This is a genomic window from Streptomyces sp. NPDC002018 (genome assembly GCF_042890865.1).
In the GTDB taxonomy this organism is placed as follows: domain Bacteria; phylum Actinomycetota; class Actinomycetes; order Streptomycetales; family Streptomycetaceae; genus Streptomyces.
The window spans coordinates 48,253-163,595 of the sequence record NZ_JBIASO010000017.1 but is presented as its reverse complement, the minus strand read 5'-3'; the positions used below and the strand labels follow the sequence as shown (position 1 = coordinate 163,595).

The 115,343-nt window shown below is 71.7% G+C and carries 88 protein-coding genes, 4 tRNA genes and 1 pseudogene (1 of these 93 running past the window's edge); 43 read left to right on the top strand and 50 right to left on the bottom strand.

The features are described from left to right. The 3 genes in view from ACFYYH_RS25760 to ACFYYH_RS25750 are tightly spaced (at most 32 nt apart) and all read right to left on the bottom strand, a layout consistent with a single transcriptional unit that may run on beyond the window. A protein-coding gene (locus tag ACFYYH_RS25760) for an AAA family ATPase (protein WP_388555412.1) crosses the window boundary here: on the bottom strand, nucleotides 1-248 show its 5' portion. It extends 889 nt beyond the left edge of the window; the window shows 248 of its 1,137 coding nt (coding positions 1-248); it begins with the start codon at nucleotides 246-248; the stop codon falls past the left edge of the window. Nucleotides 249-280: 32 nt separating this feature from the next. Further along, nucleotides 281-5,401: a hypothetical protein gene (locus ACFYYH_RS25755; protein ID WP_388555409.1), complete on the bottom strand. Its 5,121-nt coding sequence runs from the start codon at nucleotides 5,399-5,401 to the stop codon at nucleotides 281-283. Continuing rightward, entirely contained in the window at nucleotides 5,398-6,345 is a 948-nt protein-coding gene (locus ACFYYH_RS25750) for a DUF4132 domain-containing protein (protein WP_388555407.1), read from the bottom strand. Before ACFYYH_RS25750 ends, ACFYYH_RS25755 begins: the two co-directional genes overlap by 4 nt. 152 nt (nucleotides 6,346-6,497) lie before the next feature. Here ACFYYH_RS25750 and ACFYYH_RS25745 point away from each other — a divergent pair, with 152 nt between their 5' ends. The 5 genes from ACFYYH_RS25745 to ACFYYH_RS25725 all read left to right on the top strand — a co-directional run bounded on the left by ACFYYH_RS25745 (nucleotide 6,498) and on the right by ACFYYH_RS25725 (nucleotide 13,872). Then, nucleotides 6,498-7,490: a sirohydrochlorin chelatase gene (locus ACFYYH_RS25745; RefSeq protein ID WP_388555404.1), complete on the top strand. Its 993-nt coding sequence runs from the start codon at nucleotides 6,498-6,500 to the stop codon at nucleotides 7,488-7,490. Nucleotides 7,491-7,659: 169 nt separating this feature from the next. After that, on the top strand, nucleotides 7,660-8,979 hold the full coding sequence (locus tag ACFYYH_RS25740; RefSeq protein WP_388555402.1) for a deoxyguanosinetriphosphate triphosphohydrolase: 1,320 nt from the start codon (nucleotides 7,660-7,662) through the stop codon (nucleotides 8,977-8,979). A 197-nt stretch (nucleotides 8,980-9,176) separates the two neighbouring features. Further along, nucleotides 9,177-10,463, top strand: a complete 1,287-nt coding sequence (locus ACFYYH_RS25735) for an NAD(P)/FAD-dependent oxidoreductase (RefSeq protein WP_388555400.1) — start codon at nucleotides 9,177-9,179, stop codon at nucleotides 10,461-10,463. 60 nt (nucleotides 10,464-10,523) lie between these two features. Further along, nucleotides 10,524-12,476, top strand: a complete 1,953-nt coding sequence (dnaG, locus tag ACFYYH_RS25730; RefSeq protein ID WP_388555398.1) for a DNA primase — start codon at nucleotides 10,524-10,526, stop codon at nucleotides 12,474-12,476. A 283-nt stretch (nucleotides 12,477-12,759) separates the two neighbouring features. Continuing rightward, complete coding sequence (locus tag ACFYYH_RS25725; RefSeq protein WP_388555470.1) at nucleotides 12,760-13,872, top strand: RNA polymerase sigma factor; 1,113 nt, start codon at nucleotides 12,760-12,762, stop codon at nucleotides 13,870-13,872. A gap of 164 nt (nucleotides 13,873-14,036) precedes the next feature. Here the strand turns inward: ACFYYH_RS25725 and ACFYYH_RS25720 are convergent, their stop codons facing one another. From ACFYYH_RS25720 to ACFYYH_RS25705, 4 genes are all read right to left on the bottom strand, one after another. Beyond that, nucleotides 14,037-15,965, bottom strand: coding sequence for an ABC transporter ATP-binding protein (locus ACFYYH_RS25720; RefSeq protein ID WP_388555396.1), 1,929 nt, complete (start codon nucleotides 15,963-15,965; stop codon nucleotides 14,037-14,039). Beyond that, nucleotides 15,965-17,698 (bottom strand): ABC transporter ATP-binding protein, encoded by a 1,734-nt coding sequence (locus ACFYYH_RS25715; RefSeq protein ID WP_388555394.1) that lies wholly within the window; start codon nucleotides 17,696-17,698, stop codon nucleotides 15,965-15,967. Before ACFYYH_RS25715 ends, ACFYYH_RS25720 begins: the two co-directional genes overlap by 1 nt. A 407-nt stretch (nucleotides 17,699-18,105) precedes the next feature. Then, nucleotides 18,106-19,551, bottom strand: a complete 1,446-nt coding sequence (locus ACFYYH_RS25710; RefSeq protein WP_388555392.1) for an FGGY family carbohydrate kinase — start codon at nucleotides 19,549-19,551, stop codon at nucleotides 18,106-18,108. A gap of 79 nt (nucleotides 19,552-19,630) precedes the next feature. Next, complete coding sequence (locus ACFYYH_RS25705) at nucleotides 19,631-19,930, bottom strand: YtxH domain-containing protein (protein WP_388555390.1); 300 nt, start codon at nucleotides 19,928-19,930, stop codon at nucleotides 19,631-19,633. 217 nt (nucleotides 19,931-20,147) lie between these two features. Between ACFYYH_RS25705 and ACFYYH_RS25700 the strand changes: the two genes are divergently transcribed. The 6 genes from ACFYYH_RS25700 (at nucleotide 20,148) to ACFYYH_RS25675 (ending at nucleotide 26,587) form a co-directional block, all read left to right on the top strand. Continuing rightward, nucleotides 20,148-20,220 (top strand) — tRNA-Asn (locus ACFYYH_RS25700). 5 nt (nucleotides 20,221-20,225) lie between these two features. Further along, nucleotides 20,226-20,298: transfer RNA gene (locus tag ACFYYH_RS25695), tRNA-Asn, on the top strand. Nucleotides 20,299-20,478: 180 nt separating this feature from the next. Next, a tRNA-Ile gene (locus ACFYYH_RS25690) sits at nucleotides 20,479-20,552 on the top strand. Nucleotides 20,553-21,317: 765 nt separating this feature from the next. Continuing rightward, the gene (locus ACFYYH_RS25685; RefSeq protein ID WP_388555388.1) at nucleotides 21,318-24,008 is read left to right on the top strand and encodes an NACHT domain-containing protein; all 2,691 of its coding nucleotides are present in this window, start codon (nucleotides 21,318-21,320) and stop codon (nucleotides 24,006-24,008) included. 260 nt (nucleotides 24,009-24,268) lie between these two features. Next, on the top strand, nucleotides 24,269-25,666 hold the full coding sequence (locus ACFYYH_RS25680) for a tannase/feruloyl esterase family alpha/beta hydrolase (protein ID WP_388555385.1): 1,398 nt from the start codon (nucleotides 24,269-24,271) through the stop codon (nucleotides 25,664-25,666). 108 nt (nucleotides 25,667-25,774) lie between these two features. Next, complete coding sequence (locus ACFYYH_RS25675) at nucleotides 25,775-26,587, top strand: hypothetical protein (protein WP_388555382.1); 813 nt, start codon at nucleotides 25,775-25,777, stop codon at nucleotides 26,585-26,587. A gap of 101 nt (nucleotides 26,588-26,688) precedes the next feature. Here ACFYYH_RS25675 and ACFYYH_RS25670 read toward each other — a convergent pair whose 3' ends face one another. From ACFYYH_RS25670 to ACFYYH_RS25660, 3 genes are all read right to left on the bottom strand, one after another. Then, entirely contained in the window at nucleotides 26,689-28,242 is a 1,554-nt protein-coding gene (locus tag ACFYYH_RS25670) for a GAF domain-containing protein (RefSeq protein WP_388555379.1), read from the bottom strand. Between the two features lie 234 nt (nucleotides 28,243-28,476). Next, nucleotides 28,477-29,520 carry a rod shape-determining protein gene (locus tag ACFYYH_RS25665; protein ID WP_388555376.1) on the bottom strand — a complete coding sequence of 348 codons (1,044 nt, stop codon included), beginning with the start codon at nucleotides 29,518-29,520 and terminating at the stop codon, nucleotides 28,477-28,479. A gap of 238 nt (nucleotides 29,521-29,758) precedes the next feature. Then, nucleotides 29,759-30,334 (bottom strand): hypothetical protein, encoded by a 576-nt coding sequence (locus ACFYYH_RS25660; RefSeq protein WP_388555374.1) that lies wholly within the window; start codon nucleotides 30,332-30,334, stop codon nucleotides 29,759-29,761. An 80-nt stretch (nucleotides 30,335-30,414) separates the two neighbouring features. Here ACFYYH_RS25660 and ACFYYH_RS25655 point away from each other — a divergent pair, with 80 nt between their 5' ends. Beyond that, a complete protein-coding gene (locus ACFYYH_RS25655) occupies nucleotides 30,415-31,251 on the top strand; it encodes a hypothetical protein (RefSeq protein ID WP_388555372.1) in 837 nt (278 codons plus the stop codon). A gap of 243 nt (nucleotides 31,252-31,494) precedes the next feature. On the opposite strand, the gene ACFYYH_RS25650 is transcribed toward ACFYYH_RS25655, so the two are convergent. Next, nucleotides 31,495-31,929: a MarR family winged helix-turn-helix transcriptional regulator gene (locus tag ACFYYH_RS25650; protein WP_388555370.1), complete on the bottom strand. Its 435-nt coding sequence runs from the start codon at nucleotides 31,927-31,929 to the stop codon at nucleotides 31,495-31,497. Nucleotides 31,930-32,057: 128 nt separating this feature from the next. Here ACFYYH_RS25650 and ACFYYH_RS25645 point away from each other — a divergent pair, with 128 nt between their 5' ends. Together ACFYYH_RS25645 and ACFYYH_RS25640 are read left to right on the top strand one after the other, a co-directional pair. After that, nucleotides 32,058-33,077 (top strand): NADP-dependent oxidoreductase, encoded by a 1,020-nt coding sequence (locus tag ACFYYH_RS25645; protein ID WP_388555367.1) that lies wholly within the window; start codon nucleotides 32,058-32,060, stop codon nucleotides 33,075-33,077. 65 nt (nucleotides 33,078-33,142) lie between these two features. Then, a complete protein-coding gene (locus ACFYYH_RS25640; protein ID WP_388555364.1) occupies nucleotides 33,143-33,571 on the top strand; it encodes an organic hydroperoxide resistance protein in 429 nt (142 codons plus the stop codon). 225 nt (nucleotides 33,572-33,796) lie between these two features. Here the strand turns inward: ACFYYH_RS25640 and ACFYYH_RS25635 are convergent, their stop codons facing one another. Next, complete coding sequence (locus ACFYYH_RS25635; protein ID WP_388555361.1) at nucleotides 33,797-36,406, bottom strand: M14 family zinc carboxypeptidase; 2,610 nt, start codon at nucleotides 36,404-36,406, stop codon at nucleotides 33,797-33,799. A gap of 144 nt (nucleotides 36,407-36,550) precedes the next feature. Between ACFYYH_RS25635 and ACFYYH_RS25630 the strand changes: the two genes are divergently transcribed. Continuing rightward, nucleotides 36,551-37,393 (top strand): EI24 domain-containing protein, encoded by an 843-nt coding sequence (locus ACFYYH_RS25630; protein ID WP_388555359.1) that lies wholly within the window; start codon nucleotides 36,551-36,553, stop codon nucleotides 37,391-37,393. Between the two features lie 61 nt (nucleotides 37,394-37,454). Here ACFYYH_RS25630 and ACFYYH_RS25625 read toward each other — a convergent pair whose 3' ends face one another. Together ACFYYH_RS25625 and ACFYYH_RS25620 are read right to left on the bottom strand one after the other, a co-directional pair. Beyond that, nucleotides 37,455-38,813 carry a pyroglutamyl peptidase gene (locus tag ACFYYH_RS25625; RefSeq protein WP_388555356.1) on the bottom strand — a complete coding sequence of 453 codons (1,359 nt, stop codon included), beginning with the start codon at nucleotides 38,811-38,813 and terminating at the stop codon, nucleotides 37,455-37,457. 120 nt (nucleotides 38,814-38,933) lie between these two features. Further along, entirely contained in the window at nucleotides 38,934-39,584 is a 651-nt protein-coding gene (locus ACFYYH_RS25620; RefSeq protein ID WP_388555353.1) for a TetR/AcrR family transcriptional regulator, read from the bottom strand. A gap of 88 nt (nucleotides 39,585-39,672) precedes the next feature. Here ACFYYH_RS25620 and ACFYYH_RS25615 point away from each other — a divergent pair, with 88 nt between their 5' ends. Beyond that, the gene (locus ACFYYH_RS25615) at nucleotides 39,673-42,189 is read left to right on the top strand and encodes a beta-glucosidase (protein WP_388555350.1); all 2,517 of its coding nucleotides are present in this window, start codon (nucleotides 39,673-39,675) and stop codon (nucleotides 42,187-42,189) included. A gap of 183 nt (nucleotides 42,190-42,372) precedes the next feature. Here the strand turns inward: ACFYYH_RS25615 and ACFYYH_RS25610 are convergent, their stop codons facing one another. Together ACFYYH_RS25610 and ACFYYH_RS25605 are read right to left on the bottom strand one after the other, a co-directional pair. After that, nucleotides 42,373-43,344 (bottom strand): aldose epimerase family protein, encoded by a 972-nt coding sequence (locus ACFYYH_RS25610; protein ID WP_388555347.1) that lies wholly within the window; start codon nucleotides 43,342-43,344, stop codon nucleotides 42,373-42,375. A 154-nt stretch (nucleotides 43,345-43,498) separates the two neighbouring features. Continuing rightward, a complete protein-coding gene (locus tag ACFYYH_RS25605; protein WP_388555345.1) occupies nucleotides 43,499-44,437 on the bottom strand; it encodes an SGNH/GDSL hydrolase family protein in 939 nt (312 codons plus the stop codon). Between the two features lie 271 nt (nucleotides 44,438-44,708). Here ACFYYH_RS25605 and ACFYYH_RS25600 point away from each other — a divergent pair, with 271 nt between their 5' ends. Next, nucleotides 44,709-45,203 (top strand): DUF3145 domain-containing protein, encoded by a 495-nt coding sequence (locus ACFYYH_RS25600; protein ID WP_388555342.1) that lies wholly within the window; start codon nucleotides 44,709-44,711, stop codon nucleotides 45,201-45,203. 33 nt (nucleotides 45,204-45,236) lie between these two features. Further along, the gene (locus ACFYYH_RS25595; RefSeq protein ID WP_388555339.1) at nucleotides 45,237-46,112 is read left to right on the top strand and encodes an NAD(P)-dependent oxidoreductase; all 876 of its coding nucleotides are present in this window, start codon (nucleotides 45,237-45,239) and stop codon (nucleotides 46,110-46,112) included. Nucleotides 46,113-46,270: 158 nt separating this feature from the next. On the opposite strand, the gene fabF is transcribed toward ACFYYH_RS25595, so the two are convergent. The 5 genes from fabF to ACFYYH_RS25570 all read right to left on the bottom strand — a co-directional run bounded on the left by fabF (nucleotide 46,271) and on the right by ACFYYH_RS25570 (nucleotide 51,184). After that, nucleotides 46,271-47,533, bottom strand: coding sequence for a beta-ketoacyl-ACP synthase II (gene fabF, locus ACFYYH_RS25590; RefSeq protein WP_388555336.1), 1,263 nt, complete (start codon nucleotides 47,531-47,533; stop codon nucleotides 46,271-46,273). Between the two features lie 88 nt (nucleotides 47,534-47,621). Next, complete coding sequence (locus tag ACFYYH_RS25585; protein ID WP_388555333.1) at nucleotides 47,622-47,873, bottom strand: acyl carrier protein; 252 nt, start codon at nucleotides 47,871-47,873, stop codon at nucleotides 47,622-47,624. Between the two features lie 66 nt (nucleotides 47,874-47,939). Then, nucleotides 47,940-48,941: a ketoacyl-ACP synthase III gene (locus ACFYYH_RS25580; RefSeq protein WP_388555331.1), complete on the bottom strand. Its 1,002-nt coding sequence runs from the start codon at nucleotides 48,939-48,941 to the stop codon at nucleotides 47,940-47,942. A 12-nt stretch (nucleotides 48,942-48,953) separates the two neighbouring features. Next, nucleotides 48,954-49,895 carry an ACP S-malonyltransferase gene (locus ACFYYH_RS25575; protein WP_388555467.1) on the bottom strand — a complete coding sequence of 314 codons (942 nt, stop codon included), beginning with the start codon at nucleotides 49,893-49,895 and terminating at the stop codon, nucleotides 48,954-48,956. A gap of 89 nt (nucleotides 49,896-49,984) precedes the next feature. Next, entirely contained in the window at nucleotides 49,985-51,184 is a 1,200-nt protein-coding gene (locus tag ACFYYH_RS25570) for a PucR family transcriptional regulator (protein WP_388555328.1), read from the bottom strand. Nucleotides 51,185-51,303: 119 nt separating this feature from the next. Here ACFYYH_RS25570 and ACFYYH_RS25565 point away from each other — a divergent pair, with 119 nt between their 5' ends. After that, nucleotides 51,304-51,975, top strand: coding sequence for a pirin family protein (locus tag ACFYYH_RS25565; protein WP_388555326.1), 672 nt, complete (start codon nucleotides 51,304-51,306; stop codon nucleotides 51,973-51,975). A gap of 72 nt (nucleotides 51,976-52,047) precedes the next feature. Here ACFYYH_RS25565 and ACFYYH_RS25560 read toward each other — a convergent pair whose 3' ends face one another. Continuing rightward, nucleotides 52,048-52,866 carry a serine hydrolase domain-containing protein gene (locus ACFYYH_RS25560; RefSeq protein ID WP_388555324.1) on the bottom strand — a complete coding sequence of 273 codons (819 nt, stop codon included), beginning with the start codon at nucleotides 52,864-52,866 and terminating at the stop codon, nucleotides 52,048-52,050. A gap of 18 nt (nucleotides 52,867-52,884) precedes the next feature. Next, nucleotides 52,885-53,355 (bottom strand): GNAT family N-acetyltransferase, encoded by a 471-nt coding sequence (locus tag ACFYYH_RS25555; RefSeq protein ID WP_388555322.1) that lies wholly within the window; start codon nucleotides 53,353-53,355, stop codon nucleotides 52,885-52,887. An 86-nt stretch (nucleotides 53,356-53,441) separates the two neighbouring features. On the opposite strand from ACFYYH_RS25555, the gene ACFYYH_RS25550 reads away from it, so the two are divergent. Next, entirely contained in the window at nucleotides 53,442-53,906 is a 465-nt protein-coding gene (locus tag ACFYYH_RS25550) for a MerR family transcriptional regulator (RefSeq protein WP_388555320.1), read from the top strand. 6 nt (nucleotides 53,907-53,912) lie between these two features. Then, a complete protein-coding gene (locus ACFYYH_RS25545) occupies nucleotides 53,913-54,929 on the top strand; it encodes an aldo/keto reductase (RefSeq protein WP_388555318.1) in 1,017 nt (338 codons plus the stop codon). A 421-nt stretch (nucleotides 54,930-55,350) separates the two neighbouring features. On the opposite strand, the gene ACFYYH_RS25540 is transcribed toward ACFYYH_RS25545, so the two are convergent. The 3 genes from ACFYYH_RS25540 to ACFYYH_RS25530 form a co-directional block, all read right to left on the bottom strand. Beyond that, nucleotides 55,351-56,244, bottom strand: coding sequence for a DUF4429 domain-containing protein (locus tag ACFYYH_RS25540; protein ID WP_388555316.1), 894 nt, complete (start codon nucleotides 56,242-56,244; stop codon nucleotides 55,351-55,353). Between the two features lie 122 nt (nucleotides 56,245-56,366). Next, complete coding sequence (locus ACFYYH_RS25535) at nucleotides 56,367-57,593, bottom strand: alpha/beta hydrolase (protein WP_388555314.1); 1,227 nt, start codon at nucleotides 57,591-57,593, stop codon at nucleotides 56,367-56,369. 380 nt (nucleotides 57,594-57,973) lie between these two features. Further along, nucleotides 57,974-58,705: a TetR/AcrR family transcriptional regulator gene (locus ACFYYH_RS25530; protein WP_388555311.1), complete on the bottom strand. Its 732-nt coding sequence runs from the start codon at nucleotides 58,703-58,705 to the stop codon at nucleotides 57,974-57,976. A gap of 128 nt (nucleotides 58,706-58,833) precedes the next feature. On the opposite strand from ACFYYH_RS25530, the gene ACFYYH_RS25525 reads away from it, so the two are divergent. Together ACFYYH_RS25525 and ACFYYH_RS25520 are read left to right on the top strand one after the other, a co-directional pair. Further along, complete coding sequence (locus ACFYYH_RS25525; protein ID WP_388555308.1) at nucleotides 58,834-60,441, top strand: MFS transporter; 1,608 nt, start codon at nucleotides 58,834-58,836, stop codon at nucleotides 60,439-60,441. Nucleotides 60,442-60,656: 215 nt separating this feature from the next. After that, nucleotides 60,657-60,995: a peptidase inhibitor family I36 protein gene (locus tag ACFYYH_RS25520; protein WP_388555464.1), complete on the top strand. Its 339-nt coding sequence runs from the start codon at nucleotides 60,657-60,659 to the stop codon at nucleotides 60,993-60,995. Between the two features lie 180 nt (nucleotides 60,996-61,175). Here the strand turns inward: ACFYYH_RS25520 and aceE are convergent, their stop codons facing one another. Next, the gene (aceE, locus tag ACFYYH_RS25515) at nucleotides 61,176-63,908 is read right to left on the bottom strand and encodes a pyruvate dehydrogenase (acetyl-transferring), homodimeric type (RefSeq protein ID WP_388555305.1); all 2,733 of its coding nucleotides are present in this window, start codon (nucleotides 63,906-63,908) and stop codon (nucleotides 61,176-61,178) included. 526 nt (nucleotides 63,909-64,434) lie between these two features. Here aceE and ACFYYH_RS25510 point away from each other — a divergent pair. The 6 genes from ACFYYH_RS25510 to ACFYYH_RS25485 all read left to right on the top strand — a co-directional run bounded on the left by ACFYYH_RS25510 (nucleotide 64,435) and on the right by ACFYYH_RS25485 (nucleotide 69,323). Beyond that, nucleotides 64,435-64,872: a DUF3052 domain-containing protein gene (locus ACFYYH_RS25510; RefSeq protein WP_388555302.1), complete on the top strand. Its 438-nt coding sequence runs from the start codon at nucleotides 64,435-64,437 to the stop codon at nucleotides 64,870-64,872. Between the two features lie 261 nt (nucleotides 64,873-65,133). Beyond that, complete coding sequence (locus ACFYYH_RS25505) at nucleotides 65,134-65,634, top strand: peroxiredoxin (protein ID WP_388555299.1); 501 nt, start codon at nucleotides 65,134-65,136, stop codon at nucleotides 65,632-65,634. 248 nt (nucleotides 65,635-65,882) lie between these two features. Beyond that, entirely contained in the window at nucleotides 65,883-66,458 is a 576-nt protein-coding gene (locus tag ACFYYH_RS25500) for a TerD family protein (RefSeq protein WP_066944470.1), read from the top strand. 183 nt (nucleotides 66,459-66,641) lie between these two features. Beyond that, nucleotides 66,642-67,217, top strand: a complete 576-nt coding sequence (locus ACFYYH_RS25495; protein ID WP_388555296.1) for a TerD family protein — start codon at nucleotides 66,642-66,644, stop codon at nucleotides 67,215-67,217. Between the two features lie 50 nt (nucleotides 67,218-67,267). Next, nucleotides 67,268-68,407 carry a DUF475 domain-containing protein gene (locus ACFYYH_RS25490; RefSeq protein WP_388555293.1) on the top strand — a complete coding sequence of 380 codons (1,140 nt, stop codon included), beginning with the start codon at nucleotides 67,268-67,270 and terminating at the stop codon, nucleotides 68,405-68,407. A 178-nt stretch (nucleotides 68,408-68,585) separates the two neighbouring features. Beyond that, the gene (locus tag ACFYYH_RS25485) at nucleotides 68,586-69,323 is read left to right on the top strand and encodes a Tellurium resistance (protein WP_388555290.1); all 738 of its coding nucleotides are present in this window, start codon (nucleotides 68,586-68,588) and stop codon (nucleotides 69,321-69,323) included. A 16-nt stretch (nucleotides 69,324-69,339) separates the two neighbouring features. Here ACFYYH_RS25485 and ACFYYH_RS25480 read toward each other — a convergent pair whose 3' ends face one another. Beyond that, the gene (locus ACFYYH_RS25480; protein ID WP_388555461.1) at nucleotides 69,340-70,200 is read right to left on the bottom strand and encodes a TerD family protein; all 861 of its coding nucleotides are present in this window, start codon (nucleotides 70,198-70,200) and stop codon (nucleotides 69,340-69,342) included. A gap of 196 nt (nucleotides 70,201-70,396) precedes the next feature. Between ACFYYH_RS25480 and ACFYYH_RS25475 the strand changes: the two genes are divergently transcribed. From ACFYYH_RS25475 to ACFYYH_RS25465, 3 genes are read left to right on the top strand one after another with little or no spacing between them, the layout of a single operon-like run. Beyond that, nucleotides 70,397-71,560, top strand: coding sequence for an HpcH/HpaI aldolase/citrate lyase family protein (locus tag ACFYYH_RS25475; RefSeq protein ID WP_388555287.1), 1,164 nt, complete (start codon nucleotides 70,397-70,399; stop codon nucleotides 71,558-71,560). A gap of 41 nt (nucleotides 71,561-71,601) precedes the next feature. Beyond that, entirely contained in the window at nucleotides 71,602-74,400 is a 2,799-nt protein-coding gene (locus ACFYYH_RS25470) for a phosphoribosyltransferase (RefSeq protein ID WP_388555459.1), read from the top strand. After that, the gene (locus tag ACFYYH_RS25465; protein WP_388555284.1) at nucleotides 74,397-75,395 is read left to right on the top strand and encodes an HAD family hydrolase; all 999 of its coding nucleotides are present in this window, start codon (nucleotides 74,397-74,399) and stop codon (nucleotides 75,393-75,395) included. The genes ACFYYH_RS25470 and ACFYYH_RS25465 overlap by 4 nt, the downstream gene beginning before the upstream one ends. Nucleotides 75,396-75,504: 109 nt before the next feature. Here ACFYYH_RS25465 and ACFYYH_RS25460 read toward each other — a convergent pair whose 3' ends face one another. The 4 genes from ACFYYH_RS25460 to ACFYYH_RS25445 all read right to left on the bottom strand — a co-directional run bounded on the left by ACFYYH_RS25460 (nucleotide 75,505) and on the right by ACFYYH_RS25445 (nucleotide 78,974). Then, the gene (locus tag ACFYYH_RS25460; RefSeq protein WP_388555281.1) at nucleotides 75,505-75,732 is read right to left on the bottom strand and encodes a zinc ribbon domain-containing protein; all 228 of its coding nucleotides are present in this window, start codon (nucleotides 75,730-75,732) and stop codon (nucleotides 75,505-75,507) included. Between the two features lie 80 nt (nucleotides 75,733-75,812). Next, a complete protein-coding gene (locus ACFYYH_RS25455) occupies nucleotides 75,813-76,511 on the bottom strand; it encodes a DUF4383 domain-containing protein (protein WP_388555278.1) in 699 nt (232 codons plus the stop codon). Nucleotides 76,512-76,571: 60 nt separating this feature from the next. Beyond that, a complete protein-coding gene (locus tag ACFYYH_RS25450; protein ID WP_388555276.1) occupies nucleotides 76,572-77,957 on the bottom strand; it encodes a hypothetical protein in 1,386 nt (461 codons plus the stop codon). Between the two features lie 237 nt (nucleotides 77,958-78,194). Then, a complete protein-coding gene (locus ACFYYH_RS25445) occupies nucleotides 78,195-78,974 on the bottom strand; it encodes a DUF4097 family beta strand repeat-containing protein (RefSeq protein ID WP_388555456.1) in 780 nt (259 codons plus the stop codon). Nucleotides 78,975-79,213: 239 nt separating this feature from the next. Between ACFYYH_RS25445 and ACFYYH_RS25440 the strand changes: the two genes are divergently transcribed. The 5 genes from ACFYYH_RS25440 to ACFYYH_RS25420 all read left to right on the top strand — a co-directional run bounded on the left by ACFYYH_RS25440 (nucleotide 79,214) and on the right by ACFYYH_RS25420 (nucleotide 82,016). Continuing rightward, a tRNA-Val gene (locus ACFYYH_RS25440) sits at nucleotides 79,214-79,285 on the top strand. Nucleotides 79,286-79,385: 100 nt separating this feature from the next. Beyond that, complete coding sequence (locus ACFYYH_RS25435; protein ID WP_388555273.1) at nucleotides 79,386-79,766, top strand: TraR/DksA family transcriptional regulator; 381 nt, start codon at nucleotides 79,386-79,388, stop codon at nucleotides 79,764-79,766. A 64-nt stretch (nucleotides 79,767-79,830) separates the two neighbouring features. Continuing rightward, nucleotides 79,831-80,814, top strand: a complete 984-nt coding sequence (locus tag ACFYYH_RS25430; RefSeq protein ID WP_388555270.1) for an aminoglycoside phosphotransferase family protein — start codon at nucleotides 79,831-79,833, stop codon at nucleotides 80,812-80,814. Between the two features lie 315 nt (nucleotides 80,815-81,129). Next, complete coding sequence (locus tag ACFYYH_RS25425; RefSeq protein WP_388555268.1) at nucleotides 81,130-81,672, top strand: flavoprotein; 543 nt, start codon at nucleotides 81,130-81,132, stop codon at nucleotides 81,670-81,672. Between the two features lie 122 nt (nucleotides 81,673-81,794). Further along, nucleotides 81,795-82,016, top strand: a complete 222-nt coding sequence (locus tag ACFYYH_RS25420) for a hypothetical protein (RefSeq protein ID WP_388555265.1) — start codon at nucleotides 81,795-81,797, stop codon at nucleotides 82,014-82,016. 157 nt (nucleotides 82,017-82,173) lie between these two features. Here ACFYYH_RS25420 and ACFYYH_RS25415 read toward each other — a convergent pair whose 3' ends face one another. The 6 genes from ACFYYH_RS25415 to ACFYYH_RS25390 form a co-directional block, all read right to left on the bottom strand. Beyond that, a complete protein-coding gene (locus ACFYYH_RS25415) occupies nucleotides 82,174-84,957 on the bottom strand; it encodes a SpoIIE family protein phosphatase (RefSeq protein ID WP_388555263.1) in 2,784 nt (927 codons plus the stop codon). A gap of 155 nt (nucleotides 84,958-85,112) precedes the next feature. Next, the gene (locus ACFYYH_RS25410) at nucleotides 85,113-86,354 is read right to left on the bottom strand and encodes an XdhC family protein (protein WP_388555260.1); all 1,242 of its coding nucleotides are present in this window, start codon (nucleotides 86,352-86,354) and stop codon (nucleotides 85,113-85,115) included. A 151-nt stretch (nucleotides 86,355-86,505) separates the two neighbouring features. Beyond that, nucleotides 86,506-88,962: a beta-glucosidase gene (locus ACFYYH_RS25405; protein WP_388555454.1), complete on the bottom strand. Its 2,457-nt coding sequence runs from the start codon at nucleotides 88,960-88,962 to the stop codon at nucleotides 86,506-86,508. A gap of 242 nt (nucleotides 88,963-89,204) precedes the next feature. Next, complete coding sequence (locus tag ACFYYH_RS25400) at nucleotides 89,205-90,098, bottom strand: carbohydrate ABC transporter permease (protein ID WP_388555257.1); 894 nt, start codon at nucleotides 90,096-90,098, stop codon at nucleotides 89,205-89,207. Then, nucleotides 90,098-91,162: a carbohydrate ABC transporter permease gene (locus tag ACFYYH_RS25395; RefSeq protein WP_388555254.1), complete on the bottom strand. Its 1,065-nt coding sequence runs from the start codon at nucleotides 91,160-91,162 to the stop codon at nucleotides 90,098-90,100. Before ACFYYH_RS25395 ends, ACFYYH_RS25400 begins: the two co-directional genes overlap by 1 nt. Before the next feature lie 14 nt (nucleotides 91,163-91,176). Beyond that, the gene (locus tag ACFYYH_RS25390; protein ID WP_388555252.1) at nucleotides 91,177-92,523 is read right to left on the bottom strand and encodes an ABC transporter substrate-binding protein; all 1,347 of its coding nucleotides are present in this window, start codon (nucleotides 92,521-92,523) and stop codon (nucleotides 91,177-91,179) included. 159 nt (nucleotides 92,524-92,682) lie between these two features. Here ACFYYH_RS25390 and ACFYYH_RS25385 point away from each other — a divergent pair, with 159 nt between their 5' ends. Beyond that, complete coding sequence (locus tag ACFYYH_RS25385) at nucleotides 92,683-93,699, top strand: LacI family DNA-binding transcriptional regulator (RefSeq protein ID WP_388555250.1); 1,017 nt, start codon at nucleotides 92,683-92,685, stop codon at nucleotides 93,697-93,699. A gap of 97 nt (nucleotides 93,700-93,796) precedes the next feature. Continuing rightward, nucleotides 93,797-94,015 (top strand): annotated as a pseudogene (locus ACFYYH_RS25380) (DUF2277 domain-containing protein); the annotation flags it as partial. 274 nt (nucleotides 94,016-94,289) lie between these two features. Here the strand turns inward: ACFYYH_RS25380 and ACFYYH_RS25375 are convergent. The 6 genes from ACFYYH_RS25375 to ACFYYH_RS25350 form a co-directional block, all read right to left on the bottom strand. Next, nucleotides 94,290-94,946 carry a DedA family protein gene (locus ACFYYH_RS25375; RefSeq protein WP_388555248.1) on the bottom strand — a complete coding sequence of 219 codons (657 nt, stop codon included), beginning with the start codon at nucleotides 94,944-94,946 and terminating at the stop codon, nucleotides 94,290-94,292. A gap of 281 nt (nucleotides 94,947-95,227) precedes the next feature. Next, nucleotides 95,228-95,683 (bottom strand): DoxX family protein, encoded by a 456-nt coding sequence (locus ACFYYH_RS25370; RefSeq protein ID WP_388555246.1) that lies wholly within the window; start codon nucleotides 95,681-95,683, stop codon nucleotides 95,228-95,230. Nucleotides 95,684-95,749: 66 nt separating this feature from the next. After that, nucleotides 95,750-98,026 carry an FAD/NAD(P)-binding protein gene (locus ACFYYH_RS25365; RefSeq protein WP_388555244.1) on the bottom strand — a complete coding sequence of 759 codons (2,277 nt, stop codon included), beginning with the start codon at nucleotides 98,024-98,026 and terminating at the stop codon, nucleotides 95,750-95,752. A 320-nt stretch (nucleotides 98,027-98,346) separates the two neighbouring features. Then, nucleotides 98,347-99,684: a tetratricopeptide repeat protein gene (locus ACFYYH_RS25360; RefSeq protein ID WP_388555242.1), complete on the bottom strand. Its 1,338-nt coding sequence runs from the start codon at nucleotides 99,682-99,684 to the stop codon at nucleotides 98,347-98,349. A 608-nt stretch (nucleotides 99,685-100,292) separates the two neighbouring features. Continuing rightward, on the bottom strand, nucleotides 100,293-102,053 hold the full coding sequence (locus ACFYYH_RS25355) for an alkaline phosphatase D family protein (RefSeq protein WP_388555240.1): 1,761 nt from the start codon (nucleotides 102,051-102,053) through the stop codon (nucleotides 100,293-100,295). 146 nt (nucleotides 102,054-102,199) lie between these two features. Then, nucleotides 102,200-102,853, bottom strand: coding sequence for an HNH endonuclease family protein (locus tag ACFYYH_RS25350; protein WP_388555238.1), 654 nt, complete (start codon nucleotides 102,851-102,853; stop codon nucleotides 102,200-102,202). Between the two features lie 565 nt (nucleotides 102,854-103,418). On the opposite strand from ACFYYH_RS25350, the gene ACFYYH_RS25345 reads away from it, so the two are divergent. Further along, on the top strand, nucleotides 103,419-104,135 hold the full coding sequence (locus ACFYYH_RS25345; RefSeq protein WP_388555451.1) for an ABC transporter permease: 717 nt from the start codon (nucleotides 103,419-103,421) through the stop codon (nucleotides 104,133-104,135). Nucleotides 104,136-104,305: 170 nt separating this feature from the next. Here the strand turns inward: ACFYYH_RS25345 and ACFYYH_RS25340 are convergent, their stop codons facing one another. Both ACFYYH_RS25340 and ACFYYH_RS25335 read right to left on the bottom strand, forming a co-directional pair. Then, the gene (locus tag ACFYYH_RS25340) at nucleotides 104,306-104,989 is read right to left on the bottom strand and encodes an HAD-IA family hydrolase (RefSeq protein ID WP_388555236.1); all 684 of its coding nucleotides are present in this window, start codon (nucleotides 104,987-104,989) and stop codon (nucleotides 104,306-104,308) included. 111 nt (nucleotides 104,990-105,100) lie between these two features. Continuing rightward, nucleotides 105,101-106,399 carry a peptidoglycan-binding protein gene (locus ACFYYH_RS25335; RefSeq protein WP_388555233.1) on the bottom strand — a complete coding sequence of 433 codons (1,299 nt, stop codon included), beginning with the start codon at nucleotides 106,397-106,399 and terminating at the stop codon, nucleotides 105,101-105,103. 287 nt (nucleotides 106,400-106,686) lie between these two features. Here ACFYYH_RS25335 and ACFYYH_RS25330 point away from each other — a divergent pair, with 287 nt between their 5' ends. Next, a complete protein-coding gene (locus ACFYYH_RS25330; RefSeq protein ID WP_388555230.1) occupies nucleotides 106,687-108,735 on the top strand; it encodes a DHA2 family efflux MFS transporter permease subunit in 2,049 nt (682 codons plus the stop codon). Between the two features lie 285 nt (nucleotides 108,736-109,020). On the opposite strand, the gene ACFYYH_RS25325 is transcribed toward ACFYYH_RS25330, so the two are convergent. Then, nucleotides 109,021-109,527, bottom strand: a complete 507-nt coding sequence (locus tag ACFYYH_RS25325; protein WP_388555227.1) for a GNAT family N-acetyltransferase — start codon at nucleotides 109,525-109,527, stop codon at nucleotides 109,021-109,023. A gap of 160 nt (nucleotides 109,528-109,687) precedes the next feature. Here ACFYYH_RS25325 and ACFYYH_RS25320 point away from each other — a divergent pair, with 160 nt between their 5' ends. Continuing rightward, a complete protein-coding gene (locus ACFYYH_RS25320) occupies nucleotides 109,688-110,326 on the top strand; it encodes a hypothetical protein (protein WP_388555224.1) in 639 nt (212 codons plus the stop codon). Next, nucleotides 110,326-111,177, top strand: a complete 852-nt coding sequence (locus ACFYYH_RS25315; protein ID WP_388555222.1) for a hypothetical protein — start codon at nucleotides 110,326-110,328, stop codon at nucleotides 111,175-111,177. The genes ACFYYH_RS25320 and ACFYYH_RS25315 overlap by 1 nt, the downstream gene beginning before the upstream one ends. A gap of 214 nt (nucleotides 111,178-111,391) precedes the next feature. Here ACFYYH_RS25315 and ACFYYH_RS25310 read toward each other — a convergent pair whose 3' ends face one another. The 3 genes from ACFYYH_RS25310 to ACFYYH_RS25300 all read right to left on the bottom strand — a co-directional run bounded on the left by ACFYYH_RS25310 (nucleotide 111,392) and on the right by ACFYYH_RS25300 (nucleotide 115,075). Further along, a complete protein-coding gene (locus ACFYYH_RS25310) occupies nucleotides 111,392-112,060 on the bottom strand; it encodes an O-methyltransferase (protein ID WP_388555219.1) in 669 nt (222 codons plus the stop codon). Between the two features lie 163 nt (nucleotides 112,061-112,223). Then, nucleotides 112,224-113,036, bottom strand: coding sequence for an alpha/beta fold hydrolase (locus ACFYYH_RS25305; RefSeq protein WP_388555216.1), 813 nt, complete (start codon nucleotides 113,034-113,036; stop codon nucleotides 112,224-112,226). A 104-nt stretch (nucleotides 113,037-113,140) separates the two neighbouring features. Further along, nucleotides 113,141-115,075 carry a hypothetical protein gene (locus ACFYYH_RS25300; RefSeq protein WP_388555213.1) on the bottom strand — a complete coding sequence of 645 codons (1,935 nt, stop codon included), beginning with the start codon at nucleotides 115,073-115,075 and terminating at the stop codon, nucleotides 113,141-113,143. Between the last annotated feature and the right edge of the window lie 268 nt (nucleotides 115,076-115,343).

Sequence of the window (115,343 nt, the reverse complement as noted above, 5' to 3'; positions counted from 1 at the left end):
GCCAGCGTCACCACGCACCGCTCCACCAGAGAGCGGTCCCCCACGAACTTCCGTGAGATCACGAGCTGTCCGCCGTCCGGAGCCCGCAGCGGCTCACCGTCCGTGCCGCACACGAACAGCACCACCGCACGGGGAGTCAGCCGCCAGCGCGGCGGCCTGGGCCCGCTGTCGTACGACTCCAGGAACGCCAGCTCCGCGGCGTAACGGTCCTCGGGCAGTTCGAGCTGCCGCCCCGGCGGTGTTTCCATGTTCGCCGCCCCTGTGCCTGTCGTCCCCGGTGTCATCGCCTGCCTCCTCGGCCGCTCCGGCCCTGGAACTCCTCGAAGCCCGGTGCGTCACCCTCGACGACCCGTCGCCACGCCGCTTCGAAGAGCGCGGGCACCGGCCGGTCCGGCACCACGAAACACGGCCGGTGCCAGGGCACCAGGGCCGTCTTCCAGCTCTCCGTGGGCAGGCGCGGTGTCTGCTGCTCCAGCCAGCCGCCGGGCAGGAAGAGCGTCCGTCCCGCCCGCGCCCGTTTGGCCTCCACCACCAGTTCGGTGGCGGCCAGTTCGGCGCGGGCCTTCTTCAGCCGGGCCGGCTTCCACCCCGTCCAGGCGGCCTGGTGACGGTCGGTCGGGTCGGGCAGGGCGAGCAGCATCAGATACAGCGCCGCCGCGTCCTCCGAGAGCCCGCACCGCTCCACCACCTCGCCCACCAGCTTCGGCACGCTGTGCAGCGGGTCCTGCTGGGCGCCGGGAGGGCCGTCCGCCGTGACCAGCTCCATGAACTCCTCGCCGAGCAGCGTCCGCAGGGCCTCCAGCGACGGCACCGCCCCCGCCGTCGCCGCCAGCAGTCTCAGATCCGGATGGTCGGGACCACCCCCGTCCACCCCGCCCTCGTCCGTGCCACTCCCACCCGTGCCACCGGCACCGGCACCGGCACCGGCACCGGCGGCCGGCAGCAGGGCCGAGGGCCGCACCCAGACGTCGTCCCAGTCCCGTCCGTACCGCGTCGGTGTCAGCACCAGCGCCGACGACAGCTCGATGATCTCCTTCTCGCCGGTGTCCCGCTTGGGCCCCAGACCGAAGGCCTCACGCAGCCGGGGTGACACCGGGTCGTAGGCGGAGTCCCGGCTGACCCCCAGATCGAGCAGCAGCCCCGGGTCGGCCAGCCGCTCCCGCAGCATCCGCACCGTCACGGGCAGGACCGCCCGCAGCGGGTCGCCGTACGGCAGCCGGTACGCGAGCCAGCGCACCACGTCGACCATGGAGTTGAGCGAGGACCCCGTCAGCACCAGCCGCGGATCCACCGGCTCCAGCGCACCGTCGACCATGCGCTGCTCGGTACGGCTCGTGAGCTGCGGCTGCCACTCCGGATTGAGCACATCGTTCACGACGGTGCCGCCGCCGATCTCGGCCACCATCGGACGGATGAGCGAGGCCGGGGTGGGCCGTCGCCTGCCACGCGCCGCCGTCCAGGCGCTCACCAGCGGCTCCATCGCGAAGCCCGTGGTCCACAGATCCGCGACCCGCTCCGGCTCACCGGGCAGCAGCAGGGCGGTGAACGCTTTCCGCTCCCCGATGCTCAGCGTGGTCAGGGTGGAGACCGCCACCTGCGCCTCGGCCTTCTTCGCGCCCAGCGGCTCCAGATACTCCGGCGACACCGTCTCCTGGCTCCCGTAACCGCTCGGCCCCAGGGAGCCGAGATGGAACAGGGCGGCCGCCGCGGGGATGATCCCGACCCGGTCCGCGAAGTCCGCCGCCCGCTCCGGGCGGTACGGCAGCGGCCCGCGCTCCCGCACCAGCTCCACCAGCCGCCGTACCGCCGGCGCCCTGACCGGGTCGTCCGCCGCGCCCAGCACCTCGGACTCGACGACCGTGCAGCCGTCCCAGCCGCCGAAGGCCCCGGCCGGGTCGTACTCGACGCAGTGCCAGTACGCCTCCTTCTCCTCCTCCCGCAACTGGCCGAGGACCAGCAACCGCCGCTCCCCGGCGTGCCGCACCTCTCCGGTGCGCTTGGTCTCGGAGCCCCCGGGGATCCGCAGCTCCACCGTCCGCAGCCGCCCGCGCGGGTCGATCAGGAGCGCGTCACCGCCGGCCTCCACGGTCAGTGCCGCGTCGAGGAACTCCAGGAGCGCGGACCGGTGTTCGCCGGAGGTGGCGGGGGAAGCGGCACGCAGCGCGAGGGCCGCCATCCCGGTGCCGCACAGGTTCACCCATCCCTTGCCGGCGTTCCTGACGGCCAGGCGCTCCGGGACCGCGTCCCGCGCCAGCAGCCGGGGGAGCAGCCGGACCTGTTCCAGGATCGTGGCGCTGCCCTTCGGCACCCGCTGGTAGTAGTACCGGTAGGTCGGACGTGCGAAGCCGTGGTAGGCGTGTCCCAGGATCTCGTCGTGGGCGTGGGTGACCTCGGTCCCCCGAGGGGTGTCGTCCCGCCGTCCCGGTGCGGCCCGCTCGGCGAGCGTGCCGATCCGCCTGCTGTGGCCGGCCGCCTCGGACACCAGTCCGGCCACGCCTGCCACCAGGGCGGGGTGGGTGATCTCCGGCAGGATCCGGCGCACGGCCGCGGCCGCCTTCGTCCCCCCGGCGACGGCCGCCAGCAGCTCCCGCGCGTGCGTCTCGGTCACCGCGCGCAGCGCGTCGGAGCCCCGCTCGTCCCGTGGCCGCAGCGCGTGCCAGTGGCCCAGCGGTGCCACGAGCGGGGTGCCCGCCGCGTACACGCCTCCGCGAGCGCCTTCCTCCACCTGGGCGAGAAGGACGCCCTCGGTGTCGTACAGCGAGACCGAGGCCGAGAAGCCGGAGGTCTCCCGGGGATGCAGCACGGCCCCGCCCGGCAGCCGCATCGGCGGTACGGGAATGCCGTGGCTGACGTGCTCGACGCGCGCGCCCGGCGGCATCGGCACGGCGGGGCTGCGGCTGCCGTCCACCGAACACGCCGTGAGCGTCCGCCTCTCGGGGTCGTACGTCACCCACCAGCCGAGCAGACCGTCCTTCGTGCCGAACGGCGAGGACTCCAGTCCGGGCCGTACGGGAAGGAGCCGGCAGGCCCGCTCCAGCAGCCGTACGCCGCCCTCCGCCAGCGCCGAGTCGAAGAAGGCGGGCACCGACACCCGGCCCCTGCGGGCCGAGCCCGGGTCGTACTCCCACCACCGGCTCTCGTGCAGCACCCAGACGGAGATACCGTCGGAGGCGACCTTGCGGCGCTCCTCGGCGAACGAGGTGTCCCCCGCGTACACGGGCCGGCCGCCGTAGCAGCGCCCGCCGTCGGGGAGTTCGAGCGAGGGGATCTGGGAGTCGGTCCAGTGGTCGTGCAGCGCGCCCGTGGGGGTGAACACCTCGGAGGGACGGCCCGACCACAGGGCCCGCCGGTCGTCCCCCTGCCCGTTGGCGATCAGCCACTGGCCGCCGGCATAGCGGACCGTGGTCGTGTCCCAGGTCTGGACCGACTTCGTGGGCAGGGGCAGGACGCGCCGGTCCAGCACGGCCGTCGGCCCGACCGCCGCGACCTGGGTGCCGACCCGGACCAGCAGGGCCGGCCAGGCGTCCCTGACCCGGTACCACCTGTCGCTCCGGTAGCCGTAACGCTGACCCGACGCCTTCGGGTCGACCTTTCCGAGCCCCGGCAGCGCCTCCTCCAGGGCGGGCCAGCCCAGCTCGTCGAGGATGCCCGCCCGCAGCGTCCGCGCCAGGGCGGGAGCGGGGGAGAACGCCGTGATACGGCCCACCGCCTCGGGCGCGGTGGCCAGCACGGACGGCGAGGAGAAGCGGGCCAGCCGGGTCAGCAGGCCGTCCAGTTCGGGCAGTCCGAGGGGCCGCGCCAGATCGTCGGCCCGGTCGCCCAGCCAGTCCACCAGCGCGGTGCGCAGCGCCGGATGACCGGTGATCCGGCCGAGCCGCTCCGCGCCGTCGCTCTGCTCGGCCAGCCGCTCCACGCCTTTGCGGACCAGCGGGCCGAACCGTGGGTCGGAGGTCAGCGCCTCAAGATCCCTGCGCCCCTCCCGCCCGTCGCCGAGCCAGTCGTCCAGATTCAGCCCTCCGGCGTTCTCCGGAGGACCGGTGACCGGCACGCCCCACGCCAGACAGGCGTCGAGCAGATCCAGGTCGGCCTCGACGCGCCGGCCGTGGGCGCTGAGCAGCCTCACCGGTGTGCCGTCCGCCACCAGCCGCTCCACCAGCCGTTCCACCAGGGACACTTCGGCGGAGAGCCGCTTGGAGGTGCGCCAGCCGCGTTGGCGGTGCCTGGCCCACGCGGACAGCCACTCGGCGGCCGGGACCGTGCCGTCCACCAGCAGTTCGACGGCCCCGCACTGCTCCAGCAGGGCCAGCCAGGAGGCGTCGAACTCCTCATGGCTGTCACCACCCGTGGCCGGAAGCAGCGCCAGCAGCCGCTCCCGCACCGCGCGGTCCTGCGCCGCGACCGCCCGCAGGGCGGGCAGCGCCGACTTCCAGAAGCTCGCCGCCGCGCGGTTCATCGGGCCGGTGTGGATGATCTCCGCGAGCAGCGCCCGCTCCTCGGCCGCCGCGTCCAGCCCCGCGCCCTTCGCGAGGCGCCGCAGATCCTCCAGCATGCCCGCGTACGGGGGGAGTCCGGCCGCGCACCGCTCCAGCGAGACCGCCTTGAACTGTCCGTACGCCTCGGCGGACGACAGCCGGTCCGTCAGCCCCTTGGCGTGCTCGCGCAGGGCCTTGCCGGTGAGCGCGCCGGCCCCGGCGAACTCCAGGAAGACCTCCCGCAGCCGCTCCTCGTCCACCGCCAGCGCGTGCCGCTGCTCGGCCGCCCGCGCCTTGCCGAAGAACACGGACGCGTGCTGACGGGACTCGACCGCCAGGAAGAGCCGTGCCACCTGTTCGTAGTAGGTGGGCAGGAAGTGCGGTACGGAACGGTCCAGCCGCTCGCCGATCTCGTCGAACCCCTCTTTCGCCAGCCCCGGTTTGGTGGCGACGAGCCGGGTGAGCCGCTCCATCTCCTTGACCACGGCGAGCGCGTGATGGCCGTTGGCCGGGTCGTGCACGAGCGCCCAGGCGGGGAAGCCGAGCGACTGCCCCTTGACCCGGCCGACCTCGACGGCCTCGGCCGCGCCGAACCCCAGATACTCCAGGGCGAGATCCTCCGCCGCGCCGATCGCCCCGGGCACCAGCCGGACCACCGCGCGATCGTCCAGCGCGGGATGTCCGTACGCGCGTGCCGTCAGCGTGTCGCCCTCGGCGCCACCGAGCGGCAGCACCGCCCCGGCCTCCAGCAGCTCCTTCTCCCGCGCCCGGCCGTCCTGTGTCTGTCCGTCCCGCGTCTTCCGGTCCTGTGCCAGACCGTCATGCGCCTGGCCGTCACGTTTCTGACCGTCACGTGCCAGACCGTCATGCGCCTGGCCGTCATGTGCCTTTGTGTCCGGCAGCGTTCCGCCCGCCAGTCGCCCGTTCACAGCGCCCCCTCCTCGTCGTTCTCGACCACGCGGCCCGCGTACACCAGCGCGGCCATCCGCTCACCCTCCGACCAGGCGACCGGTCCCACCTCGGCGGTCGGCAGCCGCCGCCCGGCCGGGTCACGCCACTCCAGCGAACCGGTCAGCGTCTCCCCGTCCGGATAGTCGTCCCCCACCCAGTACGCCGCTTCCAGCTGCCGGCCGTTCTCCACCAGCGGGCACACGGCATAGCCGCCGCGCACCCGGTAACCGAGCGAGACCGCGCGGGTCGTGGCGTGCCGGAGCTGGGCGAACTTCCCATGGGCGTACGCACGCCACTCCTGCGCGGTCGCGCTCCCCCCGGCCTTCCCGGCCTCGCCGCCCTTCCCGGCTTCCCCGGCCTTTCCGGCCTCCCCGACCGGGTCCGGCCGCCGCCAGACCTCACGGAAGAGCTGCTCGGCCCCCTGCTCCACCCCCAGCTCGGCGGCGAACTCCCGCAGCTCCGCCAGATCTTCGAGCAGCACCGGGTGCGGAATCAGCACCGTGCCCACCTCGGCCGGATCCAGCCGCACCGAGTCGCCGTCCAGATCCACGATCCCCAGCCCCCGCACTGGATCCGCGTCCCGCAGGAACCCGGCGCGTGCGCTGTCGGCCGAACCGTCGGCGGCCACCGGCGCCACCACCAGATCCCGCAGCACCGACTGCCAGGCGGGATCCGGCCACACCCGCGCCAGCAGCGCCACCGGAACCGGCAGCGAACGCACCAGCCAGGTGTCCACCTGCTCCCGGCACTCCCGCGCGTGCCGTTCGAGCCACTCCGCCAACTGCCGCAGCCGGACCACCTCGGCGTCGTCCCTGAGCTTCGACGGCACCTGTTTCAGCGTGCGGCCCGCGGCGTTGCGGCACAGCACCCGTGTGCCGTCCAGCGCGACGGCATACCCGCCCGACGTTTCGATCCAGCCCATGGCAGGACCCCTCCCCGACCTTCCGGTTCCGAACGGGCCTCACAGTAGGAGAAGGGTCTGACAACGCCCCCGCGCCGCCTGTGAGGTGGTGGAAAACCCGTGTCACCCCCGGTGCAACGGCCCGGCAACCGGACCCCGGCAGGATCGGGCGCATGACGGACTCGCCCTACCCGGACCCTGAACACCGGGAGTACCGGGAATACCGGGAGTACCGGGAGTACCGGGAGGACCGGGAGGACCGGGAATACCGGAAGTACGACGACGGGCCACCGCCCGCCGGTCCCAGCCTCGTCGTCGTCGCCCACGGCAGCCGTGATCCGCGTAGCCTGGCCACGATCAGGACGCTCCTCGACCGGGTCCGCGAGCTGCGCCCCGGCGTGGACGTACGGCTCGGCCACATCGAGATCGACGAGCCCCTCCTCTCCGACACCCTCGCCGGCCTCGGCACCGGCCGTGCCGTCCTGGTGCCGCTGCTGCTGAGCCGAGGTGTCCACATCAAACGGGACCTCCCGGCCGCCGCCGCGTCCGCGCCCCGGCTCGACGTCCGGATCGCCGCCCCGCTCGGTCCGCATCCGCTGCTGGTCGAGACGTTGTACGCGCGTCTCGTCGAGGCGGGCTGGCGTATGGACGACAGCGAACACGCCAACGAGCCCGACGGCGAACACGCCAATGAGCGCGACCGCGCCCCCTCCGCCACCGGCACGCGCGCCGCCACCGGCCACGGGACCCGCACGAGGCGAGGCGCCGCCGGCGTCGTCCTGGCCGCCGCCGGATCGCGCGACCCGCAGTCCGCCGCCGACACCCGGCGCACCGCGGACCTGCTCAGCGAGCGCCTCGGGGGTGTGCCGGTCGTCCCGGCCTACGCGTCCGCCGCGTCGCCCACCGTCCCCGAGGCCCTCCGCGCCCTCGCCGCCCGGGGCCACCACCGGACCGCGGTCGCCTCGTACTTCACCGCGCCCGGACACTTCGCGGCCCGCAGCGCCGCCGCCGCGCCCTGGATCGCCGCGGAGCCGCTCGGCGCGCACCCGGCGATGGCCCGGCTGCTGCTCCACCGCTACGACCAGGCGCTCACCGCCCCGCACGGGACCACCCACCGCCGGCTCACCCTTCTCCAGGCCTCGTGTCTCCAGGCCTCGTGTCTCTAGGCCTCGTGGCGCTTCCGGGCCTCCCGCGCGCCTGTGCGTAACGGGCCCCGGGACATCGCCCGGCTGTCCGCTGTCCGCTGAGGCTTACCTCCGCTGTCCGCTGTCCGCTGTCTGCTGTCCGCCATCCCCAGACCCCCGTACGCCCCCCGCTTCCGGTTACCTTCGGTGCATGGCAGGCACCACTGGCACCACCCCTCCGCACATCGCCACACCCACGGGCGGCTACGACCACAGGTCCACCGAGCGCTGGGCCCCCGAGCCCGACAAACGTCCCGGCCGCACCGCGTTCCAGCGCGACCGCGCGCGCGTGCTGCACTCCGCCGCGCTGCGCCGGCTGGCGGGCAAGACCCAGGTGGTGACCCCCGGATCACAGGGCCGGGAGTGGGACGCCAGTCCCCGTACCCGGCTGACCCACTCCCTGGAGTGCGCCCAGGTGGGCCGGGAACTGGGCGCCGCGCTCGGCTGCGACCCCGACCTCGTCGAGGCGGCCTGTCTCGCCCATGACATGGGCCATCCGCCCTTCGGCCACAACGGCGAGCAGGCGCTCAACGACTTCGCCGCGGACTGCGGCGGCTTCGAGGGCAACGCGCAGTCGCTCCGGCTGCTCACCCGTATCGAGCCCAAGCGATTCGTCCGGTTCGAGGAGACGGGCGATCCGGTCAGCGTCGGGCTCAATCTCACCCGTGCCACCCTGGACGCCGCCACCAAATACCCCTGGCCGCGCGGCGCCCATCCCACCCGGCCCGACTCGGTGAAGTTCGGGGTGTACGAGGACGACCTGCCCGTCTTCCGCTGGGCCCGCGAGGGCGCGCCCAAGGACCGTGTCTCCTTCGAGGCGCAGGTCATGGACTGGTCCGACGACGTGGCGTACTCGGTCCACGATGTCGAGGACGGTCTGCACGCCGGCCATGTCGACCCCGCCGCGCTCACCTCCCCGACCGAACGGCGCGAGATCTGGACGGTGGCGATCGGCCGCTATGTGCCGTGGGACACCGATCCGGGGGAGCTGTCCGCCGCGCTCGACCGGCTCATGGCGCAGGAGTGGTGGCCGCGCGGCTACGACGGTTCCGCCGTCGCGCAGTCCCGCCTCAAGGACGCCACCAGCCAGCTCATCGGCCGGTTCTGTCTGGCCGCCGAGACCGCGACCCGCCAGGCGTACGGTACGGGCCCGCTCACCCGGTACGCCGCCGAGCTGGTCGTCCCGCGCGCCGCCCGGCTGGAGTGCGCGGTCCTCAAGGCCGTCGCCGACCGCTATGTCATGCAGCGGACCGAACAGGAGATGCTCCGCGCCGACCAGCGGATCGTGCTGGCCGAGCTGGCCGAGGCGCTCACGGCCCGCGCGCCGGAGGGGCTGGACCCGCAGTTCCGCGCGCTGTTCGACTCGGCCGCCGACGACCGGGCGCGCAAGCGCGTCCTGGTCGACCAGATCGCGTCCCTCACCGACGCGGCGGCCCGCTCCCTGCACACGGGGCTGACCGCCCGTTCCTGAGCGCCGCCCGCCCGGCCCGGGTGACGCTCGCGGATCAGCGACATGCGCCTCCTCATGCCTCACCGCTCCCGGCCCGCGCCTGTACGAAAGTAGCCAGATCACATCAGTGATACACACCCGTGGAGCGCTCCCTCTTTCGCCATCACGCTCCGTGCGGGACGCTCGCAGATGGCGGCAGCGCGAAGAGGAGGCATCAAGTGGTCGACGCACATCAGACTTTTGTCATCGTCGGCGGTGGGCTGGCCGGGGCGAAAGCCGCGGAAACCCTTCGTTCGGAGGGTTTCACCGGCCGGGTGATCCTCATCGGTGACGAGCGCGACCACCCGTATGAACGTCCGCCCCTCTCCAAGGGCTATCTGACCGGCAAGGACCAGCGGAACAGCGTCTTCGTGCACGAGCCCGCCTGGTACGCCCAGGCCGAGGTCGAACTGCATCTCGGCCAGACCGTCACCTCCGTCGACCGGGAACTGCGCTCCGTGCATCTCGGCGACGGCACCTCCGTCCGGTACGACAAGCTGCTGCTGGCCACCGGTGCCGAACCGCGCCGCCTCGACATCCCCGGCACCGGGCTGGCCGGGGTCCACCATCTGCGCCGGCTCGCCCACGCCGACCGGCTGCGCCAGACGCTGGCCGCCCTCGGCCGTGACAACGGTCATCTCGTGATCGCGGGCGCGGGCTGGATCGGTCTGGAGGTCGCCTCCGCCGCCCGTGGCTACGGCGCCGAGGTCACCGTCGTCGAGTCCGCGCCGACCCCGCTCCACCATGTCATCGGCCCCGAGCTGGGCCAGCTCTTCACCGAACTGCACCAGGAGCACGGCGTACGGTTCCACTTCGGCGTCCGGCTGACCGAGATCACCGGCCAGGACGGGATGGTCCTGTCGGCCCTTACGGACGACGGCGAGGAGCATCCGGCCCACGATGTGCTCGCCGCGATCGGCGCCGCCCCGCGCACCGCGCTCGCCGAGGCCGCGGGCCTCGCTCTCGCCGACCGGGCCCAGGGCGGCGGCATCGTCGTGGACGCCGCGCTGCGCACCTCCGACCCGGACATCTACGCGGCCGGCGATGTGGCGGCCTTCCCGCTCACGGGCCTGGGCGCGGGGCTGTCCGGCGCCCGGGTACGGGTGGAGCACTGGGCCAACGCCCTCAACGGAGGCCCGGCCGCCGCCCGCGCCATGCTCGGCCAGGACGTCACGTACGACCGCGTTCCCTACTTCTTCTCCGACCAGTACGACCTGGGCCTGGAGTACTCGGGATGGGCACCGCCGGGCTCCTACGACCAGGTGGTCGTACGCGGCGACGCCGGAAAGAGGGAGTTCGTCGCCTTCTGGCTGAAGGACCGCACGGTGCTCGCCGGGATGAACGTCAACGTGTGGGACGTCACCGAGGACATCCAGCGGCTGATCCGCTCCGGTGCGCCGCAGGACCCCGAGGCGCTCGCCGACCCGAGCGTCCCGCTCGCCTCCCTCGGCGGCCACCCCGCCTGACGACCGGACCGGGCCCAGGTGTGTCCCTGCCGTGTCCCCGCGCCCCCGTAGTATTCACGCGTGGCAGGCAGGATCAACGATGACGACGTGAAGGCGGTGCGGGACGCCGTCCCGATCGACGCCGTCGTGTCCGAGTACCTCCAGCTGCGCAGCGCGGGCGGCGGCAATCTGAAGGGGCTCTGCCCCTTCCACGACGAGAAGTCCCCCTCCTTCCAGGTCAGTCCGAGCAAGGGTCTCTTCCACTGCTTCGGCTGCCAGGAGGGCGGGGACACCATCGCCTTCGTGATGAAGATCGACCATCTCTCCTTCTCCGAGACGGTCGAGCGGCTCGCCGCCCAGGCGGGCATCACCCTCCGGTACGAGGAGGGCGGCTACAACCCGGCGAGCCAGCGCGGCGAGCGTACGCGGCTGGTCGAGGCGCACCGGATCGCCGCCCGGTTCTACGCCGAGCAGCTCGGGAGCGCCGAGGCCGAGACCGGCCGCGCGTTCCTCGCGGAGCGCGGTTTCGACCAGGCGGCCGCCGAGCACTTCGGTGTCGGCTACAGCCCGGTCGGCTGGGACCATCTCACCCGCTATCTGCGCGGCCAGGGCTTCACCGACAAGGAACTGCTGCTCTCCGGGCTCTCCCAGGACGGCCGCCGCGGCCCGATCGACCGGTTCCGCGGCCGGCTGATGTGGCCCATCCGTGACATCTCGGGCGAAGTGGTCGGTTTCGGCGCGCGCAAGCTGCGCGAGGACGACAACGGTCCGAAGTATCTGAACACCCCCGAGACCGCGATCTACAAGAAGTCCCAGGTCCTCTACGGCGTCGACCTGGCCAAGAAGGACATCGCCAAGTCCAGCAGGGCCGTGGTGGTCGAGGGCTACACCGATGTGATGGCCTGCCATCTCGCCGGGGTGACCACCGCCATCGCCACCTGCGGCACGGCCTTCGGCGGCGACCACATCAAGATCCTCCGGCGGCTGCTGATGGACAACGGCAGCGCCCGGGTGATCTTCACCTTCGACGGGGACGCGGCCGGCCAGAAGGCCGCGCTGCGCGCCTTCGAGGACGACCAGAAGTTCGCCGCGGAGACCTATATCGCCATCGCCCCGGACAATATGGACCCGTGCGAACTGCGGCTGGCCAAGGGGGACGAGGCCGTACAGGACCTGGTCGAACCGCGCACACCGCTCTTCGAGTTCGCGATCCGCCAGATCGTCTCGCGCTACGACCTGGAGACCCCGGCGGGCCGCGCGGCGGCGCTCGACGAGGCCGCGCCGATCGTGGCCCGGATCAAGAACGGCGCCTCGCAGCACGAGGTCGCGGTCCAGCTCGCGGGCATCCTCGGCATCCTCGACACCCAGTTCGTGGTCAAGCGCGTCGCGCAGGTGGCGCGCTGGGCGCGCGACCGCGGCGGCCGGGGTCCGGCGCCGGCGCCCGGCTCCCGCGCGGGCGGCCGCCCGTACGAGAACCAGGAGTACGAGGGCGGGGAGCGCGAGGGAAGACCACGTCAGGGCGCGGGCGGCGGCGGCCCCTCGGGCCCCGCGCTCCATCTCCGCAGTCCCGCCCACCGCACCGAGCGCGAGCTGCTGAAGCTCGCCCTCCAGCGCCCCGAACTGGTCTCCCCGGCCTTCGACGCCTACGGGGAGGACGAGTTCACCGCGCCTCCCTACGCCGCCGTACGCCGTGCCATAGCGGAGGCGGGCGGCGCCGAGCAGGGACTGCGCTCCGCCCCGGAGTATCTGGCCCGGGTCCGTGAGGCCGCGCCGAACGACTCGGTGCGCGCCATGGTCACCGAGCTGGCGGTCGAGGTGTTCCACGGCAAGACGATCGACGAGACCTACGCGGGGGAGCAGCTCGTCCAGGTCCGGCTGCGCGCCGTGGACCGCCGCGTCCGGGATGTCACCGGCACCCTGACCCGGCTCGGCACCCACGCCGAGCCCGACCATCTCGCCGCCGTGCAGAACGAGCTGTGGGTGCTCCAGCAGTACGGCCAGTCCCTGCGCAACCGCGGCGCCGACGCGCTGTAGGACCCCGGCCGCCCCCCTGGGTAACGGCACGGTTACGTACGGGCCGCAGAAAGTCGCCGCACGCCCCTCGTGACAGTCATGTGTCGTACCCCACACTGGGTTGTGGTGCCTGAGTTCTACCGGAGCGCGGCCGCCTGCCGACGGTGGGCGCCCCACCCCCCGCGGATCCGCTCATCGTGTACGGGACGGAGCACGGCCCGGCCGCCTCCGTCCCGCTGCCGTACGCCCCCCGAACCGGCAGCGATCACCCTGGAGGTCGCCCCCCGTGCAGACCCGGACCCCGATGCCGACCCTGACCGCGCCCCCGAACCTGCCGCCCGGCGAGTTCGCGGCGGCGATCCCGTCCCAGAGCCGTGCCGCCCACCACCCGGAGACGGCGGCAGCCGCGCCCGACCTGGCTCTTGAGCCCCTGATCGAGTACCCCGTGGAGGTGCCCTCCGTGCCCGAGCCCCCGGCACGGCGGGGCAGCCGTGCCGACGCGGGCGGGCCCTCCTCCGATCTCTTCCGCCAGTATCTGCGGGAGATCGGCCGTGTCCCGCTGCTCACCGCCGTCGAGGAGGTGGATCTCGCCCGCCGGGTCGAGGCCGGTCTCTTCGCGGAGGAGAAGCTGAGCGGCGCGTCCGATCTGGACTCCCGGCTCGCGCTGGACCTCGACCGGCTGGTCGTGCTCGGCAGAATGGCCAAACGGCGGCTGATCGAGGCGAATCTGCGGCTCGTCGTCTCGGTGGCCAAGCGCTATGTCGGCCGCGGCCTGACCATGCTCGATCTCGTCCAGGAGGGAAACCTGGGCCTGATCAGGGCGGTCGAGAAGTTCGACTACGCCCGCGGCTACAAGTTCTCCACCTACGCGACCTGGTGGATCCGGCAGGCGATGTCCCGGGCGCTGGCCGACCAGGCCCGGACGATCCGGGTCCCGGTCCATGTGGTCGAGCTGATCAACCGGGTCGTACGGGTGCAGCGCAGAATGCTCCAGGAGCGCGGCTACGAGCCGACGCACGAAGAGGTGGCGCGGCAGCTCGATCTGACCGCCGAGCGGGTCGGTGAAGTGCTGCGGCTCGCCCAGGAACCGGTCTCCCTGCACGCCCCGGTGGGCGAGGAGGACGATGTCGCGCTCGGTGATCTGATAGAGGACGGCGACGCCGCGTCACCGGTCGAGTCCGCGGCCTTCCTGCTGCTGCGTGAGCATCTGGAGGCCGTGCTCTCCACCCTCGGTGAACGCGAACGCAAGGTGGTCCAACTGCGGTACGGACTGGTCGACGGCCGGCCCCGCACCCTGGAGGAGATCGGCAGGATCTTCGGGGTGACGCGTGAGCGCATACGCCAGATCGAGTCCAAGACGCTCGGCAAACTCCGCGACCACGCCTTCGCCGACCAGCTCAGGGGCTATCTCGACTGAGACAGGGCCGTGTCCGACCGCCCGAAGGCGGTACCGCTTCCCCGCGGTACCGCCCCAGGACGATACGGACACGGCCCCGAGCACCAGGACGGCCCCGAGCACCCGCGGTCCGGACGCCGCCGGGCGCCCGGACGGTCCCGAACGCCCCGGCCGCACCTGCCGGTTCAGTCGACCTCGACGACCGCCTGCGCGAACTGGGCCGCGTACAGCCGCGCGTACGCGCCCTCCGCCGCCAGCAGCTCGTCGTGCGTGCCCTGTTCGACGATCGCGCCGTTCTCCATCACCAGGATCACGTCGGCGTCCCGGATCGTGGAGAGCCGGTGCGCGATCACAAAGCTCGTACGGCCGTGGGCCAGCCGCGCCATCGCCTTCTGGATCAGCACCTCGGTACGGGTGTCGACCGAACTGGTCGCCTCGTCGAGCACCAGGATCACCGGGTCGGACAGGAACGCCCGCGCGATGGTGATCAGTTGCTTCTCCCCGGCGCTGACCCCCGAGCCCTCGTCGTCGATCACGGTGTCGTAGCCGTCGGGAAGCGTCCGGACGAAACGGTCGGCGTGGGCCGCCCGCGCCGCCTCCTCGATCTCCTCCCGGGTGACCTCGCGCGAGGCGCCGTACGCGATGTTCTCCGCGATCGTGCCGCCGAAGAGCCAGGTGTCCTGGAGGACCATGCCTATCCCGGAGCGCAGTTCCGCACGGGAGATCCGGGAGATGTCCATGCCGTCCAGGGTGATCCGGCCGCCGGTCACCTCGTAGAACCGCATCAGCAGATTGACCAGCGTGGTCTTGCCCGCGCCGGTCGGACCGACGATCGCGACCGTCTGTCCCGGCTCCACCGAGAGCGACAGATCGTCGATCAGCGGCTTCTCCGGCTCGTAGCGGAACGAGAGACGCTCGATCTCCACCCGTCCCCGGGGCTGACGCAGCCGCTCCACGGCCGGGGCGTCGGCCTCCTGCTCCACCGCGTCCAGCAGCTCGAAGATCCGCTCGGCCGACGCGACGCCCGACTGGAGCAGATTGGCCATCGACGCGACCTGCGTCAACGGCATCGAGAACTGCCGCGAGTACTGGATGAACGCCTGCACATCGCCGATCGACAGCGTGCCCGTGGCCACCCGCAGCCCGCCGACGACCGCGATCAGCACATAGTTGATGTTGGAAACGAAGAGCATCAGCGGCTGCATGATGCCGCTGTTGAACTGCGCCTTGAAGCCCGCCTCGTAGAGCTGGTCGTTCTGCTCGCGGAACAGCTCGGCCGACTCGTTGTGCCGCCCGAAGACCTTCACCAGCGAGTGCCCGGTGTACATCTCCTCTATATGGGCGTTCAGCGTGCCGGTGACCTTCCACTGCTGGACGAACTGCGGCTGCGACCTCTTGCCGACCTTCGCCGCCACGAACACCGACAGCGGTACGGTCACCAGCGCGACCAGCGCCAGCAGGGGCGAGATCCAGAACATCATCCCCAGCACGCCGACGATCGTCAGCAGCGAGTTGATGAGCTGTCCCATCGACTGCTGCAAGGTCTGCGAGATGTTGTCGACGTCGTTCGTGGCCCGGCTGAGCACCTCGCCGCGCGGCTGCTGGTCGAAGTACGACAGCGGCAGCCGCGACAGCTTCGCCTGCACCTCCTCGCGCATCCGGTACACCGTGTTGTTGATGACCCGGATGGAGAGCCGGGTGGAGACCAGCATCAGCAGCCCGGCGGCCACATAGATCACCAGCACCACCAGCAGCACTTCACCGACCGCGCCGAAGTCGATGCCGTGGCCCGGGGTGAAGTCCACCCCGGAGAGCAGATCGGCGAGCCCGTCGTCCCCCTTGGCCCGCAGCCCCTCGACGGTCTGCGCCTTGGAGGCACCCTCCGGGGTCTGCCGGCCGATGACCCCGGCGAAGATCAGGTCCGTGGCCTGTCCGAGGATCTTCGGCCCCACCACCGACAGCGCCACGCTCAGCACCCCGGCCGCGAGCATCCACCCCAGGGTGATCCGCTCCACGGCGAGCAGCCGCAGCAGCCGCTTGCCCGACTCCTTGAAGTCCGTGGACCGCTGGGCCGGTCCCGCCGCCATCATCATGCGTCCGCCAGGACCGCTCATCAGGCAGCCTCCGCCTCGGTAAGCTGGGAGAGAACGATCTCCCGGTATGTCTCGTTCTCCGCCATCAGCTCGTGGTGGCGGCCCTCCCCGACGATCCGGCCCTCGTCCAGGACCACGATCCGGTCGGCGTCACGGATCGTGGAGACCCGCTGGGCGACGATCACGACGGTCGCCTCCGCGGTCTCGCGCGCCAGCGCCGCGCGCAGCGCCGCGTCCGTGGCGTAGTCCAGCGCCGAGAACGAGTCGTCGAAGAGATAGATCTCCGGCCGCTGCACCAGGGTGCGCGCGATCGCGAGCCGCTGCCGCTGCCCGCCGGAGACATTCGTACCGCCCTGGGCGACGGCCGCGTTCAGCCCGCCCTCCAGACCGGCGACGAACTGCCTGGCCTGGGCGACCTCCAGCGCGTGCCACAACTCCTCGTCGGTCGCGTCGGGATTGCCGTAGCGCAGATTCGTCGCGACCGTCCCGGAGAAGAGATACGGCTTCTGCGGGACGAGGCTCACCGCCTTCGCCAGCAGCTCCGGTTCGAGCCGCCGTACGTCCTCACCGTCGACGAGCACCTCCCCGCCCGTCGCGTCGAACAGCCGGGGTACGAGCCCGAGCAGCGTCGACTTGCCGCTGCCCGTGGAGCCGATGACCGCGGTGGTCTCGCCGGGCCTGGCGACCAGGGACACATCCCGCAGTACGGGCTCCTCGGCCCCGGGGAAGCGGAACTCGGCGCCCCGGATCTCCAGATGCCCGTGCCGGCGCAGCTCCGTCACGGGGTTCTGCGGCGGTACGACACTCGACCTGGTGTCCAGCACCTCTTCGATGCGCTCGGCGCACACCTCGGCGCGCGGGACCATCATGAACATGAAGGTGGCCATCATCACGGCCATCACGATCTGCATCAGATACGCGAGGAACGCGGTCAGCGCGCCGATCTCCATCCCGCCGCTGTCGATGCGGTGCGCGCCGAACCAGACGACGGCGATCGACGACAGGTTCACGACCGTCATCACGGTCGGGAACATCAGCGCCATCAGCCGGCCGGTGGACAGCGCGACATCGGTCAGCTCGGTGTTGGCCTCCCGGAAGCGGCCCTTCTCGTACTCGTCGCGGACGAAGGCCCTGATGACACGGTTGCCGGTGATCTGCTCGCGCAGCACCCGGTTCACGGTGTCGAGGCGGGTCTGCATGGTGCGGAAGAGCGGCCGCATCTTCTTGACGATGAGACTGACGGAGATTCCGAGCAGCGGCACGACCGCGAGGAGCACGCCGGAGAGCGGGATGTCCTGGCCGAGCGCCATGATGATGCCGCCGACGCACATGATGGGCGCGGACACCATCAGCGTGAACGACATCAGGACCAGCATCTGCACCTGCTGGACGTCATTGGTGGTGCGGGTGATCAGCGAGGGGGCTCCGAAGTGACCCACCTCACGCGCGGAGAAACTCTGCACCCGCTCGAAGATGGCGGCCCGCACGTCCCGGCCGAGGGCCGAGGCGGTCCGCGCGCCGTAGTAGACGGCGCCCATGTTGCAGATCACCTGGATCACACTGACGGCGATCATGATGCCGCCGAACTCCAGGATGTAGCCCGAATCCCCCTTCACCACACCGTTGTCGATGATGTCGGCGTTGAGGGTGGGCAGATAGAGGGAGGCGCAGGTCTGGAGGAGCTGGAGCGCCACCAGCAGGGCTATTGGTCTCTTGTACGGGGCGAGATGGGCTCGCAGAAGTCGTAGCAGCACGCGGGGTCTCTCGGGCTCGGCGGCGGGACGGGGTCCGCAAGAAGATCGGGGGGTCAGACCCCATCTTGGGGCACGCCCCCCACGGATCCCCACGGGTTTATGTCCAAGGACCGGTCAAGAACGGCCCCTCGCCGAGACCCCCGCCGAGGCCGCACAGGGTCCGTCCCGGGCCGTCGCGGAAGGCCCGGTCCCGGGGGCGACGGGCGGGGGCCGGAGCGATCCCTGAGCGGGCGTACGGGCCCGTGAAGGACCCCCGCGGGGAAGCCCCCAGGGCCCGCCCGCGCGACCGGGTCGCACACACGCCGCCGCACCCCGTACCCCGGCGCTCACACGTCGGCACACACGCGGGCGCTCACACGTGAGCGCTGGCACGCGGGCGCTCGGACGCGGGCACTCGGCCCCCGCGCTCAGGCTCCGTGGCCGAACGCTCCCGGGTGGATCTGCTCACGCGTCGCCCGGTACTGCTGGCGGACCGCCGTGCCGACGGCCGCGTCCTCACCCGGCTCGAAGACCTGCGCCGCCGCGCCCTGCCAGGCCGGCGGATCGTGCGGGCCGAGCGACCCGCGCGAGACCCCGAGCGCCCACGCCGCCTGCCGCGCCGCGCCCAGCGCCGCGTAGTCCGCGGGCTGCGGTACGACCACCTGCGCCCCGAAGACCGCCGGGGCGAGGGCCTGTACGGCGGGCAGCTCGGCGGCGGCCCCCAGCAGGAACACCCGGCGCACCTCCACCCCGCGCCCGCGCAGCACGTCCATCGCGTCCGCGAGGGAGCAGAGCATCCCCTCGAACGCGGCCCGCGCGAGATGCTCCGGCTTCATCGACTCGCGCCGCAGCCCGGTCAGCGTGCCCGCCGTGTGCGGGAGCTGCGGGGTCCGCTCGCCCTCCAGATACGGCAGGAACACCAGGCCCGACGAGCCCGGTGTGGACTTGAGCGCCAGCGCGGACAGCTCGGCCAGATCCTCGCTCCCCAGCAGCTCCGCCGTGCCGCGCAGGGCTCTGACGGCGTTCAGTGTGTGGACCACGGGCAGATGCATCCCGGTCGCGTCCGCGAAGGAGGTGATCATGCCGGCCGGATCGGCGAGCGCCTCGTGGTGGACGGCCATCACCGAGCCCGACGCCCCCAGCGACACCACGGCGTCACCGACGGCCACCCCCAGTCCGAAGGCGGCGGCCATGGTCTCGCCGGTCCCCGCGGAGATCAGCAGCCCCTCGGGTGTGGTGCCCGCGGCGTCGGCGGGACCGAGCACCTCGGGCAGCGCGGCCTGGTGCCCGAGCGCCAGCTCCACGAGATCGGGGCGGTACGAGCCCGTACGCGCCGACCAGTAGCCGGTCGCCGACGCGGCCCCCCGGTCGGTCGTCCTGCGTGCCGGACGGCCCAGGAGCTGCCAGACCAGCCAGTCGTGCGGCTGGAGCACCAGCGCGGTGCGCTGCGCCGCCTCCGGCTCGGTCCGCGCCATCCAGCGCAGCTTCGCCACGAGCTGACCCGACTGCGGTACGGAGCCGACCGCCTCGGCCCAGGCCTGCCGCCCGCCCAGCGCGTCGACCAGGTCGGCGGCGGCGACCTGCGCGCGCTTGTCGTTGCCGAGCAGGGCGGGCCGTACGAGATTGCCCTGCTGGTCCAGCGCCACCATGCCGTGCTGCTGCGCCGAGACGCCGATGGCCTGCACCCCCTCCAGCAGACCGCCGGACGCGGCCTCGCCGAGGGAGAGAAGCCAGGCCTGAGGGTCGACCTCGGTGGCCTTCGGGTCGACCGGATGCGGCGCGTACCCCTGCCGCAGCACGGCACCCGTGTCGGCGTCACAGACGAGGACGCGTGTGAATCCGGACGAACTGTCCAACCCGGCGACTATTCCCATGACACCCGATTCTGCCGCACGCGCGGCGCGGCGGAAGCGGCCGGGACGGCGCGGGGTGTATAGGGCCGGTCAGGGCCGGTCAGGTGTTGCTGGTTCCCCAGTCGTCCTGGCCGTTCTGGCTGCGTTCGCGCAGGGAGCGCACCCGGTGCGCCACGGAGTCCGGGACCCGGTCCCCCACGACACCGCTCACCGAGTGGTACGCCTTGCCCGCGACCTCGCGCCCGGTCTGGGCGGCGGACTCGGCGGCGTTGCGCACGGCCGGGTTCTGGGACACCTCGCGCACCGACTTCTTGAGCTGCTCGTACCGCTCGCGTCCGGCGCGCGCGCCCAGGACATATCCGCAAGCCAGTCCCGCCATGAACGTGAGCCGGTACCGCATGGCTGCCACCCTTCCCTGGTGTCCCGGCCGCCGGTGTCGGCGGCGGACCGTCGGTCTCTGCCCTCCGCCTACCCCGTGGGGGGCCGGGATCACCCGGCGTGACCCGGGTCGATAGCGATTGGCGGAACACCCCCCTGCTTGCGCTAATGTATGTGTCGCAGCGAGCGCGCGCCGCCCGGGAGGACCCGGGGAGGTACGTTCGGTGCACACGCAGCAATCCCCTGTAGCTCAATTGGCAGAGCAGCCGGCTGTTAACCGGCAGGTTACTGGTTCGAGTCCAGTCGGGGGAGCGCGGTCCCCTGTAGCTCAATTGGCAGAGCATTCGGCTGTTAACCGGAGGGTTGCTGGTTCGAGTCCAGCCGGGGGAGCAGAAGAGCGAGAAGGGCCCCTCCGGGGTCCTTTTTCGTCTGTTCTACGCCATTCCTGGAACCGGGCAGCGCACGGCGAAGTCCTCAAGGTCGGAGGATGCCGACCATCCGAGGCAGGAGATCGTATGAGCGGCTATGCTGCGGCAGACGGCGCGCACAAATGTGCGCGACGCGCCGTTAGGGGCGGTAGCTCAGCCGGTTAGAGCAGCGGACTCATAATCCGTCGGCCGTGGGTTCGAGTCCCACCCGCCCCACGCGGACGGACGTTCGAGGAAACGATCCGACCTGTATGCGAGCGCCCCACTGGTTCAGACCAGGGTGGGGCGCTCCGTCGTTTGCCGGGTCCTGCGTGAGCGAGGGGTGAGCGGGCGGTTCTGACTGACGCTCACAGCGGGCGCGGGGAACGGGAGCTGAGGCATTCCTCGCGACCTCCTTGTCGACTCAGGGGCGGACCGACGTACGTGTCGGACGATAGCTGAATCGTTCCGTGCGGTGGCCTTTCCTTGATCGTGTCGGCTGCCACCTCCACCCGCATGGATCAACCTCGCCGCCACCTGGCGCAGCCCCCGGGCCCGGCCGGCGGGGGCCCGAAACGCGTCCGTGTCCCGGTACCACGGGCGGGGAGGCGTCCGGCGGCTCCCTCCGGCGCCTTCCCGGAGGGCACGGGCCGGGCCTCGTCCACATGGACCAATGCCCCCGGATCCCGGCCCGCGGGCCGTCGGCCGCCCGCACACGATGTCGAACGGTGCCCCGCCGCACGCGCCGGGCCGCGGGTGCCACGCCGTACGGCACACCCCGGGCCCCCGGCTCCGGAGGCCGGCCGGTCTTCGCGCCGCCCGGCGGGGCTGCCCGTACGGCGTGGCACACCGGGCCCGTACGGAGCACCTTTTCGCCCCGCCGGGACCAACTACGCGCGGAAATCACGGCATTGAGTGAACTCCTCGAAATGTTTCGCGGCCATGTCCTACGCTGGCGCGAAGTCAGCCGAACCTGCCGTGCGCACACACCTCGGGGAGCAGATGGAACCCGCCGTCATCGGGGCGCGTCTCGCGTCGAGCGTGGTGAGTCCGCTGATCAGAAAACTCTTTCTGCCGGACGGCCCCGGCGCCGGACTGGTCGACAAGCCGGTGCGTCTCTCCCGGCTCATCTCCTTCCGGGGCGAGAAACGCACGCTCTCGGACAAGGATCTGCACAAGATCGCGGAGGAACTGGTCCGGCGGGCCGCGCAGTCGACCGGTGTGGAAGAGCTGTTGCCCAATTTCGAGAAGCGGGCCGTCGCCAATGCCGTGGCCGATTCCCTACGGGTCATGGGAACGCTCGACATGGACGACGTACAGGCGGTGAGGCTCGGCCATCTCGGTCTGTCGCGGCATCTCAGGTCTCAGAGCAACACGGCCACACTCGGACTGTCGGCCGACGCGGTCACGCTCCACGCGAGCGTGATGAACACCGCCTGTCTGCACATCCTGAATTTCTTCACCCAGCGGTCGACCTTCGTGCCCCGCACACTGCTGGAGCAGAGCCGCAGTATCGAGGAACTGACCCTGAAGATCGACGCCTTGATCGCACGGGCGCCGTCCCCGGCGGACGGCCCCTTCGAGGACCGCTATGCCCGGTACATCGCGGCCAAGCACGGCAAGCTGAGCATCTTCGGCCTGGATCTGTCCGGTTCGCCGGAGACCTGGCGCCTCGACACCGCGTATCTGAGTCTGGACGCGGCGGGTGACGCCCCGAACGCCGTCCCCGCGCTGCTCCCGGCCGACCATGTGCTGGCGGGCCGCAACCGTGTGCTGCTGCGCGGAGTGGCGGGTTCCGGAAAGACCACCCTCGTGCAGTGGCTGGCGGTCTCCACCGCGCGGAAGTCGCTCGACGAGCATCTGCTCTACCTCTACGGACTCGTTCCGTTCGTCCTTCCGCTGCGCACCCTGACCAGGGGCGGCGCCACCCTCCCCGCGCCCGACGAGTTCCTCGCCGCGGTGGACTGCCCCATCGCCGGCCTCCAGCCCTCGGGGTGGTTCGACCGGGTGCTGAGGTCCGGGCGCGGGCTCATCCTGATCGACGGGATCGACGAGATACCCGAGGACGACCGCAGCGACGCCCGCCGCTGGCTCCAGGAACTCATCGGCACCTACCCCGGCAACCGGTGGCTCGTGACCTCCAGGCCGTCGGCCGTACGCGAACACTGGCTGCTGAGCGACGACTTCGCCGAAATGGACCTCGCGCCGATGAGCCGGGACAATGTCGCCGAGTTCATCAAGCGATGGCACAAGGCGGCCGGTATCAGTGACCAGTACGCCAATGAACTGCTGCGGGCCGTACGCGCCAAACAGGACCTGGGCAGGCTCGCCACCAATCCGCTGATGTGCGGGCTGATCTGCGCGCTCCACCAGGACCGCCGCGGCTATCTGCCGGAAGGCCGCAAGGAGATCTATGACGCGGCCCTTTCCATGCTGCTCTTCCGGCGCGACCGTGAACGCGGGGTCTACAAGTCCGGGTCGATCCATATCAGCGAGGCGCACCATATCCAGTTGATCCAGAAACTGGCGTACTGGATGATCCGCAACGGCCGTTCCGAGATGGACCGTACCGACGCGATCGAACTCCTGAGCCAGGCCCTGCCGACCATGCCGAAGGTCGCGGAACAGGGGACGGCGGAGGAAATCTACCGGCATCTGCTCATCCGCAGCGGTCTGCTGCGTGAACCGAGCGCGGATTCCATGGATTTCATCCACCGGACCTTCCAGGACTATCTCGGGGCCAAAGCCGCCGTGGAGGGCCTCGATTTCGACTTCCTCATCGCCAACGCCCATCTCGACCAGTGGGAGGACGTCATCAGAATGGCCGTCGCCCACGCGCGGCCCACGGAGCGCACCCGGCTGCTCACCGGGCTCATCCGACGGGACGACGCCTCGCCCCACGGGATGAACCGGCTCCATCTGCTGGCCGCCGCCTGCCTTGAACACGCGACCGAACTGGACCCCGCCGTACGCGCGGAGGTGCAGCAGCGGGCCGCGGAGCTGATCCCCCCGCGCTCGGCCGATCAGGCCCGTGCGCTGACCGAGGTCGGCCCGGTCGTCCTCGATCTGCTGCCGGGACCCCGGGAGCCGGCGCACGGCGAGGGCACACCGGGCGGCGAACGGACGGCGGCCGAGGAGGCGTCGCACGCGGACGAGGCGTACTTCACCGTGCTCACCGCCACCCGTATCGCGACGGACGCCGCGATCACGGTCCTGGCCCAGTACCGGGGCCACCAGGATCTGCGGGTCCGTTCCGAACTGGTGCGGGCCTGGAGCCGGTTCGACACCGACACCTACGGTCAGGAGGTCGTCGCGCACCTCACCGAGGACAACCTCTACTTCCCGGTCTCCAACCTCCGTGAACTGCGCGCGCTGCACAGCTTCGGCGGTCGCTCCCGCATCAAGATCTCCGGGGAGTTCACGACCCCCGACTTCGTCAACTCGTGCCGCGGCGACCGGCTCACCCATCTGTGGGTGGAGGCGGACATGGGGCGGACCTGGGGGTGGCTGCACAGCTTTCCCCAGCTGCGCTCGCTCACGATCGAGACCCTGCATCCCCGTATCGATGTCAGCACCCTGGCGCAGGTGCTCTCCCTGCGCACCGTGCGGCTGCCGGAGGACGTCGTCACCACCGGCGCGGACCTGCTGCCTCCGTCCATGGAGGTCGTGCACGAACGTCTCAGCGCGGTCTGACCGTACGGCCCCGCCCGGGGCGGCCAGGAGAGCGCTGCGACCGCACCACAGACATCGCCGCCTTGTGTGGGCCGTGCCCATCCGTTCCGGTCCTCGCACGGCCGGGGTGGGTGCCCGCGCTACTTTCCGCGGCTGGGAACTATGGGCCGTCCACATGGTCCGGCTCACCGGGGGCGCTGACGATGTGCGCCATGGCAACGGCGGGCCGACCGGGCCGAGGTCCGGGCCGTCCGTACGCGGACATCAACCGGAGGACATCCATGCGCGTGAGAACAGGCGTCACCGTGCTGGCGGCCATGCTGCTGGCGGTCACGGCGACCGGCGCCGCCGCCCCCGTTTCCGCCCCGGACGCGGCCCGCTCGGGGAAGGCCGGTACGGCGCCACCGCACTGTGCCGACCGCGAGCGTGTCTCCGTGCCCGGCGCGCAGTTCCAGACCGCGGCCTGTCTGCCCGATCTGACCAGCACCGCCCTGGCGGGCACGGAGTACACCGACTCCACCGACTGGTCCCCGCTCTTCGCCAAGGGCACCAAGAACCCCACGGGCGTGCCCGGTGTCCAGATCGACGGCTACTTCCCCGACTCCTCGCGGCTGAACGCCACCCACGGCTGGAAGCACGACGCCCAGTTCGTGATCCGGCTGCCCGACCGCTGGAACGGCGGGCTCGTGGTGACCGGCGCGCCCGGCACCCGCAAGCAGTACTCGCTGGACCCGCTGATCTCCGACTGGGTGCTGGCCCAGGGCTATGCCTTCGCCTCCACCGACAAGGGGAACAGCGGGCCCGACTTCTACACCGACGGCACCGGGCCCGGGGACGCGGTCGTCGAATGGAACCGGCGCACCACCGAACTGACCCGGGCCGCCAGGAAGGCGGTCCAGCGCGCGTACGGACACGCCCCCCGCCGTACGTATATGACCGGCACCTCCAACGGCGGCTATCTGACCCGCTGGCAGCTGGAGAACCACCCCGAGCTGTACGACGGCGGCGTGGACTGGGAAGGCGTGCTCTGGACGGCCGGCGGCCCCAATCTGCTCACCTATCTGCCCACCACCGTCGCGTACGGCGCGGGCGGCGCGGGAGCCGACGACATGTACGCGGCCGGATTCGCGCCGGGCAGTGAGTTCCTCTGGCCCTATCACCAGAGCGCCTACTGGGGCCTGACCCAGAAGGTGTACCGGGCCGAGTTCGACCCCACGTACGACACCCACTGCCCCGGAGCGTCGGCCGGTTCCACCACGGCGGAGATCCTGGCGCCCTGTGCCTCGGACGCCTCGTACGACTACGCCTCTCGGCCGCGCTCCGTGCACCGGGCCGTCGAGCGCGTCGCGCTGACCGGCAGGATCGGCAAGCCCATGATCACGCTCCAGGGCTCGCTGGACACCCTGCTGCCGATCGCCACCGACTCGGACGTGTACACGCGCATGATCGACGACCAGCACCGGACCCGGCTGCACCGCTACTACACGATCGAGGGCGGTACGCATGTCGACGGTCTGTACGACACCCATCCGGACCGGCTGCGCCCGATCCTGCCCTGCTACCGGAGCGCGTTCGAGGCACTGACCCAGTGGGTGGAGCGCGGCGCGGCCCCGCCGGCGAGCCGTACCGTGGCCAAGCCCGCCACCGGCGACGTGGTGAACACCTGCGCGCTGCGCTGAGCCCACGCGGCCCGGGTGACGGGGCGGCGAGGGGCCTGGTCACGGCGGTCGGCGGGTGCTCCCGTACCGTCGTGGCCGTCCCCTTCCCCGATCCGCGCCGGGAGCACCGTGTCCGCCCTGCTGTACGTCACCGACCTCACCTACGAGGCCAAGGGACGCAGATACCACGACGAGGACATCCGGCTCTCCGCGCGGCTGCGGCGGGACTTCGCCGTGGCGCTGTGCCACCCTCTCGACGCCGCACGGCTGATGGGCTCCTTCGACGCGGTCGTGGTGCGCAACAGCGGGCCGGTGCTCCACTACCAGGCGGAGTACGACGCCTTCCGCGAGCGCGCCCGCGCGGCCGGGATCCGGGTCTACAACCCCCTGACCGGCCGGGCCGACATGAGCGGCAAGGGGTATCTGGCGGAGCTGAGCGCCGCGGGGCACCCGGTCATCCCGACCGTCGACCGCGCCGAGGACCTCGGCCGGCTGCCGGCGGCGGGCACGTATGTCGTCAAGCCGCGGCTGGGCGCGGACTCGATCGGGATGGAGTTCGTCCCGGCGGAGCGGCTGGCGGACCTCACCTTCGGCGATGTCCTGGTGCAGCCACGGATCGCGTTCCGCTACGAGGTCTCGTTCTACTTCGTCGACCAGGACTTCCAGTACGCCCTGTACGCGCCCGACCCCGGGCGGCGCTGGGAGCTGGAGCCGTACGCGGCCGACGCGGCGGATCTGGAGTTCGCGCGCCGGTTCATCGACTGGAACGCGCTGGAGCACGGGATACAGCGGGTGGACGCGTGCCGGGCCCCGGACGGGGAGCTGCTGCTCGTGGAACTGGAGGATCTCAATCCGTATCTCTCCCTGGAGCTGGTGGACCCCGGCACCCGGGAGGCCTTCGCGGTGCGGCTGACCACCTCGCTCCACGATCTCCTGAGCTGACGGCCTTCCGGGGGGTTTCGGGGCCGGGGGCTCGGGTCCCGGGGTTTCGGGGTCCCGGGGGCCGGGGTCCCGGGGGCCGGGGTCCCGGGGTCCGCGGGCCTCTACGGGCCCTGGCGCGGGGCCTCCCAGGTCGTCGTCGTACCGCGTGCGCCGTCCTCGCCCACGCCGTCGTCCGTGACGACCAGCCGTACGCCCGCCCTCCCGTCCGGCAGCTCCGCCGTCGCGTCGATCTCCACCTCGATCGCCGTCACCCCCTCCCGCCGGTGCGCGGCGGCGAGCGCGCCGCGCACCTCGGCCAGCAGCCGCCGGCCCACGGGTTCGCCGACGAGGGTGTCCACCGGCCCGGTGAACCGCACCGAGGGCCGGAAGCCCAGCAGCACCGCGGCGCCGTCCGCCTCCCGCAGCACCTTCCCGCGCACGCTCGTCGGGGCGTCGGCCGGGGGCTGCTGGAGCGCGAAGATCGTGGTGCGCACCTCCTGGATGGTGGAGTCCAGCTCGTCCACGGCCCGGCCCAGCAGCTCGTCCAGCTCCGGGGCGCCCACCCGCCTTCTGGTCGACTCCAGCATCATCTCGGTCGCGAAGAGCCGCTGGACGACAAGATCGTGCAGATCGCGGGCGATCCGGTCGCGGTCCTCGTACACCGCGAGCTGCTCCCTGTTGTGCCGGGAGTCCGCCAGCACCAGCGCGAGCGCGGCCTGGGAGGCGAACTGGGTGGCCAGCAGCCGGTCCACCGCGCTGTACGGACGGCCGCCGCGCCGGCGCGGCAGGGCGAGCGTGCCGATCAGCCTGCCGCCGCTCTGGAGCGGCAGCATCATGCTCGGCCCGAAGCGGGAGCGCACCCGGGTGGTCATCCGGGGGTCGGTCGAGGAGTCCTCGATGAACACCGGCTCCCCGCCGAGCAGTTGGACCAGGACGGGCGAGCCGGGCTCGATGACGGTGCCGACCATGCCGTCCGGGTTTCCGGTCGTGGACGCCGCGACGATCTCCATCCCGCCCTCCGGGGTGGGCTTGAGCACCACCCCCGCGTAGGCGTCGGCGAGCAGCCTGGCCGACTCGGCGACGGTCATCAGGGAATCGGCCGCGTTCTCGCCGCGCAGCAGGGCCGTGGTGACCGCGGCGGCCCCCTTGATCCAGCGCTCGCGCCGCCGGGCCGCCCGGTACAGCCGGGCGTTGCCGATCGCGATGCCCGCCTGCGAGGCCAGCACCCGCAGCAGCTCCTGGTCCTGCTCGGTGAAGGGGCCGGTCCGTTTCTCCGCGAGATAGACGCTGCCCAGCACCATGGTGTCCACCTGGACCGGCATTCCCAGGAAGGAGCGCATCCGGGGGTGGCCGGGCACCATGCCGGAGAACCGGGGGTCGGCCGTCAGATCGTCCAGCCGCAGCGGGCGCGCGTCCTGGACGAGGGTGCCCAGCAGACCGGTGTGCCCGTCGGGGAGCTGTCCGATCCGCTCCTGCTCGCTGTCGCCGACACCGGCCGTGAACAGCTCGGTGAGCCGGCCGCGCTCGGGGTCGATCACACCGAGGGCGCCGTACCGCGCGCCGATCAGCTCGGTCGCGGTGTCGACGATGTGCTGGAGCGCGGGCCGCAGTTCGAGTTCGGTACCGATACCGAGCACGGCCTCCAGCAGGGCGGGCAGCAGGGGCTCGGGAGCCATGCCGTCGGCCTCGGGACCCGGGCCCTGTTCCGGTCCTGGACCCTGGCCCCGGCCCGGATCCCGGCCCCGTTCCGGATCCTGGCGTCCTGGCCCCGGGCCTTCCCCGCCGTCGCTCCCGTTGTTCTCTCCGCCTTCTCCGGCTTCTCTGCCTTCTCCGCTCATCGCACCGCTCGCCTCACCCGCCCCGCACACCTCCGGCCGTCCGCGCCGCCGGCCGGTCGAGCGGCTCCGGCGTCAGCGGACCACGGCCAGCGGGTTCAGGACCATCGGCTGGATCTTCCCCTCCAGCATCGCACCGAGGCCGAGTACGGTGCAGATGTCGGGGCGCTCCGCGATCGCCACCGGCATGCCCGTCGCATCGCGCAGCATCTGGTCGAGACCGGGCAGCAGCGCGCTGCCCCCGACCATCGTGATCCCGCCGTCCGCGAGATCGGCCACCAGATCGGGCGGGCAGTCCCTGAGCACCTTGCCGATGCCGTCGAGGACGGCCGTCAGCGGTGAGTAGATCGCGTCCCGTACGGCGGCGGTGTCCACGAGCACGGAACGGGCGACACCGGTGGCCACGTCCCGGCCGTGGATCTCGGTGGTGCTGGGGCCGTGCGCGGTGAGGCCGTTGTTGCTGAGCGCCAGTTGCAGCGGGCGTACGGACTGGCTGGGCAGCAGCAGCTCGTGCTGGTGACGCAGATGCTGGATCACCGCGTGGTCGATGGCGTTGCCGCCGACCGGAATCCGCTGGGCGGTGACGATCGCCCCGAGGGAGAGCACCGCGACCTGGGTGGTCGCCGCGCCGCAGACCATGATCATGTTGGCGGTGGGCTGCTCCACGGGCAGTCCGCAGCCGACGGCCGCGGCGATCAGCGTGTCCACGAGTTCGACCCGGCGCGCACCGAGACCGATCAGGGTCTCCACGGCCGCGCGCTGGGCGAGCGGGTCGCTGTCGTGCGGGGTGGAGGCGGCGGCGCGCAGCCGCGGCTTGCGGCGGAGCTGGCGGCGGAGCTTGTCACCGAGGAGATGACGGAGCATGCGCTGGGCCATCTCGATGTCGACGACCGACCCGCCGGAGACCGGCCGGACGACCCGGATGTAGTCGGGGGTACGGCCCGTCATCTGCTCGGCGAGCGCGCCGACGGCGATGAGCGCGCCCGTACGGGTGTTCATGGCGGCGACGCTCGGTTCGTCGACGACGAGCCCGGCCCCCTTGACAAAGACCCGGGTCCTGGCGGCCCCCAGGTCGACGGCGATATGGCAACGTCGCAACTGCTCAAGACTGACGGTCACGGCAGGGTCTCCCGAGAGCGCTGATGGGTTCACCGGCGGCGGCCGGCCCTGTTCGCATCGTGCTGCGACGGCCCGCGTGGCGCGCGCTGGGTTGCGCCGGCCGGGCGTACGGAGTTGACGGCGCGGCACAGGGCGTCGGCGGTCGCGTCCCCGGCCCGTACGGCCCGGTCGTACGACGGGCCGGGCCGCCCCGCCGGCCCGTGTCCGGTGCGTCCGCCGGGCCCGCGCCCGTCCGCTCCTATCCGGTACCGCCGGTCCCGGACCAGTCCTGCAACAGCCCCCAGGTGAAGTCCGCGACGCCGGAACCGCCGCCCGGGAGAGTGAACGCCAGCCGCATCCTGGTCGGGGCGCCGCCGGGCAGCGGCCGGGCGGGCGCAAACGCCCGCGCGACCTCGTCCACGGTGCAGGACCAGGGGCGCAGATCCGCGGCCGCGCGCAGTTCGGGGCCGGTCGTCCCCGGTGCGCGTACCAGCCATTCGTTCCACACGGCGCCGCCCGGCGCCGCCATCACCTCGAACCGCAGATCCGGCCAGAGCGGTACGGGCCAGAGCAGCGCCTCGCACTCCAGATCGCCGACGGTCCTGCGGAAGGTCAGCTCCGGCGTGCCGAGCACGGAGCGGTAGCGGGACAGCGCGCCGCGGGCGCGGGGCGCGCGCACCATCGCCTGCCAGCGGCGGTTGGCCTCGCGCATCGTGGCCAGGGACACCCCCAGTTCACGGCGCGCGTCGTCGACCAGCTCCGGCCGGTGGTCGGCCATCCGCCGCAGCAGGACGAGCTGGAACTCAAGCGGACCGAACGGTCCATTGGACGTCATACCGCCATCCTGCACATGCGCGCGGGCGCCCGACACGCCCGGGACGCGGCAGTCCACACAAGACCCTCACAGCCTCGTCTATGCGCGTTGCCCCGCCGACGCATAATCTGCGGGGCGCCATGGACTACTGCCATCAGTGCCGACGGCACCTCAACGGGGCACTGACGTGCGCCGGATGCGGCACCCCCGCCGAGGAGCTGCGGCAGCAAGCCCCACCGTCCCCCGGGTCGCACCACAGCCGCCACCCGGGTGAGGACGACCAGGGCGAGGAAGATCACGGAGAGTACGCGGACGCGTCGGACGGTGAGATCGTCCTGACCGGCCGCCACCCCGAACCCGAGCCGGAGGGGCGTCGCGGGTCGCGCCGCCGCAAGGCTCCGGCCAGGCCGCGCACCAAACCGCGCCGGGCGCGCAGCACACGCCGGCGCAAGGTGCTGATCGCGACCTTCGGCGTTCTGCTCTCGCTCGCCACGCTGGGCCTGGCCGAGCTGGCCATGGAGTCCACGGGCAAGGACCACGCCACCACCGTGAAGGAGGAGACGTCGGTCGACTTCGACGGCGGACCGCGGGACACGGAGCGGCCGGCGGTCCCCGACGATCCGGGACCCGCGCCGTCCGCGGACCCCGGTGCGACCGGTTCGGCGCGTCCCGGCGGCAGCGGTGAGCCCGGTGCGACGGGGTCGGCCGAGGCGTCCGCGTCCCCTTCCGCCTCGGAGGGGGAGGGCAGCCCGGACCCGTCCGTGTCCGGATCGCCCGGCCCCGACGGCTCCACGCCGGGGACGACCGGCCCTTCCGGGCCCACCGGGGGACCCACCTCGGACGGCCCCACGACCCAGGCGCCTCCGCCGCCGCCCGAGCCGGAGCCCGAGCCCGAGCCGACCGAGACCTGCACCTGGTGGCTCTTCTTCTGCACCTGACCCGCGACCGGTGTGCCTGACCTTGTGCACCTGACCCGCGACCCCTGCCTGACCCGCGACCCGCGCCTGACCCGCGACCCGCGCCTGACCCGCGACCCGCGCCTGACCCGCGACCCGCGCCTGACCCGCGACCCGCGCCTGACCCGCGACCCGCGCCCGCCCCGCGACCCCGCCCGGCCGCTCGACCGCCCCGCGACCGGTGCGCCCGCCCCGCGACCGGTGCGCCCGCCCCGCGCGCCTGGTCTACTCCGCGTCCTCGCCCAGCATCCGCCTGAGCAGATCGCGCAGCACCCCGCGCTCCTCGTCGGACAGTTCGGCGAGCGGCTCCCGCGCGAAGTCCAGTGAGTCCCGCAGCAGCGCCGCGGTCGCCCGGCCCTTCTCGGTCGGGGCGGCGAGCTTCACCCGGCGGTCCGCCGGGTCCGGACGGCGCTCCACCAGGTCACGCGCCTCGAGCCGGTCCACGATGCCGGTGACGTTCGACGGCTCGCACTTCAGCTTCTGGGCGATCCGGCGCATGGGTATGGGCTCCAGGGAAAGGAGCCGCAGGACGCGCGCCTGCGCGCCGGTGAGGGCGTGCCGGGCCGCGGCCTGGTCGTACTCGTCGTAGTAGCGGGCCACGACGGAGCCGATCAGCTCGACGACCTCCAGGGTGAGCGGGTCTGTGCGTGAAGTGGCCATGGATACGAGCATAACCAGTTACTTGACAACATGAAATATTCAGGAGCATGGTTCTTTCAGGTGGTGAAGCTTTTCCGCGGCACCGGCCGCGGCTCACCGTCGACCGTCGTCCGAGGAGGCCCCGCCCCATGCCCGCACTTCCCGAGTCCGGCCGCGCCTGGTACCTCGCCGCCCGCCCCCACGGCTGGCCGGAGCCGACCGATGTCGCGCTGCGCGAGGTCCCGGTGACCGAGCCCGGCGAGGGCCGGATCCTGGTCCGCAATCTGCACTTCTCGGTCGACCCGTACATGCGCGGCCGGATGAACGACGCGAAGTCGTACATGCCGCCGTACCAGTTCGACCGGCCGATGGACGGCGCCGCGGTGGGCGAGGTCATCGCCTCCCGCGCCGAGGGCCTCGCCGTCGGCGACCATGTCGTCCACGGCCTCGGCTGGCGTGAGTACGCGGAGTTCCCGGCCGAGCGCGCGGTCAAGGTCGATGCCTCCCTCGCCCCGCTCTCCGCCTATCTCGGGGTGCTGGGCAGCACCGGGCTGACCGCCTACGCGGGCCTCTTCGAGGTCGGGTCCTTCCAGCCGGGCGACGCCGTCTTCGTCTCCGGCGCGGCCGGCGCCGTCGGCAGCCAGGCCGGCCAGCTCGCCAGGATCAAGGGCGCCTCCCGGGTGATCGGTTCCGCGGGCTCCGACGAGAAGGTCGCGCTCCTGATCGAGGAGTACGGCTTCGACGCGGCCTTCAACTACAGGAACGGCCCGGTCAGGGAGCAGCTCAAGAAGGCCGCGCCCGACGGTGTCGATCTCTACTTCGACAATGTCGGCGGGGACCATCTCGAAGCCGCGATCTCCTCGTTCAACCGCTTCGGCCGGGCCGTCCTGTGCGGAGCGATCGCGCAGTACAACAACACGGAGCCGACCCCGGGCCCGCGCAATCTCGCCCTCGCGACGGGCAAGCGGCTCCGCCTCCAGGGCATGCTCGTCACCGATCACCAGGGACTGCGGCCCTCGTTCGTCGAGGAGGTCTCGGGCTGGCTGGCCTCCGGCGAGCTGAAGTACCACGAGACCGTGGCCGAGGGAATCGAGAACGGCTTCGACGCCTTCCTCGGAGTACTGCGCGGTAGGAACACCGGAAAGATGATCGTTACTCTCAACAGCTAGGCTCGACACAGGCCGCCGTGGTCCGTGGGCGCGAGCCGCGGCGTACAACAGGAGGAACGCACCGCATGAGCATCCAGAACATCGATGTCCTCTACACCGCCGTCGCCACCGCGGAGAACGGCCGTGACGGCCGCGTCTCCAGCGACGACGGCAAGCTCGACGTAGTCGTCAACCCGCCCAAGGAGATGGGTGGCAGCGGCGCCGGGACCAACCCGGAGCAGCTCTTCGCCGCCGGTTACAGCGCCTGCTTCCAGGGCGCGCTCGGTGTGGTCGCCCGCCGGGAGAAGGCCGACATCTCCGGTTCGACGGTGACCGCCAAGGTCAGCATCGGCAAGACCGAGGCCGGAGGCTTCGGTCTGGAGGTCGAGCTGACGGCGTCCATCCCGAACGTCGACGCGGCCACCGCCAAGGACCTGCTGGAGAAGGCGCACCAGGTGTGCCCGTACTCCAACGCGACCCGCGGCAACATCAAGGTCGAGCTGTCGGTCGCCTGACCGCTCGCCCGTCACAACCAGTACGGCAACACGGCAACACGGCAACACGGCAACACGGCAACGCAGCGAACACAGCAACACGGCGAACACAGCGACGCCGCGAACACCGCGACACCGCACAGCGTGATCTGAACGACCGAGGGCCGGATCCTCCGCAGGATCCGGCCCTCGGGCCCTCGCTCACCTCGTTCCGCCTTCTCCCGTCTCCGTTCCGCCGTCTCCCGTCTACCGCTTCGCGGAGGCGAGCAGCGCGCGGCCGAGCTGGGCGAACACCCCCTTGGGGTGGTCACGGAACAGCGGCTCGGTGCCGAACAGCACCACCGGCGTGCCCTGCGCGGACGTGCCGCTCACGATCGAGGCCTTGCCCGCCGCGTCGGCCGGTCCGCCCGTACCGCTCCCGTTCGCGCGCCAGTGGCCCGAGACCAGCGGATCGCCGGTGCCGTACGACTGCTCGGTCCGCACCCCGGACCCGAGGCCGGTGAACCACCGCGGCGAGTAGACGAAGGAGTACGCGGGGGCGCCGCCCGTGATCGGACCACCGGCGTTGACCACCCGCACCACACCGTTGGCGTCACCGTTGCCCGCCACCGGGGTGGCGGCCAGCAGGCCCGCCGCCGTGTTGAAGGACGCTCCCGTGGAGCCGAGTCCGACCACTCCCGCGCCCCCGGCGAGGAAGCCGTCGAGGGACTCGCGCGCGGCCGGGGTGAGACTGCCGTACTGGAGGCCCGAGGACACGTACAGCACATCGGCCGCCGACCAGTCGAAGCCCGCGTTCAGCACCGCGGTCGACACCGGCACCACCTCGAAGCCCATCTCGCGCAGACCGGCCAGCTCGCCGGCCGTGACCGCGGCGGCGACCCGCGTACGGTGCAGCGAGCCGGTCCCCTTCTCCTTCGTCGCGGCGAAGACGACGCCGTACCGGTCGGCCAGCTCGACGGCCTGACGGCGGGCCGAGGACGGCACGATCGCGGAACCGTCGGCCGCCCGCCGCACCTTCACCCCCCGCGCCAGCAGCGAGTTGAGCGCGGTCAGTTCCCTGGGGTCGTCGAGGCGCAGCCGCAGATCGCCGTGGCCCCGGGCGCCGCCCGCGACCGATCCGGTCGGCGCGGCGGCGTGGACCGTACGGCTGTGCAGCCGCAGCCCGCCACCGGTGTCCCGCACCTTGTCGACGCTCGCGCCCCACAGCAGCCCGAGGCTCCACCCCGAGATGTCGTACATCGTGGAGACGTCCGCGCTGATGTCACGGCCCTCGGAGAGGATCACATTGGCGATCCCGCGCTTGGCCTGGTGCATGTCGACCACGTACGAGCCCGCCGGATACGAACGTCCCGCGAGCCGGAAGCCGGCCGACGCCCGCTCCACCCGTACGTCATTGGCGATGAGATGGTCCACCAGCCGGGCCGCCGCGGTGGCGGAGCGCTGGCCCTCGCCCGCCGGGATCACATACGCCCGGGGGAAGGTGGTCGTGTAGACGTCCTCCGGACCGATGCCCGGCACACCCGGCACGGTGTCCTCGGAGACCGGCCGCTGGGCCTCGCCCGCCACACCCCGCCGGAAGGTCTCGATCTGGTCGGCGATCAGCGACGCGCGGTGCCGGTACGTGTAGTCGAGGGTCGCGCGCATCGCCGCGCCCGCGATGTCCGTGTTGATCGCGGACCGCCGGCGCAGCTCCTCGACGGGCAGGGAGTCGTACGAGGCGTTGTTGACGCGCATCGGGATCTCGACGGTGTGCGAGGCCACGGCCCCCTGGAACGCCATGTACTGGGGGGTGAAGATGGGCGGCCAGTCGTCCCAGCCCTCCTGCTGGTCACGGAAGGGGATGACGGGCGGCTCGACCCCGTCCTTCGCGGAGGTGTAGCCGAGGTCGTTCACCGCCTTCTCCATGCCGAGGGCGTTGGCGTACGTGTTCTTCAGGAACAGGTCGTACTCGTAGTTCTCGCCGTGCGGCGGGGTGGTCGGTTCGATCAGGGTGCCGTTGACATAGCCGTGCAGATCGAGCATCACGGCCGGCTGCTTGTCGATCGCGATCTGCCGGACGGCGCGGGTCTCTGGCTGCGAGCCGGTGATGAAGTCCCGGTTCAGGTCGAAGCCGGCGCCATTGGCGCGGGTTCCGGCGATCCGGCCGTCCGGGTTGGCGGTCACATTGAGATAGATCCGGTTCCTGGCGAGCAGATCGCCGGTCCTGCCGTCCTTCGCCTTCGCCAGTTCCTCGATGAGCTGAAGGGCCGCGTCGGTGCCCTCCCACTCGTTGCCGTGGATGTTGTTGTTGATGAAGACCGGGGTCTTGTAGGCGGACTTGATCCGGCGGTCCTTGGCGGCGGCCGCGGGGGAGTTCTCGATCAGTTCGCGCATCCGCTCCTGCTCGCGGGTCTCGCGCGCGCTCTCGGGGGCGGTGACGGTGACGAGATACAGCTCATGTCCGCCCGCGGAGCGGCCCGCGACCTCGACGCTGACGCGATTGCCCAGCTTCTGGAGGGCGTTGAGACGGGGCGCGAGGGAGTGGTACGGGGCCAGCCCCAGCTTGATCGACTTGTCGGCCGGGTTCTCGGGCGGTGTGTCGAGGACCGTACGGCGGGGATAGCCGCCGTCCTCGCGCAGCGCGGGACCGGGCGTACCGAGGCCGGTGAGCGCGGTGAGCGCGGTGAGTGCGGCGGAGGACTTCCCGGCGTCGGCGCCGGCGCCCGTGACGGCCACGGCGGCCGGACCGCCGTTCTCCCGCACGGGGTGCGGCCGCTGGGCGTCGCGCCCCGGGGCGGCGGTGGCGGGGAGCGGGGCGAGCAGCAGAGCACCGGCCGTAACGGCGGTGGTCAGCAGGACGGGTCTGGGTATCCCCATACGTCTGTACCCTCCGAGCTTTTGGAATTGATCAGAAGTGATCATTGGTATTCGGAATCGATCGACAGTGATCGGTATGCAGGGTTTACAGGGTGGGCGACCGGACGACAAGAGGGTGTCCACGTCGTGGGTAGGCTGAACTCCATGCATGATCTCGGGGCAGGTTTCGGCTACTTGATGAAGGGCCAGCGCTGGGTCGCGGGCCACGGCCGGTGGTTCGGGTTCGGGCTGCTGCCCGGTCTGGTCACCCTGGTGCTGTACGCGGGCGCGCTCGTCGGACTCTTCTACGGTGCCGACGATCTGACGGCCTGGGCGACCCCCTTCGCCGACGACTGGTCCTCGCCCTGGCTCGGACTCTTCCGGGGCTTTCTGACCGCGCTGGTCTTCGCGCTCGGTCTCTTTCTCGCGGTGGTCACCTTCACGGCCGCGACCCTGCTGATCGGCCAGCCCTTCTACGAGTCGCTCTCGGAGGCGGTCGACCGCGCCGAGGGCGGCGAGGTCCCCGAGTCCGGCCTGCCGCTCTGGCGCGAACTGCTGATCTCCGCCCGGGACAGCCTGCGGATCCTGGTGCGCGTGACGCTGTACGGGATCGTGCTCTTCGGGCTCGGCTTCATCCCGGTCGTCGGGCAGACCGTGATCCCCGTGCTCGGTTTCTGTGTGTCCGGCTTCTTCCTGACGGAGGAGCTGACGGCGGTGGCGCTCCAGCGGCGGGGGATCGAGCTGAAGCAGCGGCTGACCCTGCTCCGGGGGCGGCGGATGCTGGCGCTCGGCTTCGGTGTCCCGCTCACGCTCGCCTTTCTCGTACCGCTCGTGGCGGTGTTCCTGATGCCGGGCGCGGTGGCGGGTGCCACGCTGATGGCCCGTGAGCTCACGGCGGCGCCGGACACGGCGGGCGCGGCGGGCGTGCCGGACACGGCAGGCGCGGCGGTCGCGGCGAGCGGTGAGGACGCGCCCCGGACGGGCACACCGCTCACCCTCGACAAGTAGGTCCGGCCCGGACCGGGCCGGTGCGGCCCGGAGACCCCGTCAGGGTCTCCGGGCCGGCCGGTCAGGGGGCCGGGGTCCCGGCTGCCACGGTGATGATCGCCCGGAGCTGGGCGATGATGTCCAGCCGGTTCTGGACGAACTCGGGATCGGTCACCGTCCCCGTCGCCGGATCGGTGTTCCCCGCCCCGAACTGGAGGACGGGCGTGTGCACATGGCCGCCCGGGATCTCCAGGCCGAGCCGGTCGCGCAGCAGCGTCGCCCGGTAGGCGATCTCGTTGGAGAGGTAGTCCCCGCCGCCGCCCGCGCGGGCCGCCGAACCGGGTGTGGGTCCGTCGGGCCGTACCACCGGGGCCGTGCCGCCCGCCGGGACCTCCGTCACCGAGGTGTTGTCGTACACCGGGAACCGTCCGGTCGGCGCCGCCGTGATCGCGGCGTACGGCAGGCTGGTCACCGTCCACTGCGGCTGCGAGGCCGGGTCGCTCACCGGCACGAGGCCCGTCTCGGAGACATTGTCGTTGTCCCCGAACCCGCCGCGCCAGGCGCCGTTGAACCGCTCCACATCGATCCGTCCCACCCGGCCCTGGCTCACCGTCGTGAAGAGATCCGCTTGCGCGAGCGGGCCGCGCAGCGCCCGTTCCACGGTGCCGTCGGCGAAGTCCTGCCAGCGCACGGGGAAGACGGCGGTCTCGATCCGGGCGGGTCCGTCGGCGGTCCTGATGACCGTGCCGTCCAGGGCGAGCGCCGTCGCGCCCGAGGGATTGCTGATCCGGATGTCGCGGTCCAGGGTGAACGGATCGAAGCCGGTCACCACGATCCGCTTGACGCCCCGGTGGTCCTTGCCCGCCTTTCCGCCGGGTGCCTTTCCGCCGGAGGCCTTCCCGCCGGGCGCCCTGCCGCCGGGGAAGGTCAGCGAGTCCTGGCCGCGCGAGGAGCGCTCCAGCTTGCCGAGCAGAGCCGTGCGCGCGGCCTCGGAGAGCCGGAACCCCGGTTCCCACTGCCGCAGTTCGCGGGTGAGCGCGAGCCGCGCCCAGTACAGCGGCCGGTCGTCGTCCCGGCTCAGATCACCGCTCGCGGGGCCGCGCCCCTGCGCCCGGTCCACCGCCCGCTGCCACAGCCGCGCTCCCTGCCGTACGACGGTCCGCTCCGCCCCGGCGTACGAGTCCGCGTGGCGCAGCGACCGTACGAACTCCGGTGCCACCCGGTCGAAACCGCTGCGCCGCAGGATCTCCCGCGGTACGTCCCGGTCGAGGCGCTGCTCCTCGACGGTGAACTCCGCGGCGGCGGGCGCGGACCGGGCGGTGGCGAGCGGGGGCGGTGCGGCGAGGGTGAGGGCGGTGGCGGTGAGCAGGACAAGTCCTGACAGCTCCGGGCGTATCCGTCCGCGTGTCCTGCGGGTGCCGATCCGGCTCAGGGGCCTCATGAGTCTCACGGGAGTCCTTCCATCGGGTGGCGGAAGTATCGCCTCCGCACCGGCTCCGTGACCATGGCGCCTGACCGGCCGTGATGCCCGACACCGGCCGCGACGCGGGTCACCGGCCGCTCAGTCCCGTGGCCCCCGACCCGTACCGGGCCCCGGTTCTGGGCCCGTGTCGGGCCCCGGGCCCGGTCCCGTACCCGGCCCCGGGCCGCCCGACCGCAGCAGCGTCAGAAAGTCATGGAACGCCGCCGGCATGTCCACCGACTCCGGGTCCAGCAGCCACTGGTACTGGAGTCCGTCCATCACGGCGGTCAGCAGCGGCGCGGCCTGTTCCGGGGTGAGCCCGCCGGGCAGCCGGCCGCCGAACTCGTCGCGCAGCACGTCCGCCATCTCGCCCCGGACCTGCTCGTAGCGGTGGGTGAAGAACTCCCTGGCCGGGTGGTCCTCCGTCACGCTCTCGCCGAGCAGCGCCGAGAAGGTCTGCACGATCCCCGGGCGCATCGCGTTGTACTCGACCAGCGAGGTCAGCAACTCCAGCCGCCAGCCCTGCCGTCCACCGCCCCCGCCTCCCGTGTCCCACTGGTCGCGCTCCTCCAGGACGGCGACGAGCAGGGTCTCCTTGGTGGGGAAGTAGTGGAGCAGCCCCTGCTGGGTGAGGCCGACCCGCTCGGCCACCGCACCCAGGGTGGTGCCCCGGTAGCCGCGCTCGGCGATCACTTCGAGGGTGGCGCGGAGGATCTCCGCGCGCCGCTCCTCGCTTCTGGCTCGCGCCATCGGCCGGTTCCTTTCCGACGCAGGTCCACCCATTCATTGATAACGAATGGATAACGTAATCTACTTGTCTACAGATTCTGGGTCCACCATGTCACCATTCACCGGTACTCGACGAGGAGGTACGGCCGTGGCAGGCGCATCCAACACCCGGGCCGATCAGGCCCGCAACGCCGCTGTCGAGGCGGCGCTCGGCAAACTGGATCTGGACGCCAAGGCCCGGCTGCTGGCCGGGCAGGACATGTGGTCCCTCCCCGCGCTGCCCGAGATCGGTCTGGCGTCCCTGGTCATGTCCGACGGCCCCATCGGGGTCCGCGGGGTCCGCTGGACCGCCGACGACCCGTCCGTGGCCCTGCCGTCGCCGACCGCGCTCGCCGCCTCCTGGGACCCGGAGCTGGCCCGCCGGGCGGGCAGGCTGCTCGCGCAGGAGGCCCGCCGCAAGGGGGTCCATGTCCTGCTGGCGCCCACCGTCAATCTGCACCGCTCACCGCTCGGCGGCCGGCACTTCGAGGCGTACAGCGAGGACCCGTATCTGACCGGCGAGATCGGCACCGGTTATGTCCGGGGCGTCCAGGACGGCGGGGTCGGCACCACCGTCAAGCACTTCGTCGCCAATGACGCCGAGACCGACCGCTTCACCGTCGACAACATCGTCGCCCCGCGCCCGCTGCGCGAGCTCTATCTCGCCCCGTTCGAGGCCATCGTGGCCAATGCCCACCCCTGGGGCATCATGGCGGCGTACAACCGGGTCAACGGCTCGACGATGACCGAACACCGCTACCTCCAGAACGAGGTCCTGCGCGGTGAGTGGGGCTTCGACGGCTTCATCGTCTCCGACTGGCTGGCCGCGCGTTCCACCGTCGGCGCGCTCCTCGGCGGTCTCGATGTGGCGATGCCCGGCCCCGCGACCGTCTACGGCGAGGCGCTCGTGGCGGCCGTGCGCGCCGGTGAGGTGGACGAGCCCGCCGTCGACGAGGCGGTACGGCGTGTGCTGCGGCTGGCCGCACGGGTCGGCATCCTCGACGGCGCCCCGCCGGCCGTCACCGCGCACCCCGCGCCGATCGACGGCGACGCGCTGGCCCGCGAGGTCGCCCGCCGCTCGTTCGTCCTCGTGCGCAACGAGGTACGGGACGGCCGGCCCGCGCTTCCCGTGGACCCGGCCGGGACCGGAACGATCGCGCTCATCGGCGCGGCGGCCCGTGACGCCCGCGTCCTCGGCGGCGGTTCCGCCGTGGTCTTCCCCGACCATGTGGTCCCGCCGCTGGACGGTCTGGCCGCGGCCCTTCCCGAGGGCGTGCTGACCTACTCGGTCGGCGCCGACCCGAATGACGAACTCGCCGACGCCGGCCAGGGGTTCGAGCTGACCGCCACCTGCCGCGCGGCGGACGGACGGGTCCTGGGGACCGCCTCCGTGCCGGGCGGCCGGGTCCAGTGGGCGGGCAGCGACCTGCCCGACGGGGTCACCCACGACGAGCTGCACTCCGTCGAGCTGACCGGCTCCTTCACCCCCCGGGAGAGCGGTGAGCACTCCTTCGGCACCCGGGGTCTCGGCGGCTTCGTCCTCACCGTCGGCGGCGAGGTCCTCTTCGACGGCACGGAGGAACCGAGGCCGGCCTCCGACCCGTTCGAAGGGTTCTTCGGCGGCCCGGTGGAGCGCGCGCACGCCGAGCTGACCGAGGGCGAGCGCGTCGGGATCTCCCTCCTCCACACCGTCCACAGGATCACGGACGCCCCGATCCAGGCCGTCGCCTTCTCCCTGCTCCACCTCGGCCCGCGCCATGACCCCGACGAGCTGATCGCCGGGGCCGTCGAGGCGGCCCGCACGGCGGACACCGCCGTCGTGGTGGTCGCCACCACCGAGAGGGTCGAGTCGGAGGGCTTCGACCGGAAGGACCTGAGGCTCCCCGGCCGCCAGGACGATCTCGTACGGGCCGTCGCCGCGGTCAATCCGAACACCGTGGTGGTCGTCAACACCGGCTCTCCGGTGGAGATGCCCTGGCGCGAGTCCGTGGCCGCGATCCTGCTGAGCTGGTTCCCCGGCCAGGAGGGCGGCGCCGCGCTCGCCGATGTCCTCCTCGGCGCCGAGGAGCCGGGCGGTCGGCTGCCCACCACCTGGCCGGCCGCCCTGGCCGACGCACCGGTCTCGCTGACCGCTCCCGAGGGCGGCGAACTCCACTACGACGAGGGCGTGTTCATCGGCTACCGGGCCTGGGAGCGGGCGGGCACGGCTCCCGCCTACCCCTTCGGCCACGGCCTCGGCTACACCGACTGGGAGTACGAGACGATCGCGGCCACCACCGGCGACGCCCGGGTGCGGGTGCGCAACAGCGGTGTCCGCGCGGGCCGTGAGGTCGTCCAGATCTATCTGGCGCCCGTGGAGGGCACCCCGGAGCGCCCGGCGCGCTGGCTGGCGGGGTTCGCCACCGTCGAGGCGGGCCCCGGGGAGACCGTCGAGGTCCGGATCCCGCTGCGGCGCAGGGCCTTCGAGATCTGGGACGAGGAGGCCGGCGCCTGGTCGTTCGTCCCGGGGACCTACGAGGTCCAGGCGGGCCGCTCGGTCACCGACCGCAGGCTGACCGCCACCGTGACGGCCTCCGCCGCAGCCTGACAGACACGGCGGACACGGCGGATCCGAGGGACACGGCGGACACGGCGGATCCGACAGGTCCGGCGGTCCCGTGGATCCGACCGAAGATCTCCGGCCCCGAGGCGTACCTGACATACCGCCCCGGGGCCGGACCCCTCCGCCGGACGCCCGCCGGACCCTCCGCCGACGCGTGCAGGACAGGGCCTACCGGACGCCGAAGCGGTAGACCGTCGTCGAGCGGAACTCCTCACCCGGCCGCAGCACCGTGTCCGGGAACGACGGGCGGTTCGGGGAGTCCGGGAAGTGCTGGGTCTCCAGCGCCACACCGTCACCGGGAGCGTAGGGCTCGCCGTCGAAGTGGTCCCCGGTGTAGAGCTGGAGCCCCGGCTCCGTCGTGATGACGGTCAGCACCCGGCCCGACACCGGGTCGTACAGCTCCGCCGCCGGGTCCTCGCCGTCGAGGACGAAGTTGTGGTCGTAGCCGGTCCCCACCGGGCGCGGCTCGCGGAAGTCGAAGCGCGTCCCGTCCACCGGCGCGAGCTCCCCGGTCGGCACGCCCGTCCCGTCCACCGGGGTGATCCTGCCCGCCGCGATCCGCAGCTCGTGCCCGGCGGCGCTGCCACTGCCCGCGCCGCCCAGGTTCCAGTAGGTGTGGTTCGTCAGATTCACCGGGGTCGGGGCGTCCGTCACCGCGCGGTACTCGATCCGCAGCGCGCCGTCCTCGTCCAGCGAGTGGACCGCCGAGACCTCCAGCCGGCCCGGGAACCCCTCCTCGCCGTCCGGACTGGTCCGCGACAGCCGTACCCCGTGCTCACCGGCCTGCTCGGCGTCCCAGACCCGGCGGTCGAAGCCCCGCGCACCGCCGTGCAGACTGTTCGGCCCGTCGTTGGGCGTGAGCCGGTGGATGCGTCCGTCCAGGGTGAAGGCCGCGCCCGCGATGCGGTTCGCGTACCGCCCGACCAGCGCTCCGAAATAGGGGCCGCGCGAGCCCAGATAGCCCGTCACCTCGGCGAAGCCGAGCGCCACATTGGCGACGGTGCCGTTCCGGTCGGGAATCTCGACCGACTGCACCACGCCGCCGTACGTCAGCAGACGCAGCCGGGTCCCGGCCCGTTCGAGGGTCCAGCGGTGAACGGGCGTACCCTCGGGGGCCGCGCCGATGCGCTCCGTGTTCATGACAGTCACGATCGAGCACCCTACGCCGGGCCGGCGCGGGCGGCTACGGACCCTCCGCACGGGCGGCCACGGACCCGCCGCGCGGGCCGCGCGGGCGATGCGGGACCGGACCTGCACGGGGGTGTGGCCGATGCGGTGCCGGACCGCACCGCACCTACGCGGGCGGATCCGCCGCGGTGATGTTGCGGTACGCGATCTCCGCCAGCCGGCTCTGCCCGTTCTTGCTGGGATGGAACCAGTCCCAGTGGCTGAGCTGCTCCCCGGTGAACCGGTAGTCGAAGACCGCGCCGCCGTCGTACCGGCAGCGCAGATCCTTCGCGCAGACGTCTTCGAGCACCTTGTTGTAGGCCACGACCCGGTCGTACACGACGGCCCTGCGGCGCTGCGCCGGCTCGCTCATGTCCTGCGAGTCCCCGAGCATCGAGGCACAGATCCCCAGCTTCCAGATCTGCCGGCCCAGCGGATTGCCGCGGCCGGTGGACCAGAGCCGCTTGAGATCCGGCACGCTCGACACATACACCTGTGCCTTGGGCGCCCCGGCGCGCAACTGGCGCATCGATGCCTCGAAGGACGTACGGAAGTCCTCGACCGGCGTCATCTGCTTCGGGGAGTCCCGGCAGGCGTCATTGGCCCCCACCATGACCGTGACCAGCTCGGGCCCGTGCTGCGCCGCCTGGGCCATCTGGCCGGGCAGATCGGCCATCCGGGCGCCGGTCACCGCGTGGTTCCAGCTCCGCTGCTTCAGCGCGGGCGCCCCCAGGAGCCGGAGCGAGAGACTGCGCACCTCCATGTCCGTACCCGTCGCCCAGGACACCTCGGGGCAGTCCGCCAGCACCACACAGGCGTCGAAGCCACGGGTGATCGAGTCACCGACCGCGGCCACGGAGGCGGGGGCGCGGTCCCAGACGGGGGTGGGACGCGGGGACGGGCCGGTGCTCTTCGACGCGGTGCCGGAGGAGGAGCCGCCGAGGGAGTCACAGCCGGCCAGCACCCCGGTCGCGGCGAGCACGGCGGCCGTGACGGCGGCGAGCCCGGCGCGCGGGCGCCGCCGGTCCGTACGGCCCCGGCACCCGCTCCGAAGGCTCTTGCGCATGACGGCCCCTCCCCGTTCGGCGTCCTCAGGCATCCGGCGGCGTCCTGCCGAGTGAAAGCTTCGCGCATATCGGTCCCAGGACCGACCGTACGTCACCCCGGGCACCCCGCCGCACGGTAGCTTTTCCCACGTCGAACCAGAGGCGCCCTGATCTCTCGGCTCCGGTAAATTACATCACGTCACATGCTGTCCCTTTTGCGGAGTTTTACTCCCGATGCTGTTTACTGAGGCCGCTGGGAAAGGCGAACCTCGTCCCACACTGGAGGTCCCGGTGACGACACGTGGAGTTCTGTACGTTCACTCCGCACCGCGCGCGATGTGCCCCCACGTCGAGTGGGCGGTGGCCGGAGTTCTCGGTCTGCGGGTCCAGCTCGACTGGATCCGCCAGCCCGCCTCGCCGGGCACCTGGAGAGCGGAAGTCTCCTGGAAGGGCCGCGAGGGCACCGCGTCCAAGCTCGCCTCCGCGCTGCGCGGCTGGCAGATGCTCCGCTTCGAGGTGACCGCGGAGCCCTGTCCCACCGCCGAGGGCGAGCGCTACAGCGCCACACCCGACCTGGGGATCTTCCACGCCGTCACCGGAATGCACGGCGACATCCTGGTCCCCGAGGACCGGCTGCGGGCCGCGCTGGCCCGCTCCCAGCAGGGCGAGACCCAGTTGGAGGCGGAGATCGCCAAGCTGCTCGGCAAGCCGTGGGACGACGAACTGGAGCCGTTCCGGTACGCCGGCGAGGGCGCCCCGGTCCGCTGGTTGCACCAGGTCGTGTGAGCGGGCGGGGCCACTCCGTCCTACGGTGGTCCCATGGCTGATCAACTCGCAGTAGCTGTCCTCGGCACGGGCATCATGGGTGCCGCGATGGCCCGTAACCTCTGCCGCGCCGGACACGACGTCCGGGTCTGGAACCGCACTCCCGCCAAGGCCGAAGCCCTCGCCGCCGACGGCGCGCGGGTCGCCGCGACCCCCGCCGAGGCCGTGACCGGCGCGGATGTCGTTCTCACCATGCTGTACGACGGACCCGCCGCCCTGGAGGCCATGACCGCCGCGGGCCCCGGTCTGCGCCCCGGTGCCGTCTGGCTCCAGTCGACGACCGCCGGTGTCGAGGCGATCCCCTCGATGGCCGGGCTGGCCCGTCAGCAGGGACTGGTCTTCGTGGACGCGCCGGTGCTCGGCACCAAGGGACCCGCGGAGAAGGGCCAGTTGGTGATCCTGGCCGCGGGACCCGAGGAGGCGCGCGGCCCGGCCACCCCCGTACTCGACGCCATCGGCAGCCGCACGGTCTGGCTGGGCGAGGACGGCGGCACCGGCGCCGCCACCCGGCTCAAGCTGGTCTGCAACAGCTGGGTGCTGGCCATCACCGGCGGTGCGGCCGAGGCGCTCGCCCTGGCCAAGGGGCTGGACGTCGACCCCAGGCACTTCCTGGACGCCGTCTCCGGCGGCGGGCTGGACTGCGGCTATCTGCACGTCAAGTCCGACGCGATCCTCGACGACGACTACGACCCGAGCTTCACCGTCGTCACGGCGGGCAAGGACGCCCGTCTGATCGTGGAGGCGGGCGAGGCCCACGGCGTACGGCTGGACCTCGCGGCGGCGAACGCGGAACGCTTCCGCCGGGCGGAGGCCCAGGGCCACGGCGACAAGGACATGGCGGCGACCTACTTCGCCAGCTTCGACGCCTGACCGGGACCCAGGACCCGTCCGACGCACGACGGGCGCGTGCCGGGTCCCCGGCCCCGAGGGCCGGTGGACGGGGCACGCGCCCGTGAGCGGCGCGTTCGGACCGTGTCGCGCGTCGGGCCGGGCCGGACCATCAGGCCGTGCCGGGCCGTACGCGGGCGTCAGACCGTACGGAGCGCCAGCACCACGTTGTGGCCGCCGAAGCCGAACGAGTTGTTGATCGCCGCGATCGTGCCGCTCGGGAGCGCCCGGGGCGTGTCGCGCACGATGTCCGCGTCCACCTCTTCGTCGAGGTCGTCCACATTGATCGTCGGCGGTGCCACCCGGTGGTACAGCGCGAGCACCGTGGCCACGGTCTCGATACCGCCCGCGCCGCCCAGCAGATGCCCCGTCATCGACTTGGTGGCCGAGACGGCGACATGGTCCAGATCGTCACCGAGGACCCGGCGCAGCGCCTTGACCTCGGCGACATCGCCCTGCGGGGTGGAGGTCGCGTGCGCGTTGAGGTGCATCACCTCGGACGGCTTGAGGTCCGTGTTCTCCAGCAGGTTCTCCATGGCCTTCGCGATACCGCGGCCGGTGGGCTCGGGCTGGGCGATGTGATGGGCGTCGGAGGACAGGCCCTGGCCCAGCACCTCGCAGTAGGCGCGCGCGCCGCGCGCCGCGGCGTGTTCCGCGGACTCCAGGACGACGACACCCGCGCCCTCGCCGAGGACGAAGCCGTCACGGCCCTTGTCGTAGGGGCGGGAGGCCTTGGTGGGCTCGTCGTTGTTCTTCGACATCGCCATCATGTTGGCGAACGCGGCGATGGGCAGCGGGTGGATGGCCGCCTCCGTACCGCCGGCGACGACGACATCGGCGCGGCCGGTGCGGATCATCTCCACGGCGTAACCGATGGCTTCCGCGCCCGACGCGCAGGCGGAGACCGGGGTGTGCACGCCCGCGCGGGCGCCCACCTCCAGACTCACGTTGGCGGAGGGGCTGTTCGGCATCAGCATCGGCACGGTGTGCGGGGAGACGCGGCGCTCGCCACGCTCCTTCAGCACGTCGTACTGGTCGAGCAGGGTGGTGACGCCGCCGATGCCGGAGGCGATCACGGTGCCGAGGCGGTCGGGGTCGACAGCGGGGTCCTCGCCGGCCTTGGCGGTGTAACCCGCGTCCGCCCAGGCCTCCCTGGCCGCGATCAGCGCGAACTGCGCCGAGCGGTCCAGTCTGCGGGCGAGCGGACGGGGCAGTACATCGCCCGGGTCGACTGCCGCCACCGCGGCGATATGGACCGGCAGGCTGGTGAAGCGCTCGCCCTCCAGGGGACGGACCCCGGAGCGGCCCGCGAGCAGACCTTCCCAGGTCGATGCGCTGTCGCCACCCAGTGGTGTGGTTGCGCCGATACCGGTGACGACCACGGTGCGATTGGTCGAGCTCACTGGAATTCTTTCTCCACGTGTAGAGGGTGCTGAATTTTTACGGCGCCACCACCGGGTGGCGTGTGCCGCGCGATCCGGGTCAGGCGGGTCAGGCGGCCTGGTGCTTCGCGATGTACTCGGCGGCGTCGCCGACCGTCTTCAGGTTCTTCACGTCGTCGTCCGGGATCTTGACGTCGAAGCGCTCTTCGGCGGCGACGACGACCTCGACCATGGACAGCGAGTCGACGTCCAGGTCGTCGGTGAAGGACTTGTCCAGCTGGACGTCCTCGACCGGGATACCGGCGATCTCGTTCACGATCTCGGCGAGACCGTCGACGATCTCTTCCAGGGTGGCGGCCATGTGGGCGCTCCTTCGATTGTACGCAGAGGGATATATCGGAACACGCTCCGGAAAGATCCGGTGTGCCTAGGGGAGGGTAACGACCGTCGCGGCATAGACGAGACCCGCCCCGAAGCCAATGACGAGCGCGGTGTCGCCGCTCTTCGCCTGCCCGGTCGCCAGAAGCCGCTCCATCGCGAGCGGGATCGAGGCGGCCGAGGTGTTGCCGGTGGTCTCGATGTCACGCGCGACCGTGACGCTGTCCGGCAGCTTCAGAGTCTTCACCATCGAGTCGATGATCCGCATATTGGCCTGGTGCGGAATGAAGACATCCAGGTCTTCCGAGCTGATTCCGGCCGCGTCCAGCGCCTGCTGGGCGACCTTCGCCATCTCGAAGACGGCCCAGCGGAAGACGGCCTGGCCCTCCTGCGTGATGGCCGGGAACTTCTCCACCGTGCCGTCGCGGTAATCGTCCCACGGCACGGTCTGCTTGATGGTGTCGGACTTGTCGCCCTCCGAACCCCAGACCGTCGGTCCGATCTGCGGCTCCTTGGCGGGGCCGACCACGACGGCCCCCGCGCCGTCACCGAAGAGGAAGGCCGTGGCGCGGTCCTCCAGGTCCGTCAGATCGGAGAGCCGCTCCACCCCGATCACCAGGACATGCTCGGCCGAGCCCTCGACGACCATGCCCTTGGCCAGGGTCAGTCCGTAACCGAAGCCCGCGCAGCCGGCGGAGATGTCGAACGCGGCCGGCTTGCCCGCACCGATCTTGTCCGCGATCTCGGTCGCGATGGCGGGGGTCTGCTTGAAGTGCGAGACGGTGGAGACCACCACGGCGTCGATCTGCTCGGGAGTGATCCCGGCGTCGGCGATCGCCTTGCCCGACGCCTCGACGGACATCGCGGCGACGGTCTCCTCGGGCGAGGCCCAGTGGCGGGTCGCGATTCCGGAGCGGGAGCGGATCCACTCGTCCGACGAGTCGATCGTTTCGAGGATCACCTCGTTCGGCACGATCCGGGTCGGGCGGTAGCCTCCCACGCCCATGATGCGCGCGTACGGGGCGCCCTTGCTGGGCTTGATCTTCGACATGCTCTCTGGCTCCTATTCAGCCGTGGAGGAGTGCTCGGCGATCAGCGTGCGGGCCGCGTCGAGGTCGTCGGGGGTCTTCAGCGCGACGGTCTTCACTCCGGGCAGGGCCCGCTTGGCGAGACCCGTCAGGGTGCCGCCGGGGCACAGCTCGATGAGAGCGGTCGCACCGCGCTCCTGGAAAGTCTCCATGCACAGGTCCCAGCGGACCGGATTGGCGACCTGACCGACCAGGCGCGTCACGATTTCGGCTCCCGTCGCGACGGCCTGTCCGTCGCGGTTCGAGATGTACGGCACGGCCGGATCGGAGACGACCAGCGATCCGGTGGCCACTTCGAGCTTCTCCACCGCGGACGCCATATGGTGCGTGTGGAACGCCCCGGCGACCTTGAGCGCCACCACCCGCCGCACGCCCTCGGGCTTGTCGGCCTCCAGCGCGGCGAGTTGTTCGAGCGTGCCCGCGGCCACGATCTGGCCCGCGCCGTTCACATTCGCCGGCGTCAGACCGAGCTTCCCCAGATGAGCGAGGGTGGTCTCCGGGTCGCCGCCGAGGAGCGCCGACATACCGGTCTCGGTGACGCCCGCGGCCTCGGCCATGGCCAGCCCGCGGGCCCGTACGAGTTCCAGGGCCGCTTCGTCGGAGAGCACCCCGGCCAGTGCCGTGGCGGCCAGTTCACCGACACTGTGGCCGGCCGTGGCGCCGATGTCGCGCGCCATGTCCGCGGTGGCGGGGAAGAGCTGACGGGCCGACAGCAGCGCGGCGGCGACCAGCAGCGGCTGGGCGACCGCGGTGTCACGGATCTCGTCCGCGTCGGCGTCCGTGCCGTAGTGGACCAGATCCAGGTCGATGGCGGCCGACCATGCCCGCAGCCGGTCTTCGGCACCGGGCAGTTCGAGCCAGGGAGTCAGGAAGCCGGGCGTCTGAGCGCCTTGGCCGGGAGCGACGAGTACGAGCACTCTCACACTCTCTCTTGTGGACGGGTCGTATCGCCCGTGAGGACAAGGACGAAGAACCGTCAGGGGAATTGTTGGAGTACGACAAAAGTCTAGGTCTGGGGGTCTCCGTCGGCCAGACGCCCCAGGATCAGGGCAATCCGCAGCGTGAAGGCGGATCTGACATCGGACGGTGACCATCCGGTGACGTCAGTCACACGTCGGAGCCGGTAGCGCACGGTGTTGGGGTGAACGAAGAGCATCCGGGCGGCGCCTTCGAGACTGCTCGCCTGCTCCAGATAGACACTCAGAGTCTCCAGCAGCGCCGACCCCGCCTCTTCCAGCGGTCTGTAGATCTCCTCCACCAACTGCTCACGCGCGGCCGGGTCCGAGGCGATGGCGCGCTCCGGCAGAAGATCGTCGGCGAGCACCGGACGCGGCGCGTCCTGCCACGCGAAGCACGCCTTCAGCCCCGCCGCCGCGGCCTGCGCCGACCTGGTGGCGGACAGCAGATCGGGCACCACGGGGCCCGCGACGACCGGGCCCGCGGCGTACGGGCCGATCAGCGCCTTGGCGACCTGGAGCGGATTGTCGCTGCCGCCCGCGATCACCACGAGCCGGTCGCCCAGCACCCCGGTGAGCACCTGGAGCTTGGCGTGCCGGGCGGCCCGCCGGATCGCCTCGACGGTCAGCTCGCTGTCCCCGTCCGGGGCGGTGCCGAGCAGCACACAGACATGCTCGGGGGAGTTCCAGCCGAGGGCGGCGGCCCGTGAGACGGCGCCCTCGTCGGCCTCGCCGGAGAGCACGGCGTTCACGACGAGCGACTCCAGCCGCGCGTCCCACGCGCCCCGGGCCTCGGCGGCCTGGGCGTACACCTGGGCGGTGGCGAAGGCGATCTCCCGCGCGTACACGAGCAGCGCCTCACGCAGCGCGGACTCGTCGCCGGGCGCCGCGACCTCCTCGATCGCCGTCTCCATGACCTCGATCGTGGTCCGCACCATCTCGACGGTCTGGCGCAGGGTGATCGCCCGGGTCAGTTCGCGGGGGGCGGTGCCGAAGACATCGGTGGAGATGGCCTGGGGGGTCTCCGGGTGCCGGAACCACTCGGTGAACGCCGCGATACCGGCCTGGGCGACCAGCCCGATCCAGGAACGGTTCTCCGGCGGCATCGCGCGGTACCACGGCAGCGTCTCGTCCATACGGGCGATGGCGTTCGCGGCGAGCCGTCCCGAGGACTGCTCCAGCCTGCGCAGTGTCGCGGGATGCGGATGGGGTTCGTTCGAGGGTTCAGGCACGGGACAAGAGTGCCTCATCGCGGCGGGTGCCCGGCGGCCCGGGGTGGGAGGGCGCCCCGGGGCCCGCACCGCGCCCGCGCGTACCGGAACACCGCGGGAACCGGTCCGATCCACGAGAAACCCCCTACCGTTGAGCTGTGATTCTCGTACGGCACGCAGCGCAGCGTCATGTCGGCGGTGACCCCGGCGCGGGCATCGAGTCCCTGCACGCCTTCTCCTTCGGGCGCCACTACGATCCGGACAATCTTCGCTTCGGCGCGGTCCTCGCCTGCAACGAGGAGCGGCTCGCGCCGGGCGCCGGGTTCGGTGAACATCCGCACAGCCATACGGAGATCGTCACCTGGGTCGTCGAGGGCGAGCTGACGCACCGCGATTCGGCCGGGCACGCGACGGTGGTCGGGACGGGGGACGTCCAGCGGCTCAGCTCGGGTGGCGGGGTGCGGCACGAGGAGCGCAACGACGGTGAGCGCCCGCTGGTCTTCGTACAGATGTGGCTCGCGCCGCTGGAGCCGGGCGGCGAGCCCGCCTACGAGATCGTCCGGGGTATCGCCGACTCCACGCCGTACGCCCTGCCCCAGGCCGGCGCGATGCTGCATGTACGGCGTCTTCAGGACGGCGAGCGCTCCGCCGTGCCGGACGCGCGGTTCGTCTATGTCCATGTGGTGCGCGGCGGGGTACGGATCGAGGGCGGGGGCGGGGCGGGCGAGAAGCTGGCCCCCGGTGACTCCGCGCGGATCACGGACGCCGAGGGGCTGGAACTGACGGCGGGCCCGGCGGCGGAGGTGCTGCTCTGGGAGATGACGGGCTGAGGGACCGGGCCGGGGCGGTGCGGGGACGGTGCGGGGAGAGGGGGCCGGGCGGTCCTCGGGCCGCCGGGGAGGTCAGCCCGCGCGCAGCTCCGCCAGGACCGCGTCGGTGAAGGGCGGCCAGGCCTCGACCGCCCAGGGCCCGAAGGCCCGGTCGGCCAGCGCCACACAGGCGGCCCCCGCGTCCGGGTCGATCCACAGGAACGTACCGGACTGGCCGAAGTGCCCGAAGGTACGCGGTGAGGACGAAGTACCCGTCCAGTGCGGGGACTTGGCGTCCCTGATCTCGAAGCCGAGACCCCAGTCGTTGTTCTTCTGGTGGCCGTAGCCGGGCAGGACGCCGGAGAGCCCCGGGTGGACGACGGTCATCGCCTCCAGCACCGTGCGCGGATCGAGCAGCCGGGGCGCCTGGACCTCGGCGGCGAACCGCACCAGATCGTCGACTGTCGAGACGGCGTCCCTGGCCGGTGACCCCTCGAAGGTGGTCGAGTCCATGCCCAGCGGTTCGAGCACCGCCTCGCGCAGATAGTCGGCGAACGGTATGTCGGTGGCCTTGGCGACATGCTCGCCCAGCACCTCGAAGCCCGCGTTGGAGTAGAGTCGGCGGGTGCCCGGCGCGCCGGTCGCCCGGTGCTGGTCGAAGGCGAGACCGCTGGTGTGCGCGAGCAGATGGCGGACCGTGGAGCCCTCGGGCCCGGCCGGCTCGTCCAGCTCGACCGCTCCCTCCTCGTACGCCACCAGCACCGCGTACGCCGTGAGCGGCTTGGTCACGGAGGCGAGGGGGAAGCGGTGCGACGTCGGTCCGTGGGTGCCGGTGACGGTGCCGTCCGCCCGTACGACAGCGGCCGCGGCGGTCGTCACCGGCCAGTTCTCGATCAGTGCCAGGCTCTGCATGGCTAGAGCGTAGAGGACTCAGAAAGTCAGTCTCATGGAGGGATCGGGGGTACGGACGAACCCCAGCGAGGCGTACAACGGCTCGCCCTCCCGGGACGCGTGCAGATGGATCTTCCGCACGCCACGGGCCCGGTACCAGTCGAGCAGCGCCTCCAGGCACGCCCGGGAATGGCCGCGCCTGCGCAGGTCCGGATCGGTGGCGACATTGAAGACATGGCCGCTGACCCCCGTGGGATTGGTGGGGCCGCCGAGCCGGTGCTCGACCGTGCCGGCCGCGCAGGCGGCCAGCTCGCCCGGCCGCCCGGGACGGTCCACGACGAACGCGACCAGGGTGGCGTCGGGCTCGGCGAGCCTCGCGCGCAGCACCTCGGCCACGGCCGGCTGCCAGCCGGTGTCCGGGTCGGGCCCGCGGTAGGAGTCGAACATGACCTGGCGGAGTCGGACCAGTTCCTGGGCGTCCTCGGGCACTGCCCGGCGTGCGTGGCTCATGGAACGGAGTCTCGTTCAGGCCACCGGGAAACTCCTGTCATTTTCGGCTTGCTTCGAGTGCACTCCAAGGATCTAGCGTGGACGGCATGACCCTGACCGAGAGCAGTCCGGTACCTGCCGAGCGTGTGGACGTGTGCGTGGCGCCGCCCCGCCGGCATCCACGCCCCGACGGTGAGGACCGCTACACGATCAGCGAGGTCGCCGCCTTCACCGGACTCACCGCGCACACCCTGCGCTGGTACGAGCGGATCGGTCTGATGCCGCACATCGACCGGTCGCACACCGGGCAGCGGCGGTTCAGCAACCGGGATCTCGACTGGCTGGCCTTCGTCGGAAAGCTGAGACTGACCGGGATGCCTGTCGCGGACATGGTCCGGTACGCCGAGCTGATCCGGGTAGGCGAGGAGACGTTCGAGGAGCGGCAGGAACTGCTGGAGCGGACCCGGCGCGATGTGCTGAACCGGATCACGGAGCTCCAGGACACGGTCGCCGTCCTCGACCACAAGATCAGCTTTTACGCGGACGCCCGCTGGGCGTCGGAGAGGGCCTGAATCCCGATGAGCGAGAGCAAGATCGAAAAGGTACGGCTCGGGACCGGCGGCCCTGAGGTCGGAGCCCAGGGGCTCGGCTGCATGGGTATGAGTTTCGCGTACGGGCCGAGGGACCAGGACGAGGCACGCGCCACCCTGGAGCGCGCCCTGGAGCTGGGCGTGACGCTGTACGACACGGCGGACGCGTACGCGGCGGGCGAGAACGAGAGGCTTCTCGCGCCGTTCGTGGGGGCGCACCGCGACGAGATCGTGCTGGCGACGAAGTTCGGGCTCGGTATCGACCCGGAGGACCACACCAAGCGCACCATCCGCAATGACGAGCCCTACATCCGCCGGTGCGTCGAGGGGAGCCTCGAACGTCTCGGCGTCGACGTGATCGACCTCTATTACATGCACCGGCGCGATGTGAACGTCCCCATCGAGGAGACGGTCGGCGTGATGGCCGAGCTGGTGAGCGAGGGCAAGGTCAAGCACCTGGGACTCAGCGAGGTCACCGCCGGGGAGCTGCGCGCGGCCCAGGCGGTGCACCCGATCACGGCGGTGCAGTCCGAGTGGTCGCTCTTCAGCCGGGACATCGAGGCGAAGGTCGTCCCGGCCGCCGTGGAACTCGGCGTGGCGCTCGTGCCGTACTCCCCGCTCGGCCGAGGCTTTCTGACCGGCGCGTTCGTCCACGCCGACCGTGAGCTGGGGGACGACGACTTCCGCCGCCAGCAGCCCCGCTTCACGGGCGAGAACGCCGCCGCGAACGCCGCGCTGCTCGAACCCGTGCGGAAGATCGCCGAGGGGCGGAACGCCACGCTGGGGCAGGTCGCGCTCGCCTGGGTGCAGCAGCGGGCGGCGGTGCACGGGCTGTCCGTCGTACCGATCCCGGGGACGAGCAGGCGCACCCGTGTCGAGGAGAACACCGCCGCCACGCATCTCATCCTCACGGACAGCGAGCTGCGGCTGCTGGAGCCGATCGCGGGCCAGGTGGCCGGCGCCCGCTACGCCGACCCGACGTTCTCCTCGGCGGGCCGCGAGTAACCGCTGGGGCGTCGTGCCCGCCTGGGGTGCGCGCCCGCGTGGGGCCGCCGCCCGGGGGTGTGTCCGCCCGCGGGGCCGGGCCGCCCGGGGTCGTGCCGGCCCGGGGCCCGTGCCCGCTTGGGGCTGTGCCCGTCCGGGGCCGGTGCCCGCTTGGGGCTGTGCCCGTCCGGGGCCGGTGCCCGCTTGGGGCTGTGCCCGTCCGGGGCCGGTGCCCACGGGGGGCCGTACCTCCGGGGGGCGCTGCCCCCCTGTGCCCGCGCCCGTCAAGCTCGGGTGCGGTGCCGCGCCGGGGGTGTGTCCGCCCGCGGGGCCGGGCCGCCCGGGGTCGTGCCGGCCCGGGGGCCCGTGCCATGTGGGGCCGTGGCTCCCGGGCCGGTGGTGTCCCGGGTCGGGGCGCGCGGGGGTGGGGACGGCCCTCGGGTCAGAGTTCCGCCAGGAGCTCCGCCTTCTTCGCCGAGAACTCGTCGTCCGTCACCAGACCCGCCTGGTGCAGCTCACCGAGGTGGCGGATACGGTCGGCCACATCCGCCGGGTCGCGGCGCAGGGACGCCACTGCGGGCACCGGTACCGGGGCGCGCTTCGAGGCCGCCTCCTGGACCGCCGCCAGCACCGCCGCCGCGAACGGCAGCGACTCGTGGACCGGGCCGTAGCCGGGTCCGAAGACGACCGCCGCCGGGTCGTGGTCCGCCTGCGCCGGCTGCGCCGGTCCCGTACCCGTGACGGCTGCGTCGCGCCGCAGCAGCCGCAGATAGCCGTCGATCAGCTCGGGGGAGCGCCACTCGACCCCGTGCAGCTCCTCCACCGGGAGGTTCTGGTCGCCCGCCTTCCACTTGGTGCTGGAGGCACCCGTCCGGAACCAGCGGAAGGACACCCGGTCCCCGTCGAAGACGGCCTTGCCGTCGTACGCCTTGAAGTGCAGCGGAGGCGCGGGAGCGGCCACCAGATAGCGCTCGGCCGGCTCCTGCCCGTCCCGTACCCCCCGCGCCAGCGCGGCCCGCAACTGGTCGGCGTAGTACTCGGCGAGGGTGTCGCGCTCGGCCGGGACCACCAGCCGGTAGGGATCGCCGCTCTCCCTGAGCTGTCCGGCCGCCGCCTCCACGAGCGGGTCGGCCCCGGCTCTCGGCACGGCGCGCAGCACCACCGTGCCCCGCTTTCCGGGAGTGAGCGTCACCGATGACAACGCCTCGTGGGGGATACGGCGTTCGCCGAGCGCCTGGAAGAGCTTCGGCGTTCTGATCCCCCGTTCGAAGCGGATGAGCACGGAGTCGCTGTCGAACTCCCAGGTGGCATGAATCCCCGCGAGCACATCACCCATGTGCCTCATCGTAGGCGGCGTGCGCCCGTGCGTCGCCTGCCTCAGCGCAGGAATTCTACGCGCGTGGTCCGCGTACGCCCGCTCCGCGTGCCCCGCGTGCGCGGGTCCCCGCGGCCGGGCCGTCAGGCCTGGCCCGTTCCGCTCCCGCCGTCCTCGGGGATTCCGCTCACACAGCCGTCGTCGCCGTCCGCGCAGCTCACCGTCGTGTACGAGCCGACGCCGATGCCCGCGAAGTTGTGCAGGCTCTCGGTGCCCGGTTCGAAGTAGCCGCTGTGGCCGGCCGCACCGGCCGCCGAGAGCACCCGGGCCCCGAAGGCCCGCTCCATCGGGTCCGCGCCGTGCCCGAGTCCGCCGACCGCGAGGTACGGCACGTCCTCGATCCAGTCGTCACGGTCCCGCATGGCCCATACGCGGGCGTCGGTACGGAGCTGCCGCGCGTTCTCCACCCGCATGCCGGGGCTGCCCGCGACCGCCACATCGGTGACCCGGGCCGGCAGGGCGCGCGCCGCCACCCCGCACACCACGGAGCCGTAGCTGTGGCAGAAGAGCGAGACCCGGGAGGCGCCCGGGAGCGCGCGGGTCAGCGCGGCGAGCCGTACGGCGCCCTCCTCCGCGAGCTTGCCGATGGCGGCGTCCATGCCGAGCCCGGCGGGCGAGGTGTAGTCGGCCCAGGCGATGACGGCGGTACGCGTGCCGGTGTCGGCCGCCCGCTCGGCGGAGTACAGCGACTCGGCCATGCCCACCGGGGCCGTGTACCAGCGCTCCGTCCGCTCGAAGGTCAGCACGTTCGTGTCGACCCCGGGCACGACGACCGAGACCCGCTGGGCGCGTTCGAGATCGCCGAACACCTCCGCGGCCCGGCCCTTCCCCGAGGGGTCGAACGCGAGGATCTGCCGGTCCCCGCCGAGCATCGACTCGTAGCGGTGCATCCGGCGGCCGGCCTGCCGCCGGCCGTCGTTGGAGAGTCTGGTGTCGTGCATACGCCGCTCCTCCACCGTGAGCGCCCCCATCAGGGCCAGCCGGTTGGCGCGGTAGCGCAGCCCGACGGGCGCGCCGTTGAGATTGCCGACGACCAGCGGGTACGTGGCGGCCAGCCGCTCCTGTTCCTCTGAGGTCAGCGAGGCGAAGAACGCGGCGAGCCGCTTCGGCGGCGAAGCGGGGTTCGGCAGGTGCCGCACGCCTATCCGGCCCCGCTCCCACGCACTGAGCGCGGCTTTCAGGGGTTCGCCGGGGCCGCGCTGACGCTGGACGGCGGTCCAGCCGGTGGTCGACAGCATCACGAAGACGACGGCGAGGGCGAGCAGGGCGCGCCAGACGTTGAGCGTGGGAGAGGAGTCGAAGGAGGTCACTGTTCAACCAGACTAGGACGGGCGCGGGAGGCCTCGCGACGCGGGTGATACGGATCACGGACGGGGGAGGATTGAACCGACGGTAACCTCACCGGCCGTGCAGAGGGCGCGCACGCTCCGGCGCGTTGTGGGTGTATGCCGGTCCAGACGGGCGTACGGGGGATCGGACGGGCGTACGGGGACGGGGGATCGGGCGGACGTACGGGGAGCGGCGGGAAACAACCGCGTGTCTACGGAGAACGGGGGATCCGGCCGCGTACGGCCGTACGGGGCACGGGAGCGGGGACGGGAACCGTCCTACGCGTCACCGGAATCGCCCCGGCCGGTACGAGGTGCGAGGTACGGGGGCGGGGAGCGGGGAGCGAGTACGGGCAGGGCGGTCAGCCGCGCGGACGGCGGACGGGACAGCACGCCCGCCCGCCGCGCGTCCGGGCCGTGCCCCAGTCCTCGGCGAGCGCGGGACCGAGCTGGTCGAGATACCTCTCGGACAGTTCGCGCAGGGTCTCCAGGCTGGTGTCCTGCCCCTTGCCCCAGAGCCGGCCCGTCACCCGCATCACGCCGGTGAACGCGGCGACGGCCACCCGTGGCCGCGGATCGGCGTCCACGTCCAGGCCCTCGCGGTCGGCGACCAACTGGGAGAGGCCGTCCTCCAGGACGGCGGAGCGGCGCAGATGGACGGCGAGCAGGGCCGGGGTCGACTCGATCATCTGGTACGTCCGCATATACAGATCGACGGGGATGACCGACTGGATCGTCTCGCCGACCGAGGTCCAGGCGGAGGTGACGGCGTTGCGCATCGCCTCCATCGGCCCCTCCGCGGCGGGCCGGACCCGCAGGGCCTCGACGAAGGTGCTCTCCACCATCTCCACGACGGCCAGGGCCACTTCTTCCTTGCTGGCGTAGTAGCGGAAGAAGGTGCGCTGCGACACCTCGACGGCGTCCGCGATCTCGTCGATGGTGGTGCGCTCGTACCCCTGGGTGGTGAACCGTTCGAGTGCCTCACGCAGCAGGGCGTCGCGGGTGCGCTGCTTCTTGCGGGCGCGCAGTCCGGCCGGCCGTCCGGCCACCGCCGTCCTGTCCTGCCCGGCGGCTGTGTCCTGCCCGAGGGTCACCGAATGGTCCTCATTCCACCGCTTTCCATCGTGATGCGCCCTGCTCAATAGAACTGTGAGCTACATGACAGTTACCAACTTGTGAAATGGTTTGTCAACTGTCAGCGGCTGACATTAGCGTACCCGGTATGACTAGTCAGACCACCGTCGACAAGGCGCCACAGAGCCCGGAACACCCGGCGCCCGCGCCAACCAAGGGACTGCGTGGCCATCCCTGGCTGACCCTCTTCTCCGTGGCGATCGGCGTCATGATGGTGGCCCTCGACGGCACCATTGTCGCGATCGCGAACCCTGCCATCCAGAAGGACCTCGGCGCCACTTTCGCCGATGTGCAGTGGATCACCAACGGCTACTTCCTCGCGCTCGCCGTGGCCCTGATCACCGCGGGCAAGCTCGGTGACCGCTTCGGCCACCGGCAGACCTTCCTCATCGGTGTCACCGGCTTCGCCGCGGCCTCCGGTGCCATCGGCCTCTCCGACAGCATCGCCCTGGTGATCGTCTTCCGGGTGCTCCAGGGCCTCTTCGGCGCACTGCTGATGCCGGCCGCGCTCGGCCTGCTGCGCGCCACCTTCCCCGCCGAGAAGCTCAATATGGCCATCGGTATCTGGGGCATGGTCATCGGTGCCTCCACCGCGGGCGGTCCGATCCTCGGCGGTGTGCTGGTCGAGCATGTGAGCTGGCAGTCCGTCTTCTTCATCAATGTGCCGGTGGGTGTGATCGCCCTGGTGATCGGCACGGTGATCCTCAGGGACCACCGGGCGGAGAACGCCCCGAGGTCCTTCGACATCCTCGGCATCCTGCTGCTCTCGTCCGCGATGTTCTGTCTGGTCTGGGCGATCATCAAGGCGCCCGTCTGGGGCTGGGGCTCCGGCACGACCTGGCTCTTCATCGGCGTCTCGGTGGCCTGCTTCGTCCTCTTCGCCATCTGGGAGGGCAAGGTCAAGGAGCCCCTCGTACCGCTGGGGCTCTTCCGCTCCGTCGCGCTCTCCGCCGGTGTGGTCCTGATGGTGCTGATGGCCGTCGCCTTCCTGGGCGGCCTCTTCTTCGTCACCTTCTACCTCCAGAACGTGCACGGCATGAGCGCGGTCGACAGCGGTCTGCATCTGCTGCCGCTCACCGGCATGATGATCGTCGGATCGCCACTGGCGGGTCTGCTGATCACCAAGGTCGGCCCGCGTATCCCGCTGGCCGGCGGTATGGCCCTCACGGCCGCCGCCATGTTCGGTATGTCCACCCTGGAGACCGGCACGGGCAGTGTCGCCATGTCGATCTGGTTCGCGCTGCTCGGCCTCGGCCTGGCCCCCGTCATGGTGGGCGCGACCGAGGTCATCGTGGGCAACGCCCCGATGGAGCTGTCCGGAGTGGCCGGCGGGCTCCAGCAGTCCGCCATGCAGATCGGCGGCAGCCTCGGCACGGCCGTGCTCGGTGCCGTCATGGCCTCGAAGGTCACCAACGATCTGCCGGGCAACTGGACCGCCGCGGGACTGCCGCCGCTCACCCCCGAGCAGACGGACGCGGCGGCCGAGGCGGTCCAGGTCGGCGTGCCTCCGGTGGCGCCCAACACCCCGGCCGAGATCGCCGAGAAGATCACCGGTGTCGCCCACGACACCTTCATGTCCGGCATGGGGCTGGCCTGTCTGGTGGCGGCCGGGGTCGCGACCGTGGCGATCTTTGTCGCGCTGCTGACGAAGCGTGGGGTCAACGCGGACGCGGCGGGCGGAGGGGTGCACATCTGACGTCACCCCCTGGGTGACCCGACGTCAACTCAGCGCCTGGAACAGCCCCGCCGGAACCTTCCGGCGGGGCTGTCGCCTATCCGGGTGGAGGGTGCCCCGACCCCTTTCGTCGGCCGAGCGCCGCAGGTCAGAGTGGTGTTGACCGATTTCGTCACACACGGGGACCGATTCCTATGCGCAAGATCATGTTCATGTTCATGTCCGTGCTCGGCACCATGCTCGCCGCCGCGCTGCTCCCGGCGGCGGTCGCCGAGGCGGCCCCGCCGCCCCGCCTCGGGGCGTGTGCCACGGGCGAGCTGTGCCTCTGGGAGAAGGCGGACTTCGGGGGCGCGCGGCAGACGTACGAGCTGTCCGGCACGGACATCGCGAGCTGTGTGCCGCTCCCGCCGGGCAGGACGGTCCAGTCACTGGCCAACCGCACCGGGCGCAACGTGACCACCTACCAGTCCGCGGAGTGCGCGGAGACGGGGGAGTTCGAGACCTATCCGGGCAAGGGGACCTGGGTGCCGGGGTCGCCGTACCGCGTACGGGCCTTCAAGCTCTGGGAACGCTGACCACGGGGGATCGCCACCGGCGCCCCGGCCCCCCTGGCGCCCCGGCCCCCGGCGCCCGCGGCGACGCCTGACGGCCACCGCCACCGGCCCCTGGCGCCCCGGCCGCCGTCCGGGAAACGGGCGTGGGCGGCGGGACCCCGTGGTCCCGCCGCCCCCGCGCCGCCGGTCTGGTGCCCGCCGTCAGGCGTCGCCGCCCTCCGTGCCCGGGTCGGCGGCCGACGCGTCCAGCAGCCGGTAGCGGTCCACCGCCTGCTTCAGCACCGAACGGTCGACCTTGCCCTCCTTCGCCAGCTCGGTCAGCACCCCGAGCACCACCGACTCGGCGTCGATGTGGAAGAAGCGGCGGGCCGCGCCCCGCGTGTCCGCGAAGCCGAAACCGTCCGCGCCCAGCGACTGGTACGTACCGGGAACCCAGCGCGCGATCTGGTCGGGCACCGAGCGCATCCAGTCGGAGACCGCCACGAACGGACCCTCCGCGCCGGACAGCTTCCGGGTCACATACGGGACGAGCTGCTCCTCCTCCGGGTGGAGCAGATTGTGCCGCTCCACCTCGACGGCCTCACGGCGCAGCTCGTTCCAGGAGGTCGCCGACCAGACGTCGGCCCTGACGTTCCACTCCTCGGCGAGCAGCCGCTGGGCCTCCAGCGCCCACGGCACGGCCACCCCGGACGCCAGGATCTGGGCCGGGATCGAGCCCCGCTCCCCGCGCCTGAAGCGATGGATCCCCTTGAGGATGCCGTCCACGTCCACATCGGCCGGCTCGGCCGGGTGCTGGATCGGCTCGTTGTAGACGGTGAGGTAGTAGAAGATGTCCTCGCTGTCGGGCCCGTACATCCGGCGCAGCCCGTCCTTGACGATATGCGCGATCTCGAAGCCGTACGCCGGGTCGTAGGCGACACACGCCGGGTTGGTCGATGCCAGCAGATGCGAATGGCCGTCCGCGTGCTGGAGGCCCTCACCGGTCAGTGTCGTACGTCCGGCGGTCGCGCCCAGGACGAATCCCCGGGCGAGCTGGTCGGACATCTGCCAGAACTGGTCGCCGGTCCGCTGGAAACCGAACATCGAGTAGAAGACATAGACGGGGATCAGCGGCTCGCCGTGCGTGGCGTACGCCGAGCCCGCCGCGATCAGCGAGGCGGTACAGCCCGCCTCCGAGATGCCGTCGTGCAGCATCTGGCCGGTCGGTGACTCCTTGTACGCGAGCAGCAGCTCGCGGTCCACGGCCTCGTACTGCTGGCCCAGCGGGTTGTAGATCTTGGCGCTCGGGAAGAACGAGTCCATACCGAACGTGCGGTACTCGTCGGGGGCGATCAGCACGAACCGCTTGCCGATCTCCTTGTCCCGCATCAGGTCCTTGAGCAGCCGGACGAACGCCATGGTGGTGGCGATCGACTGCTGGCCCGAGCCCTTCTTCACCGCCGCGTAGGTCTTGTCCTCGGGAAGGGTCAGCGGCTTCGCCCGCACGACCCGGGTCGGTACGTACCCGCCCAGCGACTTGCGCCGGTCGTGCATGTACTGGATCTCCTCCGAGTCCCGGCCGGGGTGGTAGTACGGCGGCAGGCCGTCCTCCAGCTCACGGTCGGTGATCGGCAGATGCAGCCGGTCGCGGAAGCCCTTGAGGTCGGAGACCGTCAGCTTCTTCATCTGGTGGGTCGCGTTGCGGCCCTCGAAGTTCGGCCCGAGGGTCCAGCCCTTGACCGTCTGCGCCAGGATCACCGTCGGCTGGCCCTTGTGAGCCTTGGCCGCCGCGTACGCCGCGTACACCTTCCGGTGGTCGTGACCGCCGCGGCCGAGGTGCAGCACCTGGTCGTCGGTCATGTTCTCGACCATCGCGCGCAGCCGCTGGTCGTCCCCGAAGAAGTGCTCGCGGATATACGCGCCGGTCTCGGTGGCGTACGTCTGGAACTGACCGTCCGGTGTGGTGTTCAGCCGGTTGACCAGGACACCGTCCCTGTCCTGCGCGAGCAGCGGGTCCCAGGAGCGGTCCCAGACGAGCTTGATGACATTCCAGCCGGCGCCCCGGAACTGCGACTCCAGCTCCTGGATGATCTTGCCGTTGCCACGCACCGGGCCGTCGAGCCGCTGGAGATTGCAGTTCACGACGAAGGTCAGATTGTCCAGACCCTCACGGGCGGCGATGGAGAGCTGGCCCAGCGACTCGGGCTCGTCCATCTCGCCGTCGCCGAGATACGCCCAGACATGCGAGGCGGAGGTGTCCGCGATACCGCGCGCCTCCATATAACGGTTCATCCGCGCCTGGTAGATCGCGCCGAGCGGACCGAGGCCCATCGAGACGGTCGGGAACTCCCAGAAGTCCGGCATCAGCCGCGGGTGCGGGTAGCTGGACAGGCCGTACGGTGCCTTCGACTTCTCCTGGCGGAACGCGTCGAGCTGGGCCTCGCTCAGCCGGTCCAGCAGAAAGGCGCGGGCGTAGATGCCGGGGGAGGCATGGCCCTGGAAGAAGATCTGGTCGCCGCCGTCGCCGTGGTCCTTGCCCCGGAAGAAGTGGTTGAAGCCCACGTCGTACAGGGAGGCGGAGGAGGCGAAGGTGGCGATATGGCCGCCGACGCCGATCCCCGGGCGCTGTGCCCGCGAGACCATCACGGCCGCGTTCCAGCGGGTCGCGTTGAGGATCCTGCGCTCGATCTCCTCGTTGCCGGGGAAGAACGGCTCGTCCTTGGTGGCGATGGTGTTGACGTAGTCCGTGCTGCGCATCTCGGGCACGGCCACGCGCTTCTCCCGCGCGCGCTCGATCAGCCGCAGCATGAGATAACGGGCGCGCTCACGGCCTCTCTCGTCGACAGCGGCGTCGAGCGAGTCGAGCCACTCCTGGGTCTCTTCGGGATCGAAGTCCGGGACCTGACTGGGCAGGCCGCCAATGATGATCGGGTTGCGATCGGATCCGGAAGCCACGCTTGTCCTTCGCTGTTGGTCGTGTCGTGCCCTGCACACGGTCGATGCGGTGCACGCCGTCGAATACTGCTGCTACGCGGGCCCGGCGGTCCGAGGGTTCGCCGGAGCCCCCCAGGGAGTGGCCACGCACGCCGCCTCCATCGTGTACCGCTGCGGGGGAAACGTCATCTCTACCCGGGGGTAACCCGGGGTATCCGGGGAGATCTCGTCCCTCACCCGGTTTCCGCTGTCGGTCAAATCGCAACCTTACGCCCAACCCGTCTATGTGTTTCGTTCGGCCGTTCGGACCTGATTGGCGTACCGAAGCGGCATAACATGGCGAAGAAGGATGAATCGCATGGCCCGCGTTACAGGAGGCGATGGCGAAGTGACAGGAGATGCGGCGAAGAGGCCTGGAACGTCACCGTTTCGGCGGTCTCGGCGGCCGGGTACTTGCGCGATCCGCCCCGCCCGTGTGGACTACGGCCAATGCCCCGCGTACGCGCGGGTCTGAAGCATTTTCCGAAACATGATCAGGAGGCAATCCGTGAGCGCGACCGCGGACCACGCGGAGGAACGGACCAACCTTGCCGCACGGCTGGGGTTCGAACCCGGACAGGTGGTCCAGGAGATCGGCTACGACGAAGACGTCGAGCAGGAGCTCCGCGAGTCCATCGAGGCTGTCATCGGCCAGGAGCTTGTCGACGAGGACTACGAGGACGTGGCCGACGCCGTCCTGCTGTGGTTCCGTGACGAGGACGGCGACCTTACGGACGCGCTGGTGGACGCCATCGGTCTGATCGAGGAGGGCGGAGCGGTCTGGCTGCTGACGCCCAAGACCGGCCGTGATGGCTACGTCGAACCGAGCGACATCAACGAGGCCGCCCAGACCGCAGGCCTGTCCCAGACCAAGAGCATCAACGCCGGCAAGGACTGGACCGGCAGCCGGCTCGTCACTCCCAAGGCGGCGAAGTCGAAGCGCTGACCCCGGGCGCCCCGAGGAGGGCGCGATACGCGGCAGCATCTTCCGTGCAGCCTTGACGGCCCCCGCCGATCTCCGTCGGCGGGGGCCTCGCGCGCCCGGGGGACCCGTGCGGTCCGGGGAGCCCGCGCGCCCGGGGCCTCCCCTCGGGGCCGGCCGTACGGGGTCTCTCCCCTGAGGGGCGGCCGTTACGGGGCCTCCCCTACGCTGGGCGGCGTCCGATGACATCCGGGGCCCTGTCCCGCTAGCGGAAGGACATGTCCCATGGCGATCGAGGTCGGCGCCCTCGCTCCGGACTTCGCACTGAAGGACAACCACGGCCGGACCGTGCGGCTGTCCGACTTCCGCGCGGCCGGGAGTGCCGCCGAGGACGGTGCCGACGGCGCCGACGGCGGGAGGAACGTGGTGCTGGTCTTCTACCCCTTCGCCTTCACCGGGGTCTGCACCGGCGAGCTGAGCGCGCTCCGTGACGAGCTGTCCTCGTTCGTCAACGAGGACACCCAGCTCCTCGCCGTCTCGAACGACTCCATCCACACCCTGCGTGTCTTCGGCGAGCAGGAGGGCCTGGAGTACCCGCTGCTGTCGGACTTCTGGCCGCACGGCGAGGTCTCGCGCGCGTACGGTGTCTTCGACGAGGAGAAGGGGTGCGCCCTGCGCGGGACGTTCGTCATCGACAAGGAGGGCGTCGTGCGCTGGACCGTCCTCAACGGTGCGCCGGACGCCAGGGACCCCGGCGACTACCTCAAGGCGCTGGCCGCGCTCTGAGCCCTCCCGGCGCACCACGGAACGCACCGGCCGCTCCGGCCGCACCGGACACCTCCGACGAGCCGCCCAGGCCGGAATCAGGGTCCGGCCCCCGGGAAATCGCACAGTGGTGGGGAACCGGTCACTAGGATCCAGTCGTTGATCCGATGCCAACGCTTCAGGGGGCGTGCGGCCGCGGCGTCAGCCGCCGGCCGGCGGCGTCACCGCCGGCCACGGCCGCCGGCCCCGAGAAACCAAAGGGAGGACTCGTGGGAGTCAGCCTCAGCAAGGGCGGAAACGTCTCGCTGACCAAGGCCGCGCCCAACCTGACCGCGGTCACCGTGGGTCTGGGCTGGGATGTCCGTACGACCACCGGCAGTGACTTCGACCTCGACGCCAGCGCCCTGCTGACCAACGCCGAGGGCAAGGTCGCCGTCGACGGCAACTTCGTCTTCTTCAACAACCTCAAGAGCCCCGACGGCTCCGTCGAGCACACCGGTGACAACCTCACCGGTGAGGGCGAGGGCGACGACGAGGCGATCAAGGTCAATCTGGCCGCGGTCCCCGCCGATGTCGACAAGATCGTCTTCCCCGTCTCGATCTACGAGGCGGAGAGCCGTCAGCAGTCCTTCGGCCAGGTGCGCAACGCGTTCATCCGCGTTGTCAACCAGGCCGACAACAACGAGCTGGCGCGGTACGACCTGAGCGAGGACGCCTCGACGGAGACCGCGATGGTCTTCGGCGAGCTGTACCGCAACGGCGCGGAGTGGAAGTTCCGCGCCATCGGCCAGGGGTACGCCTCGGGGCTGCGCGGTATCGCGCAGGACTTCGGCGTCAACGTCTGACTGACCCCGCTCGTCCGCCCGTGTCCGGCGCCGCACACTTCCGTGCGGCGCCGTACGCGTCTCGTATTCGTACGCGCATCGGTACGGGCAGATCGGCATGAACAGGGTTTGAAAGGGCAGGACGTCAGGCGCGTCTTGACCTCGCTGCACAGCACCACATCACCTCGGGGAGGACTCACCATCATGGGCGTCACACTCGCCAAGGGAGGCAATGTCTCCCTCTCCAAGGCCGCACCCAATCTCACCCAGGTGCTGGTCGGGCTCGGCTGGGATGCGCGCTCCACCACCGGAGCGCCCTTCGACCTCGACGCCAGCGCCCTGCTGTGCGAGTCGGGAAGAGTGCTCGGCGACGAGTGGTTCATCTTCTACAACAATCTGACGAGCCCGGACGGGTCCGTCGAGCACACCGGTGACAATCTGACGGGTGAGGGCGATGGTGACGACGAATCCCTGATCGTCGACCTCTCCAAGGTGCCGGCCCACTGCGACAAGATCGTCTTCCCGGTCTCGATCCATGAGGCCGACAATCGGGGCCAGACATTCGGCCAGGTCAGCAATGCCTTCATCCGGGTGGCCAATCAGGCCGACGGGCAGGAGCTGGCGCGGTACGACCTGAGCGAGGACGCCTCCACGGAAACGGCGATGATCTTCGGCGAGCTGTACCGGTACGGCGGTGAGTGGAAGTTCCGGGCCGTGGGACAGGGGTACGCGTCGGGGCTGCGGGGCATCGCTCTAGACTTCGGGGTCAACGTTTCGTAAAGCAGTACTCTGCGCGGGGGAATACCCGTTAACACCAGATGGGGTAGCCAGTGATCCTGAAAACCTTCGGCTGGTCGTTCGCCATCACGGCGCTCGGCCTCGCCTTCGCGGCCTGGCAGTGGGGGTGGGAGGCGTTCGGGATCGTACTGATCCTGTCGATCCTTGAGATCTCCTTGTCCTTCGACAACGCCGTTGTCAATGCCGGGGTCCTGAAGAAGATGAATGCCTTCTGGCAGAAGATCTTCCTCACGATCGGCATCCTCATCGCGGTGTTCGGTATGCGGCTGGTGTTCCCCGTCGTGATCGTGGCCATCAGTGCCAAGGTCGGGCCGATCGACGCCGTGCAGATCGCGCTCGACGACCCCGACCGGTACGAGGCGCTGGTCACCGACGCCCATCCGGCCATCGCCGCCTTCGGCGGCATGTTCCTGCTGATGATCTTCCTGGACTTCATCTTCGAGGACCGGGACATCAAGTGGCTGAGCTGGCTGGAGCGTCCCCTGGCCAAGCTCGGCAAGGTCGACATGCTGTCGGTCTGCGTCGCGCTGATCGCGCTGCTGGTCACGGCACTCACCTTCGCCACCCACGCCCACACCAGCTCGGGCTACGCGGACAAGTCCGCCACCGTGCTGCTCGCCGGTGTCGGGGGTCTGATCACCTATCTCGTGGTCGGCGGTCTCTCGGGCTTCTTCGAGAACCGGCTGGAGGAGCAGGAGGAGCACGAGCAGGAAGAGGAGGAGAAGGCCAGGGCCGAGGGCAAGGAGGTCTCGGCGGTCGGTCTGGCCGGCAAGGCCGCGTTCTTCCTCTTCCTCTACCTGGAGGTACTGGACGCGTCGTTCTCCTTCGACGGTGTCATCGGCGCCTTCGCCATCACCAACCAGATCTTCTGGATGGCGCTGGGCCTCGGCATCGGCGCGATGTACGTCCGTTCGCTCACGGTCTATCTCGTCCGCCAGGGCACCCTGGACGACTATGTGTATCTGGAGCACGGCGCGCACTACGCGATCGGTGCGCTGTCCGTGATCCTCCTGGTCACCATTGAGCACTCGATCAATGAGATCATCACCGGTCTGATCGGTGTTGTCCTGATTGCGGCCTCGTTCTGGTCATCGGTGCGCAGGAACAGAGCGCTGGCGGCGGAGGGCGGCGACAAGGACACCGACGGGGACAAGGCGGCGCTGCACGTCTGAGGCAGCGCCGTACATCTGAGCCGTGCACCGGTGAGCCCTCCGGTGAGCCGGTCCTCCGAGGTGTGACCCGGAGGGGATTTCGGGAACGCTCTGGACGGGGCGGCCGTGAGGCGGAAGCCTAGCGGCCGCCCCGTTGTTCTGTGTGCTGGTGGCGAGTTGACGACAGGGGTGGGCGGGCATGGCCTTCTGGGACAATCTGTGGCAGGGAAGGGCGTCGAATTTCGATTCGGGGAGCGCCGGCTCCAACTCCATCGAGCTGACCAGGCGGCGTTCGACGGTCTCGCTCACCAAACAGGGCGCGGCCACGGGCAATCTGCGGGTCAATCTCTCCTGGCGGATGCGTAGTTCGGATATCGAGAGCCGCTCCCGGCAGGGAAATTCACTGCTGCGGCATCCGTTCAAGCTCTTCAAGCCCGATGTGGTCCAGGCCCATACCCAGGGCATGGTCAATGTGGACCTCGATCTGGGCTGCATGTATGAGCTGACCGACGGCAGCAAGGGCGTGGTGCAGCCCCTGGGCGACTTCCTCGGGGACCTCAACGACACGCCGTACGTCAAGCTCAGCGGCGACGACCGGTTCGGCTCGGGCTCCGGCGAGACGATCTATGTCAATCTCGATCACTGGGAGGAGATCAAGCGTCTGCTCTTCTTCGTCTACATCTACGACCAGACGCCGGCCTTCGACCGTACCCACGCGCAGGTGACCCTCTACCCGAGCACCGGCCCCAGGATCGAGATCGAACTCGACGAGGACGCGCCCCAGGCCCGCTCGTGCGCGGTGTTCTCGGTGGAGAACGTGAAGGGCGAGCTGATCGTGCGCCGTGAGGTGAAGTTCGTCTACGGCTTCCAGGCGGAGCTGGACCGGCTGTACGGCTGGGGGCTCCACTGGGGGCGCGGCTACAAGACGAAGACCTGAGCGGGCGGCCCCGGTGCTACGGGCGGATGAACTGCGGTCCCATCGGGGGCAGCCGGAAGTTCGGATCGGGCGCGGGGGCAGCCGCGGCGGCGGGCTGCGGATATCCGTAGGCGGGCCGGGGCGCCGCGACCGGCTGCGGATAGCCGTAGGTGGGCGGGACGGCGGGCAGCGCGGGCTGCGGATAGCCGTACGCCGGAGCCATCGGCTGGGTGGGCGGCTGGGCCGGAGGCGGCGGCACCCGGACGGGCGGCTCGGCGGCCACCGTGGCGCCGGGGTCGGGGCTGGGAGCGGGCGACGGCCCGTCGGTGGGCGACGGCTCGTCGGCGGATCCCTCCGTCTCGTCCACCGAGATACCGAAGGCCGTGGCCAGACCGACCAGACCGGTCGGATACCCCTGGCCCACCGCGCGGAATTTCCAGCTCTCCCCGCGCCGGTACAGCTCACCGCAGATGATCGCGGTCTCCTCGCCGGTCTCCGGCCGTACCTCGAAGACGGCCAGCGGCTCGCCGTCGGCCGCGGCGGCGTCGTAGAGCAGGATCCGCAGATCACTGACATGCTGGAAACTCGCGCCGTCGGAGGAGGCCGCGAGCACCACCTGGTCGACGGAGGCGTCGAGGGCCGAGAGATCGGCCTCGACCGTATCGGTCAACGCCTCGCCGACCTTCTTCTTGGGCAGCCGCCGGACCAGTCCGGACGGGTGCCGGGGCTGGTTGTAGAAGACGAAGTCCTCGTCGGAGCGCACCCGGCCGGAGGACCCGAGCAGCAGGGCGGAGGCATCCACATCCGGCACCCCGGTACCCGGGGACCACCGCAGCACGGCTCGTACGGCCATGGCGTCGAGGGGGACGTTCGAGCCCTTCAGCATCGCGTGCGTCATGTCAGCCATCCTGCCTTCCCGTCCCCCGCGCGGACAACGTGGGGGCGGCCCGATCCACTCACTACACCAAGGACATGGGCGCGAAGCGGACGAGTTACCTGGATTTCATGAGGCGTGGGAACTCTTGACACCCGTCCGTACGTACTATTACCGGCCACATGCCCAACCGGCCACTTCGGCAGTACGGGGGATTCACATGCGTCATTTCGGGCATATCCCGCCCGCTGCCCGGGAGGGTCTGTTCCATCAGGAGCCGTGCGAGTTCACGGCGGGCTCGCCGGCCCCCGTCCTGGCGGCCGCTCTCGGGGCCACGCTCTACTGCCCGGCCACCCGGCCCCGGCTCGCCGACGACGTGGTGAAGCAGGCCGGGCGCGGAGTCGTCTCCATGGTGCTCTGCCTGGAGGATTCGATCCATGACTCCGAGGTGGAGTCGGCCGAGGCCAATCTGGTCGGGCAGTTCGCCGATCTCGACGGCCGGGGCGTCGCCACACCCCTGCTGTTCATCCGGGTCCGGGAGCCGGGGCAGATCCCCGATCTCGCCCGGCGGATGGGCGCCTCGATCCGGCTGCTGTCCGGATTCGTGCTGCCGAAATTCACCGAGGAGCGCGGGACGCCGTTCCTGGAGGCGCTCGCCGAGGCGGAGAGCGCCACCGGCCGCCGGCTCTACGCCATGCCGGTGCTGGAATCGCCCGAGCTGCTCCATCTGGAGACCAGGACCGAGACCCTGACCGGGATCGCCAACGTGGTCGACAAGTACCGCGACCGCGTGCTCGCCCTGCGGCTCGGGGTCACGGACTTCTGTTCCGCGTACGGGCTGCGCAGATCGCCCGACATGACCGCGTACGACGTACGGATCGTGGCCGGGGTCATCGCGGACGTGGTCAATGTGCTGGGGCGCGCGGACGGCTCGGGCTTCACGATCACCGGCCCGGTGTGGGAGTACTTCCGACTTCAGGAACGTATGTTCAAGCCCCAGCTCCGGCGCAGCCCGTTCCTCGAAGGCCGCGCCGAGGAGCTGCGTACGGCCCTGATCGAGCACGACCTCGACGGGCTGCTGCGCGAGATCGAGCTGGACCGGGCCAACGGGCTGCTCGGCAAGACCTGTATCCACCCCTCCCATGTGCCGCCCGTCCACGCGCTGTCGGTCGTCAGCCACGAGGAGTTCAGCGACGCCCGCGACATCCTGCGGCCGGAGCGCGACGGCGGTGGCGTGCTGCGCTCGGCGTACACGAACAAGATGAACGAGGTGAAGCCCCACCGCGCCTGGGCCGAGCGCACCCTCCAGCGGGCCGAGGTCTTCGGGGTCGCGCGCGAGGACGTCGGGTTCGTGGAACTCCTCACCGCCGGGCTCGGCGAGTGAACGTTTCCGCACGGTCCGTGAGGAAGGAAGAGAACACCGAGATGGTCTGGTCGGGTACCTGGGTCGCCGAGCGGCTCGGAGTCCAGCTCGCGGGCGGCGAGGGACTGCGGGACCTGCTGGGACTGGCTCTGCGCCGCAATCCCAAGCGGGCCCATCTCCTTGTCTCGAATGTGCTGGGCAAGCACGTACCGCAACTGCCCCGGGTCGTATACGGCACCGGGGTCGAACTGGGCGAGCGGGTTCGGGAACTGCTCGGCGCGGAGGTGGCGCGCGCGGTCGTGCTGGGCTACGCGGAGACCGCGACCGGCCTCGGCCACGCGGTCGCCGACGGGGTGCGCCACGCCCCGTACCTCCACTCCACGCGCCGGCCGGTCCCGGGGGTCGCCAGGGCGGGCGGTTTCGAGGAGTCGCACTCGCACGCCACCTCGCACCTGCTGCTGCCCGAGGACCCGGCGCTGCTCGCCTCGGACGGTCCGCTGGTCCTCGTCGACGACGAGTTCTCCACGGGGAACACCGTTCTGAACACCATCCTCGCGCTCCATGAGCGCTATCCGCGCGCGTGGTACGTGATCGTCGCCCTGGTCGACATGCGCTCGGCGGCCGATCAGGACCGGCTGGCGGAGTTCGCGGAGCGGATCGGCGCGCGGGTGGATCTGGTCGCCCTCGCCTCGGGGACGGTCCGGCTGCCGGAAGGGGTGCTGGAGAAGGGCCGCGCCCTGGTGGCGGCGCACGAGAGCGGGACGCCGACGGCGGGCGAGAGCGGGACGCCGACGGCGGGTGCGGGTGCGCCTGCGGGTGCGGGCCTGGGCAGGGGCGTGGGCGCGGGTGCGTCTGCCGACCCGGGTGCGGGTGCCTCTGTGGGTGCGGGCCTGGGCACGGGCGTGGGTGCCTCTGTGGGTGCGGGAGCGGTCGGGGAGGTGTCGTACGGCTCGGGCATCGGGCCGGTGCGCGTGGACCTGGACTGGCCGGACGGGGTCCCGGACGGCGGCCGGCACGGCTTCACCCCGGCCCACCGGTCCCGGCTGGAGGCCGCGCTGCCCGTCATGGCCACCGCCCTGGCCGATCGGCTCGGCGGCGCCGGGCGTGTGCTCGTCCTCGGCTTCGAGGAGCTGATGTACGCGCCGCTGCGGCTGGCCGAGGCGCTGGAGCGCGTCTCCGACGCGGAGGTGCGGTACTCCACCACCACCCGCTCCCCGGTGCTCGCCGTGGACGACCCCGGGTACGCGATACGCAGCCGCCTCGTCTTCCCCGCCCATGACACCGCCGCCTTCCCGGACGGCGACGGCACCGGCGACCGGTACGCGTACAACGTCGCGGGCGGCGGGTTCGACGCCGTGATCGCGGTCGTCGACTCCGTCGCGGACTCGCCGGAGCTGCACGGCCCGCGCGGACTGCTGGCCCAACTCGCCGCGCACATACCGCAGGTGCTCCTGGCGGTCGTGCCCGCGTACCTCCCCGGCTCCCTGGGCTCCCTGGGCTCCTTGGGCGCCTCGGGCTCCCCGGTCCCCTCGCCCTCCCCGGGCTCCCATTCCTCCTCGGGCTCCCAGGCCTCCTCGGACCCCTCGCCCTCCCAGTCCTCCCCGTTGTCGTCGCTCCCGTCCTCCCCCTCGTCCTCGCTCCCGTCCTCCGGCGCCGCCTCGTACGAGGCCTCTTCGCCCGCCATCCCCTCGTACGACGCCGAACGGCAGGAACCCCTCATGCTGCCCGACCCCCTCCGCGGGCCCGCCTTCTCCTCCTACGCGCCCGACGACGTGGGCTGGCTGCTCCAGGACCTCTCCGAGGTGGAACTGGAGGCCCCGACGGAGGAGCGCGAGGAGGCGATCCAGAGCGGAGGCGCCCACTACGCCGAATCCCTCCCGGTCGAGTACCAGCCGAGCGCCCAGTACCAGGAGCTGTTCCTCTCCGCCCTGGAGACCTCGGCGGCCCGGATCGCGCTCGCCGTCGGCACCGTCACCGAGACCGTCCTCGCCGAGCGGTCGCCCCGCCCCGTGCTGGTCTCACTGGCCCGCGCCGGCACACCCGTCGGCGTACTGATGCGCCGCTGGGCCCAGCGGCGGCACGGTCTGGACCTGCCGCACTACGCCGTCTCCATCGTGCGCGGCCGGGGCATAGACACCAACGCCCTGCGCTGGCTCGCCGCCCACCACGATCCCGCCGATGTCGTCTTCGTCGACGGCTGGACCGGCAAGGGCGCGATCACCCGCGAACTGGCCGACGCCCTGGCCGGGTTCGAGGGCTTCGACCCGGAGATCGCGGTGCTCGCCGACCCGGGCGGCTGTGTCAGGACCTACGGCACCCGGGAGGACTTCCTCATCCCCTCCGCCTGTCTCAACTCGACGGTCTCCGGGCTGATCTCCCGTACCGTCCTGCGGTCCGACCTGGTCGGCCCGCACGATTTCCACGGCGCCAAGCACTACCGCGAACTCGCCGACGCCGATGTGTCGATCCACTTCCTCGACACCGTGGCGGCCCGCTTCGACGAGGTCGTGGACGCCGTGGACGCGCGGGTCAAGGAGCTGCTCGCGGCGGACCGTGCCCCCACCTGGGAGGGCTGGGCCGCGGTCGAGCGGATCAGCGAGGAGTACGGCATCCACGATGTGAACCTCGTCAAGCCGGGCGTCGGGGAGACGACCCGTGTCCTGCTGCGCCGGGTGCCCTGGAAGATCCTCGCCCGGCGCGGCGCGGGCGCGGACCTGGACCATGTCCGGCTGCTGGCGGAACAGCGAGGAGTGCCCGTGGAGGAGACCGACGGTCTCCCGTACAGCTGTGTCGGGCTGATCCACCCGAAGTACACCCGTGGCGCCACCGGCGCGGACGGCAGGACGGTGACCGCGTCATGACCCCGACGCCGCCCCCGACGCCGCCCCCGGCGGCCTCCCCGGCCCCGGTTCCCTCGGCCCCGGTTCCCGCGGTCGCCGTCCCCTCGGACCCGGCTTCCTCTGTCCCGGCTTCCTCTGTCCCGGCTTCTCCGGTTCTGGTCGCCAGTGATCTGGACCGTACGCTCATCTACTCGGCCGCCGCGCTCCAGCTCGCGATGCCGGACGCCGAGGCACCCCGGCTGCTCTGTGTCGAGGTGTACGGGAGCAAGCCGTTGTCGTACATGACGGAGACGGCGGCCGGGCTGCTCGAACGGCTCGCCCGTACCACCGTTTTCGTACCGACCACCACCCGCACCCGGGAGCAGTACGGCCGTGTACGGCTGCCCGGTCCCGCACCACGGTTCGCGATCTGCGCCAACGGTGGTCATCTCCTGGTCGACGGTGTCTCCGACCCGGCCTGGCAGGCGCGGGTGGCCGAGCGTCTCGCCGACGAGTGCGCCCCGCTCGCCGAGGTCCGCGCCCATCTGCTCTCCGCCGCCGACCCGGCATGGCTGCTCAAGGAACGGATCGCGGAGGACCTCTTCGTCTATCTGGTCGTCGACCGCGCCCTGCTGCCCGAGGGATGGGTGAAGGAGCTGTCCGCGTGGGCGGGGGGCCGGGGCTGGACGGTCTCCCTCCAGGGGCGCAAGATCTACGCCGTACCGCGGCCGCTCACCAAGAGCGCCGCGATGCGGGAGGTCGCCCGTAGAACGGGCACCGAACTCACCTTCGCCGCGGGGGACTCACTGCTCGACGCCGATCTGCTGCTGGCCGCCGACCGCGCCTGGCGTCCTGGCCATGGCGAACTGGCCGAGACGGGCTGGAGCGCCCCGCATGTCGACGTGCTCCAGGAGACGGGCGTGGCGGCGGGGGAGGAGATCCTGCGACGCCTCGGCCGGGCCGCCGCGGACCGGGGCGACGCGCGGGGCACGGCGCAGAGCGCTGTGCGGGACCCGGACAGGGACGCGGCGGCCTGACCGCTGACCCCGATCCCCTGACCCTGATGATCCCCTGATCGCCTGACCTTTGCCGCGCCGCGCCCGTGACCGTCCGGTCGCACGGTCGGCCGACGCCCGTACGGCCCGGTCAGCCGCAGCAGCCGCCACCGCAGCAGCCCCCGCCGCCTCCGCCGGTCGCGGGGGCCGGGCCGGGGGAGCCGCCCTTGGCGGTGCCGCCCACCGCGACGGTGGACAGCAGCTTCACGGTGTCGTCGTGTCCCGAGGGGCAGGACGCCGGGGCGGCCGACTCCGCCATCGGGCGGCTCAGCTCGAAGGTGTCACCACAGGAGCGGCAGCGGTACTCGTAGCGAGGCATGGCGTCAGGCTATCCGGCGGAGGGCGAGATCCGTAAGCTTCCGCTCTGGCTCTGGCTCCGGCTCCAGTTCCGGTCCGGCTTCAGCTCCGGCTCCGGCTTTCGCCCTGACTCTGGCTTTCGCCCTGGGTCCGGTTCTCGCTTCGGCCCGGGGACAGGCCCGGCGCCTGCTGTCCGTGCCGGTGGCCCAGCGTGAAGCCGTGCTCGTGCTCGTGACCGTAGCCATGGCCGTGTGCCTGTACCTGCTCGATCTTGGCGCGCAGACGCTGCTCGTGCTCCGCCTGCTCGGGGTGGCGGGCCCGCCAGTACGGATTGTTGTGCGGCAGCCCGCCGCTGACTCTTCCGTACATGCCGAAGAACATCAGCAGCACCCCCACCACAAAGCTGAACAGCACGTTCGGGATGTGGAAGGCGAGGAAGTTGTAACTCGTGTCCAGCAGCGCCAGATTGACGAAACCGCTGGCGATGAAGAGGACTCCGAGGACCATGTTCAGGGTCGAGGCGATGTTCCCGCCGATCACCATCCCGGCCAGGAGCAGCAGCCCGACACAGATGGAGAGCACGCTCAGCGCGCCATTGGTGTTCAGACCCGCGACCCTGTCGCCGCCGGTGTCGAAGAAGCCGATCTTGTCGATCAGTCCGAGAATGCCGAAGACGATCAGTATCAGCCCCATCACCCCGGCACCGATCCGGTAGACCTGGTTCAGCCGGTGGTCGACGGGGAGCTGTTCGTCGAGTCTGACATGTCGCCGATGGGGGCGGCGGAGCGCTTGGGTGGCCATGCGAGGCCTCCTTTGGCGTCGCGTAGTACCAGCATCCGCCCACCCAGGGCAGGGGACAAATCAGGCGCCGTGTCCGGCCGCCGCCCCGCGCTCCTCGCGGATGTCCGAGACCACCCGCGCCACGGTGTTCCGTACCGCCTCGGTCTCCGTCAGAAAGTGCCAGTAGTCGGGATGGCGGCCCTCCAGCGCGGACACCGCGCGCTCCAGCCTCGCCACCGAGTCGTCCAGGGGGCGGGCGTGGCGGGGCTCGGGCGTGTGGCGACCGGTCATCGCCAGGCGCTGCGCGTCCCGGATCGCGAACCGCGTACGGTCGATCTCCTGCTGGGGGTCCTTCGCCACGGCGTTCAGCCGTCGCAGCCGGTCACCGGCGGCGGAGACCGCCTCGTCCGTGCCGTTCAGCAGGGCCCGTGCCGTACTGAGCAGCGAGGTCGCGTCGGCCCACCGCTGCTCCTCGCGTGCCTTGCCCGCTTCCTTCAACTTCTCCTCGGCCTGGTGGACGCTGGTCGCGGCATGGTCGGGGACGTGCTGGAGGTCCTGCCAGCACGCGGCGGTGAATCGGCGGCGCAGCTCGCTCAGGACGGGCTCCACCGAGCCGGCGCGGGTCGTCAGTGCCTGGGCGCGCGTACGCAGCGAGACCAGCCGGCGGTCTATCTCCTGGGCGCGCTCGGGCAGCCGGTCCGCCTCGGCCCGTACGGCCTCGGCGTCACGCAGCACCCGGTCGGCGCGCTGGAGGGTCTCCGCGACGCCGTGCTGGCCCGCGCCCTGGTTGAGCTTGGTCAGCTCGGGGGCGAGCGAGGCGAGACGGGCGGCGAGATCGTCCGCGCGCAGGCCCGAGGCGCGTACGGCGTCGAGCGCGTTGCTCGCGGAGAGCAGCGCCTGCCGCGCCCGCTCCACGGCGGGCGCCAGCCGGGCGAGCTGGGTCTCGGCCTTGTCGAGCAGCGGCCCGAGCCCCTGCTCGAACCGGTCCAGCTCGCCCTTGACCCGGTCCAGGTCCGCCTTGGCCTTCGCCAGCTCACCGCGGGCCTTGGACGCGACGGAGGGTTCGAGATCGTCCCGGTCCAGATCATGCGCGTCGACGGCGGTGATGTAGGTGTGGCTCGCCTCGTCGATGCGCTGCCCCAGCGCCGCGAAGTCGGCGACGGCCTTGCGGGCACCCGGCGAACTGTCCACCGCGGTGATCGTCTCTATCGAGATCCGCAGATCGCGCTGGGCCGTGTCCAGCTCGTAGAAGGAGGCCGCGGCGGCGTCCTTGGCCGCCTGGGCGTCGGCGCGCTGGCTCTCCCCGCGTCCGCCGAACCAGCGCCGCGTACCGCCGCCGCCCGCGAAGGCGGCCGGCAGCGCGGCGACGATCAACGGCAGAGGCAGCAACATCAGCGTGAGGACATCACGGACGGCACTCGCCTTAGCTTGGGCTCCTGCGTGCGGCTGTGCGTGTGTCGCCGTCACATCCCTCTCCCGTGCCGAATTCGCCCTGCCTGGTCCATTCTCCCACCAGGTAAGGACGAACACACGGGCCGGTTAGTTCGCGTACGAGGCGGCCGAGGCGACCCAGGTGGCCGGAGAGACCGAGGCGACCGATTGACCGACGAGACCGGGGCGAGGAAGCCGAGTCGACCCAGGGGACCGGTGAGGAGACCGCGAGGAGACCGCGAGGGGACCGCGAGGAGACCGGAGGGGCAGTCCTCAGCCCGCGTTCCGCACGGTGATCTTCCCGTTGTCGCTGCGGGCCTTCACCACATGGGTGCTGGATCCGTCGGTCGGTACGTCCACCTCCACACCGCCGTTGTCGCTCTTCGCGGTCACCGCGTACGACGTATCCGACCTGGGCAGATCGATCAGGATCCGGCCGTTGTCGCTGACGGTGTCCACGGAGTCGGGCACGGCGGTCAGTCCCAGGTGCACGGAACCGTTGTCGGACTTCGCGGACACGGTTCTGGCCGAGAGGCCGCGCGCCGTGATGCTTCCGTTGTCGCTCACCAGATCGACCGGTCCGCTGGAGTCCCGGACGGTCACCGAGCCGTTGTCCGACCTCAGCTTCAGGCCGGTGTCGAAGCCGGTGGCGACGACCTTCCCGTTGTCCCCGTTCACGGTCACCGCGACCCCGCGCGGCACGGTGACCTTGTGCAGCGCCTCGCAGTCGCTCACGACGGCCCGGCACTTCACCGTGAGCGAGAGCGTGTCACCGTTCATCCGCCAGCTCGCGTGGGGCCCGCTTCCCCCGAACACCCAGCCGGCGACCTGCCGGGTCACCTCGACGGTCTTCACATCGGCGGGCACCAGGTCGACCGCCGAGTTCTCGGTCTTGATCGTCAGCGTCTTCCCGCCCAGCGCGAACGACTTCTTCTCGACGGGCGCGTCCGAGGCGTCCGTGCCGCCGCACCCGCTGACGGCGAGCGCGAGGAGCAGGGCCCCGCCCGGGGCGAGAAGCGTACGGGTGCGGTTACGGCGTGCGGCCACGGTGATCGTCCCCCAGGGAGTGCGCGTTCGGCTGTGCCCCCACCGTAGGGACGAACGCCGCGCGCTCCGATCCGGCCGCCCACCGTCTCGATGGTGGGGCTACCCCCCGTACCCCGTACCCCGCCGCGGCCGACCTCCGCCGTTGCCGTACCTCTCCGGGGAAGACTGGGCAGGGAGGCCTGGCCAACGGCAGGCCGGGTTTGCGGCCCGGACCCCTGGGCCATGTACGCTGTTGCCTCATCCACGGGTGCGTAGCTCAGGGGTAGAGCGCTGCTCTTACAAAGCAGATGTCGGCGGTTCGAAACCGTCCGCGCCCACCCGTACGAAGGCCCCCAGCCGATCATGGCTGGGGGCCTTTGGCGTGCGGGGGCGGCGGGGGGTGGGGAATGCGGAGGTGGGGGGTGGTGTTGTCGCGGCGTGAGTGATTTCTCCTCTGGTGGTGCTTTTGGTCCCTCGATCGACCGTGGGGTCGTCCGTGAGCGGCTGGCGGCCGAGTGGGACAGCACCGAGGCGCAGATCAAGGCGCTGAACCGTGACTTCGTCGCGATCGTCGAGGCGAACGCCCTGGTCGCGGTCGATGACGAGCATGACCCGGAGGGGTCGAGCACCGCCTTCGAACGGGCCCATGTCGCGGCCCTGCTGGCGCGGGCGCGTGAGCATCTGGACGATCTGGACCGGGCGCTGGAACGCCTGGAGCGAGGCGACTACGGGCGGTGCGAGGTGTGCGGCGAGCCGATCCCGGCGGAACGCCTGGAGGCGCGCCCCGCGGCGCGCACCTGTGTGCGCTGCGCTTCCTGAGCGGGCGCGTCACCTGCCCGTAGCGGCCTGACCTGCGGGCGAACGGGGTTCATAGGATCGGTTCATGCCGAACGACAGTGTGTTCCATGACGCGTCCGGACCCTTCCCCTCGCACACGGGCAGCAGACGCATTCCGTGGGAGAGCCTGCCGAGATCCGTATCGGCGGGGATCGAGGACGTGCTCCAGGGCACGGTGGCGGTGGCCACGAGCCAGCAGGGCGGTTTCTCCGACGGTCTCGCGGTGCGGCTGGAGTTGGCCGACGGCCGCAGGGCCTTCGTCAAGGCCGTCGACGCGGTGGCCGCCGAGGCGGTGGGGACGTTCCACCGCCGGGAGATCGGGGTGACGAGCGGGCTGCCCGCCGGGGTGCCCGTACCGCGACTGCTCGGGTCCTACGACGACGGCGCGTGGGTGGCACTGGTCTTCGAGGACATCGACGGCGCCCTTCCCGCGCAGCCGTGGCGCGCGGCGGAACTGGAGCGGGTGCTCGACGCCCTGACCGGCCTGGCGGAACGGCTCACGCCGGCGCCCCGGCTCGACCAGACGCTCGCCGCGCCACGCCTGGGCGGCTGGACGCGGCTGTCGGACGATCCCCGGGCACTGGCACGGCTGCCCACGGTCGCGCCCGGGGCCGCCGAGGAGCTGGATCTGCATCTGTCGCTGGAGACACACCTCACCGAGGCGACCGCCGGCCGGACGCTGACCCACGGCGACCTGTATCCGTTCAACGTCCTGCTCACGGCGGACCGGGTCGTCGTCGTGGACTGGCCACACGCCTGGACCGGGCCCGCACACGCCGACCTGGTGATGCTGCTCGGCAGCGTGGCGCTCAGCGGCATCGACCCGGAGCCCTACGCCGCCCGGCATCCACTGCTGACCGGCGTCGATCCCGAGGCGGTCGACGTCCTCATCTCGGCGCAGGCGGGGTTCCTGCTGGCCATGGCCTGCTCGGTGGACTCCACGGCGGATCCCCGACTGGTGCGCATGATGACGGAGTTGGGCCGCGCGTCCCTGCGCTGGCTGTCCATCCGCAGACGGATCGACGACTAGACACCGCCGCCGGTCGCCGCCCACCGCCTGATCTCCCGGGACCGGCGCCCGGACAGGAGCCATCGACGCCACGTGTCAGAGCTGTGGTGAGCCCGATCCCACGGACCGTCTGCACGGGCGGGCCTAGCCGATCTCCGCCGCCGTACCGATCCTGGGGGCCCTGGCCGGACCGTCTGACAGGTCGGCAGCCGTCTGACGGGTCGGCCGCCGTGGGACCTGGTCGGTCGTCGTGGGGCCGGTCGAGGGCGTCGTGGGTGGGTGGCGTCCGGCCCGCCGGGAGTTGCGGGGCGTCGCGGAACGCTGTGGACTCCGGGCATGAGGGTTCTCTATCTGATCGCCTGTGGCGCGGGGCCCACGCAGTTCGTCGATGAGGGCGTTCGGTCCGCTCAAGCCGCCGGCTGGGATGTCTGCCTGGTGCTGACCCCGACGGCCGCTCGCTGGTGGGAGCCGCGATCGGGCCTGCTGGAGGAGCTGACCGGGCACCCCGTGCGGTCGGAGTACAAGCTGCCGTGGCAGCCGGACGAACTGCCGACGGCGGACGCGATGCTGGTGGCGCCGCTGAGCTGTACGAGCCTCAACAAGTGGGGCGCCGGGATCGCGGACACCCTGGCGCTGGGGCTGGTGTCGGAGGGAGTGAACATGGGCGTTCCGGTGGTGGCGCTGCCCTGCTTCAACCAGGCGCAGCGCGCCCAGCCGGCCGTGGCACGCAGCCTCGCGGATCTGCGGGCCCAGGGTGTGCGCGTCCTGGACGGCCCGGACGGGTACGCGTCCCATCCGCCGAAGAGCGGCCATGCGGAGGCGTTCCCGTGGGACGCGGGGCTGGCCGCGGTCGCCGAACTGGCCGGCACGGCTCCCTGAGGCCCCGGCCTGGCCGGGTGCCGGTGCTGGGCGTGTTGGGGGCGGTGGTTGCCGGGGGGTAGTTCCGGGGTCGGCGCGCGGCGGGGTGGGGATTGGGTGGTTTGGGTGTTTATCATCCGGCCGTGGCCGTCGAACTGACCGATGAACTGATCGAGCTGGAACGGAGAGCCTGGCGGGAGCAGCGGGCCGGTGCGCTCACCGTGGAGACCGCCGCCGCCGTGCAGGCCGCCGTCACCGCCCATGCCGCCGCCACCGGGCAGAACCGGTACGAGGTGGAGAAGGCGCTCAAGGCCGCCGTGCGGCATCCGCCGGGGGAGGAGGGGCCGGGGGAGGGACAGGGGTAGGGGTAGGCCCGTACCCGTAGGTCCCAGGGGCCTGTCGTCCAGCCGCGTGGGCTCCGCCGTCCGGCCATCGCCCGGTCGCGTGGGCTCCGCCGTCCGGCCGTCGTCCGGCCGTCGTCGTTCCTGCGGGCCGCGGAGGCGTGTGGCTCCGCCCCGGTGGTCAGGGCAGGGACTGTTCCGCCCAGATGACCTTGCCGTTGGCCGTGTAGCGGGTGCCCCAGCGTTCCGTGAACTGGGCCACCAGGAACAGGCCCCGGCCCCCCTCGTCCGTCGCCGCCGCGTAGCGCAGGTGGGGCGAGGTGCTGCTGAAGTCGGAGACCTCGCAGATCAGTGTGCGGTCGCGGAGCAGCCGGACCCGGATCGGGCCGATGGCGTAGCGGATGGCGTTGGTGATCAGTTCGCTGAGGATCAGCTCCGTCGTGTACGCCACTTCGTCCAGGCCCCAGTCCGTCAGTTGCCGGGCCACGTCGGCGCGTACCCGGGCGACCTCCGAGGGATGGGCCGGGACCTCCCACTCCGCGGTCCGGTCGGGGTGCAGTACCCGCGTACGGGCGACGATCAGCGCGATGTCGTCGCCCGGACGGTCCGGCAGCAGCGCTTCGAGCACCGCCGAGCAGGTCGCCTCCGGGTCCCGGTCCGGGTGGGCCAGAGCCGTCCGCAGCAGATCGAGCCCGGCGTCGATCTCCCGGTGGCGGTCCTCGATGAGACCGTCGGTGTACAGCACCAGACTGCTGCCCTCGGGCAGCCGTGCCTCCACCGTCTCGAACGGCAGCCCGCCGAGGCCCAGCGGGGCGCCGGTCGGCGGATCGAGGAACTCCACGCTCCCGTCCGGGCCGACCAGCGCGGGCGGCGGATGGCCGGCGCGGGCCATGGAGCAGAGCCGGGTCACCGGATCGTAGATCGCGTACAGACAGGTCGCTCCCGTGACCATCGCGCCACCGCCCGCGATCCCCTCGTCGTGGTCGATACGGGCGACCAGATCGTCCAGCAGGGAGAGGATCTCGTCGGGCGGCAGATCGAGGGTGGAGAAGTTGTGGACCGCCGTACGCAGCCGGCCCATCGTCGCCGCCGCGAGCAGACCGTGACCGACGACATCCCCCACCACCAGCGCCACCCGCGCGCCGGGCAGCGGGATGACATCGAACCAGTCGCCGCCGACCCCCGCCTCCGCCGGCAGATACCGGTAGGCGACATCGAGGGCGTTCTGTTCCGGCAGCACCTGGGGGAGCAGGCTGCGCTGGAGCGTCTCCGCCATGGTGTGCTCGCGCGTGTAGCGCCGCGCGTTGTCGATACAGACCGCCGCGTGGTTGGCCAGCTCCTCCGCGAGCGACACGTCGTCCTCCTCGAAGGGCTCCGGTCTCTCCGAGCGCCAGAAGTTGACGATGCCCAGGAGGACCCCCCGGGCCCGCAGCGGCGCGGTGACGAGGGAGTGGATGCCGTACTCGACGACGCGGCCCGTCAGCTCGGGATCCTGGGCCCGCCAGCCGATGGCCGCGCGCAGGTCCGGCTCCACCGTCCCCCGTCCGCTCTCCAGGGTCCAGGCCTGCGGTGTGCTCGAACGGAACGCGATGTCCGTGCCCAGCTCGTAGAGGGGATGGTCGTCACGGATACCGACGACGGCCGTACGGTGCACCTCGGAGAGAGTGGTCAGCTCCTCGGGCTCCTCGCCGCGCAGCACGGGCTCCGCCAGGTCCACCGTGGCGAAGTCGGCGAAGCGCGGGACCGCCACCCGGCCCAGTTCCTGGGCGGTCCTGGTCACATCGAGCGTGGTGCCGATCTCCGTGCTCGCGTCGTACAGGAGCTTGAGGCGCTTCTGCGCCACCTCCGCGCGGCCCGAGAGTACGCGCAGTTCGGTGGAGTCCCGGAGCGTGGCGACAGAGCCCGGCGGCCCGCCGTCGCGGTCCGTGGAGCGGTTGTTCACCACGAGCAGCCGTTCCCCGGTGGCCAGCACCTCATCGCTCGCGACGCGTCCCGAGGTCAGTATGTCGGTCATGTTCGGGTCGAGGCCGAGGTCCGTGACGGGACGGCCCTCCGGGTGCGGGGGCAGATTGAGGAGCCGGACCGCCTCGTCGTTGGCGAGGATGAGCCGGCCCACACCGTCGACGATGAGCACCCCCTCCCTCACGACATGCAGCACCGCGTCGTGGTGCTCGTACATGCGTGTCATCTCGATGGGGTCCAGCCCATGCGTCTGACGCCGCACCCGGCCGCTCACCAGCGCCGTGCCGCCCGTGGCCAGGACGAGTGAGGCGGCGGCGGCCGACAGCAGGATCGGGACCTCGCGGGTGGCGAGGCTGTTCACCTTCTCGATGGTGATGCCGGCCGACACCAGGCCGACGACCCTTCCGATGGAGTCCTTGACCGGGGTCACCGCGCGCACCGAGGGGCCGAGGGTGCCCGGCACGGTCTCGGTGATCGTCTGCCCCTTCAGGGACGGTCCGATGGTGCCGATGAAGTGCTCGCCGATCCGCGCCGGGTTCGGATGGGTGATCCGGATTCCCTTGGTGTCTATGACGACCACGAAGTCGACGTCGGTGGCCTTGCGGACGGCCTCCGCCCGTGGCTGGAGGATCGCGGTCGGGTCGCGTGAGTCCAGGGCGGTCACGATGCCCGGTGAGTTCGCGAAGGCCGTCGCCACGGCGAGACAGCGGTTGCGTGCCTCCTGGGTGGTGTCGTGCCGTGACACCAGGAGCAGCGAGATCACCGAGGCGCCGACGAGCAGCAGCACGATCACCAGTTGCAGGATGAACACCTGCCCGGCGACGGTGCGCATGCTCAGCCACGACTTAGCACGCCGCCCCGGCGGCATCCGCGGGGTCCGGCGCTCGAACCTCTCTCGCCACCCGCCATCACCGCACGGGCGCTCACGCCGCCGACTCCGTGGGCGCCGGTCGGAGCGGGCAGTCAGGACCCGAGCCCAGGATCGACCCGTATGTCGGGCCATGTACCTACATCTACACCGCCTGTCTTCACACGGCGAGCGGGCGGCGGGGACGGGGTGAGCGAGTGTGGGGACAGGGGTGAGGAGGGGAGGTGAGCGGGGGTGGGGGCGGGGGAGCGAGCGGGTGTCGGGGGCGCTCGGTGGGCTCTCCTCCCGGGTCAGTGGTGGATCGGCAGTTCCGTACGGGTCAGGCGCTCGCCCGTACCGCCCCAGCGCAGGGCGATGATCTCGGCCATGATCGCCACCGCCGTCTCCTCGGGGGTACGGGCGCCCAGGTCGAGGCCGATCGGCGCGGACAGGCGGGCGAGGGCGCTCTCGGGGACGCCCGCCTCGCGCAGCCGGGCCAGCCGGTCCTCGTGGGTGCGGCGGCTGCCCATCGCGCCGATGTAGCGGGCGGGGGTGAGCAGGGCGCGTTCCAGCAGCGGGACATCGAACTTCGGGTCATGGGTGAGGACACAGATCACCGTGGACCCGTCCACCGGATGGTCCTCCAGATAGCGGTGCGGCCACTGGACGACCAGTTCGTCCACGTCCGGGAACCGCTGACGCGTGGCGAAGACAGGACGGGCGTCGCAGACCGTGACGTGGTAGCCGAGGAACTTTCCCATCCGGGCGACCGCGTCCGCGAAGTCGATCGCCCCGAACACCAGCATCTTCGGCGGCGGCGCGAAGCACTGGACGAAGACGCTGAGCCGGTCCATCCGCCGTTCGCCGTGGGGCCCGATCCGTACGACCCCGGTAAGGCCCTGCGCGAGCATGCCGCGTGCCTGTTCGGTGAGGGCGGCGTCCAGATGTGCGTTCCCGAGCGTGCCCATGACCCTGATGCCGGAGGAGCCGTCCGGGGAACAGGCGGGGGAGCGGGCCGGAGTCCCGTCGGGGGACCAGGCGGGGGAGCCGGCGGGAGCACCGTCGAGCGAGGGTGCCGGAGTTCCGTCGGGGGAGGGGCCCGGAGCGGCGTCGGCGGGTGTGTCCGGCGCGATCACCAGGTTCCCGCCCGGGGGAGCGTCGCCCGACAGGACCGAGGCGACCGCGACCGGACGGCGCGCGGTGATGCGGTCGAGGACGTACGGCAGCTCGGGGAAGTGCTCGTCACCGGCCGGCCGTACGAGGACGTCGATGACCCCGCCGCAGGTCAGCCCGGCCTCCAGCGCCTCGTCATCGCGTACGCCGTAGGTCTTCAGCACCGCCTCGCCCGAGACGAGGACCTCCCGCGCGACCTCGTACACCGCCCCCTCGACACAGCCGCCGGAGACGCTTCCGTACACCTCGCCGTTCTCGGCGACGGCCATGGCCGCACCGGGCCGGCGGGGTGCGGACTTCCAGGTCCGGACGACCGTGGCTAGCGCGAAGCGCGTTCCGGCGGCCTGCCAGACGGCGATGGATTCGGCGATCTCCCGCACGGGTGCTCCCTTCGCCCGTCGCCTCGACGGCGGCCTTAAGCAACCTTAGGCCGCCGTCGGTCTCCCGCATCCGGGACGTGCACGAGAGGGGGAGGCCCGGACACGAGAGGCGGAGGCCCGGACACGAGGGAGGAGACGGAGGACGGGCCGGTCAGGTGGTGGCGCCTCCCCGGGTGACGGTGAACCGGGCGTGCAGCTCACGGGTGTGGTCGACGCTCCGTACGGGCCCGGTCAGGGTGGCGGTGGCGGTGAGCCGGACATCGGCGCTGGACGCCGCCAGCCGCAGTTCGAGCGTGCCGGGCTCGACGATCCGGCGCCCGTCACGCCCGGTGAAGGAGGCGAGATCGGCGGGTACGGTCACCGCGACCGAGGCCCGCTCGTCCGGCTCCAGCGGGACCCGGACATAACCGATCAGCCGCTGCACCGGCTGGACGACCGAGGCCACGGGGTCGTGCAGATAGAGCTGGACCACCTCGGTGCCCGCCCGGCCGCCGGTGTTGCGGACGGTGAAGGACAGCTCCAGGGAACCGTCCGTACCCGTCGTGTCGGTCGCCACCAGGTCCGACCAGACGAACGAGGTGTACGTCAGACCGTGCCCGAAGGCGAACGCCGGGGTCGGATCGATGCTGGAGACCTCGCTGACCCGCGCCAGCGGCGCCGCCAGATAGGTGGACGGCTGGCCGCCCGGCAGCCGGGGGACGCTCACGGGGAGTCGGCCCGAGGGGCTGATCCGGCCGCTGAGCACCCCGGCCACCACCGATGTCCCCTCCTGCCCGGGGAAGAAGGCCTGCACGATCGCGGAGGCCTTCCCGACCGCCCGGCCGAGCGCGTAAGGACGTCCGGCCAGCAGGGTCACCACCAGCGGTGTGCCGGTGCCGTCGAGCGCGTCGAGCAGTGCGTCGAGGAGCTGCCCCTGTACGCCGGGCAGGGTGAGGCTCTCCGCGTCGCAGCCCTCCCCGCTCGTACCCCGTCCGAAGAGTCCCGCCCGGTCGCCGAGGGCCACGACCACGACGTCCGCGTCACGGGCGGCCCGTACCGCCTCCGGGAAGCCGCTGGTGTCGGACGTGTCGATGCCCGCGCCCGGTACGGAGACGATCTCGCTGCCCGGGAACTCGGCGGCGAGGGCCTCCCGGAGGGTGGGCAGCCCGATACCGGCGGGGGTGCCGGGGTGCTGGGCGCCGACATGGACGGGGAAGGAGTAGCAGCCCAGAACGGCGGTGGGGGTCTCGCCCTGCGGTCCGATCAGCGCGATACGGGGGGCGGTCCGGGGAACCGGGGCTCCCCCGGCGATGCCGAGGGCATCACCGGTGTCTGCGGTAACACCGGTAACACCAGCACCACCAGCACCCCCGGCACCACCGGCACCACTGACACCGGCGGCACCGGCGGCGTCCGTTCTGTCGCGGGCCGCGCCGACCGCGCCGACCGTCAGCGGAAGCGTTCCGTCGTTGTGCAGCAGGACGACCGCTCGCTCCGCCAGGCGCCGCGAGATGTCCCGATGCGCGGGGGAGTCGAGGTCGACCGTGCCGCGCAGCGGGTCCGCGTCGTACGGTGCGTGCCCGGCCAGGGCCGGTGGCACCGGGCTCCAGTCCGGGTCCAGCAGCCCCAGCTCCGCCTTCTGCGTCAGGACGCGCCGCAGGGCGCGGTCGATCAGTTCCTCCGGCACCTCCCCGGCCGCGATCGCGTCCCGCAGCGGCCGTCCGAAGGTCTTCACGGTGGGCAGTTCGACATCGACGCCCGCCCGCAGGGCCGTGGCGGCGGCGTCGCCCCAGTCGGCGGCCACCCCGTGCAGCGTCTTGAGGAAGGCGATGCCGAAGTAGTCGGCCACCACCGTGCCCTCGAACCCCCAGGTGTCCCTGAGCAGTCCGGTCAGCAGCTCCTCGTCGGCCGCGCACGGCACCCCGTCGGTGTCGTTGTACGCGTGCATGACGGACCGTACGCCGCTCTCCCGTACCGCCATCTCGAACGGCGGGAGGATCACATCGGCCCGCTCCCTGGTGCCCATGCTCACCGGGGCGAGATTGCGTCCGCCGCGTGAGGCCGAGTACCCGGCGAAGTGCTTGAGGGTCGCCACGATCCCGGCGGACTCCAGGCCCTGGATATAGGCGGTGGCGACCGTGCCGACCAGATACGGGTCCTCGCCGATGGTCTCCTCGACCCGGCCCCAGCGGGCGTCGCGCACCACGTCGAGGACGGGGGCCAGCCCCTGGTGCAGCCCCACCGACCGCATGTCACGGCCGATCGCGCCCGCCATCTCCCGTACGAGGTCCGGGTCGAAGGCCGCGCCCCAGGAGAGCGGGACGGGATAGGTGGTGGCGCCCCAGGCGGCGAAGCCCGCCAGGCACTCGTCGTGGGCCATGGCCGGGATCGAGAAGCGGTTCGCGGCGACGATCCGCTCCTGGGTACGCATCAGGGAGAGCGCGCCCAGCGCGGGATCGACCGGGACCGTGCCGAACGGCCTGGTCAACTGGCCGAGGCCGTGGGGGAGGAGTTCGTCGAGCGAGGGCGGGCGGTCCATGTCGTGCTGGTGCGGGGCGACTTCGGCGCCGTCGGCGGAGGCGCCCGCCCAGAGTCCGTAGAGCTGGGCGAGTTTCTCCTCCGTCGTCATCGCGGAGATCAGATACGCGACCCGCTCCGCGCGACGCCGGTCGAGGGCCGCGTCGGGACCGGCCGCGCCAGGACCGGTCGTACCGGGACCGCTCGCGGTGGAAGCGGTCGTACCGGGACCGCTCGCGCCGGGATCCGTTGCGGTGGATCCTGCCGTGCCGGGACCGGTCGTACCGGGATCGGTGGTGTGGGGGGTGGCTGGGGTGGGATCGGTCGCGGTGCGGTCGATCGCGGTGTGGTCGGTCACTTTCCTCCCACGCCCATCAGCCCTTGGACCAGGGCGCGACGGGCGAACAGGTAGACGAGCAGAACAGGCAGCGTGGAGAGGACCACGGCCGCCAGCAGGCCCGGGATGTCGATGCCGTACTGGGTCTGGAAGTTGTAGAGCCCGAGGGTGAGGACCTTGGTCTCCTCCGACTGGGTCAGCACGAGCGGGAAGAGGAAGCCGTTCCAGGCCTGAAGGGCGGAGAACACGACGACGGTCGCCAGTCCGCTCCTGGACAGCGGGACGACGAGCTGGAAGAAGACCCGCCGGGTGCTCGCCCCGTCGATGGCCATGGCCTCGAACAGCTCGTCGGTGATGTCGCGCATCGTGCCGGTGAGGATGAGCACACAGACCGGCAGCGAGAACGCGGCGGTGGGCAGGATGACACCGATGAGGTTGTCGTACAGGCCCGCGCTGCTGATGACGTAGAACATCGGGACGATCACGGCCTGCGCCGGGATGGCGAGACCCAGCAGGAAGAGCCGGAAGACCCGCGAGGTGGCACGGCCCCGGTTGCGGACGATCGCGAAGGCCAGCGGCGGTACGAGAAGCAGCACGATCCCCACGACGCTCGCCGTGACGACCACGGTGTTCAGGAAGTAGCGCCCGAAGCCGTTGGAGAAGTCCTGCACATAGTTGGTGAACGAGAAGGACTCGGGGAAGGACAGCGGACCGCCCTCGGTGTACCGCGCGCGTGACTGGACGCTCGCGCCGAGCATCACGTAGAGCGGCAGCGCCACCAGGCCCAGCCACAGCAGTACGCCCAGCCCCGCCGCGTAGTTGGGGGTGCGGCGGCCCGGCCCCGAGGCGCGGCCCCGGGGGGTGGGGCGGCGGCCCCGGACCGTGGCCCGGTCGGTCGCGGACCGGCTCATCACAGGCCCTCCTTCGTGCCGGCCATCTTGTCGAAGCCCGAGATCCGCACCACGGCCAGCGAGATGGCGGTCGCCACGACCACCAGCAGCAGGGCGATGGCCGCTCCCGCGCCGAAGTCGAAGCTCTTGAAGGCCTTCTGGTACATGTAGAAGGCGCTGATGGTGGTGTCGGTGCCGGGTCCGCCCTGGGTCAGGATCAGCACGGTGTCGAAGGTGGTGAGACCGCCGACCACCATGAGGATCACCGACGTGATGATGGAGTTGCGGAGCTGCGGCAGCGTGATGTGGAAGAACTGCCGTACGGTCCCGGCCCCGTCGATCGACGCCGCCTGGTAGAGGACCTCGGGGATCGCCCGGGTCGCCCCCTGGTAGATCAGCGCGTGCAGCGGGGTGAACTGCCAGGCGCTCACCAGCACGAGCACCCCGATCGCCCCGGTACGGGAGCCCAGGAGATTGCCGTCCCCGAAGAGCCACCGCGCCTGCGCCGGTACCCCGAAGTTGGGGTCGAGCAGCGCGCGCCAGAGCACGGAGACCGCGGTGGCGGACAGCAGCAGCGGTACGAAGAAGACCGCGGACAGGACGGCCCTGTTGCGCTGGGGCCCGGCGGCCCAGACCCCGAGCAGAATGCTCAGCGGGGTCTGGACCAGCACACCGAGCCCGGTCAGCAGCACGCTCAGCCAGAGACTCTTGATCATCACCGGGTCGTCGAGCAGCGCGGTCCAGTTGTCCAGACCGGCGAACTCCGGTGGGCCGAGCCCGCTCCAGTGGGTGAAGGAGAGCACGGCGACCAGGACGAGCGGGACGATCGCGAACAGCCCGAAGAACAGGGCGGCGGGAAGGGCCCAGCCCAGACCGGGACGGGCGACCGCGCGACCGGGGGAGGCACCTCCGGAGGAGGTTCCCGGGTCCCCGGGGGAGGTGCCCGTCTGCCCGGGAGAGGTGCCCGTACGCCCGGAGGTTGTGGCCGTACGCCCGGAGGCTGTGCCCGTGTGCCGGGAAGAGGCGCCCGTACGCCCGGAGGCGCCCGTGTCCTTGTCCGCGGGGCCGGCGGTGGCGGCGGTCATGGGGATCGTCATCCTCAGCCGGTGGTCAGGGCCTGCATGGCCTTGATGAATCCGTCGGCGTCGATCTGCCCGTTGAAGAACTGCTGGACGGCTTGCAGCAGGGGCGTGGCGTTGGTCTGGAGATACGCCTGGTCCCACGAGAGCTGGAACGAGGGCGCCTTGTCGACCAGGTCGAACTGGTACTTCAGATATTCCGAGTTCTCCGCCGAGCCGAGGAACTTCGCGGTGTTCGTGGTGGTGGGCAGATTGCCGATGGCCAACTGCGCCTCGACGAAGCCGTCGGAGTACATCAGCTTGAGGAACTTGGCTATGTCCTCGGCGTGTTCGGTCCGCTTCAGCACGGAGTAGAAGTTGTTGGTGTTGCCGACGACCGACGCCGGGTCACCCTTGCCGCCCTCGACGGTGGGGAACTCGCTGTAGCCCAGGTCGTTCGCGGCGAAGTCGGGGCTGGCGTCCTGCTGGGTGGAGAACTCCCACGAGCCCATCAGCTCGAAGCCCGCCTTGCCGCTCGCCAGCAGCGCGGCCGAACCGCCGTCGGTGAACTTCACCGAGTCGTAGTTGGTGCCGAAGGCGCCGGTGTCGACCAGCTCCTTGAGCATGCTCAGCGCCTTCCTGCTGTCGGCGCTCTCCCAGACGCTCTTGTCGCCGTCCAGGGCCTTCTGGAGCAGCCCGGGGCCGGCGATACGGTCGTAGAGGTACTCGAACCACATCAGGGTGGGCCACCGGTCACCGCCGCCGAGCGCGATCGGGGTGACGCCCTCGGCCTTCAGCTTCCCCACCGCGTCGAGCAGTTCGTCCCAGGTCTTCGGGGGCTGGGCGACACCGGCGTCCGCGAGAACCTCGCGGTTGTGGAAGAGCAGCACCGGCTGGGTGCCGCGCATGGGGATGCCGTACGCCTTGCCGTCCACCTTCGCCGTGTCGTAGACCGACGGCAGGAAGTTCTCCTTGAGCCCCGCGAGTCCGTCGGGGCCCGTACCCGGGCCGGTCGCGATCAGATCGTCGATGGGCAGCAGGAGGTCCGCCTTGACGAAGGGCTGGATGCTGCCGCCGCCCCAGTTGAAGAAGACGTCGGGTGCCTGCGGGGTGTTGATGATGGTCTGGAGCTTCTGCTGGTAGTCCGCCCCGGGGACGGTGTCCAGGACCGCCTTCACCTTGGAGGTCTTGTTGAACTCCGCGACGATCTGCTTCTCCACCTTGTTCGCGGCGTCGCCGTAGACCAGGACATGGAACTCCCCGTCACCCCCGGCCGTGCCGCCGCCGTTGCCACCGCAGGCGGCGAGGCCCAGTCCCAGGACGAGTGCCGCACCACCGGCCACGGCTTTCGAGAACCTCACGCGTGTCTTCCCTGCGCTTGTCGTCATCGATAGACCTCTCGATCTCTCGAAAGTATCGGCTACATTGCCGAAACTATTCTGCCGAGTGACCGTAGGACCCCTCCCTCAAGCGGTCAACAGTGCGGTCATCGCGCGACCAAACCGTTACCGGACGCCGGTGACCTTCGGTGGCTTATCCTTCGGTCCATGCGTGATGACAGGAGTGCAGGCCGGGTCACCCTGGCCCAGGTGGCTTCGCAAGCCGGGGTTTCGCTCTCGACAGTTTCGAAGGTCCTCAACGGGCGTCCCGATGTCGCGGCTCCGACCCGGGTCAAGGTGGAGGAGCTGCTGGAGGAGCACGGCTACCGGCGCTCCGCGCCCAGCGCCCCCGAGGCGCCGCTCATCGAGATCGTCTTCCACGAGCTGGACAGCACCTGGTCGATGGAGCTGATCAGGGGCGTCCAGAACGTCGCCAAGGAGACCGGCGTGAGTGTGGTGCTCACCGAGACCGGCACACGGCACTCCCCGGGCGCCGACTGGGTCGAGGGCGTTCTGCGGCGGCGCCCGCTCGGGGTGGTCCTGGTCTTCTCGACCCTCCCGGACGACCTCAAGAAGAAGCTGTGGTCACGGGCCATCCCGTTCGTCATCATCGACCCGGCCGGTGACCCGGAACCCGATGTGCCCTCGGTGGGTTCCGCCAACTGGGCGGGCGGGCTCGCCGCCACCCGTCATCTCATCGAGCTGGGCCACCGCAGGATCGCCGTCATCACCGGGCCCGAGGACATGATGTGTTCGCTGGCGCGCCTCGACGGCTTCCGGTCGGCGATGAGCATGGCCGGGTACGAGGCCGATCCGGCCCTGGTGCGCTTCGGCGACTTCCATGTGGAGTCGGGCCGTACCCACGCGATGGAGCTGCTCAAGCACCCCGACCGGCCGACCGCGGTCTTCGCGGGCAGCGATCTCCAGGCGCTGGGGGTGCTGGAGGCGGCGCGGGTGCTGGGGCTGCGGATTCCGGCGGATCTCTCGGTGGTCGGGTACGACGACATACCGCTCGCCCAGTGGTCGAGCCCGGCGCTCACCACCGTGCACCAGCCGCTGGTGGCGATGGCCGAGGAGGCGGCGCGGATGCTGCTGCGGCTGCGCAAGTCCGACCAGCCCGACGCCCGGATCGAGTTCGGCACCCGGCTGGTGGTGCGGGACAGCACGGCGCGGCGAGGTGAGTGAGGGGCGGGGCGTGCGCGGGGCCGGGCGGTCGGCCCGTCGCGGCCGGGGTCGCGGACCGCTCCGGTCTCGCCGCCGCCGTATGGGTCACACTGGAGGCATGTGCCGCAGCATCAAGACGCTCCGTCCGCCCGTGCTCCCCGAAGAGGCGACCGAGGAGGACATCCAGGCCGCCGCCCTCCAGTACGTACGCAAGGTCTCGGGCTTCCGCGCGCCCGCGGCGCACAACCGCGAGGTCTTCGACCGGGCCGTCGAGGAGATCGCCGAGGCGACCGCGCGACTGCTCCGGGACATCGAGGTACGGGGTGCGGGTGCGGGTACGGCTACGGGTACGGCGACGGCCACGGGTGCCCATGTGCCGGCGAAGGCGGGTGCGGCGAGTGCGGCCGGTGCAGCCGATGCGTCTGGCGGTACGGCCGGTGTGGCCGCCGCGGCGCGGCGGAGCGCCTGAGGCGTCGTACGCCGTACGTCGTATGCGTACCGCTACGTCGTAGGCGTACTGCCCGGGATCGACCCGTCCGGGGGCGACCCGCAAGGGCTCGTACCGCCTCGTACTGTCTCGTGCCGCCTCGTGCCGCCTCGTGCTGCCTGTGTCAGCCGACCACGGCGGGGGCCGGGGCCGCTGTGGGCCGCCGGATGACATACGCCGCGAGCGAGCCCGCCGCGAACAGCGCCAGCACGGACACCGCCGTGCCGACCCAACTCGCGCCCAGCCACTGGCCGCCGAAGTAGCCGAGACCCGTGCTGTAGGCCGTCCACGCCACGCCCGCCAGCGCCGACCAGGGCAGGAACTCCATCACCTTGCGGTGGGCCGCGCCCGCGCCGATCGAGACGATCGAGCGTCCCGCCGGGGCGAATCGGGCGATGACGACCAGGATCCCGCCGCTACGGCTGAGCGCGCCGCCGAGCCGCTCCTGCGCGGTGGTGAGCCGGCGTGAGCGCGCGATGGCCCGGCCGAGCCGGCCGCCGCGTCTGGCCAGCCGGAAGGCGAAGAGATCACCCAGTACGGAGGCGCCGGCCGCGCACGCCATCAGGATCAGCAGCGAGGGCACCTCGCGCGGCACCTGGGCCACCTCGTCGGCCGCGTTCGCGATCGTGGTCGAACCGGCGCCCGCGGCGGCGGCCGTGGCGGCCGTGATCACCAGCACACCGCTGGGCAGCACCGGCAGGAACACGTCGAGCAGTACGGAGACACCCACCACCGCGTAGATCCATGGGCTGCCGGTCAGCGACCCCAGACTCTCCAGCACCTTCTCGACTCTCCCCGCCCGGTCCCGTGACAGTGCCGCGGTCGCAGGGAAGCGGCAGGGGCGGCTGCCGCCGTACAGCGTACGCCTGTGCGGTCCGGCCGGCTCGCCCGGGGCGCACGATGCCGGCGGCCGGACCTCGGTGAAGGTCCCGGACGCCGGCATCGGGGGTGCCACCCATCGGTCGAAGGGATCAGCGGTCGAACGGGTCAGCGAATGCGCGGAGCGGTGGGACGTCGGTACGGAGCGGCGTGGCGCGGCCGCGGAGGGGCAGGGCGCACGGATCAGGCGGCCACGGCCGTACGTTGTTCCTGCCTGGCCTCCTCGCCGTCGCCGCGGGAGCCGCGCGAGCCGCGGGAGGAGAACAGCCGGTCCAGCGAGAGCGCTCCGGGCCCGGTGAAGACGATCAGCAGGAAAGCCCAGCAGAACATGGCGGCGGGTTCGCCGTTGTTCTGCATCGGGAAGAGCCCTTCGGGCTGGTGCACATCGAAGTACGCGAACGCCATGGAGCCCGAGGACACCAGTGCCGCTATCCGGGTGCCGAGGCCCAGCAGTACCAGCCCGCCGCCGACGAGTTGGATGACGGCGGCGAACCAGCCCGGCCAGGTGCCCGCCGAGACGGTGTCCTTGTCGAAGAGACCGAAGAGCGAGGCCGCTCCATGGCAGGCGAAGAGGAGCCCGACGACGATACGGAAGAGCCCGATGGCGTAGGGCTGACCGTGGTTGAGGCGTGTGTACATGGGGGGTTGTACTCCTTCGATCGATTGGTCTGGACCGATGAGAAGCTCCCCTCACGTTAGGCAGACCTAATCAATGCTTGCAAGTTCAACATTCAGGCGGGGATCAATTCGCGCCGCGTGTTCCGCTTCCCAGGTGGGCGGCGTGCGGAGGGTGGCACGTGCCACCGCGTCGGTGTCGGAAAGCATCACCGAGTCGACGCCCGGCCGTGCTCCGGCGGCGGTGACCCAGTGCACCCCTTCCGTGGGGACGCCGAGCGCGAACCTCCGGGGGTGGAATTCCCCCCGCCGGTCTATCAAGTGGTACGGACGGCGTGTTACATCCAGCCCGCCGGTTTCGTAACCTCCGACGCGGTGCGGCCGGCACTGACCGGTCTTCAGCAGCCGTGACAGCAGCGGGTCGCAGCTCCGCCGGAGATCCGGTTCCGGCAGCCGCGCCTCCACCAGGGTCGTGGCGAGGACGGCCGACCCCGGCACCTCGGGCGACTCGGCGAGGAACGCGCCGTCCACCGTGCGCATGGCCGTCCGGGGCCCGATCACATCGAGCACCCCCGCCTCGATCAGTGCCGCCATCTCCTCGATGCGGCGGCGCGGCGGGCCGATGGAGAGGAACGCGTTCAACGGCGTGTACCAGCGGTCGAGATGGTCGCGCCGGGACGAGCCGCTGAGACCGGCGTGGTCCACGATCTGGCGCAGCTCGTTGCGCAGGTCGCGCAGTACGTCCAGGGCGGCCTTGACCGGACCGGCGAGATTGCCGAGCGCCGCCTCCGCCGCGTCGCACCGCAGATGGGCCAGCAGCCAGGCGCGATGATCCGCCGGATCGCGGAAGGTCTCCCCGTCGTACGGGCGGGAGATCCGGTCCCAGGACCAGCGGTCGGCGGGCGCGATCCCGGCCGCGTCCAGGACGGCGGCCTCCTGCGGGCTGCCGGCGGGCGCCGAGAGGAAGCGGTCGAGGAAGTCCTCCCGGGCCCGGACGACCCGGGAGGAGCGGCCGCGCGCCGGCGACGGTGTCGTGGGCGTGGGCGTGGGGGCCCCGGCGGCCTCGGCGGGGGCCCTGGACGGCGTCCCGGACGGCCTCGCGGAGGAAGGCCCGGGGGGTGTCACGGAGAGCGGCCCGGGGGGTGTTGCTGAGGACGGCCCGGAGGATGTCGCGGAGAGCGGCCCGGGGGGTGTCGCTGAGGACGGCCCGGGGGGTGTTGCTGAGGACGGCCCGGAGGATGTCGCGGAGAGCGGCCCGGACGGTGTCGCGGACGGGATCCCGTCGGGAGCGCCGAAGAGTGTCGTGGCGTAGAAGACCGCCTCCACCTCCTTGGCGACCAGCGGCCATATCTCCCTGCGGAAGTCCGGCGGGTCGCCCTCGTCGGCGCGCTTGCGGAAGACCGCGATCACATCCGGGGTCAGCGCCAGCGGCCGATGGCGGCCGGAGGGTCCCTTCGCGTTGTCCCCGCGTGCCTGGTACGGGATGCCGCGCCGCGAGCCCGCGTACAACTGCGGTTCGCGCCCCGACGGGTGGTATACGAGAACGCCGTCGGTTCCCCGGGCGAAAATGCCGCCGCGTCCCGCCGTCAGCAGTGCCATGTGGTCGAAGAAATTCAGACCGAGGCCGCGCAGCAGAACCGGTTCGCCCGGAGCGACGGCCGAGAGATCGACATCGGCGGGGTTGGCGGGCGGCAGATAGCGGAGCCGGTGACGCGCGGCGTACTGCGCGAGGGTCGCCTCGGTCTGGCCGGAAACCACCGGTAGATGGCCCTGCGTGAGGACGACGGCACTGAGGCCGGAAATCGTCATGCCATTGTCGAGGGTGAGCGTCTGGGCGGGCCGCTGGGGGGTGGAGGAACGGGGCGTACCGGATGTACCGGGCTCGGACAGGGATGTGATCGGGCCATCTTCGCCGCTGTCCTCCAGACGGATCGCGCGCGCCCGGTGCACCTGGACCGTGACGTTCTCCGGCGCGTTCTCCACCGTCGTACGGAACGCCCACTCCAGATAGCGGCCGTAGGCGGCACGGGTCGGATAGTCGTCGGGGCCGAGGCGTTCCTCCGGGCGGGCCCTGGCCCACTCGTACAGACTCGGGCCCGGACGTATCGGGCCCTCGCACTCGACGCTCTCGTCGGTGAACACCGTCACCTGCGAGGCCACGGTGTTCATGAGCAGCTCGGCCGACTGGTCGGTACGCCAGACGAGGCCCGCGCCGGGCGGCGCGGGGTCGACGAGATGGACGGTCAACGGGACGTCCGGAGCCAGTTCGGGCACGGACGCACAGAGTCTTTCGAGGACCGAGGTGCCGCGGGGACCGGCGCCGACGACGGCGAGTGAGCGGGGCTGGGGGGGCCGTGCATCGGACAAAACTGTGACTCCCGGGGCATGTGGGGTACGGGAAGCGGATGGTCCGCATCATCATGCCGTTGCCGCACCGGCAGCCGAAGCCTTGGGCCAAGGATCGCGCCTTGTGTGAATGATCACGGAGGCGCCGACGAGGCGGTTGGACGGCCCGGAGATGTCAGGGCGTCAGGACCCGCTTCTCCACGGTAACCAACCGCCCCCGCCCAGCCGCGCGTGGGCCGGCCCCGCCGATCGGCTTTCCGTCCCCGGCCGAGACGGATCCCGGCCGAGACGGATCCCGGCCGAGACGGATCCCGGTGGAGGCGGTCGGGTCTTGCCCGTTGTCATACGGGGATCAGTTCGGGCCGTACCGTTGCCCGTGCGCGCTCGTGCAGCGCTTGCGCCTCGTGGTTCTTCAGATGCGGGCCGATGAGGCTGAACATGTCCGTCATCCGCTTGTCGATTCTCCCCGAGTTGACGAGTGGATAGTCATCCAGGGCGAGTCCCCACGTCCGGCAGGCGGCTTCCAGGTGTCCGACCGCCAGTTGCCGTTCTGCGAGGATGGCACGCTCTTTGACCCGCGTTCGCCGGTAGATGCTGTAGCGCAACTTGTCCGACTCCTGCATCGCGGTCACCGCGCCGGCCATGTCGCCCATCTCAAAACGCACTTGGCTGGTGTGGTAGTTGAGCGCGGCGGGATCGTACGAGCCGAAGACCCTCCCGCGGGACTCCGCACGGTCCATGGCTGCTTCCGCTTCATGCAGAAACATCAGCGCGGAGCGACGATCCCCGGTCTGTGCGGCGGCATGTGCCTGCTGTCCCGCGAGGAACGCACGCATCCGGGGGCCCGCCTGCGGGGACGAGGCCGCGGCGGCATCGGCCAGTCGCATCGCGACGGGTCCCTGATGGAGGTCTACGGCTTGTACGCTCATGCCCCGGAGTGTCGTGCAATAGGTCAAATGATCCTCCGAGGCTCCGGCGAGTTCCAGGGCCTTCAGGTAGTAGCGCTGTGCGAGCCCGTGCAAACCTTCGTCGACCGCCATGTAGCCGGTCAGGTAGCAGAGGTCGGAGGCCGCCGACATCATCGCTTTGCGTACGTCCTCCGGCCCGTCGGTCCGCAGGAAGGGCGCGACCGTGTTGACGAGGAACGTCGCGGCGAGGGGCCGAGCGGTGCGGCCGCCATGCTGATCGTCCATGGACGAGAGCTGTTCCGTCATGGCGATGACCGTGTGCACGTCCGACAAGCCCAGGCGCGTCCGTGTGCCTTTTTGGGCCACTTCCATGCGGCCCACTACGTCGGGCCAGTTGGGCACGGTGAGTGCGACGGAAAAGAGAGCAGAGCCGATGACGCTGCGGCGGGACGGGTCCATGTCCTGCTTTCCGAGATCGATGATCCCTTCAGCAGTGCCCGATGTGCTCGGCGTCTCCGGTGTGGGGAAGCCGGCATCCGCCGGTGCTGCGGGACGGCTCAGTCTTCGGGCGAGCGCTTCCAGGACCAGTGGTCGGGCCGACTCGCGCGGCATCCCGCCGTTCAACCACTGATGTACGGACGGGGGGCGGTACCGGACCGGGGTGCCTTGCTCGGTCCCGATACGGTTCACGGCCTGGGCGAACTGCCGCAGACTCCAACCGGTCTCACGGAACAGTCGTTCCAACCCGCTGTTCGGTTCGCTGGTGCTCACGGTTCGTTCAACTCCCCATGCACGGTGGCGCCAAGGGTTTAACGCTCTTAACTCTCCTGCGCTTCCCAACGGTACCGCTGTGTGTAACCGCGCTGTTGCCCAGTGCGAGCAAGCCGGTAGCGAGCAACCGTGTGCGGAAGGGCAGTCGATGGCGGACCGAGCCTTTGAACTGGGCACCATTGAGTCGATCGTGTGCGTCGAGTCGGGCGACCTCTGGTGCTTACGGCCTGTCAGGAGGCCTCACGCGTACGCGGAGCCGCCGCGGCGCCTGTTGACCACGGTGCCGGCCGGGCTTGCGGCGCATCCGCATGGACGGTCGGGGGGTTCCTGATGGCGTTCCGCTCGCGTCGTGGCTCGGGCCCACGCGTCACCTTCCCGGATATGACGCGGCGTTGCTCCGTGTGCCACTGGCCTGTGGAGCCGGAGGAAAGTCACCGCAGGGTGTACCGGGACGCTCCCTCCGGTCCCGGCTGGTACGCGTACCTGCACGAGGACTGTGCCAAAGTGATGGAGCACGAACAGCCCGCGTAGGGGCGGGGAGAGCGGGTCCGGCCGGGGTGCTCGGGGTGCGGGCCGGGCGTCGCTCGGGGGCAGAGGGGCAGAGGGCGTCAGGGCGTCAGGGTTCGGGTTTCGATGGTGGCCAGTTCGGCCCTGCCGGAGCGGGTGTGGGCCTGGTCCAGGCGGAGGGTGGCGGAGCGGCCCCGCAGGGTCAGGGTCATGAGCTGGTTGCCGAACCAGGGCCCGCCCGTCTTGCGCCAGTCGACGCCCGAGGGGCGGATCCTTCCGTGGCGGACCAGGGCGTGGCCCAGGCGGCGGGCTCCCCGGCTCCAGCCGAGGCGGAAGCCGAGTTTTATCCAGCCGGGCACGGAGTTGTGCACCGGGGAGCAGGTGAGCTGGAGGACCCGCGCGTCCGGACCGTCGCCCGCCGTCCAGGTGGGCTCGGCGATATACGCGTGGTGCACATCGCCCGACAGCACGGACACCGTCGCCGGTGCGCCGGGACCGCTGCCGGCCTCCGCGATCAGCGCGGCCAGCGCGCCGAACGAGTCGGGGAAGGCGGCCCAGTGCTCCAGATCGGCCGCCCGGCGCAGCTTCTCCCCGAACCGGGCCCAGCGCGGCCCGCGTTCGCCCCGGCAGAGCGCGGAGTCCCAGGACTCGGCGTCATGGATGAAGGGCGGCAGCAGCCAGGGGAGAGAGGTGCCGATCAGGAGATGGTCGTAGGGGCCCCGCCCGCCCCGCCCGCTCGACCCGTCCCCGGCCCGCCCGCTCGACCCGTTCCCCGACCCGTCCCCCGCCCCGCCATCGGCACCGGTGTCCGTATCGTCGCCGCGCCCGTCCATCACCTGGTCGCGCACCCACCGCTCCTCGCCCTCGTCGAGCATCGCGCGGGCGGACTCCTCCAGCACCCGGGCGGCGCGCGAGTCGATCATCAGCAGCCGGGTACGGCCGAAGTCGCGGCGGTAGCTCCACCGCGCGCACGCCGGATCGCGGTCGGCCTCGGCGGCGAACCGCCGGAGCAGATCGGTGCCGTCGGGCGCCGCGCGTACGGCCGCGTACAGCTCGTCCGCCGCCAGCTCCTCGGGGGCGAGATTGCCGAGGTGCTGATAGACCCAGTACGACATCAGCCCGCTGAGCACCCGCTCCTGCCACCACGGCGTCGCCCGCATGTCCTCCAGCCAGGCCGCGCTGGTGTTCCAGTCGTCGATGAGATCGTGATCGTCGAAGATCATGCAGCTCGGCACGGTGGAGAGCAGCCACCGCACGTCCGGGTCGCTCCAGGACTCGTCGTACAGATACGTGTACTCCTCGTAGTCCGCGACCTGGGCCCCCGGCGGCTCCGCCAGGTCCCGCCGGGCGCCCAACCGTGCCCTCGTCGCGTCGGACGTCTCGTCCGCGTACACCTGGTCGCCGAGGAGCAGCAGCACATCGGGCCGTGCGGCTCCTGGGTCGGCCGCCAGCCGCTTCGCGAGGGTGTCGAGCGCGTCGGGGCCGACCGGATCGGGCTCACCGTGCGCGGGCGCGGCCCACCGGCAGGACCCGAACGCGACCCGCAGCTCCTCCCCGGGCCCATCGGAGGCCGCGGGGGTACGGATCGTGCTGGGCGGCGAGGACGAGTCCTCCGGGGGCCAGACCTGGCGGCCGTCGAGCAGGACGTCGTACGGGGTGGTGGTGCCCGGCGTCAGACCGGTCACCGGAATCAGCGCGTAGTGGTGCCCCGCGACCTGGAACGTCCGCGACATGCCGTACGCGCCGTCCCCGCAGCGGACCTCCGCCGCGGCGGGCCGGTCGGTCTCGACCCACACACTCGCCGTGCCGGCGCCGCCGAAATCGACGTACCGCAGCACTGGCCCCAGGCGCAGTCCGGTCATGGTTGCCCTCCTCCGTCGCACCGTAGGGTACGGAACGACGGAGGAGGGCGGGGAGGAGGTCCGGCCGGTGTGGGGGTGGCGCCGCGGGACCGGGACCGGGAACGGGACCGGGAGCGGCGCCGGGGGCCGGGAGGCCGCGGGCGGTCTCAGCAGCCGTTCAGGACGCTCTGGAGCGCGCTCTTCTCGGCCGAGTCGACGGTGAGGCTGTAGTGGTACTTCACCTGGACCCAGGCGCGGACATAGGTGCAGCGGTACGCGGTGCGCGGCGGGAGCCACTCGGCCGGGTCGCGATCGCTCTTCGACTGGTTCACGTTGTCGGTGACGGCGATGAGCTGCGGACGCGTCAGGTCGTTCGCGAAGGACTGGCGCTGCGAGGTGGACCAGCCGCTCGCGCCGGAGGTCCAGGCCTCGGCGAGGGGCACCATGTGGTCGATGTCCACGTCGGACGCGGCGCTCCAGGTGGCGCCGTCGTACTGGGAGTACCAACTCCCGCTCGTGGCCTGGCAACTGGAGTTCTGTACGACGCCGGTGCCGTCGCGCTTGAGCACGGCCTCACGGGTGTCGCAGGAGCCGGACTGGGTGATCCAGTGCGGGAACAGGTCACGGCTGTAACCGCTGGTGGAGCCCTCGGCCCGCACGGTGAGCTGCCCCAGGTAGGTGCGGGCGGTGGCCGCGCTGACCGGGGTGGGCATGGCGGCCTGCGCGGAGGGGGCGGTGAGCAGGGTCGTGGCGGTGGCGAGGGCGGCCGAGGCGGCGAGTACGGCGATACGAGGCATTCGACGCGCGTAGATACCAGACATGCGAACTCCCTTGAGGTGGGGGGAATCGAACCGGACCGTGCGGGGGTGGGGCATGTGGACCGGGACGTACGGGACCGTCGGCCCGGCCGCCATCGTGGTGGTGGCGGGTTTCCATGGGGTGGGCGCCAGGTAACAGGGTGGCGACATGGGCACGTCACATCAAGAGGGTATGGGCGCCTGGTAGTTCCTGACGGGTGGGCAACTCGGTGCATTCGGGGCAAAGTTGACGCGGTCGAGGCGGTACGGCACGCGGGGGCGCGGGGCGCCGCGCGGGCGCGAGGGAATCCCGTGACCCGCCGGGGACGGCTCACCGGACCGGCCGGACGCGCCCCGCGTGGCCGATTGGTGCCGGTCGGGTGCGGCTCGTGCGGCGTGCGGAACCTGGGGTGCGGGTGGTGCGGCGTACGAGAACCTCGGGTGCCGCGTGTGGCGTACGGGCCCGGCTGGGTGCGCCGCGCGCGGCTGTGCGGGAGCGGCCGGGTCCCGCGCGGTGTGACGTACGGGACCCGGCTTCGCCCTGTCCGGTGCGGCTTAGGCTGGGGCCGTGCTGCTGCGGGTCGATGTCATGTTCTGGGTTGTCCTCGCGCTGCTGCTGGCCGTCGCCGTGGCCGTGGCCGTGTTCGCCCGGCTCGGACGGGCCCGGGAGATCGCCTTCGCGGGGCTGCGGGCCGCCGTCCAGCTCGGCGCGGTCTCGCTGCTGATCGGGTGGGTGGTCGGGGCCGTCGCGCCCCTGCTCGGCTTCGTGGTGCTGATGTACGCCGTCGCCGTACGGACCGCGGGCCGCCGGGTCACCCGGAACGGGACATGGTGGTGGGCCGCCGTGCCGATCGGGGCGGCGGTGGCGCCCGTCATGGTCCTCCTGCTGCTCACCGGAGTCGTACCGCACCGGGGCATCGCGGTGGTCCCCGTCGTCGGCATCCTCATCGGCGGCGCGCTCACCGCGACGGTGCTGGGCGGACGGCGGGCGCTCGACGAGCTGCACGCGCGGCGCGGCGAGGTCGAGGCGGGGCTCGCGCTGGGGCTGCCCGACCGGGACGCCCGGATGGAGGTGGCCAGGGCCGTGGCGGCGGACGCGCTGCTGCCGGGGCTCGACCAGACGAGAACGGTGGGGCTGGTGACGCTGCCGGGCGCGTTCGTGGGGATGCTGCTGGGCGGCGCGTCGCCGGTGCAGGCGGGGGCGGTGCAGCTCTTCGTGCTGGTGGCGCTGATGGCGGTGCAGGCCGTGGCGGTGAGTACGGTGCTGGAGCTGGTCGCGCGCGGCAGGCTCCACCGGGACCGCTGAGCCGGCTCCCTACGGCTGCGCCGCGTGCCGCCGGCCGGGGATCCGTACCGCTTCGGCCCTGGCTGTCCGCGATCGGGGATCCCGTACCGTCCTGGCTGCCGTCGGCCGGGGATCCGTACCGCCCCGGCTGCCGGCAGCCGGCTTCGGACCACCGCGCCCGCCGGGGCCGGCTACGCCTGCGCGTGCAGCCGGATCTCGCCCGTCGGCAGCGCTTCCACGCGCAGCCGCGTCAGGTCCTGGACATGGACGTCCGGGGCCATCGCCGCGGCACGGGGGCCCACGCCCACCACCCGCATACCGGCCGCTCGGGCCGCCGTGATGCCCGCCTCAGAGTCCTCCAGCGCCACACAGTCCTCCGGCGCGAAGCCCAGCCGGGCCGCGCCCAGCAGAAAGCCCTCCGGGTGGGGCTTGCTCGCCGTGACGCTCTCGGCCGTGACCCGGGTGCCGGGCAGGGGGAGCGCCGCCGCGGTCATCCGCGCCTCGGCCAGGGCCGTGTCCGCCGAGGTGACCAGGGCGTGCGGCAGCGCGGCGATCGCCGCCATGAAGGCGGGGGCGCCGGGGATCGGGACGACGCCCTCCGTGTCCGCCGTCTCCTCGGCCAGCATCCTGCGGTTGTCGGCGAGGTTCTGCTCCATGGGCCGGTCCGGGAGCAGCACCGCCATCGTGGCGTACCCCTGGCGGCCGTGGACGACCTTGAGCACCTCGTCCGGGTCCAGCCCCTGGGCGACCGCCCAGCGCCGCCAGCAGCGCTCCACGGCGGCGTCGGAGTTGACGAGGGTGCCGTCCATGTCGAGCAGGAGGGCGCGGGTGGTCAGGACCGACACGGATGTCGTGGTGGCGGCGGTGGCCGTCATCGGCGGACTCCAGAGCGCGGGAGCGGGGCGGACAGACAGACAGAAGCGGCTCCGCCCGCCGGTCAGGGTGTACGGGCGGAACCACTTTGTTTCGTCATTGTACAAAAAGCTTCAGTGCCGTCGACCGCGCCCCTGGGTCTCGGCCTCCAGGGCGCGCCGGGTGTTCGGTCCGTAGACGCCCTCGGGGTCGCCCTCGACGCTCCGGTACGACTGGTAGACCGTTACCGCGCCCTCGACGCGCTCGTCGTACCGCCCGTCGGGCCGGCCGCGGAACAGCCACACCTCCGCGAGCCGGTTCTGGAGCTCCACGACCTCGGGTCCGGAGTCGCCGGGGCCGAGGGACGCGCCCTCCGGGGCGAACGACGGCTGCCGCGGGGGCTGCTTCGTGCGGGACGGGGTGCCCGCGGGGGCGGTGGAGGAGGGTGGCGCCGACGGCTCCCGTGAGGCGGTGGCGGACGGCGCCGTGCTGACACCGGGGCCGGGGGAGGGGCTGGTGCCCGCCGTGGACGGCGCCGAGGACGACGGCGTCGCGGCCGGGGTCGACGGCGCGGACGGGCTCCGCGAGGCGCCGGACTCCAGGACGCCCACGGTCGGAAGGCCGCTCGTCCGCTCCGGCAGCGCCCGTTCCCCCGGCTCGCTCCCCGAGAACAGCCCGCCCGCGAACGCCGCCGTCCCGATCACCGCCAGGACGGCCGCGCCGATCGCCAGCGCCCGGTACGGGGTGCGGCGGGGCGGCGGCGGTGCCGGACGGAAGGGCGCGGGCGGCGGCTCGGCGGAGTCGCTCGCGGGCGCGAGGGGCGGCATCGGGCCCGCGGTGCGGAAGACCGGGGGCGGCTCCGTACTGTCGTCGCCCGCGTCGAGTGTCACGTATGGCCGTACGCGCAGCGGATTGAAGTCCTCGGCCTCCGCGATCTCCTCGGCGAGGTCCGCGGAGACGCCCTCCACCCTGGCCCGCGTGGTGTCCGTCGCGGTGTCCGCCGCTCCGTCCTCGGCGGTGTCCGCGGTGAGCTGTCCGGTGACCTCTTCCGGGGTCTCCTCCGGGGTCCCCGGGGTCCCCGGGGTCCCCGGGGTCCCCGGGGTCTCGGGGGTGGTTTTCCTCGTAATCTCCCCGGTGGCCCCGCTCGCGGCGGTCCCGTCCCCGGTGACCTCCGCCCCGGCGACCGCCTGTCCGGCGACCGGCCCTGCGGCGACCGCCTGTCCGGCGACCGGCGCTCCGGTGAGCGCCTGTCCGGCGACCGCTCCTCCTGCGGTCTTCTCCCCGGTCTCCTGGGTGTCGGACGGCCGACTCTCCGTCCGCCGCGCGGACTTCCGCGCCGCCCCATCCGCTTTCCGGGTGTCCGCCGGTGGAGCGGTCCGTGGCGTCGCCGACGGCTTCGGCCCGACGGGCCCGGCGACCCTCGTCAGCGGCATCGTCGTCTCCGCGGCCGTCGCCCCCGAGGGGCGCCGGGCGGCCGGTGCCGCCGGTCCCGGCCGCACGGCACAGGCGCATCCGGGTCTGTCGTCTGCGGTGCGCGGCGTGCCGCACTCGGGACAGAGCTGTCCGGTCAACGTGGGTTCCCTCCCCTTGAACTGCCGCCGATTATGCAGGCCGTGCGGGGCGGGCATGCGCCTGGCCCAGGGGCTCCGGCGGACTCTCGGCAGGCCATAACCGGACAGAGCGGACAGGATGGAATCCGGCGGATCCGAGGAGTTGTCACATGATTCAGGAAGTGAGTACCCCGGCCATAAGTCCGGCCCCCGGCGACACACACAAACCGCGCACTGTCCTGGTCGCCATATGCGCCCTGCTGATGGGGCTGCTGGTCGCCTCGCTCGATCAGACCATCGTCTCCACCGCACTGCCGACCATCGTCAGCGATCTCGGGGGGCTGGAACATCTCTCCTGGGTCGTGACCGCCTATCTGCTGGCGTCGACCGCCGCTACTCCCCTCTGGGGCAAGCTCGGTGACCTGTACGGCCGTAAGCGGCTCTTCCAGCTCGCGATAGTCATCTTTCTCATCGGCTCCGCGCTCTGCGGCATATCCCAAAACATGGCGCAGCTCATCGCCTTCCGCGCGGTCCAGGGCCTCGGCGGCGGCGGACTGATCGTGCTGTCGATGGCGATCGTCGGGGATCTCGTCCCGCCGCGTGAACGGGGCAGGTACCAGGGACTGTTCGGCGCCGTCTTCGGCGCGACCAGCGTGCTCGGCCCGCTGCTCGGTGGTTTCTTCACCCAGCATCTGAGCTGGCGTTGGGTGTTCTACGTCAATCTGCCCGTCGGCGCGGTCGCGCTCGCGGTCATCGCCGCCTTCCTGCACATACCGGTCCGCAGGACCCGGCACACCATCGACTACCTCGGGACCCTCCTGATCGCGTCCGTCGCGATCTGTTTCGTCCTGGTCGCCTCGCTCGGCGGTACGACCTGGCCCTGGAGCTCCGCCGAGATCATCGGACTCACCGCGCTCGGCACCGTCCTGCTCGTCCTCTTCATCCGCGCCCAGCGGCGCGCGGCCGAACCCGTACTGCCGCTGCGGCTCTTCCGGATCAGGACCTTCACGCTCATCGCGGTCATCAGCTTCATCGTCGGCTTCGCGATGTTCGGCGCGATGACCTATCTGCCGACGTTCCTCCAGGTCGTCCAGGGCGTGACACCCACCATGTCCGGTGTGCATCTGCTGCCCATGGTGCTCGGCCTGCTGATCACCTCCACCGTCTCCGGGCAGATCGTCAGCCATACCGGGCGCTGGAAGGCCTGCCCCATCCTGGGCGCCGCCGTCACCGCCCTCGGGCTGCTGCTGCTCCACCGGCTCACGGCGACCAGCGGCACCCTGGAGGCGAGCGTCTACTTCTTCGTCTTCGGCGCGGGCCTCGGACTGGTCATGCAGGTCCTGGTGCTGGTCGTGCAGAACTCCGTCAGCTACCAGGACCTCGGCGTCGCCACCTCGGGCGCCACCTTCTTCCGTTCGATCGGCGCGTCCTTCGGCGTCGCCATCTTCGGCACGGTCTTCAGCAATCTGCTCGCCGGCCGGCTGACCGACGTCCTCACCGACGCGTCGTCGCCGCCCGGGGTGGGACCCGGCGAGCTGTCCGCCGACCCACGGGCCATCGAACAGCTCCCCGCCGATCTGCGGCCCGCCGTACTGGACGCGTTCTCGTCCTCCATCACCGACGTCTTCCTGTACGCGACACCGGCCGTGCTGCTCGCCTTCGCCGTCGCGTGGTTCCTCAAGGAGGACAAGCTGCGCGGCTCGGTGACCGCCCCGGAGGCCAGCGAGACCCTGGGGAGCAATCCGGTCGTCCGCTCCTCGCACGACGAGGTGGCACGCGCGCTGTCGGTGCTCGGCACGCGCGAGGGCCGCCGCCGGATCTACGAGCGGATCACCGCGACGTCGGGGTACGACCTGCTCCCGGCGGCGAGTTGGCTGCTGCTGCGGATCCGCCGTCTCGGTTCGGTCCAGCCCGGCGCGCTCCTGGAGACCCTGCCCGTACCGGTCAGATCCGTCACCGACGCCTCCCGGCAGGTGGAGGAACGGGGACTGGCCAGACGCGAAGGTCTCGAACTGACCCTCACCCCCCGGGGCGTGGAGACCGCCGAGGCGCTGGCGAAGGCGCGCGAGGACTCCCTGACGGAGCTGCTGGGCGACTGGTGGGGGCCCGGCAGGCCCGAGGACCTGGTGGAGCTGGTACGGGACCTCAACAGCGAGCTGTGCGGGGCCGAGAGCGAACGCCCGCCGGCCCCGGCGCCGCCGAGGGACCACGCGGTCTGAGCCCGCGCGGCGCGCCTCCGGACCGGGCCTCCGGACCGGGCCTCCGGGCCGCACCTCCGGGCCGCACCTCCGGGCCGCGCCTCCGGGCCGCGCCTTCGGACCGGGCCTCCGGACCGCGGTGCCGGACCGCGGTGCCGGGCCGCACCTCCGGGCCGCGCCTTCGGACCGCATCTCCGGGCCGCGCCTTCGGGCCGCATCTCCGGGCCGCGCCTTCGGACCGCGGTGCCGGGCGTCTCCGGCCGGACGCCACTGTGAAGACACGGCCTAAGGCTCCGAAGACACGGCCTAAGGCTCCGCGCGGACCGTCAGTCGCTTGCCGTACCAGATCTCGCTGTACGGGCCCGGCGTGCCGTACGCCGGGATCTCCCGGAAGCCGTGCTTCGCGTACAGCCCCCGCGCCTCGACCAGATCGAGCCGGGTGTCGAGGACGAGCCGGCCCGCCCCGAGGCGCGACGCGGCCCGCTCCAGGGCGGCGAGCAGGGCGCCGCCGCCCCCGGTGCCCCGTACGCCGGGGCTCACATACACCCGGGTCAGCTCGGCCGTGTCCGCGTCGAGCAGCCGCAGTCCGCCGCAGGACAGGGCCTCGCCGCCGTACCGGCCGACGACGAACTCCCCCGTGGGCGGGGCGAGTCGGCCGGCCGGGTCGGCCGGTTCCTCGGCCAGGCCCGCGTCGATCTCCGCCGTGGTCGCGGGCCGTCCCCAGTAGCGGCCGGCGACCTCGGCGTAGTAGGCGCGGCGCAGCCGGGTGGCGTCGGGGCCGGCGAAGGGCTCGGGAAGCACGGACCAGTTCATGGCCGAACCGCTATCAGGGTGAAGAGCCGTTTGGCCAACGGATTACGGGCAACCCGATTCCAAGAACGACCCGTTACGAGCGGTACCGGTGCCCGTACGCCCCGCGCACGGGCCGCGTACGAGCGGCGTACGGAACGAGACGAGAGCTAGGAAGGCAATCATGTCCACAGTCCTGATCGTCATCGCTCTGGCCGTGGTGTTCGTGATCGTCGTGGCCGCGGTCCTGTACATCGGGCCCGGCAGGGCAAGCGGACGAAGCGGACTGAAGCGCCGGTTCGGACCGGAGTACGACCGTGTGCTCGCCCGCCACGACGGGGACTCCAAGGCCGCGGAACGCGAGCTGACCGAGCGGGTGGGACGCCACGGCGAGCTGCGTCCGGAGCCGCTCCCCGCGGAGCAGCGTGAGCAGTACGTGGCCATGTGGGCCGGGCTCCAGGAGCGCTTCGTCGACACGCCGCGCGAAGCGGTGGTGGAGGCGGACCGGCTGCTGGCCAGGCTGGCGGCCGAGCGCGGTTACCCCGGCGGCCCGGAGCACGAGGGCCGGTCCGACGAGCACTTCGAGGCCCTCTCCGTCCATCACCCGTACCAGGTGGACGGATATCGCAGGATGCACCGGGTGGCCTCGGCGGACGGCGGTGGCACGAGCACGGAGGAGCTGCGCGAGGCGCTGGTCGGCGCGCGTGAGCTGTTCGACCGGCTGATCCTCGGTCACCCGGACAGGCGCGACGGGCAGCGTGGCAGTGGCGCCGTCGGCCGGAACCGAAACTTTTCTCTGCGGCCCAAAGGGAGTGGTGTCTGATGACGTACGACCCGAAGAGCGACAGGAGCGATACGAGCGGACGAACCGGTAGGAGCGACCGGACGGACCGGGTCGGCCGGACGGACGGGACGGACCGTAGGAACGGGACGGACCGGATGGACGGCGCGGACCGGGCGGGCAGGACGGACCGGGCGGGCCGGATGGACGGGATGGACCGGACGGACGGGATCGACCGCACCGACATGTCCGACCGGACCGCCGACGGCGACCGGACCCACCGGAGCGAGCGGACGCGGCGGGAGACCGATGTGATGCGTCAGGTCCCGCCGCCTCCGCCCCCGCCGCCCGCGCCGACCGTTCCCCCGGCCAGGGACGGCCGGGGGAGGGCCGGGACGGAGCAGTTCGCGAAGGCGCCGCACGATGTGCGTGAGTCGGTCAAGCCGCTGCACAGCCGCCCCCCGCAGGACACGGCGCAGCACGACACGGCGCACGAGCCCGTGAAGCCGGTTCTCGCCGGGGACGGGATGGAGACATCCGGCAGGCCCGCCGCAGACACCGCCGGTGGGGCGGCGCGCGACGGCGCGGCCACCAGCGGTACGCGGCTGCTCCCGCAGGACGAGAGCGAGCGGCTGAGCCTGCGCCTCCAGGACGCGCTCAGTACGTTCGTCGACGGACCCCGGCGCTCCGTCGAGGAGGCCGCCGGAGTCCTGGACGAGGCGGCCGAGCGGCTCACCAGCGCGCTGGCCGAGCGTCCGCGCTCGCTGCGCGCCGGCTGGGACGGCAACGGTCCCGGCGAGGGGAAGCACGCGACGGACGGCTCCGACACGGAGAAGCTGAGGCTCGCGCTCCAGAGCTACCGCGAGGTCACGGAACGGCTGCTGCGCATCTGACGGCAGCTCTGCCGCCGCCGCCGGACCGCGCAAGCGGCGACGGGGCCGGTCAAGACCAGGAGGCGGTGGGCAAGGGACGGCCCGCCGCCTCCCTCCTTGTGTCCGCCTCCGGCGGAGGCGGGCCTGCCCCTGTCGGCCGGGCCTGCCTCCGCCGCAGCGGGTCCCTTCCGCCGGCGTGGGCCCGGGGCCCGGAAGCGGCCCTCGGGCCCGTCCGTCAGGCCAGGACCCGGGCCAGCGCGAAGCCGTCGTACCCCTTGGTGCCGACTGTCTGTACGGCGGTCGAGGAGAGCCGGGGGCTGATCGCCATCAGCTCGATCATCTCCCGCGTGCCCACCACCGAGGGATCGGTGCTCGCCGGGTCGGCGACCGCTCCGTCCCGTACGACGTTGTCCACGACGATGACGCTGCCGGCCCGGGTGAGCCTGAGCGACCACTCCAGATAGTGCGGGTTGTTCCGCTTGTCCGCGTCGATGAAGACGAAGTCGAACGGGCCCGCGCCCTCGGCCTCCAGCGTGGGCAGCGTCTCCAGCGCCGGGCCCGTCCTGACCTCCGCGATCTTGTCGAGCCCCGCGCGGGCCAGGCTGGCGCGGGCCACCTGGGCGTGGGTGGGATCGGCCTCCAGGGAGATCAGTCTGCCGTCCACCGGCAGCGCGCGGCCCAGCCAGATGGTGCTGTAACCACCGAGGGTGCCGATCTCCAGGATCTTGCGGGCGCCCTGGATCCGGGCGAGGATCTGGAGCATCTTCCCCTGGTTCGGGGCCACGTTGATGGCGGGCAGCCCGGCGGCGTCACCGGCGGCGAGCGCCGCCGTGAGCACGTCGTCCTCGGGGGCGAGCTGATCGGTGAGGTAACGGTCGACGGCGGTCCACTGCTCCTGGGACATGGAGACCTCTCATCCGTGCGTGCGGGAGTCTGCGGGAATCTGCGGCGGTGCCGGGATGCTTCGGTGTGCTTCGCCTTCGCTGACATGGCGACATGGCGAATTGTTTCCAGTGGGAACATATCCTAGGCGCCCGGCGTCGGCCCCTGTCGATCGTCGCCGCCCGTCAGACCGTGGCGGCGAGGATCCGGGCCAGCTCCGCCAGGTGGACCAGGTGCGGGAAGTGGCCACTGCCCGGCAGCACGGTGACGGCGACGCCGGGCGAGGTCTCCCTGAGCCAGGCCAGATAGCCGGGATCGGCTTCCTCGCCGGTCACGTAGTGGTACGGGATCCCCTGCGAGGCGATACGGGCCAGGTCATGGGCGCGGTGCTCGCGCAGTTCGGACGCCGGCCTGACGAGCAGTTCGTTCCAGTAGCCGAGGAGCAGGTCCTGTGCGGGCGGCACGGGTGGCCGGGCGAGGTCCCGGACCGGGCGGGGCAGGGACTCGACGCCCATCCGCGCGAGGAGGGAGTCCCAGATCCTGCCGTAGGCGGGGCTCCGCAGTACGGGTTCGTTCCGGCGCAGCATGTCGGCGAAGCCGCCCGCGAGCAGCGGCTGGTCGATGTTGACGACGCCGCTCGCCGGATACCGGGCGGCGTAGACCGTGGCGAGGACACCGCCGAGGGAGTGGCCCACCACGGTCGGAGCCGTCAGTCCGCTCTCGGACACCGCTCGGTGGACGGCGGCCGCGACCTCGTCGAGAGCGTAGGAGTCGTGCCGGGGCGAGCCGCCGTGCCCCGGCAGGTCGAGGGCCAGTACTCGCCGGGCCGGGTCGGTGCTCGCGAGTTCACGCAGCAGCGGGCCCCACTGGCGCCGGTCGTAGCTGAGCCCGTGGAGCAGAAGGAGCGGAGGCCGGTCGTCGGCGGCGGCGGCGCCATGGCTCTCCGCCGCCAGGCCTCCGACGTACCGCGAGGGCGCACCCGTCGTGTCCGGAACCATGCCGTATCTCCTGTTCGTGTGCCTGTCGTCCGTTCACCAGGAAGGCGTAACCCGACCAGGAACGATCTGTACGTGGCGCGGGTCACACGTGCCGGCGGGCAGGGTCACACGTGCCAGTGCGCCGGGCCGCCCGGGGCCGGGTGGTAGCGGAAGAACCGGCCGGTGCGCAGCGAGGCCCGCAGATGGGCGCCGGCGAGCGGTGCGACGGCCTCGACGCGCTTGACGACCGCCCACACACTCCGGGTGGCGCTGACGCGGGCCCGTTCGGCTTCGCCTCCCTGGGTCCGCTGCCGCCCGCCGAGCCCACTGGCCCGCCGCAACTCGGCGAGCAGCGCGCCGCGTTCCGCCTGGACGGCCGTCGCGGCCTCGGTGTCGCCCGCGCGGTCGGCGGCGTCGAGCCGGTCGTCGAGCACCGCGAGCCGACGCCGGTAGGCGGCGCGGGCGGTGTCGTCCAGTACGGGATCGCCCTCCGGCACACGCAGCCCCGCGCCGCCGGCGACGAGGTCGAGCGCGGGGATCTCCTGGCCCGGCGCCGCCAGCAGGGCCCGCAGGTAGTGCAGTCCGCGCCCGTCGGGCAGGCGTGCCGTCTCGCCGTCGGCCTCCAGCCGCCACTCCGGCCCCTCGCGGACCAGCCACCACGCGTCGGCCGGCGGACCGGCCGGCGGCAGCGTCGCGAGGAGGCCGCGCATGCCCAGCCGCTCGGCGATCGACCGGGCCCGGCCGAGATCCTGGCCGGCCCGGTCCCGCCGGTCAGGACCGCCCGTACGGGCCAGGATCTCGGCCCGTGCGGTGAGCGTCCTGGCCAGCCAGGGCAGAGCGCCCAGGCGTCGCGCCGACGTCGCCGCGTCCGTCAGATGGCCGAGCGCGGCCTCGGTCCGGCCGAGCCGGCCGGCCAGCCGGCCGAGGTAGTCGTCGACCGGCCCGGTGATCGTGTTGGCGCCGCCCCACACCACGAGCCTGCCACGGAAGGGCAGCAGTGCCTCGTACAGTCCGCGCGCGGCCTCCGGTTCACCGACCCGCGAGGCGACGACCGCGAGGTCGGCGAGAGCGCCCACCCAGCGCGGTCCGGTCCCCGCCAGAACGGCCGGCAGGAGGCGTTCGAGCTCCAGTCCCGCTTCGACGTCGTGGCCGTTCTCCATCAGCGACCGGGCCGCGGTCGCCTCGAAGAAGTGACCGGGCAGCCGCCGGGCGAGTTCACGCCACGGTTCCACCGGGACCTCCGCCCCACCGCGCAACACCGCCACCTGGCCGGTCACCGACCCGACCAGACGGCCGGTGTCGCTCACCCCGGCCCGCCGCCCCGCCGCCGCCACCTCGGCCGCCAGCGCCGTCGCGTCCTCGAACCGGCCGCGGACGGTCGCCAGTACCGCCTGCCGAGCCAGGACCACCACGGCCGCCTCGGTGTCCCCGGCCTGTTCCCCGGCGCGCGCGTAGGTGGTCAGCGCCGCCTCGGCCGCCGCCAGATCGCCCAGCTCGGTCAGGGCCACGAAGCGCCAGAACAACCCCCGGCGCTCCGCGGGGGCGTCCCCGGCCCGCCGGGCCCCGGCGACGATCTCGGCCGCGGTGGCCAGGCGCTCCGCCGCGGTCGCCGGATCCCACAGCGCGTGGAGCCGGCTGTCGAGTACCTCGGCGAGCGTGCCGGGATCGCCGGCGGACCGGGCGAGCGCCACCGCCTCGTCCGCCAGCTCTCCGCGGCGGGACCTGGCCGAGGTGTCGCCCAGCAGTTCCCTGGCGAGGCGGGCCAGTACCCGGGCCCGGACGGCCGGGGGAGCCGGGCGCCCGGCCGCGGATTCGAGCAGCCGGATCAGGCCGACGTCGAGTTCGAGGAACTGTGCCCGGGACGGCACGGTGAGCGCCAGATGGGCGACCGGGTCGACGGTGGCGTCGAGCCCGGTGAGTTCCCGGGCGAGGGCGAGCGCCGGCCCCGGCAGACCACCGGAGAACAGCCACAGCGCGTGAACGGCGTCGGGCGGCAGGTCCGGCAGCAGGACGGACAGCTCGGCTGCGGAGAGTTCGCGACGACGGCCGGCAAGAGACACGCACCAGCCTAACCGGGCCCGCTCCGTCCCTCCCCCCAGGCCGCTGTGACGCCATTCGGCCCATGCCCTGGCTCCTGACCCGGCTCACGCGGCTCATGCCCCGGCTCATGGCGGACCGGGTCGCCGGCGCGTCCCGTTGCCCTCTGGCCGGCTCCCCGCCCGGCTCCCGCCCGGCTCCCCGCCCGGCTCCCGCCCGGCTCCCCGCCCGGCTCCCGCCCGGCTCCCCGCCCGGCTCCCGCCCGGCTCCCCGCCCGGCTCCCGCCCGGGT

Coding starts and splice junctions, on each gene's coding strand:
- ACFYYH_RS25750 (WP_388555407.1), bottom strand. CDS start 6,345: ATGGGCTGGATCGAAACGTCGGGCGGGTATGCCGTCGCGCTGGACGGC.
- ACFYYH_RS25745 (WP_388555404.1), top strand. CDS start 6,498: ATGACGGACTCGCCCTACCCGGACCCTGAACACCGGGAGTACCGGGAA.
- ACFYYH_RS25740 (WP_388555402.1), top strand. CDS start 7,660: ATGGCAGGCACCACTGGCACCACCCCTCCGCACATCGCCACACCCACG.
- ACFYYH_RS25725 (WP_388555470.1), top strand. CDS start 12,760: ATGCCGACCCTGACCGCGCCCCCGAACCTGCCGCCCGGCGAGTTCGCG.
- ACFYYH_RS25720 (WP_388555396.1), bottom strand. CDS start 15,965: ATGAGCGGTCCTGGCGGACGCATGATGATGGCGGCGGGACCGGCCCAG.
- ACFYYH_RS25710 (WP_388555392.1), bottom strand. CDS start 19,551: ATGGGAATAGTCGCCGGGTTGGACAGTTCGTCCGGATTCACACGCGTC.
- ACFYYH_RS25705 (WP_388555390.1), bottom strand. CDS start 19,930: ATGCGGTACCGGCTCACGTTCATGGCGGGACTGGCTTGCGGATATGTC.
- ACFYYH_RS25685 (WP_388555388.1), top strand. CDS start 21,318: ATGGAACCCGCCGTCATCGGGGCGCGTCTCGCGTCGAGCGTGGTGAGT.
- ACFYYH_RS25680 (WP_388555385.1), top strand. CDS start 24,269: ATGCGCGTGAGAACAGGCGTCACCGTGCTGGCGGCCATGCTGCTGGCG.
- ACFYYH_RS25670 (WP_388555379.1), bottom strand. CDS start 28,242: ATGGCTCCCGAGCCCCTGCTGCCCGCCCTGCTGGAGGCCGTGCTCGGT.
- ACFYYH_RS25660 (WP_388555374.1), bottom strand. CDS start 30,334: ATGACGTCCAATGGACCGTTCGGTCCGCTTGAGTTCCAGCTCGTCCTG.
- ACFYYH_RS25655 (WP_388555372.1), top strand. CDS start 30,415: ATGCGCGTTGCCCCGCCGACGCATAATCTGCGGGGCGCCATGGACTAC.
- ACFYYH_RS25650 (WP_388555370.1), bottom strand. CDS start 31,929: ATGGCCACTTCACGCACAGACCCGCTCACCCTGGAGGTCGTCGAGCTG.
- ACFYYH_RS25645 (WP_388555367.1), top strand. CDS start 32,058: ATGCCCGCACTTCCCGAGTCCGGCCGCGCCTGGTACCTCGCCGCCCGC.
- ACFYYH_RS25640 (WP_388555364.1), top strand. CDS start 33,143: ATGAGCATCCAGAACATCGATGTCCTCTACACCGCCGTCGCCACCGCG.
- ACFYYH_RS25635 (WP_388555361.1), bottom strand. CDS start 36,406: ATGGGGATACCCAGACCCGTCCTGCTGACCACCGCCGTTACGGCCGGT.
- ACFYYH_RS25630 (WP_388555359.1), top strand. CDS start 36,551: ATGCATGATCTCGGGGCAGGTTTCGGCTACTTGATGAAGGGCCAGCGC.
- ACFYYH_RS25625 (WP_388555356.1), bottom strand. CDS start 38,813: ATGAGGCCCCTGAGCCGGATCGGCACCCGCAGGACACGCGGACGGATA.
- ACFYYH_RS25620 (WP_388555353.1), bottom strand. CDS start 39,584: ATGGCGCGAGCCAGAAGCGAGGAGCGGCGCGCGGAGATCCTCCGCGCC.
- ACFYYH_RS25615 (WP_388555350.1), top strand. CDS start 39,673: ATGTCACCATTCACCGGTACTCGACGAGGAGGTACGGCCGTGGCAGGC.
- ACFYYH_RS25610 (WP_388555347.1), bottom strand. CDS start 43,344: ATGAACACGGAGCGCATCGGCGCGGCCCCCGAGGGTACGCCCGTTCAC.
- ACFYYH_RS25605 (WP_388555345.1), bottom strand. CDS start 44,437: ATGCGCAAGAGCCTTCGGAGCGGGTGCCGGGGCCGTACGGACCGGCGG.
- ACFYYH_RS25595 (WP_388555339.1), top strand. CDS start 45,237: ATGGCTGATCAACTCGCAGTAGCTGTCCTCGGCACGGGCATCATGGGT.
- ACFYYH_RS25585 (WP_388555333.1), bottom strand. CDS start 47,873: ATGGCCGCCACCCTGGAAGAGATCGTCGACGGTCTCGCCGAGATCGTG.
- ACFYYH_RS25580 (WP_388555331.1), bottom strand. CDS start 48,941: ATGTCGAAGATCAAGCCCAGCAAGGGCGCCCCGTACGCGCGCATCATG.
- ACFYYH_RS25570 (WP_388555328.1), bottom strand. CDS start 51,184: ATGAGGCACTCTTGTCCCGTGCCTGAACCCTCGAACGAACCCCATCCG.
- ACFYYH_RS25560 (WP_388555324.1), bottom strand. CDS start 52,866: ATGCAGAGCCTGGCACTGATCGAGAACTGGCCGGTGACGACCGCCGCG.
- ACFYYH_RS25555 (WP_388555322.1), bottom strand. CDS start 53,355: ATGAGCCACGCACGCCGGGCAGTGCCCGAGGACGCCCAGGAACTGGTC.
- ACFYYH_RS25550 (WP_388555320.1), top strand. CDS start 53,442: ATGACCCTGACCGAGAGCAGTCCGGTACCTGCCGAGCGTGTGGACGTG.
- ACFYYH_RS25545 (WP_388555318.1), top strand. CDS start 53,913: ATGAGCGAGAGCAAGATCGAAAAGGTACGGCTCGGGACCGGCGGCCCT.
- ACFYYH_RS25540 (WP_388555316.1), bottom strand. CDS start 56,244: ATGGGTGATGTGCTCGCGGGGATTCATGCCACCTGGGAGTTCGACAGC.
- ACFYYH_RS25525 (WP_388555308.1), top strand. CDS start 58,834: ATGACTAGTCAGACCACCGTCGACAAGGCGCCACAGAGCCCGGAACAC.
- ACFYYH_RS25520 (WP_388555464.1), top strand. CDS start 60,657: ATGCTCGCCGCCGCGCTGCTCCCGGCGGCGGTCGCCGAGGCGGCCCCG.
- ACFYYH_RS25505 (WP_388555299.1), top strand. CDS start 65,134: ATGGCGATCGAGGTCGGCGCCCTCGCTCCGGACTTCGCACTGAAGGAC.
- ACFYYH_RS25495 (WP_388555296.1), top strand. CDS start 66,642: ATGGGCGTCACACTCGCCAAGGGAGGCAATGTCTCCCTCTCCAAGGCC.
- ACFYYH_RS25485 (WP_388555290.1), top strand. CDS start 68,586: ATGGCCTTCTGGGACAATCTGTGGCAGGGAAGGGCGTCGAATTTCGAT.
- ACFYYH_RS25480 (WP_388555461.1), bottom strand. CDS start 70,200: ATGACGCACGCGATGCTGAAGGGCTCGAACGTCCCCCTCGACGCCATG.
- ACFYYH_RS25475 (WP_388555287.1), top strand. CDS start 70,397: ATGCGTCATTTCGGGCATATCCCGCCCGCTGCCCGGGAGGGTCTGTTC.
- ACFYYH_RS25470 (WP_388555459.1), top strand. CDS start 71,602: ATGGTCTGGTCGGGTACCTGGGTCGCCGAGCGGCTCGGAGTCCAGCTC.
- ACFYYH_RS25465 (WP_388555284.1), top strand. CDS start 74,397: ATGACCCCGACGCCGCCCCCGACGCCGCCCCCGGCGGCCTCCCCGGCC.
- ACFYYH_RS25460 (WP_388555281.1), bottom strand. CDS start 75,732: ATGCCTCGCTACGAGTACCGCTGCCGCTCCTGTGGTGACACCTTCGAG.
- ACFYYH_RS25455 (WP_388555278.1), bottom strand. CDS start 76,511: ATGGCCACCCAAGCGCTCCGCCGCCCCCATCGGCGACATGTCAGACTC.
- ACFYYH_RS25430 (WP_388555270.1), top strand. CDS start 79,831: ATGCCGAACGACAGTGTGTTCCATGACGCGTCCGGACCCTTCCCCTCG.
- ACFYYH_RS25425 (WP_388555268.1), top strand. CDS start 81,130: ATGAGGGTTCTCTATCTGATCGCCTGTGGCGCGGGGCCCACGCAGTTC.
- ACFYYH_RS25415 (WP_388555263.1), bottom strand. CDS start 84,957: ATGGCCCGACATACGGGTCGATCCTGGGCTCGGGTCCTGACTGCCCGC.
- ACFYYH_RS25405 (WP_388555454.1), bottom strand. CDS start 88,962: ATGACGACGGAGGAGAAACTCGCCCAGCTCTACGGACTCTGGGCGGGC.
- ACFYYH_RS25400 (WP_388555257.1), bottom strand. CDS start 90,098: ATGAGCCGGTCCGCGACCGACCGGGCCACGGTCCGGGGCCGCCGCCCC.
- ACFYYH_RS25395 (WP_388555254.1), bottom strand. CDS start 91,162: ATGACCGCCGCCACCGCCGGCCCCGCGGACAAGGACACGGGCGCCTCC.
- ACFYYH_RS25390 (WP_388555252.1), bottom strand. CDS start 92,523: ATGACGACAAGCGCAGGGAAGACACGCGTGAGGTTCTCGAAAGCCGTG.
- ACFYYH_RS25385 (WP_388555250.1), top strand. CDS start 92,683: ATGCGTGATGACAGGAGTGCAGGCCGGGTCACCCTGGCCCAGGTGGCT.
- ACFYYH_RS25370 (WP_388555246.1), bottom strand. CDS start 95,683: ATGTACACACGCCTCAACCACGGTCAGCCCTACGCCATCGGGCTCTTC.
- ACFYYH_RS25355 (WP_388555240.1), bottom strand. CDS start 102,053: ATGACCGGACTGCGCCTGGGGCCAGTGCTGCGGTACGTCGATTTCGGC.
- ACFYYH_RS25350 (WP_388555238.1), bottom strand. CDS start 102,853: ATGTCTGGTATCTACGCGCGTCGAATGCCTCGTATCGCCGTACTCGCC.
- ACFYYH_RS25345 (WP_388555451.1), top strand. CDS start 103,419: ATGTTCTGGGTTGTCCTCGCGCTGCTGCTGGCCGTCGCCGTGGCCGTG.
- ACFYYH_RS25340 (WP_388555236.1), bottom strand. CDS start 104,989: ATGACGGCCACCGCCGCCACCACGACATCCGTGTCGGTCCTGACCACC.
- ACFYYH_RS25335 (WP_388555233.1), bottom strand. CDS start 106,399: ATGCCGCTGACGAGGGTCGCCGGGCCCGTCGGGCCGAAGCCGTCGGCG.
- ACFYYH_RS25330 (WP_388555230.1), top strand. CDS start 106,687: ATGATTCAGGAAGTGAGTACCCCGGCCATAAGTCCGGCCCCCGGCGAC.
- ACFYYH_RS25325 (WP_388555227.1), bottom strand. CDS start 109,527: ATGAACTGGTCCGTGCTTCCCGAGCCCTTCGCCGGCCCCGACGCCACC.
- ACFYYH_RS25320 (WP_388555224.1), top strand. CDS start 109,688: ATGTCCACAGTCCTGATCGTCATCGCTCTGGCCGTGGTGTTCGTGATC.
- ACFYYH_RS25315 (WP_388555222.1), top strand. CDS start 110,326: ATGACGTACGACCCGAAGAGCGACAGGAGCGATACGAGCGGACGAACC.
- ACFYYH_RS25310 (WP_388555219.1), bottom strand. CDS start 112,060: ATGTCCCAGGAGCAGTGGACCGCCGTCGACCGTTACCTCACCGATCAG.
- ACFYYH_RS25305 (WP_388555216.1), bottom strand. CDS start 113,036: ATGGTTCCGGACACGACGGGTGCGCCCTCGCGGTACGTCGGAGGCCTG.